The organism is Mycobacterium sp. 1274761.0, from assembly GCF_001668615.1.
Classification (GTDB): Bacteria; Actinomycetota; Actinomycetes; order Mycobacteriales; family Mycobacteriaceae; genus Mycobacterium.
Genome location: NZ_LZMC01000057.1, coordinates 1 through 113,912 on the forward strand (window position 1 = coordinate 1; position 113,912 = coordinate 113,912).

Annotated in this window: 113 protein-coding genes and 1 pseudogene (1 of these 114 running past the window's edge); 68 read left to right on the plus strand and 46 right to left on the minus strand. The window is 64.7% G+C overall.

Annotated elements, in window-relative coordinates; translation table 11 throughout:
* Positions 1–35: 35 nt before the first annotated feature.
* A complete protein-coding gene (locus tag A5651_RS10590) occupies positions 36–1,382 on the plus strand; it encodes an MFS transporter (RefSeq protein ID WP_156662815.1) in 1,347 nt (448 codons plus the stop codon).
* On the plus strand, positions 1,379–2,125 hold the full coding sequence (locus tag A5651_RS10595) for a 3-hydroxybutyrate dehydrogenase (RefSeq protein WP_066979412.1): 747 nt from the start codon (positions 1,379–1,381) through the stop codon (positions 2,123–2,125). The genes A5651_RS10590 and A5651_RS10595 overlap by 4 nt, the downstream gene beginning before the upstream one ends.
* 9 nt (positions 2,126–2,134) lie before the next feature.
* Here A5651_RS10595 and A5651_RS10600 read toward each other — a convergent pair whose 3' ends face one another.
* Genes A5651_RS10600 through fadD3 form a run of 5 tightly spaced genes read right to left on the minus strand, consistent with a single transcriptional unit; the run spans position 2,135 to position 7,866 of the window.
* Positions 2,135–3,286 (minus strand): pyridoxal phosphate-dependent aminotransferase, encoded by a 1,152-nt coding sequence (locus A5651_RS10600; protein ID WP_066979414.1) that lies wholly within the window; start codon positions 3,284–3,286, stop codon positions 2,135–2,137.
* 10 nt (positions 3,287–3,296) lie between these two features.
* Positions 3,297–4,238, minus strand: a complete 942-nt coding sequence (locus A5651_RS10605; protein WP_066979417.1) for an acyl-CoA dehydrogenase family protein — start codon at positions 4,236–4,238, stop codon at positions 3,297–3,299.
* A complete protein-coding gene (locus A5651_RS10610; protein ID WP_066979420.1) occupies positions 4,238–5,191 on the minus strand; it encodes an acyl-CoA dehydrogenase family protein in 954 nt (317 codons plus the stop codon). The genes A5651_RS10605 and A5651_RS10610 overlap by 1 nt, the downstream gene beginning before the upstream one ends.
* Entirely contained in the window at positions 5,188–6,327 is a 1,140-nt protein-coding gene (locus A5651_RS10615) for an acyl-CoA dehydrogenase family protein (protein WP_066979422.1), read from the minus strand. The genes A5651_RS10610 and A5651_RS10615 overlap by 4 nt, the downstream gene beginning before the upstream one ends.
* On the minus strand, positions 6,328–7,866 hold the full coding sequence (gene fadD3, locus A5651_RS10620) for a 3-((3aS,4S,7aS)-7a-methyl-1,5-dioxo-octahydro-1H-inden-4-yl)propanoate--CoA ligase FadD3 (RefSeq protein ID WP_066979425.1): 1,539 nt from the start codon (positions 7,864–7,866) through the stop codon (positions 6,328–6,330).
* Between the two features lie 47 nt (positions 7,867–7,913).
* Here fadD3 and ipdE1 point away from each other — a divergent pair, with 47 nt between their 5' ends.
* Genes ipdE1 through fadA6 form a run of 4 tightly spaced genes read left to right on the plus strand, consistent with a single transcriptional unit; the run spans position 7,914 to position 11,626 of the window.
* Positions 7,914–9,062: an acyl-CoA dehydrogenase IpdE1 gene (ipdE1, locus tag A5651_RS10625; RefSeq protein WP_066979427.1), complete on the plus strand. Its 1,149-nt coding sequence runs from the start codon at positions 7,914–7,916 to the stop codon at positions 9,060–9,062.
* Between the two features lie 29 nt (positions 9,063–9,091).
* Positions 9,092–9,880 carry a (5R,7aS)-5-hydroxy-7a-methyl-1-oxo-2,3,5,6,7,7a-hexahydro-1H-indene-carboxyl-CoA reductase gene (gene ipdF / locus A5651_RS10630; protein ID WP_066979941.1) on the plus strand — a complete coding sequence of 263 codons (789 nt, stop codon included), beginning with the start codon at positions 9,092–9,094 and terminating at the stop codon, positions 9,878–9,880.
* Positions 9,877–10,485: a TetR family transcriptional regulator KstR2 gene (kstR2, locus tag A5651_RS10635; protein ID WP_066979430.1), complete on the plus strand. Its 609-nt coding sequence runs from the start codon at positions 9,877–9,879 to the stop codon at positions 10,483–10,485. Before ipdF ends, kstR2 begins: the two co-directional genes overlap by 4 nt.
* Positions 10,478–11,626: a steroid 3-ketoacyl-CoA thiolase FadA6 gene (fadA6, locus tag A5651_RS10640; protein ID WP_066979434.1), complete on the plus strand. Its 1,149-nt coding sequence runs from the start codon at positions 10,478–10,480 to the stop codon at positions 11,624–11,626. Before kstR2 ends, fadA6 begins: the two co-directional genes overlap by 8 nt.
* 74 nt (positions 11,627–11,700) lie before the next feature.
* On the opposite strand, the gene A5651_RS10645 is transcribed toward fadA6, so the two are convergent.
* From A5651_RS10645 to echA20, 7 genes are read right to left on the minus strand one after another with little or no spacing between them, the layout of a single operon-like run.
* Positions 11,701–12,813, minus strand: a complete 1,113-nt coding sequence (locus A5651_RS10645) for an NDMA-dependent alcohol dehydrogenase (RefSeq protein WP_066979437.1) — start codon at positions 12,811–12,813, stop codon at positions 11,701–11,703.
* Between the two features lie 56 nt (positions 12,814–12,869).
* The gene (locus A5651_RS10650) at positions 12,870–13,607 is read right to left on the minus strand and encodes a hypothetical protein (RefSeq protein ID WP_066979439.1); all 738 of its coding nucleotides are present in this window, start codon (positions 13,605–13,607) and stop codon (positions 12,870–12,872) included.
* The gene (locus A5651_RS10655) at positions 13,604–14,254 is read right to left on the minus strand and encodes a SatD family protein (protein ID WP_066979442.1); all 651 of its coding nucleotides are present in this window, start codon (positions 14,252–14,254) and stop codon (positions 13,604–13,606) included. The genes A5651_RS10650 and A5651_RS10655 overlap by 4 nt, the downstream gene beginning before the upstream one ends.
* Before the next feature lie 42 nt (positions 14,255–14,296).
* Positions 14,297–15,367 carry a (3aS,4S,5R,7aS)-5-hydroxy-7a-methyl-1-oxo-octahydro-1H-indene-4-carboxyl-CoA dehydrogenase gene (gene ipdC / locus A5651_RS10660; RefSeq protein ID WP_066979447.1) on the minus strand — a complete coding sequence of 357 codons (1,071 nt, stop codon included), beginning with the start codon at positions 15,365–15,367 and terminating at the stop codon, positions 14,297–14,299.
* The gene (ipdB, locus tag A5651_RS10665; protein ID WP_066979451.1) at positions 15,364–16,113 is read right to left on the minus strand and encodes a cholesterol ring-cleaving hydrolase subunit IpdB; all 750 of its coding nucleotides are present in this window, start codon (positions 16,111–16,113) and stop codon (positions 15,364–15,366) included. Before ipdB ends, ipdC begins: the two co-directional genes overlap by 4 nt.
* The gene (gene ipdA / locus A5651_RS10670; protein WP_066979454.1) at positions 16,110–17,012 is read right to left on the minus strand and encodes a cholesterol ring-cleaving hydrolase subunit IpdA; all 903 of its coding nucleotides are present in this window, start codon (positions 17,010–17,012) and stop codon (positions 16,110–16,112) included. The genes ipdB and ipdA overlap by 4 nt, the downstream gene beginning before the upstream one ends.
* Positions 17,009–17,764: a (7aS)-7a-methyl-1,5-dioxo-2,3,5,6,7,7a-hexahydro-1H-indene-carboxyl-CoA hydrolase gene (echA20, locus tag A5651_RS10675; protein ID WP_066979456.1), complete on the minus strand. Its 756-nt coding sequence runs from the start codon at positions 17,762–17,764 to the stop codon at positions 17,009–17,011. The genes ipdA and echA20 overlap by 4 nt, the downstream gene beginning before the upstream one ends.
* 57 nt (positions 17,765–17,821) lie before the next feature.
* On the opposite strand from echA20, the gene A5651_RS10680 reads away from it, so the two are divergent.
* Both A5651_RS10680 and A5651_RS10685 read left to right on the plus strand, forming a co-directional pair.
* Entirely contained in the window at positions 17,822–18,613 is a 792-nt protein-coding gene (locus A5651_RS10680; protein WP_066979459.1) for an SDR family oxidoreductase, read from the plus strand.
* 28 nt (positions 18,614–18,641) lie between these two features.
* Positions 18,642–19,547, plus strand: a complete 906-nt coding sequence (locus A5651_RS10685; protein ID WP_066979462.1) for an SDR family oxidoreductase — start codon at positions 18,642–18,644, stop codon at positions 19,545–19,547.
* An 11-nt stretch (positions 19,548–19,558) separates the two neighbouring features.
* Here A5651_RS10685 and A5651_RS10690 read toward each other — a convergent pair whose 3' ends face one another.
* The 3 genes from A5651_RS10690 to A5651_RS10700 are packed head-to-tail and all read right to left on the minus strand — an operon-like array spanning position 19,559 to position 21,847.
* Complete coding sequence (locus A5651_RS10690) at positions 19,559–20,287, minus strand: hypothetical protein (protein ID WP_066979465.1); 729 nt, start codon at positions 20,285–20,287, stop codon at positions 19,559–19,561.
* Positions 20,288–20,297: 10 nt separating this feature from the next.
* Positions 20,298–20,684 carry a hypothetical protein gene (locus A5651_RS10695; protein WP_369803934.1) on the minus strand — a complete coding sequence of 129 codons (387 nt, stop codon included), beginning with the start codon at positions 20,682–20,684 and terminating at the stop codon, positions 20,298–20,300.
* Positions 20,684–21,847: a steroid 3-ketoacyl-CoA thiolase gene (locus tag A5651_RS10700; RefSeq protein ID WP_066979468.1), complete on the minus strand. Its 1,164-nt coding sequence runs from the start codon at positions 21,845–21,847 to the stop codon at positions 20,684–20,686. The genes A5651_RS10695 and A5651_RS10700 overlap by 1 nt, the downstream gene beginning before the upstream one ends.
* Positions 21,848–21,964: 117 nt before the next feature.
* On the opposite strand from A5651_RS10700, the gene A5651_RS10705 reads away from it, so the two are divergent.
* The 6 genes from A5651_RS10705 (at position 21,965) to A5651_RS10730 (ending at position 28,051) form a co-directional block, all read left to right on the plus strand.
* The gene (locus tag A5651_RS10705) at positions 21,965–23,224 is read left to right on the plus strand and encodes a cytochrome P450 (RefSeq protein WP_066979471.1); all 1,260 of its coding nucleotides are present in this window, start codon (positions 21,965–21,967) and stop codon (positions 23,222–23,224) included.
* A 9-nt stretch (positions 23,225–23,233) separates the two neighbouring features.
* Positions 23,234–24,253 carry an acyl-CoA dehydrogenase family protein gene (locus A5651_RS10710; RefSeq protein WP_066979475.1) on the plus strand — a complete coding sequence of 340 codons (1,020 nt, stop codon included), beginning with the start codon at positions 23,234–23,236 and terminating at the stop codon, positions 24,251–24,253.
* Positions 24,253–25,416 (plus strand): acyl-CoA dehydrogenase FadE29, encoded by a 1,164-nt coding sequence (gene fadE29 / locus A5651_RS10715; protein ID WP_066979478.1) that lies wholly within the window; start codon positions 24,253–24,255, stop codon positions 25,414–25,416. The genes A5651_RS10710 and fadE29 overlap by 1 nt, the downstream gene beginning before the upstream one ends.
* A 108-nt stretch (positions 25,417–25,524) precedes the next feature.
* A complete protein-coding gene (locus A5651_RS10720; RefSeq protein ID WP_066979481.1) occupies positions 25,525–26,487 on the plus strand; it encodes a bifunctional MaoC family dehydratase N-terminal/OB-fold nucleic acid binding domain-containing protein in 963 nt (320 codons plus the stop codon).
* Positions 26,484–26,885 (plus strand): MaoC family dehydratase, encoded by a 402-nt coding sequence (locus A5651_RS10725; protein WP_066979484.1) that lies wholly within the window; start codon positions 26,484–26,486, stop codon positions 26,883–26,885. The genes A5651_RS10720 and A5651_RS10725 overlap by 4 nt, the downstream gene beginning before the upstream one ends.
* Complete coding sequence (locus A5651_RS10730; protein WP_066979488.1) at positions 26,885–28,051, plus strand: lipid-transfer protein; 1,167 nt, start codon at positions 26,885–26,887, stop codon at positions 28,049–28,051. Before A5651_RS10725 ends, A5651_RS10730 begins: the two co-directional genes overlap by 1 nt.
* 10 nt (positions 28,052–28,061) lie before the next feature.
* Here the strand turns inward: A5651_RS10730 and A5651_RS25335 are convergent, their stop codons facing one another.
* A complete protein-coding gene (locus A5651_RS25335; RefSeq protein ID WP_156662817.1) occupies positions 28,062–28,232 on the minus strand; it encodes a hypothetical protein in 171 nt (56 codons plus the stop codon).
* Between the two features lie 587 nt (positions 28,233–28,819).
* Here A5651_RS25335 and A5651_RS10735 point away from each other — a divergent pair.
* The 6 genes from A5651_RS10735 to A5651_RS10760 are packed head-to-tail and all read left to right on the plus strand — an operon-like array spanning position 28,820 to position 34,919.
* The gene (locus A5651_RS10735; protein WP_066979492.1) at positions 28,820–30,358 is read left to right on the plus strand and encodes a sugar transferase; all 1,539 of its coding nucleotides are present in this window, start codon (positions 28,820–28,822) and stop codon (positions 30,356–30,358) included.
* Positions 30,359–30,399: 41 nt separating this feature from the next.
* Positions 30,400–31,647 (plus strand): class I SAM-dependent methyltransferase, encoded by a 1,248-nt coding sequence (locus A5651_RS10740; protein WP_066979495.1) that lies wholly within the window; start codon positions 30,400–30,402, stop codon positions 31,645–31,647.
* A gap of 2 nt (positions 31,648–31,649) precedes the next feature.
* A complete protein-coding gene (locus A5651_RS10745) occupies positions 31,650–32,462 on the plus strand; it encodes a glucose-1-phosphate cytidylyltransferase (protein WP_066979498.1) in 813 nt (270 codons plus the stop codon).
* Positions 32,463–32,509: 47 nt separating this feature from the next.
* Positions 32,510–33,211, plus strand: coding sequence for a class I SAM-dependent methyltransferase (locus A5651_RS10750; RefSeq protein ID WP_066979502.1), 702 nt, complete (start codon positions 32,510–32,512; stop codon positions 33,209–33,211).
* Positions 33,208–33,879 (plus strand): PIG-L deacetylase family protein, encoded by a 672-nt coding sequence (locus A5651_RS10755; RefSeq protein WP_066979506.1) that lies wholly within the window; start codon positions 33,208–33,210, stop codon positions 33,877–33,879. Before A5651_RS10750 ends, A5651_RS10755 begins: the two co-directional genes overlap by 4 nt.
* Positions 33,880–33,890: 11 nt before the next feature.
* A complete protein-coding gene (locus A5651_RS10760; protein WP_066979950.1) occupies positions 33,891–34,919 on the plus strand; it encodes an NAD(P)-dependent oxidoreductase in 1,029 nt (342 codons plus the stop codon).
* Here the strand turns inward: A5651_RS10760 and rfbC are convergent.
* Positions 34,903–35,457, minus strand: coding sequence for a dTDP-4-dehydrorhamnose 3,5-epimerase (gene rfbC, locus A5651_RS10765; protein ID WP_066979512.1), 555 nt, complete (start codon positions 35,455–35,457; stop codon positions 34,903–34,905). The genes A5651_RS10760 and rfbC overlap by 17 nt on opposite strands.
* A gap of 14 nt (positions 35,458–35,471) precedes the next feature.
* On the opposite strand from rfbC, the gene A5651_RS10770 reads away from it, so the two are divergent.
* A complete protein-coding gene (locus A5651_RS10770) occupies positions 35,472–36,557 on the plus strand; it encodes a methyltransferase domain-containing protein (protein ID WP_066979517.1) in 1,086 nt (361 codons plus the stop codon).
* Here A5651_RS10770 and A5651_RS10775 read toward each other — a convergent pair.
* The 4 genes from A5651_RS10775 to A5651_RS10790 all read right to left on the minus strand — a co-directional run bounded on the left by A5651_RS10775 (position 36,547) and on the right by A5651_RS10790 (position 42,414).
* Positions 36,547–37,908 (minus strand): glutamate-1-semialdehyde 2,1-aminomutase, encoded by a 1,362-nt coding sequence (locus A5651_RS10775; RefSeq protein ID WP_066979520.1) that lies wholly within the window; start codon positions 37,906–37,908, stop codon positions 36,547–36,549. The genes A5651_RS10770 and A5651_RS10775 overlap by 11 nt on opposite strands.
* A 13-nt stretch (positions 37,909–37,921) precedes the next feature.
* The gene (locus A5651_RS10780) at positions 37,922–38,803 is read right to left on the minus strand and encodes a polysaccharide lyase (protein ID WP_066979524.1); all 882 of its coding nucleotides are present in this window, start codon (positions 38,801–38,803) and stop codon (positions 37,922–37,924) included.
* 100 nt (positions 38,804–38,903) lie between these two features.
* Positions 38,904–40,127 carry a glycosyltransferase family 4 protein gene (locus A5651_RS10785; protein WP_066979527.1) on the minus strand — a complete coding sequence of 408 codons (1,224 nt, stop codon included), beginning with the start codon at positions 40,125–40,127 and terminating at the stop codon, positions 38,904–38,906.
* 4 nt (positions 40,128–40,131) lie between these two features.
* The gene (locus tag A5651_RS10790; protein ID WP_066979531.1) at positions 40,132–42,414 is read right to left on the minus strand and encodes a glycosyltransferase; all 2,283 of its coding nucleotides are present in this window, start codon (positions 42,412–42,414) and stop codon (positions 40,132–40,134) included.
* Between the two features lie 651 nt (positions 42,415–43,065).
* Between A5651_RS10790 and A5651_RS10795 the strand changes: the two genes are divergently transcribed.
* The 10 genes from A5651_RS10795 to A5651_RS10840 all read left to right on the plus strand — a co-directional run bounded on the left by A5651_RS10795 (position 43,066) and on the right by A5651_RS10840 (position 55,540).
* Positions 43,066–44,511: a hypothetical protein gene (locus A5651_RS10795; RefSeq protein ID WP_066979533.1), complete on the plus strand. Its 1,446-nt coding sequence runs from the start codon at positions 43,066–43,068 to the stop codon at positions 44,509–44,511.
* Positions 44,512–44,534: 23 nt separating this feature from the next.
* Positions 44,535–45,917, plus strand: coding sequence for an O-antigen ligase (locus A5651_RS10800; RefSeq protein WP_156662820.1), 1,383 nt, complete (start codon positions 44,535–44,537; stop codon positions 45,915–45,917).
* Entirely contained in the window at positions 45,910–46,995 is a 1,086-nt protein-coding gene (locus A5651_RS10805) for a glycosyltransferase family 4 protein (RefSeq protein ID WP_066979558.1), read from the plus strand. Before A5651_RS10800 ends, A5651_RS10805 begins: the two co-directional genes overlap by 8 nt.
* Positions 46,996–47,015: 20 nt before the next feature.
* The gene (locus A5651_RS10810; protein WP_156662822.1) at positions 47,016–47,726 is read left to right on the plus strand and encodes a bifunctional 2-polyprenyl-6-hydroxyphenol methylase/3-demethylubiquinol 3-O-methyltransferase UbiG; all 711 of its coding nucleotides are present in this window, start codon (positions 47,016–47,018) and stop codon (positions 47,724–47,726) included.
* 13 nt (positions 47,727–47,739) lie between these two features.
* Positions 47,740–48,654: a hypothetical protein gene (locus A5651_RS10815; protein WP_066979564.1), complete on the plus strand. Its 915-nt coding sequence runs from the start codon at positions 47,740–47,742 to the stop codon at positions 48,652–48,654.
* 173 nt (positions 48,655–48,827) lie between these two features.
* Complete coding sequence (locus A5651_RS10820; RefSeq protein WP_082943695.1) at positions 48,828–50,948, plus strand: alginate lyase family protein; 2,121 nt, start codon at positions 48,828–48,830, stop codon at positions 50,946–50,948.
* A complete protein-coding gene (locus A5651_RS10825; RefSeq protein WP_066979570.1) occupies positions 50,945–52,285 on the plus strand; it encodes a nucleotide sugar dehydrogenase in 1,341 nt (446 codons plus the stop codon). The genes A5651_RS10820 and A5651_RS10825 overlap by 4 nt, the downstream gene beginning before the upstream one ends.
* A gap of 6 nt (positions 52,286–52,291) precedes the next feature.
* Positions 52,292–53,326: a glycosyltransferase family 2 protein gene (locus tag A5651_RS10830; RefSeq protein ID WP_066979573.1), complete on the plus strand. Its 1,035-nt coding sequence runs from the start codon at positions 52,292–52,294 to the stop codon at positions 53,324–53,326.
* The gene (locus A5651_RS10835) at positions 53,319–54,818 is read left to right on the plus strand and encodes an oligosaccharide flippase family protein (protein WP_082943696.1); all 1,500 of its coding nucleotides are present in this window, start codon (positions 53,319–53,321) and stop codon (positions 54,816–54,818) included. The genes A5651_RS10830 and A5651_RS10835 overlap by 8 nt, the downstream gene beginning before the upstream one ends.
* A complete protein-coding gene (locus A5651_RS10840) occupies positions 54,815–55,540 on the plus strand; it encodes a bifunctional 2-polyprenyl-6-hydroxyphenol methylase/3-demethylubiquinol 3-O-methyltransferase UbiG (RefSeq protein WP_066979576.1) in 726 nt (241 codons plus the stop codon). Before A5651_RS10835 ends, A5651_RS10840 begins: the two co-directional genes overlap by 4 nt.
* On the opposite strand, the gene A5651_RS10845 is transcribed toward A5651_RS10840, so the two are convergent.
* Complete coding sequence (locus A5651_RS10845) at positions 55,537–56,406, minus strand: MaoC family dehydratase (protein ID WP_066979579.1); 870 nt, start codon at positions 56,404–56,406, stop codon at positions 55,537–55,539. The genes A5651_RS10840 and A5651_RS10845 overlap by 4 nt on opposite strands.
* Position 56,407: 1 nt before the next feature.
* Positions 56,408–58,129 carry a 3-oxosteroid 1-dehydrogenase gene (gene kstD, locus A5651_RS10850; RefSeq protein ID WP_066979956.1) on the minus strand — a complete coding sequence of 574 codons (1,722 nt, stop codon included), beginning with the start codon at positions 58,127–58,129 and terminating at the stop codon, positions 56,408–56,410.
* Positions 58,130–58,202: 73 nt separating this feature from the next.
* Between kstD and A5651_RS10855 the strand changes: the two genes are divergently transcribed.
* From A5651_RS10855 to rfbA, 4 genes are all read left to right on the plus strand, one after another.
* Entirely contained in the window at positions 58,203–58,988 is a 786-nt protein-coding gene (locus tag A5651_RS10855; protein ID WP_066979582.1) for a 2-keto-4-pentenoate hydratase, read from the plus strand.
* Positions 58,989–58,998: 10 nt separating this feature from the next.
* On the plus strand, positions 58,999–59,919 hold the full coding sequence (locus A5651_RS10860; protein WP_066979585.1) for an acetaldehyde dehydrogenase (acetylating): 921 nt from the start codon (positions 58,999–59,001) through the stop codon (positions 59,917–59,919).
* 77 nt (positions 59,920–59,996) lie between these two features.
* Positions 59,997–61,010 (plus strand): 4-hydroxy-2-oxovalerate aldolase, encoded by a 1,014-nt coding sequence (gene dmpG / locus A5651_RS10865; protein ID WP_197496602.1) that lies wholly within the window; start codon positions 59,997–59,999, stop codon positions 61,008–61,010.
* Between the two features lie 55 nt (positions 61,011–61,065).
* Positions 61,066–61,950, plus strand: coding sequence for a glucose-1-phosphate thymidylyltransferase RfbA (gene rfbA, locus A5651_RS10870; RefSeq protein ID WP_066979591.1), 885 nt, complete (start codon positions 61,066–61,068; stop codon positions 61,948–61,950).
* On the opposite strand, the gene A5651_RS10875 is transcribed toward rfbA, so the two are convergent.
* Positions 61,947–62,888 (minus strand): IclR family transcriptional regulator, encoded by a 942-nt coding sequence (locus A5651_RS10875; RefSeq protein WP_066979598.1) that lies wholly within the window; start codon positions 62,886–62,888, stop codon positions 61,947–61,949. The two genes, rfbA and A5651_RS10875, sit on opposite strands and share 4 nt — an antisense overlap.
* Before the next feature lie 89 nt (positions 62,889–62,977).
* Here A5651_RS10875 and A5651_RS10880 point away from each other — a divergent pair, with 89 nt between their 5' ends.
* From A5651_RS10880 to A5651_RS10890, 3 genes are read left to right on the plus strand one after another with little or no spacing between them, the layout of a single operon-like run.
* Positions 62,978–64,105, plus strand: a complete 1,128-nt coding sequence (locus tag A5651_RS10880; RefSeq protein WP_066979600.1) for a hypothetical protein — start codon at positions 62,978–62,980, stop codon at positions 64,103–64,105.
* A 2-nt stretch (positions 64,106–64,107) separates the two neighbouring features.
* A complete protein-coding gene (locus A5651_RS10885; protein WP_066979603.1) occupies positions 64,108–64,893 on the plus strand; it encodes an SDR family oxidoreductase in 786 nt (261 codons plus the stop codon).
* The gene (locus A5651_RS10890) at positions 64,893–66,038 is read left to right on the plus strand and encodes a sulfotransferase (protein WP_066979605.1); all 1,146 of its coding nucleotides are present in this window, start codon (positions 64,893–64,895) and stop codon (positions 66,036–66,038) included. Before A5651_RS10885 ends, A5651_RS10890 begins: the two co-directional genes overlap by 1 nt.
* Positions 66,039–66,135: 97 nt before the next feature.
* On the opposite strand, the gene A5651_RS10895 is transcribed toward A5651_RS10890, so the two are convergent.
* Positions 66,136–66,609, minus strand: coding sequence for a hypothetical protein (locus A5651_RS10895; protein WP_066979608.1), 474 nt, complete (start codon positions 66,607–66,609; stop codon positions 66,136–66,138).
* 7 nt (positions 66,610–66,616) lie between these two features.
* Entirely contained in the window at positions 66,617–67,780 is a 1,164-nt protein-coding gene (locus A5651_RS10900) for a Rieske 2Fe-2S domain-containing protein (protein WP_066979614.1), read from the minus strand.
* Positions 67,781–67,879: 99 nt separating this feature from the next.
* Here A5651_RS10900 and A5651_RS10905 point away from each other — a divergent pair, with 99 nt between their 5' ends.
* Positions 67,880–68,422, plus strand: a complete 543-nt coding sequence (locus A5651_RS10905; RefSeq protein WP_066979617.1) for a gamma carbonic anhydrase family protein — start codon at positions 67,880–67,882, stop codon at positions 68,420–68,422.
* On the opposite strand, the gene A5651_RS10910 is transcribed toward A5651_RS10905, so the two are convergent.
* Genes A5651_RS10910 through A5651_RS10930 form a run of 5 tightly spaced genes read right to left on the minus strand, consistent with a single transcriptional unit; the run spans position 68,419 to position 72,943 of the window.
* Positions 68,419–68,823, minus strand: coding sequence for a nuclear transport factor 2 family protein (locus A5651_RS10910; RefSeq protein WP_066979622.1), 405 nt, complete (start codon positions 68,821–68,823; stop codon positions 68,419–68,421). The genes A5651_RS10905 and A5651_RS10910 overlap by 4 nt on opposite strands.
* Positions 68,820–69,698, minus strand: coding sequence for a TIGR03619 family F420-dependent LLM class oxidoreductase (locus tag A5651_RS10915; protein ID WP_066979959.1), 879 nt, complete (start codon positions 69,696–69,698; stop codon positions 68,820–68,822). Before A5651_RS10915 ends, A5651_RS10910 begins: the two co-directional genes overlap by 4 nt.
* Positions 69,698–70,876, minus strand: coding sequence for a thiolase domain-containing protein (locus tag A5651_RS10920; protein WP_066979625.1), 1,179 nt, complete (start codon positions 70,874–70,876; stop codon positions 69,698–69,700). The genes A5651_RS10915 and A5651_RS10920 overlap by 1 nt, the downstream gene beginning before the upstream one ends.
* On the minus strand, positions 70,873–71,934 hold the full coding sequence (locus A5651_RS10925; RefSeq protein ID WP_066979627.1) for a thiolase domain-containing protein: 1,062 nt from the start codon (positions 71,932–71,934) through the stop codon (positions 70,873–70,875). Before A5651_RS10925 ends, A5651_RS10920 begins: the two co-directional genes overlap by 4 nt.
* Positions 71,935–71,947: 13 nt before the next feature.
* A complete protein-coding gene (locus tag A5651_RS10930) occupies positions 71,948–72,943 on the minus strand; it encodes a Zn-ribbon domain-containing OB-fold protein (protein WP_231988651.1) in 996 nt (331 codons plus the stop codon).
* Positions 72,944–73,027: 84 nt separating this feature from the next.
* Between A5651_RS10930 and A5651_RS10935 the strand changes: the two genes are divergently transcribed.
* Both A5651_RS10935 and A5651_RS10940 read left to right on the plus strand, forming a co-directional pair.
* The gene (locus A5651_RS10935; RefSeq protein ID WP_066979630.1) at positions 73,028–74,059 is read left to right on the plus strand and encodes an LLM class F420-dependent oxidoreductase; all 1,032 of its coding nucleotides are present in this window, start codon (positions 73,028–73,030) and stop codon (positions 74,057–74,059) included.
* A gap of 43 nt (positions 74,060–74,102) precedes the next feature.
* Positions 74,103–74,816: an acetoacetate decarboxylase family protein gene (locus tag A5651_RS10940; protein ID WP_066979633.1), complete on the plus strand. Its 714-nt coding sequence runs from the start codon at positions 74,103–74,105 to the stop codon at positions 74,814–74,816.
* Between the two features lie 13 nt (positions 74,817–74,829).
* Here the strand turns inward: A5651_RS10940 and A5651_RS10945 are convergent, their stop codons facing one another.
* Entirely contained in the window at positions 74,830–75,339 is a 510-nt protein-coding gene (locus A5651_RS10945) for a DUF3558 domain-containing protein (RefSeq protein WP_066979636.1), read from the minus strand.
* 61 nt (positions 75,340–75,400) lie between these two features.
* On the opposite strand from A5651_RS10945, the gene A5651_RS10950 reads away from it, so the two are divergent.
* Positions 75,401–76,597 (plus strand): cytochrome P450, encoded by a 1,197-nt coding sequence (locus tag A5651_RS10950; RefSeq protein WP_066979638.1) that lies wholly within the window; start codon positions 75,401–75,403, stop codon positions 76,595–76,597.
* A gap of 77 nt (positions 76,598–76,674) precedes the next feature.
* Here the strand turns inward: A5651_RS10950 and A5651_RS10955 are convergent, their stop codons facing one another.
* Both A5651_RS10955 and A5651_RS10960 read right to left on the minus strand, forming a co-directional pair.
* Positions 76,675–77,328: a nitroreductase gene (locus tag A5651_RS10955; RefSeq protein WP_066979641.1), complete on the minus strand. Its 654-nt coding sequence runs from the start codon at positions 77,326–77,328 to the stop codon at positions 76,675–76,677.
* Positions 77,329–77,487: 159 nt separating this feature from the next.
* A complete protein-coding gene (locus A5651_RS10960) occupies positions 77,488–78,297 on the minus strand; it encodes a crotonase/enoyl-CoA hydratase family protein (protein WP_066979644.1) in 810 nt (269 codons plus the stop codon).
* 71 nt (positions 78,298–78,368) lie between these two features.
* Between A5651_RS10960 and A5651_RS10965 the strand changes: the two genes are divergently transcribed.
* The 4 genes from A5651_RS10965 to A5651_RS10980 all read left to right on the plus strand — a co-directional run bounded on the left by A5651_RS10965 (position 78,369) and on the right by A5651_RS10980 (position 82,469).
* On the plus strand, positions 78,369–80,021 hold the full coding sequence (locus A5651_RS10965) for an acyl-CoA synthetase (RefSeq protein ID WP_066979647.1): 1,653 nt from the start codon (positions 78,369–78,371) through the stop codon (positions 80,019–80,021).
* The gene (locus A5651_RS10970; RefSeq protein ID WP_066979650.1) at positions 80,021–81,142 is read left to right on the plus strand and encodes a nitronate monooxygenase family protein; all 1,122 of its coding nucleotides are present in this window, start codon (positions 80,021–80,023) and stop codon (positions 81,140–81,142) included. Before A5651_RS10965 ends, A5651_RS10970 begins: the two co-directional genes overlap by 1 nt.
* Positions 81,143–81,210: 68 nt before the next feature.
* Complete coding sequence (locus A5651_RS10975; protein ID WP_066979965.1) at positions 81,211–81,972, plus strand: MerR family transcriptional regulator; 762 nt, start codon at positions 81,211–81,213, stop codon at positions 81,970–81,972.
* A gap of 104 nt (positions 81,973–82,076) precedes the next feature.
* Positions 82,077–82,469 (plus strand): VOC family protein, encoded by a 393-nt coding sequence (locus tag A5651_RS10980; RefSeq protein ID WP_066979652.1) that lies wholly within the window; start codon positions 82,077–82,079, stop codon positions 82,467–82,469.
* Here the strand turns inward: A5651_RS10980 and A5651_RS10985 are convergent.
* The 4 genes from A5651_RS10985 to A5651_RS11000 are packed head-to-tail and all read right to left on the minus strand — an operon-like array spanning position 82,409 to position 86,952.
* Positions 82,409–83,134, minus strand: coding sequence for an AraC family transcriptional regulator (locus tag A5651_RS10985; RefSeq protein ID WP_066979655.1), 726 nt, complete (start codon positions 83,132–83,134; stop codon positions 82,409–82,411). The genes A5651_RS10980 and A5651_RS10985 overlap by 61 nt on opposite strands.
* Before the next feature lie 10 nt (positions 83,135–83,144).
* Entirely contained in the window at positions 83,145–84,665 is a 1,521-nt protein-coding gene (gene fadD17 / locus A5651_RS10990; protein ID WP_066979658.1) for a long-chain-fatty-acid--CoA ligase FadD17, read from the minus strand.
* The gene (locus A5651_RS10995) at positions 84,662–85,759 is read right to left on the minus strand and encodes an acyl-CoA dehydrogenase family protein (RefSeq protein ID WP_066979661.1); all 1,098 of its coding nucleotides are present in this window, start codon (positions 85,757–85,759) and stop codon (positions 84,662–84,664) included. The genes fadD17 and A5651_RS10995 overlap by 4 nt, the downstream gene beginning before the upstream one ends.
* Positions 85,760–85,770: 11 nt before the next feature.
* Positions 85,771–86,952, minus strand: coding sequence for an acyl-CoA dehydrogenase family protein (locus A5651_RS11000; protein ID WP_066979663.1), 1,182 nt, complete (start codon positions 86,950–86,952; stop codon positions 85,771–85,773).
* A 200-nt stretch (positions 86,953–87,152) separates the two neighbouring features.
* Between A5651_RS11000 and A5651_RS11005 the strand changes: the two genes are divergently transcribed.
* The 12 genes from A5651_RS11005 to A5651_RS11060 all read left to right on the plus strand — a co-directional run bounded on the left by A5651_RS11005 (position 87,153) and on the right by A5651_RS11060 (position 98,947).
* Positions 87,153–87,344: a ferredoxin gene (locus A5651_RS11005; protein WP_066979665.1), complete on the plus strand. Its 192-nt coding sequence runs from the start codon at positions 87,153–87,155 to the stop codon at positions 87,342–87,344.
* A gap of 13 nt (positions 87,345–87,357) precedes the next feature.
* Positions 87,358–88,290: a 3-oxoacyl-ACP reductase gene (locus A5651_RS11010; RefSeq protein WP_066979668.1), complete on the plus strand. Its 933-nt coding sequence runs from the start codon at positions 87,358–87,360 to the stop codon at positions 88,288–88,290.
* 265 nt (positions 88,291–88,555) lie between these two features.
* The gene (locus A5651_RS11015) at positions 88,556–89,323 is read left to right on the plus strand and encodes an ABC transporter permease (RefSeq protein ID WP_066979670.1); all 768 of its coding nucleotides are present in this window, start codon (positions 88,556–88,558) and stop codon (positions 89,321–89,323) included.
* Positions 89,320–90,162 (plus strand): ABC transporter permease, encoded by an 843-nt coding sequence (locus A5651_RS11020; protein ID WP_066979673.1) that lies wholly within the window; start codon positions 89,320–89,322, stop codon positions 90,160–90,162. The genes A5651_RS11015 and A5651_RS11020 overlap by 4 nt, the downstream gene beginning before the upstream one ends.
* 10 nt (positions 90,163–90,172) lie before the next feature.
* Positions 90,173–91,375, plus strand: a complete 1,203-nt coding sequence (locus A5651_RS11025) for an MCE family protein (RefSeq protein WP_066979676.1) — start codon at positions 90,173–90,175, stop codon at positions 91,373–91,375.
* Complete coding sequence (locus tag A5651_RS11030) at positions 91,375–92,409, plus strand: MCE family protein (RefSeq protein ID WP_066979679.1); 1,035 nt, start codon at positions 91,375–91,377, stop codon at positions 92,407–92,409. The genes A5651_RS11025 and A5651_RS11030 overlap by 1 nt, the downstream gene beginning before the upstream one ends.
* Positions 92,402–93,460 (plus strand): MCE family protein, encoded by a 1,059-nt coding sequence (locus tag A5651_RS11035; RefSeq protein WP_066979682.1) that lies wholly within the window; start codon positions 92,402–92,404, stop codon positions 93,458–93,460. The genes A5651_RS11030 and A5651_RS11035 overlap by 8 nt, the downstream gene beginning before the upstream one ends.
* Positions 93,457–94,881 carry an MCE family protein gene (locus A5651_RS11040; RefSeq protein WP_066979685.1) on the plus strand — a complete coding sequence of 475 codons (1,425 nt, stop codon included), beginning with the start codon at positions 93,457–93,459 and terminating at the stop codon, positions 94,879–94,881. The genes A5651_RS11035 and A5651_RS11040 overlap by 4 nt, the downstream gene beginning before the upstream one ends.
* Positions 94,882–94,949: 68 nt before the next feature.
* Positions 94,950–96,071, plus strand: a complete 1,122-nt coding sequence (locus A5651_RS11045) for an MCE family protein (protein WP_369803938.1) — start codon at positions 94,950–94,952, stop codon at positions 96,069–96,071.
* Positions 96,072–97,757, plus strand: coding sequence for a virulence factor Mce family protein (locus A5651_RS11050; RefSeq protein ID WP_066979692.1), 1,686 nt, complete (start codon positions 96,072–96,074; stop codon positions 97,755–97,757).
* Positions 97,758–98,453: a mammalian cell entry protein gene (locus A5651_RS11055; protein WP_066979695.1), complete on the plus strand. Its 696-nt coding sequence runs from the start codon at positions 97,758–97,760 to the stop codon at positions 98,451–98,453.
* Positions 98,453–98,947 carry a mammalian cell entry protein gene (locus tag A5651_RS11060; protein ID WP_066979698.1) on the plus strand — a complete coding sequence of 165 codons (495 nt, stop codon included), beginning with the start codon at positions 98,453–98,455 and terminating at the stop codon, positions 98,945–98,947. Before A5651_RS11055 ends, A5651_RS11060 begins: the two co-directional genes overlap by 1 nt.
* On the opposite strand, the gene A5651_RS11065 is transcribed toward A5651_RS11060, so the two are convergent.
* The 4 genes from A5651_RS11065 to A5651_RS11075 form a co-directional block, all read right to left on the minus strand.
* The gene (locus tag A5651_RS11065) at positions 98,934–100,403 is read right to left on the minus strand and encodes a trehalose-6-phosphate synthase (protein ID WP_066979700.1); all 1,470 of its coding nucleotides are present in this window, start codon (positions 100,401–100,403) and stop codon (positions 98,934–98,936) included. The two genes, A5651_RS11060 and A5651_RS11065, sit on opposite strands and share 14 nt — an antisense overlap.
* Positions 100,404–100,568 (minus strand): hypothetical protein, encoded by a 165-nt coding sequence (locus tag A5651_RS25705; protein WP_165604084.1) that lies wholly within the window; start codon positions 100,566–100,568, stop codon positions 100,404–100,406. It abuts the gene before it with no gap.
* A gap of 25 nt (positions 100,569–100,593) precedes the next feature.
* Positions 100,594–100,989 (minus strand): intersectin-EH binding protein Ibp1, encoded by a 396-nt coding sequence (locus tag A5651_RS11070; protein WP_369803935.1) that lies wholly within the window; start codon positions 100,987–100,989, stop codon positions 100,594–100,596.
* 219 nt (positions 100,990–101,208) lie between these two features.
* Complete coding sequence (locus tag A5651_RS11075) at positions 101,209–101,565, minus strand: intersectin-EH binding protein Ibp1 (protein WP_066979706.1); 357 nt, start codon at positions 101,563–101,565, stop codon at positions 101,209–101,211.
* 351 nt (positions 101,566–101,916) lie between these two features.
* Between A5651_RS11075 and A5651_RS11080 the strand changes: the two genes are divergently transcribed.
* From A5651_RS11080 to A5651_RS11100, 5 genes and pseudogenes are all read left to right on the plus strand, one after another.
* Complete coding sequence (locus A5651_RS11080) at positions 101,917–102,852, plus strand: enoyl-CoA hydratase (RefSeq protein WP_066979971.1); 936 nt, start codon at positions 101,917–101,919, stop codon at positions 102,850–102,852.
* Positions 102,853–102,902: 50 nt separating this feature from the next.
* Complete coding sequence (locus tag A5651_RS11085) at positions 102,903–103,742, plus strand: SDR family oxidoreductase (RefSeq protein ID WP_066979968.1); 840 nt, start codon at positions 102,903–102,905, stop codon at positions 103,740–103,742.
* Positions 103,743–103,815: 73 nt separating this feature from the next.
* Positions 103,816–104,049, plus strand: coding sequence for a hypothetical protein (locus A5651_RS11090; protein WP_066979708.1), 234 nt, complete (start codon positions 103,816–103,818; stop codon positions 104,047–104,049).
* A gap of 25 nt (positions 104,050–104,074) precedes the next feature.
* Positions 104,075–104,662 carry a TetR/AcrR family transcriptional regulator gene (locus A5651_RS11095; RefSeq protein ID WP_066979711.1) on the plus strand — a complete coding sequence of 196 codons (588 nt, stop codon included), beginning with the start codon at positions 104,075–104,077 and terminating at the stop codon, positions 104,660–104,662.
* 30 nt (positions 104,663–104,692) lie between these two features.
* Positions 104,693–105,041 (plus strand): annotated as a pseudogene (locus A5651_RS11100) (SDR family NAD(P)-dependent oxidoreductase); the annotation flags it as partial.
* 80 nt (positions 105,042–105,121) lie between these two features.
* Here the strand turns inward: A5651_RS11100 and A5651_RS11105 are convergent.
* On the minus strand, positions 105,122–105,841 hold the full coding sequence (locus A5651_RS11105; protein ID WP_369803939.1) for a cutinase family protein: 720 nt from the start codon (positions 105,839–105,841) through the stop codon (positions 105,122–105,124).
* Between the two features lie 225 nt (positions 105,842–106,066).
* Between A5651_RS11105 and A5651_RS11110 the strand changes: the two genes are divergently transcribed.
* Positions 106,067–106,426, plus strand: coding sequence for an intersectin-EH binding protein Ibp1 (locus A5651_RS11110; protein ID WP_066979713.1), 360 nt, complete (start codon positions 106,067–106,069; stop codon positions 106,424–106,426).
* A gap of 45 nt (positions 106,427–106,471) precedes the next feature.
* Entirely contained in the window at positions 106,472–107,077 is a 606-nt protein-coding gene (locus tag A5651_RS11115; RefSeq protein WP_066979716.1) for a TetR/AcrR family transcriptional regulator, read from the plus strand.
* Here A5651_RS11115 and A5651_RS11120 read toward each other — a convergent pair.
* Positions 107,018–108,034, minus strand: coding sequence for an NAD-dependent epimerase/dehydratase family protein (locus A5651_RS11120; protein ID WP_066979977.1), 1,017 nt, complete (start codon positions 108,032–108,034; stop codon positions 107,018–107,020). The two genes, A5651_RS11115 and A5651_RS11120, sit on opposite strands and share 60 nt — an antisense overlap.
* Before the next feature lie 89 nt (positions 108,035–108,123).
* On the opposite strand from A5651_RS11120, the gene A5651_RS11125 reads away from it, so the two are divergent.
* The 3 genes from A5651_RS11125 (at position 108,124) to A5651_RS11135 (ending at position 111,194) form a co-directional block, all read left to right on the plus strand.
* Positions 108,124–108,969 (plus strand): mycofactocin-coupled SDR family oxidoreductase, encoded by an 846-nt coding sequence (locus tag A5651_RS11125; RefSeq protein ID WP_066979718.1) that lies wholly within the window; start codon positions 108,124–108,126, stop codon positions 108,967–108,969.
* A gap of 55 nt (positions 108,970–109,024) precedes the next feature.
* Positions 109,025–109,888 (plus strand): Ig-like domain-containing protein, encoded by an 864-nt coding sequence (locus A5651_RS11130; protein ID WP_082943697.1) that lies wholly within the window; start codon positions 109,025–109,027, stop codon positions 109,886–109,888.
* Between the two features lie 67 nt (positions 109,889–109,955).
* Entirely contained in the window at positions 109,956–111,194 is a 1,239-nt protein-coding gene (locus A5651_RS11135) for a lipase family protein (RefSeq protein WP_082943698.1), read from the plus strand.
* A 16-nt stretch (positions 111,195–111,210) separates the two neighbouring features.
* Here the strand turns inward: A5651_RS11135 and A5651_RS11140 are convergent, their stop codons facing one another.
* Positions 111,211–112,200 (minus strand): glycoside hydrolase family 26 protein, encoded by a 990-nt coding sequence (locus A5651_RS11140; protein WP_066979722.1) that lies wholly within the window; start codon positions 112,198–112,200, stop codon positions 111,211–111,213.
* A 66-nt stretch (positions 112,201–112,266) separates the two neighbouring features.
* Positions 112,267–113,912 carry the 3' portion of an acyltransferase family protein gene (locus A5651_RS11145; protein ID WP_082943699.1) on the minus strand. 565 nt of this gene lie beyond the right edge of the window, so 1,646 of the gene's 2,211 nt are visible here — the last part of the coding sequence; its start codon lies beyond the right edge, outside the window; it ends in the stop codon at positions 112,267–112,269.

The following is a 113,912-nucleotide window of genomic DNA, read 5'->3' on the forward strand; positions in this document are numbered from 1 at the left end:
CCCTCTCGGGTGCTCCTTTTGTTTGAATGGGCGCCATGAGCGAGCCGGGGCCGATAACGACTGGACTCAAGCGCGTTGTGATCGCCTCGATGGCGGGCACCGTCGTCGAGTGGTACGAATTTTTCCTTTACGGCACTGCCGCCACGCTGGTCTTCAACAAGATCTTCTTCGCCCAGAGCGACAGCGTCTACGGCGCGATCTTCGCGGCGTTTGTGACCTACGCGGTGGGCTTTGTCGCCCGTCCGCTCGGCGGTGTCGTGTTCGGGCACTTCGGCGACAAGCACGGACGCAAGAAGCTGCTGCAGTTCGCCATTCTGCTGGTCGGTGTCGTCACGTTCCTGATGGGGTGCCTGCCGCCTTACCAGCAGATCGGCGTCTGGGCTCCGGTGCTGCTGGTGATCCTGCGCTTCCTGCAGGGCTTCGCGGTCGGCGGCGAGTGGGGCGGCGCGGTTCTTCTGGTCGCCGAACACAGCCCGAACCGCACCAGGGGATTCTGGGCCAGCTGGCCGCAGGCCGCGGTGCCGGTCGGCAACATGCTCGCGACCGTCGTGCTGTGGGTGCTGACGGCAACATTGTCGGAGGACGACTTCCTGTCGTGGGGCTGGCGCATCGCGTTCTGGCTGTCGGCGGTCGTCGTGCTAATCGGTTACTACGTCCGCACCAAGGTCAGCGACGCGCCGATTTTCCTTGCGGCACAGCAGGAAGTCGAGCGGGTGAAGGCCGTCTCGTACGGCGTGGTCGAGGTGCTCAAGCGCTATCCGCGCGGCGTGCTCACCGCCATGGGCCTGCGGTTTGCCGAGAACATCATGTACTACCTCGTCGTCATCGTGTCGATCACGTATCTCAAGGTGCAGGTCGGCGTCAATACCACCGCGATCCTGCGGTACATGCTCGTCGCCCACGCGGTGCACTTCGCGGTCATCCCCCTGATCGGCAGGCTGTCGGACCGCATCGGTCGCAGGCCGGTGTATTTCGTCGGGACGGTGCTCGCGGCGACGTGGGGATTCTTCGCGTTCCCCATGATGGACAGCGGCGACTATCAGCTGATCATCGCCGCCATCGTCATCGGCCTGGTGATCCATGCGTTGATGTACTCGCCGCAGCCGGCGATCATGGCCGAAATGTTCCCGACCCGCATGCGCTATTCCGGTGTGTCGCTTGGTTATCAGGTCACCTCGATCGTTGCGGGCTCCGCGGCACCGGCTATTGCGGTGAAGCTGCTCGAGATGTACGACTCGTGGGTGCCGATCGCGATCTATTTGGCCGTCGCGGCAGCCATCACCTTGATCGCGGTGTTCTATCTGCGTGAAACGAAGGGCCTCGATCTCGCGACCGTCGACGAGTCCGACCGAGACGAGCTCGCCAAGGCCGGAGCGCTGTGACGGCACTTGACGGCCGCAGCGCCGTCGTCACCGGCGGTGCCAGCGGAATCGGCGCGGCATGTGCCCGCGAGCTCGCTGCCCGCGGGGCGACCGTCACCGTCGCGGATCTCGACGACGTGGGCGCCGAGTCGGTCGCCGATGAGATCGGCGGGAAGGCTTGGGCGCTAGACCTTTCCGATGTCGGATCGCTGGAACAGTTGGAGCTGGACGCCGACATTCTGGTCAACAATGCCGGCGTGCAGCACGTCAGCTCGATCACCGAGTTCCCGCCGGACCGGTTCCGCTTCATCCAGGCGCTGATGGTCGAGGCGCCCTTCCTGCTTATCCGCGCGGCGCTGCCGCACATGTACGAGCAGGGGTTCGGGCGCATCATCAACATCTCCTCGGTGCACGGACTTCGCGCCTCGGAGTACAAGGTCGCCTACGTGACCGCCAAGCACGCGCTGGAGGGGCTGTCCAAGGTGACCGCGCTGGAGGGTGGCCCGCACGGTGTAACGAGCAACTGCGTCAATCCCGGTTATGTGCGAACGCCATTGGTGGCCCAGCAGATCGCCGACCAAGCGCGCACCCACGGCATCGACGAGCAACAGGTAGTCGAGGAGGTGTTGCTCAAAGAGAGCGCGATCAAGCGCCTGGTGGAACCGAACGAGGTTGCGTCGCTGGTGGCCTGGCTGGCGTCGCCCGATGCGGGCATGGTGACCGGCGCGTCCTACACCATGGACGGCGGGTGGAGCGCGCGCTGAGTCTGCGGACTAGTCGAGCCAGTCACCGATCCGGCGCAGTGCCTCATCGATGTCGTTCGTCGGCCCCGCGAACGACAGCCGGACAAAGGAATCGCCGTGCCGCGTGTCGAAGTCGATGCCCGGAGCAATCGCAACCCCGGTGTCGGCCAACAACTTCGAGCAGAACGACATTGAGTCATCGGTCAGGTGCGAAACGTCTGCGTAGACGTAGAACGCCCCGTCTGTCGGTGCGAGCCGGTCGATGCCGATCCCGCGCAGCCCGTCGAGCAGCAACCGCCGGTTGGCACTGTAGTGGTGGAGCAGGCCGTCGGCCTCGGCGACGGATTCCGGCGTGAACGCCGCCACCGCTGCCATCTGTGACAACACCGGCGGACAGATCGTAAAATTACCGGTCACGCGGTCGACGGCTCGCTGCAGGTCAGGCGGCACCAGAAGCCAGCCGAGCCGCCAACCGGTCATCGCGAAGTACTTCGAGAAGCTGTTGACCACAACGGCTTCCCGCGACGTCTGCCATGCGCAGCTGGTCTCGGGTGCGCCCTCGTAGACCAGCCCGTGGTAAACCTCGTCGCTGATCAGCCGAACACCGGTCTCGGCGCACCACGTCGCGATCGCCGCCAGCTCCTGCGGCGGGATGACAGTGCCCGTCGGGTTGGCCGGGCTCGCCACGATCACACCCCGCACGGGCGGATCAAGTTTGGCCAGCATCGACGCGGTCGGCTGGAACCGGGTCTGCGGTCCGCACTGAATCTCCACGACCTCACACCCGAGCGCCGAGAGGATGTTTCGGTAGCACGGGTATCCGGGACTGGCGATCGCCACCCGGTCGCCCACGTCGAAGCAGGCCAGAAATGCCAGCAGGAATCCTCCGGAGGAACCTGTGGTGATCACCACGTCGCCGGGATCGACGCTCAGCCCGTGCCTGGCCTGGTAGGCGTCGGCGATGGCAGTACGGAGTTCGGGGATACCGAGTGCGACGCTGTAGCCCAGAACGGTGGTGTCGAGCGCGGCCTTTGCCGCTGCGCGTACGGCCGTCGGCGCTCCTGCGCTCGGTTGGCCGGCTGAGAGGTTCACCAGATCGCCGTGGGTGCGCTGCCGTTCGGCAGCGGCCAACCACACGTCCATGACATAGAACGGGGGTATCCCTGCACGCAAAGACGTCATGACTGCAACGTTAGAGCGCTTCGGCTTCGAGCCGGCGCAGATACTCCCGCGGCGGCCCGAGCAACTGCGCGCTGCCGTGCGCGCGCTTGAAGTACAACTGGATATCGTGCTCCCAGGTGATCGCGATGCCGCCGTGCATCTGCACCGCCTCGGCGGCCACCTTGGAGAAGGCTTCGCTCGCCGACACTCTGGCCAGCGCGGCCGAGGTGGCCGACGGTGCGGCGACCGCATCGTCGACGACCGCACGCGCCGATTGCACGGCGACATAGAGATCGGCCATCCGGTGTTTGAGCGCCTGGAAGCTGCCGATCGGGCGGCCGAACTGCACGCGGTTTCTGCTGTAGTCGACGGTGAGATCGAGGCATCTGGTTGCGGCGCCGATCTGTTCGGCGGCCACCAGGATCGCCGCGATATCGGCAAGGCCGGGGTCGGCGCCGATGTCGGCCGTGTCCTGCGGCTCCAGTCGAGCAAGTGGGCGGGTCAGGTCCATGGTGTCGACAGGGGTGGCCGTGAACGTAGTCCAGCGGCTCAGCTTCTGGCCGTCGGCGGCCATGACGACGTCGGCGACGGCGCCGTTGATCACGAAGTCGGGATCGAAGACGACCGTGCCTATCGCGGCGCCTTCAGCCAGCTTCTCGATGGTCGCCGTGTCGGGGTCGTCCGCCGCGAGCAGCGCCAGCTCGGCCAGCGTCGTGCCCAGCAGCGGTGTCGGCGCCAATGCCCGGCCGAGTTCGGAGAGTACGACGGCGGCATCGGCGAGTTCACCGCCCGCGCCGCCCAGCTCCTCTGGGACCACCAGCGCGGCCGCTCCGACCTGCTCGCACAACAATGCCCACAGCGACTCGTCGTAGCCGCGCTCCGACTCGAATGCCCGCCGCACAGCAGCCGGCGAGGCGTGCTTGTCGACCAGGGCGGCGACGGTGTCCCGCAGCAGCTCGCGTTCTTCGCTCATCAGAAGGCCTCCAGTACCCGGCGACGATGCCACGTCGGATCGCCCCACGCCGAGCGCAGCGCCTGCACCCGCAGCAGCAGAAGCGACAGGTCGTGCTCCTGGGTGAAGCCGATGGCGCCGTGGGTCTGCAGCGACGAGCGCGCCGACAGCAGGGCGGCGTCAGCGGCGGCCGCCAGCGCGGCGCTGACATCGCGTGCGGTGTCTTCGGAGCCGGCGGACAGTGACAGCGCCGCGCCGTAGACCAGCGGCCTGGCCAACTCGACGGCGATGTAGACATCGGCGAGCTTGTGCTTGATCGCCTGGTATGACCCGATGGTCCGGCCGAACTGGCTGCGCTGCTTGGCGTAGTTGACCGACTTGTCGAGCATGGCTTGCCCCGCGCCCACCAGCTGTGCGGCGTTGGCGAGCACGCCGAACTCGAAAGCGCGTGCGGTGTCGGCCTTTCGGGCATCACCCGCCGTCGTAACCTCGAAAAGCTTCCTGGCCGGGTCGACGGACTCGCGTCGGTCGCCCGCGCTGCCGTCGGTCACCTTGCCGTCGTCTGCGACAAGGATCAAACCGGCGAAGTCGGCATCGACGGCCCGCGGCGCATGCGGAGGAAAGGCCACGGTGGCGACCAGCTCACCCGACGCCAGCGCGCCGCAGCGTTCGTCGTCGGCGAGCAGAACCGGTGCCACCGCAATGGATTCGGTGACGGGTCCGGGCACGCCCCAGTATCCGAGTCGTTCGGCGGCGACGACGAGGTCGACGGGATCAGCGCCGATGCCGTCGAACTGTTCGGGCACCGCCAAGGCGGTGACGCCCAGGTCGCTAAGCGTCGACCAGATCTTGCGGCCGGCCCCGGTATCGCCCTGTGCCCACGCGCGTACCGCCGCGGGGACGTCGGCCGCACCGAGCGCGGCGTCGATGCTGGTCGCGAAGTCGCGCTGTTGTTCGTCGATCTCGAAGTTCACTTTGTCCCCTTGGGTTCACGGGGCAGGCCGAGCAGTCGCTCGGCGATGATGTTGCGTTGAATCTCGTTGGTGCCGGCGTAGATCGGGCCGCCGAGCGCGAACAGCAGCCCCTCGGTCCACTCGTTTACCAACTCCGCATCTGCACCGCGCATGTCCAGCGCCGTCTGGTGCAACGCCACGTCGAGATCCGACCAGAACACCTTGGTGATCGACGATTCGGCGCCCAGCTCACCGCCGGCGGCCAGGCGGGTGACGGTGCCGAAGGTGTGCAGACGGTAGGCCTGCGCCTTGATCCATGCGTCGGACACGCGGTCGGTGAAAGCCGCGTCAGGGTTTGCTTTCCACTGCGCGACCAACCGCTCCGCCGGTGCGAGGAACCGCGCCGGGCTGCGCAGCGACATGCCGCGCTCGTTGCTCGACGTGCTCATCGCGGCGCGCCAGCCGTCGTGCACGTCCCCGATGACGTCCTCGTCACCGACGAAGACGTCGTCGAGGAAGATCTCGCCGAACCCGGTGTCACCGCCGAGCTGCGCGATCGGCCGCACCGTCACACCGTCGGCGCGCAGATCGAACATGAAGTAGGTGAGTCCCTTGTGCCGGGCCGCCTCCGGATCGGACCGGAACAAACCGAATGCCCTGTCGCCGAATGGTGCTCGCGAGCTCCAGATCTTCTGCCCGTTGAGCTTCCAGCCGCCGTCGGTCTTGGTGGCGGTGGAGCGCAGCGAGGCAAGGTCGCTGCCGGACTCAGGTTCCGACCAGGCCTGTGCCCAGATCTCTTCGCCGCTGGCCATTTTCGGCAGTACCCGGTCGAGTTGTTCCTCGGTGCCGTGGGCGAACAGTGTGGGGGCCAGCATCGAGGTGCCGTTGGCGCTGGCGCGGCCAGGCGCTCCTGCCCGGAAGTACTCCTCCTCGTAGACCACCCACTGCAGTAGGGTGGCGTCGCGGCCGCCGTATTTCTTCGGCCAGGCGATCACCGAGAGGCCGGCGTCGAAAAGCACCTTGTCCCAACGGCGGTGCTGCTCGAAGCCCTCGGCGGTGTCGTAGGACTTGGTGGGAAAATGCTGTTTGTTCGCGGCGAGGAAGTCGCGCACCTCGGCCCGGAACTCCTCGGTATCGCTGTCGAACGTCAGATCCATCTACAGCATCTCCCGCAATTGCGGCTTGACCACTTTTCCTCCAGGGTTGCGTGGCAGCACGTCGAGGAACACCACTGATCGTGGTGTCTTGAAATTCGCCAGATGCTCACGCGTGTAAGCGATCACACCAGCCTCGTCCAGTTCTGCGCCGGGCTTTGTGACGATGAAAGCCTTGCCGACCTCGCCCAGCCGGTCGTCGGGCACCCCGATGACGGCGGCTTCGGCGACACCGTCCAGGCGTGCGAGCACCTGCTCGACCTCGGCGGGATAGACATTGAACCCGCCGCAGATGTACATATCCTTCAGTCGATCGGTGATCGCGAGGTTGCCTGCTTCGTCCACACGGCCCACGTCGCCGGTGTGCAGCCAGCCGTCGGCGTCGATGGCCTCGGCGGTGGCCTCCGGATCGTCGAGGTAGCCGAGCATCACATTGGGCCCGCGCAACAGCACCTCGCCGGTACCGTCCTCCGAACCGCTTGAGTCGATGCGCAATTCGAAGTCGGCGATCGGCCGGCCACAGGTGGTGGCGACGGTGACCGCGTCGTCGTCGGCGCGGCACATCGTGCCGAACCCGCTGCCCTCGGTCAGCCCGTAGGCCGTCAGCACGATGTCGATGTCGAGCTCGGACTGCATCCGCTCGATCAGCACCACCGGGATCGTCGCAGCGCCGGTGACGGCGAACCGCAGCGAGCTCAGGTCGTAGTCACCGCGATTGGGATGGTCGAGCAGCATCTGGTAGATCGTCGGGGGTCCTGGGAGCACGGTGATGCGGTGCTCGGCGACCGCGGCCATCGCTTTCTCCGGATCGAACGTCAACTGCGGGATCAGCGTTGCGCCGGTCTGGAGGCAGGCCAGGATGCCGGCCTTGTAGCCGAAGTTGTGGAAGAACGGGTTGATGCAGAGATAGCGGTCGGCGCTGGTGAGCTGACCGCACGCCGCCCATGCCGCAGGTGCGTCGAGGGACTGCCGGTGCGCGCACAGCACGCCCTTGCTGCGGCCGGTGGTGCCGGAGGTGAACAGGATGTCGGCAATGTCGTCGGGTTTGACGGCGGCCGCGCGCGCATCGACTTCTTCGAGGTCTGTGCCCCGGGCGACGAACTCGTCCCAGGTGCCGTCGTCGGTGTCGATCGGCACGCGCACGATGTCGCGAAGGTCGGGCAGCGCATCGCGATCCAGGCCGGCGGCTTTGTCGGCGCCGAGGAACTGCCCGGCCGCAATCAGCAGCGGCGCCCCCGTACGGGCCAGCACGTCAGCGGCCTCGGGGGCCGTATAGCGGGTGTTGAGGGGCACGACGACGCCGCCCGCGTAGGTGGTCGCCAAGCAGGCGACGACCCAGTGCCAGGTATTCGGCGACCAGATCGCCACACGGTCACCGGCGGCGACGCCCAGTTCGATCATCGCTGCTGCAGCCGAGCGGACCTCGTCACGTAACTGGCTGAAGGTCAGCCGCCGGCCGGTGGTGATCAGGGCTTCATGGTCGGAGAATGCGTCGGCGATCCGGTCCAGGACCCGCGGAATGGTCCTCAGATCGGGGTTCATCGATGCTCCTCTAACAAAGCAAGTGCTTGGTAGGTTAGCCTACAGGGGTGATAGAGGTCCAGGAGTTCAGGGCCGAGGTCCGCGAGTGGCTGGCCGACAACCTGGTCGGCGAGTTCGCCGCGCTCAGAGGGTTCGGCGGCCCGGGGCGCGAGGACGAGGCCTTCGAAGAACGGCTCGCGTGGAACAAGCATCTGGCGGCTGCCGGGCTGACCTGCCTGGGCTGGCCGGAGGAACACGGCGGGCGCGGGTTGTCCGTCGCCCACCGCGTCGCGTTCTACGAGGAGTACGCCAAGGCCGACGCGCCGGACAAGGTGAACCACTTCGGTGAAGAACTGCTCGGCCCGACGCTGATCGCCTACGGCACACCCGAACAGCAGAAGCGGTTCCTGCCGAACATCCTCGACGTGAGCGAGCTGTGGTGCCAGGGGTACTCGGAGCCCGGCGCGGGCAGCGATCTGGCCAACGTGTCGACGACGGCCGAACTCGACGGTGACCAGTGGGTGATCAACGGGCAGAAGGTGTGGACCTCGATGGCGCACCTGTCGCACTGGTGTTTCGTCGTAGCCCGCACGGAGAAGGGCTCCAAGCGGCACACGGGGTTGTCGTATCTGCTGGTTCCGCTCGACCAGCCCGGGGTCGAAATTCGGCCGATCGTGCAGTTGACCGGAACGGCTGACTTCAACGAAGTGTTCTTCGACGACGCCCGCACCGATGCCGACCTCGTGGTCGGGCAGCCCGGCGACGGGTGGCGGGTCGCGATGGGGACGCTGACGTTCGAGCGCGGTGTGTCGACGCTGGGTCAGCAGATCCGTTACGCGCGTGAGCTTTCCAACCTTGTCGAGGTAGCGAAGCAGACCGGCGCCATCGACGATCCGCTGCTGCGCGAACGGCTGACCCGATCGTGGGTCGGGCTTCAGACCATGCGGTCCTATGCGCTGGCCACCATGGATGTCGAGCAGCCCGGACAAGATAATGTTTCGAAGTTGTTGTGGGCCAACTGGCATCGCGATCTCGGCGAGCTGGCGATGGACGTCGTCGGAAAATCCGGACTGGTGGCGCCTGACGGCAAGTTCGACCAGTGGCAGCACCTGTACCTGTTCACCCGCGCCGACACCATCTACGGCGGGTCGAACGAGATCCAGCGCAACATCATCGCCGAGCGGGTGCTCGGTCTACCGCGTGAGGTGAAAGGCTGATGAGCACGCGCGCACGTGAGGAGCACAAGATCTTGTTGTCAGAGGCGCCGAAAGAGATTGCCGGGCATGGACTTCTGACCGGGAAGGTGGTGGTCGTGACCGCAGCGGCTGGCACCGGCATCGGTTCGGCGGTCGCGCGACGGGCCCTCGCCGAGGGTGCCGACGTGGTGGTATCCGACCACCACGAACGACGGCTGGGCGAAACCCGCGACCAACTGAGCGAACTCGGCCTCGGCCGCGTCGAAAGCGTCGTGTGCGACGTGACGTCGACGGCGCAGGTCGACGCGCTGGTCTCCTCGACGACCGCGCGCATGGGACGGCTCGACGTGCTGGTGAACAACGCGGGTCTCGGCGGGCAGACGCCGGTCGTCGACATGACCGACGAGGAGTGGGACCGCGTCCTGAACGTGACGCTGACATCGGTGATGCGGGCGACGCGCGCGGCGCTGCGGTACTTCCGCGACGCCGACCACGGCGGCGTCATCGTCAACAACGCCAGCGTGCTCGGCTGGCGGGCACAGCATTCCCAGTCGCACTACGCGGCGGCCAAAGCCGGCGTGATGGCGCTGACCCGGTGCAGCGCAATCGAAGCAGTCGAGTACGGTGTCCGAATCAATGCCGTCTCACCGAGCATCGCGCGGCACAAGTTCCTGGAGAAGACCAGCTCGGCGGACCTGCTGGACCGGCTGTCAGAGGGCGAGGCGTTCGGCCGCGCGGCCGAACCGTGGGAGGTTGCCGCCACCATCGCGTTCCTCGCCAGCGACTATTCCAGTTACCTGACCGGAGAAGTGATCTCGGTGTCGAGCCAACGCGCATGACCGAACAGCCGCAGACGGTGAGCAGGCGCGACGAGCTTCTCGAGCTCGCCGCGGCGATGTTCGCCGAGCGCGGCCTGCGCGCTACCACGGTGCGCGACATCGCCGATTCGGCGGGCATCCTGTCGGGCAGCCTCTACCACCACTTCAAAAGCAAGGAGCAGATGGTCGAGGAAGTGCTGCGGGACTTCCTGGATTGGCTGTTCGGCCGCTACCGCGAAATAGTCGACACCCAACCCAATCCGCTCGAACGGCTCAAGGGCCTCTTCATGGCGTCGTTCGAGGCGATCGAACATCGGCACGCGCAGGTCGTCATCTATCAGGACGAGGCCAAGCGGTTGTCGAACCTGCCGCAGTTCGACTTCGTCGAGGTCCGAAACAAAGAGCAGCGGCAGATGTGGCTGGATCTTCTGAATCAGGGGATCGAGGAGAACTACTTCCGGCCCGACATCGATGTCGACCTGGTGTACCGGTTCATCCGCGACACCACATGGGTTTCGGTCCGGTGGTATCAGCCCGGCGGACCGCTGACGGCTGAGGAAGTCGGCCGCCAGTACCTCGCTATCGTCCTAGGCGGAATCACCAACGAAGGAGCCAGTAATGCCTGAGGCATACGTCATCGACGCCGTACGCACCGCCGTCGGTAAGCGGAACGGATCGCTTGCCGGTGTGCATCCCGTCGACCTCGGCGCCGCGGGGTGGCGGGGCTTGTTCGACCGGGTCGATGTCGATCCCGGTGCGGTCGATGACGTGATCGCCGGCTGCGTCGACGCTATCGGTCCGCAGGCGGGCAACATCGCGCGCCTGTCGTGGCTGGCGGCCGGCTATCCCGAAGAGGTGCCCGGTGTCACCGTCGACCGGCAGTGCGGATCCAGCCAGCAGGCGATCTCCTTTGGCGCACAAGCGATCATGTCCGGGACGGCTGACCTCATCGTGGCCGGCGGCATGCAGAACATGAGCCAAATCCCGATCTCGTCGGCGATGACCGTCGCCGAGCAGTTCGGCTTCACCTCGCCGACCAACGAATCCAAGAGTTGGCTGCATCGCTACGGCGACCAGGAGATCTCGCAGTTCCGCGGGGCGGAGCTGATCGCCGACAAGTGGAACATCTCTCGCGAGGAGATGGAGGAGTACTCGCTCACCAGCCATCAGCGCGCTCAGGAGGCGATCCGTTCGGGGTATTTCGAGAACGAGATCATTGCGGTCGAGGGTTTCGTCACCGACGAAGGTCCGCGTGACACGTCGTTGGAGAAGATGGCCGGGCTGAAGACCCTCGTCGAGGGCGGCCGGTTGACCGCCGCGATGGCCAGCCAGATCTCCGACGGCGCCAGTGCTGTGCTGCTCGCATCGGAGCAGGCCGTCAAAGACCACGGCCTCACGCCGCGCGCCCGGATCCACCACATCAGCGCCCGCGGTGCCGACCCGGTGTTCATGCTGACCGGTCCGATTCCGGCCACCCGTTATGCGCTTGACAAGACCGGGCTGTCGATCGACGACATCGACACCGTGGAGATCAACGAGGCGTTCGCACCCGTGGTCATTGCATGGCTGAAGGAGATCAAGGCCGACTCAGCGAAGGTCAACCCCGGTGGCGGCGCGATCGCACTCGGTCACCCGCTCGGTGCGACCGGTGCCAAGCTGTTCGCGACGATGCTCAACACCCTTGAGCGCACCGGCGGTCGCTACGGCCTGCAGACCATGTGCGAAGGCGGCGGCACCGCCAACGTCACCATCATCGAACGCCTCTGATATCCGCCGAAACGGAATTCCAGCACGCCTGCACTCGCATTTCCGGTGCCGGAATGTCGTTTCGCGGAAGGACGTCAGTGGTCGTGGAGGACCACGCCGCGGATATTGCGGCCGGCCCGCATGTCCTCGTAGCCCTCGTTGACCTCGGCGAGCTTGTACTCATGCGTCACGGTCTCGTCGAGCAACAGCTTGCCCTCCCGGTAGAGGCTCAGCAGCCGCGGAATATCCGCGCGCGGATTGGCCTCGCCGTAGAGGCTGCCGAGCAGTCGCTTCTGGAAGAGGGTGAACATCATCATCCCCAGCGTTGGGGTGGTGTCGTTCATCGACGCGATCGCGGTCATGACGACCGCGCCGCCCTTGCGGATGATGTTGGCCGCGTCCTCGAGCATCGAGCCCTCCAACAGCCCTACGGTCAGGATCGCCGAGTCGGCCATTACGCCGCGCGTCAGCTCGGCAACCAACGCCGTCGCCTCCTCCAGTGAGGTGACGAAATGCGTCGCCCCGAACTGAAAAGCTTTGTCGCGCTTGGTCTCAATCGGATCCACGACGACGATCTTCTCGGCGCCCGCCAGCCGCGCACCCTGGATGGCGCCGCTGCCGATGCCGCCGAACCCGATCACGACGACGGTGTCGCCCGGGGACACGTCGGCGGTATTGACCGCCGAACCCCATCCGGTAGTGACACCGCAGCCGAGCAGACAGGCCCGCGACAGCGGAATGTCGTCGTCGATCTTGACGACGGACGCCTCCGGCACCGTGCCGTATTGGGAGAACGTCCCGACCAGCGCCATCACCCCGACGTCTTGTCCGCGGGCTCGGCGTCGGTAGCTGCCGTCCAACTGGGTCCCCGTCATGATCATCGCGCCGAGGTCACAGAGGTTCTGATGCCCGGTCGAGCAGAATCGGCAGCGCCCGCAGGCGGGCAGGAACGACGCGACGATGTGATCGCCGGGAGCCAGACCGACGACGCCAGGGCCGACCTCCTGCACGACACCCGCGCCCTCGTGGCCGCCGACAAGCGGAAGAGGAGCGGGCAGATCACCGGTGCGCACATGCTCGTCGGAGTGGCACAGCCCCGTCGCCTCCCAGGACACCAGCACTTCGCCGTTGCCGGGCGGATCAAGGTCGATCTCCTCGATGCTCCAGTCCGAACCGAATTCCCATAGAACCGCCGCATTGGTTTTCACGCGCCGAGTTTAGGAAAACGCCGCCTCGATTTCGGGGGAATGAAAAGCCTTACCGTTCAGTGCGCGAGCGCCAGCCCGCCCAGCGCGATGATCCAGCTGGCGAAACTGCCGACAAGGAAGTACTCGGTCACGTCATCAATGCCGATGTTCCCGTTCTCGCGGGCCTTCTGGGCATTGATCTCCGGGAACCGGATGATGCTCTTGGCTGCGACGACGGCCGTCGCAGCGGCGAGCTGACCGGCAAGCCCGAGCCCGAGAATGAGGATGCGCTCCATCGGGCCGAGCAGGCGCCCACCCTTGAGTCGGTCCGACGCCTGCGGTTGCCCTTCGGGTTTGACTGCGCCCACCGAGCCGAGCACCAGCCGCACCAACTGGTTACCCGTGACGAACTGCAGCAGCCCCGCCCCGATGACCATCAGCAGCCGATCCGGGCTGACGTCATCGATGCCATGCACCCCGCCCCACGTAGACCATCGCGCGACGAGCCCTCCCACGTCAGAAGCCAAACCGGACAACAGAATCAGCGTCGCCAACGCGACCCCGAAAACCGCCAGCGGGGCCCCCTCGTGCCTCCCGGCACGCTCCGCGCGCACACCCAGCAGGACCCACGCGACGCCGGCGACGGCCGCCACCGCCAGCAGTGGGAGGTCGCCGAGATGCCACAGCCCGGACAGCGCCGCGGTTGCGACGACGGCGGTGGGCGCCACCACAGCAGGAATCCACACCGCGCCGGTCATCCGGCGGACCGTATCGGCGATGCCGATCGCGATCAGGAACACGGCGACGGCGCTCACGGCATCCTCCGCAGGTACTCCGTCGCCAACACGATCAGGTCCAAACCGTCGCGGCCCGAGCGCTGCGAGACCGCCGACGCGCTGATGCCCTCCGCGGCGGCGATATCTCGTTTGGTCCGGTTCTTCAACAGTGCCTTCACTATCCGAGTCGATCGGTCGTCCAACGATCCAAGCAGGTGGTCCCGACAAATCAGCGCGGCGTTGATCGAGTCGACGTCGGTCCTGTCGGCGGCGGCCCGAAACGACGTGCGCACCAGCGCCAGCGCGGGCTGCCGCTGAGTCGACGCCGTCCACTCGATTGCCTCCCGGGCGGCCCACCAGCCGGGCCCGTCCTGGATGCCTGCGGCCTCGTCGAGCATGGTGACCGCCCCCCACCCGATGCCGAAGCGCACGTCGATGTCCGACGCGACGGCCAACCGCAGCGACAGCGCCGCGTCGATGGCCAGACCGACGCGGGGGTACGCACCCTGGAACTCGTCGCCGACGGTGAATGCCGGCGGATCGACAGCCTGTGCGGCGACGTCGCGCAGCGCCTGGTTCAGCAGCCGGTGCACCCGGGCGCGGTCGGCGACCGTGCGAGAACCGACGACGTCTCCGATGAGGGTTGCCCGCACCGAAGATGAAGCCTTACCCTTCATCATATTCATATGAAGAGTATAGCTTCAGTTTTACAAGATAAAGCTATTAACTTAATCGATGAGGGCTGCGGCGGCCTGCAGGTGTTTGACCGCGTCGGTGACGATCCGCTCGATCAACTCGGCGCAGGACGGCAGGTCATCGAGGATGCCGGCCGCCTGACCTGACGCCAGCACGCCGGCATCGGTGTTGCCCTCGACCAGTCCGGCTTTGAGCAACATCGGAGTATTGGCCGCCATCACCACCTGCGACCAGGTGAGCTCCTTGCCATGGCGCATCTCCAACCCGTCGCTGATCATCGATCGCCACGTCATGCCGGACATCTTCTTGAACTTCTGGGCGTTGCGGACCGCCGCAGTGAAGCCACGCACCCGCGAACCGCTCTCGAGCTTTTCCACCAGCCCGGTGCGCAGCACGCGATGGGGCATGCCGTCGACCCGGGTGGAGACCACCGTGCCGTCGAGTCCCGCCTGCAGGTACCGCTGCTTGACGGCGTCGGGCACCGTCGAATCGGAGGTCAGCAGGAAGCGTGTACCCATCGCGACCCCCGCAGCGCCGTAGGACAGGGCGGCGGCCAGCCCTCGGCCGTCGAAGAATCCACCGGCGGCGACCACGGGTATGTCGGTGTCTTTCAACGCGTCCAGTACCGACGGCAGCAGCAACGTGGTGGCGATCGGCCCGGTGTGCCCACCGCCCTCGCCGCCCTGAACGATCACCGCGTCGGCGCCCCAGCCGGCCACCTTCTTGGCGTGCTTGGCCAGTCCCACCGACGGGATCACCACGACGCCCGCGTCTTTGAGCTTGGCGATCAGGTCGGGCTTCGGTGCCAGGGCAAACGAAGCTACCTTGACCCCTTCGCGGATCAGCAGGTCGATGCGCTCATTCGCATCACCCGCGTCGGCGCGGATGTTGATGCCGAACGGTTTGTCCGTCGCGGCCTTCACCTTTGTGACCGCGGTCTGCAGCTCGTCCAGCGTCATCGTCGCCGAGGCGAGAATGCCGAGGCCGCCGGCGTTCGAGGTCGCCGCCACCAGCCGCGCGCCGGCCACCCAGCCCATGCCGGTCTGGACCACCGGATGCTCGATACCGACCAATTCGGTGAGCGGGGTCCGCAGCCGGCTCATGATCGAATCTCTCTGTCCCGCAATGACTTGGGGTCGATCACCTCACGAAGCAGCTTGACTTCGTCGTCGGTGGGAAGCCGGGTCTCCGGCGCCTCGTCGAGGCCGTGCACATCGAAGGAGGTGTTCTCCCGGACCTGCTCGGCTTCAATGCCGGGGTGCAGCGACACCGCCCGCATAGTGTGGTCGGGGCCGTTGAAGTCGAAGACGCCGAGGTTCGACACCACCCGGTAGACGTCGACGAACCGGTAGGCCGGATTGCCGGGATCGACCTTGTCCCAGCCGATTCCGGAGACCACGTCGACATGAGCGCAGAACACCCGCTTGGAGTGATTGCCCACCCAGTAGCTGGTGGCGTGGTTGATGGAGTTGCCTGGGGCGCCCCGCACACCGAACATCTGCCGCGTCGGATGCTGCAGCGGCCCGAACGCCGAGAGATTCTGGTTGCCGAAGCGATCGATCTGGTTGGCCCCCATCACGACGTGGCGGCGTCCCCACGCCAGGGTTTCGAACACGCGCCCGAACGGCATCCAGCCCTCGATGGCGCCGGCCGCACCGAGGGCGGGCGTGTCGGCCAGCAGTCGGGCCTCGCCGTCGGTGAGCAGGATGTCGGGGGAGAACGTCAGGCGTGCCAGCCGGGCACCGATCGACACCATGTTGGCCATCGGGCTGACCATGATTTCGCCTGCGTCCCGGAACAATTCGGCGCAGGCGACGGCGCAGACCTCTGCGCGGGAAACCGAGATCATTGCTGCTCTCCAGACTTTGCGCTCCTCGCGTCCGCGGCAAACTTGCGCACGGCTGCTTGGTAGTCCGCCTCGCTACCGGACAGATACGTCTTGACGAACTCGGCCCAGGTCTCGTCTGAGCCGGCCGCCTCGGCATAGTGGCGCTGGAATTTCTCGTCGCGCTTGTAGTCGGGCTCGGCGGTGGTGAAGTGGGCACCGCCCGGGGCCTCGACGACACTGTCCACCATCATCCGGTTGATCAACAACGCCTGCGGTGGAACGGATTTCACCAGCTCCTCCGTTGGCACCACTCGCTCGACCGAGAGGAACCGCCGCTGCGCGGCCATCAGATAGAGGTCATCGAAGTACGGATCGATGCCGGTATAGGCCGCGTTGCCGCGCTCGTCGCCGATGTTCATGTGGACGAATGCCGCGTCGAGGTTCAGTGCGGGCATCGCGATGAGTTCCTCATGGCCGCCCTCGGTGGGGTATGGCGATGTCACGGTCTTGAGTTCGTCACCCCAGAACGCGCGCACATCGCTGCCGAGACCGGCGCGGATCGGCAGAAACGGAAGCCGTTGCGCCGCAGCCTGCAAGCCGCACCGCAGCATGCCTTCGTCCATCTCGCGCGATTCGATCGAACCGCTGGTGCGCGCCTTGGCGAACCAGGGGTCGTAGAACGGCGGCGAATCAAGCGATACGAAGCCGTAGTAGACCCGCTTGACCTTGCCCGCCGAGCACAGCAGTCCGATGTCCGGGCCGCCGTAGGTCACCACGGTCAGGTCGGTGACATCGCTGCGCAGCAGCGCTCGCACGAACGCCATCGGTTTGCGTCGCGACCCCCAGCCGCCGATGCCGATGGTCATACCGCTCTCGATGGCGGCGACAGCCTCGTCGGGAGTCGTTCTCTTGTCTGTCATCGATCCCCTTTGTCCGTTCCGGCGAACGCGTCGCGATGCTCGTCGGACACCCCGGAGAGGTTGAGCTCGAATGTGAAGCCCTGCTCCATCCGGTAGCTGGAGTTGACCTTCTGCACGTCGATGAAGTTCAAGGCCTCCTTGGCCGCCCGTATCACCCGGGTATCCTTCGACGCGATATCCCGCGCGACGCGCAGCGCCGACTCGTCGAGCTCCGCTCGCGGCACCACCTCGTGCACCGACCCGAAACGGTGCAGGGTCGCGGCGTCGACGGTGGCGGCGGTAAAGAACAGCCGCCGCATCATGTGTTGCGGCACTAGCCGTGACAGGTGGGTGGCCGCACCGAGCGCACCGCGTTCCACCTCGGGCAGGCCGAAGGTCGCGTCGTCGGAGGCGACGATCACGTCGGCGTTGCCCACCAGCCCGATGCCGCCGCCCACACAGAATCCGTTGACTGCGGCCACGACCGGGACCGCACACTCGTACACCGCGCGGAACGCCTCGAAGCAACCGCGGTTGGCGTCGATCAGCGCGGTGAAACCCTCGGTATTTTGCATCTCTTTGATGTCGACGCCGGCGTTGAACCCGCGGCCCTCGGCACGCAGGATCACGACGTGGGTGGACTGGTCACGGCCGGCGGCGGTGATCGCGTCGGCGAGCTCGAACCAACCGCGGGACGGGATCGCGTTGACGGGCGGGTAGTCGACGGTGACCGAGGCGATGCCCGGCTCCACCGTTTTAGTGGTGATCGTCATGGAGGCTCCTGCAGGGGTCGGCTACCTAAGCAAGCACTTGCTTGGTACGCTAGCACAGTGACCGACGCCGCTGACAGTGCTGGTTTGAAAGGCATCAACCTGCAATTGACCGGTCGAGTCGTGCTCGTGACGGGCGGCGTGCGAGGGGTCGGGGCTGGCATCAGCGCCGTCTTCGCCGCCCAGGGGGCAACCGTGGTGACGTGCGCGCGACGACCGGTCGACGGATCGCCCTATGAGTTCCACCCGTGTGACGTCCGCGACGACGACTCGGTGAAGGCGCTCGTGGAGAAGATCGTCGCCACGCACGGGGCTCTGGACGTGGTGGTCAACAACGCCGGCGGATCGCCGTATGTACTGGCTGCCGACGCATCGGCGAAATTCAGCAGCAAGATCGTGGAACTCAACCTCCTTGGGCCGCTCTCGGTTTCGACGCACGCGAACGCCGTCATGCAGAACCAAGCGCGCGGCGGGTCCATCGTGAACATCGCCAGCGTCAGCGGCAGGCGGCCGACACCGGGCACGGTGGCTTACGGCGCGGCGAAGGCCGGACTGGAGAGCGTCACCAGCACGCTGGCCGTCGAATGGGCGCCGAAGGTGCGGGTGAACTCCGTCGTGGTCGGCATGGTGGAGACCGAACAATCCGAATTGTTCTACGGCGACGCCGATTCCATCGCGGCCATCTCTCGCAACGTCCCGCTCGGCAGGCTCGCGACGCCGGCCGACGTCGGTTGGGCCGCGGCGTTCCTGGCCTCCGACGCGGCGTCCTATATCAGCGGCGCGTCGCTCGAAGTGCACGGCGGCGGCGAGCCGCCACATTACCTGGGAACCACAACCGCCAACCTCAAATGAACTTCAAATAAACAAGGAGACAACGGATATGGGACTGCTCGACGGCCGCGTGGTCATCGTGACGGGCGCCGGTGGCGGCATCGGACGCGCGCATGCGCTGGCGTTCGCCGCCGAAGGGGCGCGAGTCGTGGTGAACGATATCGGAGTCGGTCTTGACGGTTCCCCGGCCAGCGGCGGCAGCGCCGCACAAGGCGTCGTCGACGAAATCACCTCCGCTGGAGGGGAAGCCGTGGCCAGCGGTGCCAACGTCGCTGACTGGGCACAGGCCGAAGGCCTCATCCAGACGGCGGTCGACAGTTTCGGCGGCCTCGACGTGCTGGTCAACAACGCCGGCATCGTGCGCGACCGGATGTTCGCCAACACCAGCGAAGAGGAATTCGACGCGGTCATCGCGGTGCACCTCAAAGGACACTTCGCGACGATGCGGCACGCGGCGGCATACTGGCGCGCACAGTCCAAGGCCGGTAGTACCCCCGACGCCCGCATCATCAACACCAGCTCGGGAGCCGGCCTGCAGGGCAGTGTCGGTCAGGCGAACTACAGCGCGGCCAAGGCAGGCATTGCGGCCATGACACTGGTCGGTGCCGCGGAGATGGCTCGTTACGGCGTCACCGTCAACGCCATCGCTCCCTCGGCGCGCACCCGCATGACCGAGACCGTCTTCGCCGACATGATGTCGACGCAGGACAAGGACTTCGATTCGATGGCGCCAGAGAATATTTCACCGCTGGTGGTGTGGCTTGGCAGCGTCGAGTCGCGCGATGTCACCGGCCGGATGTTTGAGGTCGAAGGCGGCATTATCCGCGTCGCGGAGGGGTGGTCACACGGCCCCGAGATCGACAAGGGGGCCCGCTGGGATCCCACCGAGCTGGGGCCCGTGGTCAACGATCTGCTCGCCAAGGCGCGGCCGCCGGTACCGGTTTTCGGCGCCTGACGAAGCGCAAACTACTTTTTCAGACGCCGGCTTCCTCCATGCCAATCTTCCTGTTGGCCAACGGATTCAGGGTCGACACCGAAGCTGGTGAGCTGCGGGCGCTCGCGCAGGCTCCGTTTCAATTCGGCGAAGCCCCCGAATTCGGCGAGGCCGACCACGTGATCCCACAGCCGCACGGCGTCCTCGGTGCTGGGCAGCCGGCTGATCACCGGGCCGAAGAACGCGGTGCCCTCCGGCGGATTGAAATGCAGGATCGGGGTGCCGACATCACGGCCGGTGAGCGCGAGCGCCTCCTCGGTCTCGGCGCGGATCTCGTCGTCGAGCGACGTGTCGTCCAGCGCGTCGGCAACCTCGACCGGCAACCCGGCCGCGACGAGCAACGGTTCAAGCACCCGTCGCGCGCCTTGGTCGGCACCCGACAGCGGATCCACTTTGCGCGACGTGTCGAACAGCCGGGTGCCGATCGCCTCGTACAGCGGCCCGACAGCATCCCGCCCGTGCGCGGCGCGGATACGTGCGGCGACCCGCAGCAGCCGCAGCCCGGCGGTATGCCCGGCTTCGTACTCCGGCGGGAAATGCGTCTCGTAGTCGATGTGCGCGTTGAGGATTCGCAATGAGATGAACCGCCAGTCCACCCGGTAGTTTCGCTGCTGCGCGACGATTCGCACCCACTTGCTGGTCAACCAGGCGAACGGGCAGACGGGATCGAAGTAGAAATGCAGATCGTAGGAATCGGTCATCGCGTGGCAGCTACGACATCAGAAACGGCCGTACGACCGCCCGGATGTGATGGATCTGGCCGTCCGCGGCAGGGATCACGAAGGTCTCGTCGACGTGCGCGCCGACCCGGCGCCCGGCCAGCGACGGGCGGGTCGTCAAGTCGAACCGCGCCCGCACCGTGTCACCGTCCACCGTGAACTCGGGGGTCGAAGCGGATGCGATGACACGGTACTGCGGGCCACCATTGAGGCTGCGCCGCAGGTGGTTTCCCGAAAACCCGGTCTTGACGCCGAATTCGATGCGGGTGCAATTCGGTGCGAACGGCACCGCGCCGGCATCGTGGTTCACCAGCGCGTCGATGTAGGCCTGCGCGGCCGCGATGCGCTCGGCTTCGGTGAAGATCCGGGTCTCGGTCACTAGATCCGCTCGAGGATGGTGCCGGTGGACAGCGCACCGCCCGCGCACATCGTCACCAGCGCGGTGCTCTTGTCGGTGCGCTCCAGTTCATGAAGCGCGGTGGTGATCAACCGGCTGCCGGTGCTGCCGACCGGATGGCCGAGCGCGATGGCGCCACCGTTGACGTTCACCTTGTCCATGTCCGGGTTGTGCACCCGCGCCCACGACAACACGACCGACGCGAACGCCTCGTTTATCTCGGTGATGTCGATGTCGCCCATCTTCATCCCGGCCTTCTCCAGCACCTTCGCCGTCGACTGCACCGGGCCGTCGAGGTGGTAGTACGGCTCGGCCCCCACCAGCGCCTGGCTGACGATCCGCGCCCGCGGCCGCAGCCCAAGCGCCTTGGCCTTGTCCTCGTCCATCCACAGCACCGCGGCGGCACCGTCGGAAATCTGCGACGACGTACCTGCGGTGTGGATACCGCCGTCCAACACCGGCTTCAGCGACGCCAGCCCTTCCAGGGTGGTGTCGCGCAGCCCCTGGTCGCGCGTGACGAACGCGCGCTCGGACGTCGGCTGCTTCTGCTCGTCGAGCACCGGCGCCTCGACGGGTGAGATCTCCCGGTCGAAGCGACCTTCGGCCCAGGCCTGCTTGGCCCGCAGCTGCGATTGGAATCCCCACTGGTCGATGTCCTCGCGGGTGATTCCGCGGCGCTTGGCAATCCGCTCGGCGGCGGTGAACTGATCGGGCAGGTCGATGTCCCACGACGACGGCCGCAGCACCGAGCGGTCGGGTCCGGCGTTGGCGCCCAACCCGATCACGCTCATCGACTCGATACCGCAGGCGACGCCGACGTCGATGGCACCGGAGGCGATCAGGCCCGCGATCAGATGATTGGCCTGCTGGCCGCTGCCGCATTGGCAGTCCACGGTGGTGGCACCGACATGCTCCGGCAGGCCGGCGACCAACCACGCCACGCGGCTGACGTTGTTGGACTGCTGCGCGAACTGAGTCACGCAGCCGCCGATGACCTGCTCCACTTCGGCGGGGTCGATGCCCGCCTTCTCCACTACCGCCCTCTGCACCGCGCCGAGAAGCTCGGTCGGATGCAGGCCTGACAACCATCCGTTGCGCTTGCCGATCGGGCTGCGGGTGGCTTCAACGATGACAGGGTTACCCATTCCGCCAGGCTAGAACACGTTTCATTACTCTGACAAGCTGCGTTGGGGGCGAGCCTTTGATCTGCGTAGAAGGCATGTTTTACTGGCACTAGAACACGTTGCAATAAGGAGTTCTCCATGGGTTGCCCCATTTCGCCCGAATTCGACTTCCTCGACGCGAGCCTGAACCTCGAGCGTCTGCCCGTCGAGGAACTCGCCGAGCTGCGCAAGTCTGAGCCTATCCACTGGGTCGACGTGCCCGCGGGCACCGGCGGGTTCGGTGACAAAGGCTATTGGCTGGTCACCAAGCACGCCGACGTCAAAGAGGTGTCAAAGCGCAACGACGTCTTCGGCAGCTCGCCCGATGGCGCCATCCCGGTCTGGCCGCAGGACATGACCCGAGAAGCCATCGACTTGCAGCGCAGCGTGCTGCTGAACATGGACGCACCCCAGCACACTCGACTGCGCAAGATCATCTCGCGCGGTTTCACCCCGCGGGCCATCGGGCGGATCGAGGACGAGCTGCGGGTACGCGCGCAGAAGATCGCCGAAACCGCCGCGGCCGAGGGATCCGGCGACTTCGTCGAGCAGGTGTCCTGCGAGCTGCCGCTGCAGGCGATCGCGGGGCTGCTCGGCGTCCCCCAAGAGGACCGCGACAAGCTGTTCCGGTGGTCCAACGAGATGACCGCCGGTGAAGATCCGGAATACGCCCACATCGATCCCGCGGTTTCGTCGTTCGAGCTGATCCAGTACGCGATGAAGATGGCCGAGGACCGCGCCAAGACCCCCACCGACGACATCGTCACCAAGCTCATCGAGGCGGATATCGAGGGCGAGAAGCTCTCGGACGACGAATTCGGCTTCTTCGTCGTGATGCTGGCGGTGGCCGGCAACGAAACCACGCGTAACTCGATCACACACGGCATGATCGCGTTCTCGCGGAACCCCGATCAGTGGGAGCTGTACAAGAAGCGACGCCCCGAAACCGCCGCCGACGAGATCGTCCGCTGGGCGACGCCCGTCTCGGCGTTCCAGCGCACCGCGCTCGAGGACGTCGAATTGGGCGGCGTGCAGATCAAGAAGGGTCAGCGCGTCGTAATGTCCTATCGCTCAGCGAATTTCGATGAAGACGTTTTCGACGAGCCGCACACGTTCAACATCCTGCGCGACCCGAACCCGCACGTCGGGTTCGGCGGCACCGGCGCGCACTACTGCATAGGCGCCAACCTCGCCAAGATGACGATCAACCTGATCTTCAACGCCGTCGCCGACCACATGCCCGACCTCAAGCCCATCGGCGAGCCGGAGCGGCTCAAGTCGGGGTGGTTGAACGGCATCAAGCACTGGCAGGTTGACTACACCGGCGCCAATGCGCAGAAGTGTCCGGTCAGCCAGTAGGAGGATTCGGTGGATTTCACTCCCGACGAAGGGCAGCAGGCCGTCGCCGACGTCGTCAACTCGGTACTCGAACGCGACAACACGTGGGACGCTCTGGTCGCCGGTGGTGTGACGGCACTAGGTGTACCCGAGCGGCTCGGGGGTGACGGTGTCGGGCTGGCCGAGTTGTCGACGGCGCTGACCGAGATCGGCAGGCACGGCACGACGGGCCCCGCGCTGTCGGTGATCGGTGCCACCGTCGTGCTTCTGGACTTGGCCTCCGAGGCCCAGCAGGACCGCTATCTCGCAAGCGTTGCCAAGGGCTCGATCGTGACACTGGCCGTCAACGAACCGGGCGCCGCACTGCCAGACAAGCCGGCGGCGACCCTGTCGGACGGCACACTCAACGGCACGAAAATCGGCGTTGGGTATGCGGGACAAGCGGACTGGCTTATCGTGACGGCCGATACCGGCGTCGTCGTGGTGTCCGCCAAGGCCGGCGGTGTCACGGCCACCAAGACCCCGACGGCCAACCACTCCGATGAGTACGTGGTGACGTTCTCCGACGTCGCGGTGCCAGGCGATGACGTGCTTGCCGACGCGCAGCCCAAGCGCGTGAATCAGCTGGCGCTCGCGACCACCGGCTCGTTCGCGGCCGGGCTTGTCGCCGGCGCGCTGCGCCTGACCGCCGATTACGTCGCCAACCGCGAACAGTTTGGCAAGCCGTTGTCGACGTTCCAGACCGTCGCCGCGCAGCTGGCCGAGGTGTATATCGCTTCGCGCACACTGACTTTGGCCGCCAACTCGGTGGCGTGGCGGCTGACCGAGGGGCTCGACGCCGATGAGGACCTCGACGTGCTGGGCTACTGGCTCGCGTCGCAGGCGCCGCCGGTGATGCAGCTCTGCCACCATCTGCACGGCGGAATGGGCATGGACATCGCTTACCCGATGGACCGCTACTACTCGACGATCAAGGACCTCACCCGGCTGGTGGGTGGTCCATCACAGCGGCTGGCTCGTCTCGGGTCCTCGACTCTGGTGGGAGCGTAATGTACATCGAGCTGACGCCCGAGCAGAAGAAACTGCAAGCGGAACTGCGCGAGTACTTTTCGAACCTCATCACCCCGGAAGAAGCCGCGGAGATGGAGACGGACCGCCACGGCAAGGCGTACCGGGCGGTCATCAAGCGGATGGGTTCCGACGGCAAGCTCGGCGTCGGCTGGCCGAAGGAGTTCGGCGGCCTCGGCTACGGACCGGTGGAGCAGTCGATCTTCGTCAACGAGGCGCACCGCGCCGATGTGCCGCTTCCCGCCGTCACGCTGCAGACGGTCGGGCCGACCCTGCAGGTGTACGGCAGCGACGCGCAGAAGAAGAAGTTCCTACCGGCCATCCTGGCGGGCGAGGTTCACTTCGCGATCGGCTACACCGAGCCCGAGGCCGGCACTGATCTGGCGTCGCTGCGCACCACGGCGGTCCGCCAGGGCGACGAGTACATCGTCAACGGCCAGAAGGTGTTCACCACCGGCGGCCACGACGCCGACTACGTGTGGCTGGCCTGCCGCACCGATCCGGAAGCCGCCAAGCACAAGGGCATCTCGATTCTCATCGTGGACACCAAAGACCCAGGCTACTCGTGGACGCCGATGATCCTGTCCGACGGCGCACACCACACCAACGCCACGTACTACAACGATGTGCGGGTGCCCGCCGACATGCTCGTCGGCGAGGAAAACGGTGGCTGGCGGCTGATCACCACCCAGCTCAACAACGAGCGGGTGATGCTTGGACCGGCCGGCCGGTTCGCGTCGCTGTATGACCGCATCCACGCGTGGGCCTCGGCGCCGGGCAGCAGCGGGGCCATCCCGCTCGACCACGACGACGTCAAGCGTTCGCTCGGTGAGCTGCGGGCGATGTGGCGCATCAACGAGCTGCTCAACTGGCAGGTGGCCGCCTCGGGCGAGACCATCGACGTTGCAGACGCCGCGGCGACGAAAGTGTTTGGCACCGAACGTATTCAGTACGCGGGACGGCTGGCTGAGGACATCGTCGGAGCCCACGGCAACCCCGCTGACCCGCACACGGCCGAACTGCTCGAGTGGTTGGACAGCCAGACGAAGCGGAACCTGGTCATCACATTCGGGGGCGGAGTGAATGAGGTGATGCGCGAAATGATCGCTGCCGCAGGCCTGAAGGTCCCGCGGGTGCCGCGATGAGCGCTTGCGCGAAGTGGGGCCACGGTCGAAGAGCAGGGGACAGAGGGCAGCGATGAGCGCTTGCGCGAAGTGGGGCCACGGTCGAAGAGCAGGGGACAGAGGGCAGCGGTGACACCGGAGGAGATCCACAAGACCGTCGCGGACATCAAGGCGGCGGGGCCCAGTAAGCCGCGGGCGGGCCGCGACCCGGTGAACCAGCCAATGATCCGGCACTGGGTCGATGCAATCGGCGACGCGAACCCGATCTACATCGACGAGGGGGCCGCGCAGGCGGCGGGTCACCCGGGGATCGTCGCCCCGCCGGCGATGATCCAGGTCTGGACGATGATGGGCCTCGGGGGCCAACGCCCCGGAGACGACCCGATCGGTCCGATCATGGAATTGTTCGACCAAGCAGGTTACGTCGGCGTCGTCGCGACCAACTGCGACCAGACCTACCACCGGTATCTGCGGCCGGGAGAAGAGGTCAGTGTCGTCGCCGAACTGACCGACGTCGTGGGCCCGAAGCAGACCGCTCTGGGTGAGGGTTACTTCATCAGTCAGCGGATCACGTGGCAGGTCGGCGATGAGGATATCGCCGAAATGGATTGGCGCATCCTCAAGTTCATTCCACGAGACTCCGGCGGCAGCGCATCGGCCACGGTTCCCGAGGATCTCGACGCCGACGCGATGATGCGGCCCGCATCCTCACGAGACACCAAGTTCTTCTGGGACGGCGTCAACGCCCACCAGTTGCGCATCCAGAAGCGGGCTGACGGCAGCTTGCAGCACCCGCCGGTGCCCGCGTTGTGGCAGGAAAAAGAAGCCGAGATCGACTACCAGGTCGCCAGCGGCAAGGGCACGGTCTTCAGCTTCGTCGTGCATCACGCACCAAAGGTGCCGGGGCGGACGCTGCCGTTCGTCATCGCGCTCGTCGAGCTGGAGGAGGGCGTGCGGATGCTGGGCGAGCTGCGCAACGTGGACCCGGCGACGGTGGAAATCGGAATGCCGGTCCGCGCAACCTATATCGACTTCCCCGAGGGCCCCAACGGCCCAGCGTGGACGCTATACGCATGGGAGCCCGACTCATGAGCGCACCAAGCATCGAGGTCGGCACGAAGCTGCCAGAGCTCGCGCTCTACGGCGATCCGACCTTCATCGTGTCGACGGCCATCGCCACCCGGGACTATCAGGACGTCCACCACGACCGCGATAAGGCGCAGGCGAAGGGGTCCAAGGACATCTTCGTCAACATCCTCACCGACACCGGCCTGGTACAGCGCTACGTCACCGACTGGGCGGGGCCGACTGCGATCATCAAGTCGATCAAGTTGCGGCTCGGCGTGCCCTGGTATGCCTACGACACGGTGACATTCAAAGGCGAGGTCACCGACGTCACCGACGGGCTGATTACGGTGAAAGTCGTTGGCAGCAACAGCCTTGGCGATCATGTCGTTGCGACCTCCACGTTGACGATCGGAGGGGTCTGATGCCCAGCCCGTTGAGCGGCAAGGCAGCCATCGTCGGAATCGGCGCCACCGACTTCTCGAAGAACTCGGGCCGAAGCGAGCTGCGGCTGGCCTCTGAAGCGGTGCTCGATGCGCTCGAGGACGCGGGTCTGACGCCGTCTGACGTGGACGGCATGGTCACGTTCACGATGGACTCCAACACCGAGGTCGCGATCGCACGCGCCACCGGCATCGGTGAGCTGAAGTTCTTCTCGAAGATTCATCACGGCGGTGGCGCCGCATGCGCGACCATTCAGCAGGCCGCGATCGCGGTCGCGACCGGGGTCGCCGATTGTGTTGTTGCGTACCGGGCGTTCAACGAACGCTCGGGTCAGCGGTTCGGCCAGGTGCAGATGCGGCTGGTGGAAAACGCCGACTCCACGGGCGTGGACAATTCGTTCTCCTACCCGCACGGGCTGTCCACACCCGCGGCGCAGGTGGCGATGATCGCCAGGCGCTACATGCACCTGTCAGGCGCGACGAGCAAGGACTTCGGAGTCGTCTCGGTGGCCGACCGCAAGCACGCGGCCAAGAACCCCAAGGCGTATTTCTACGAGAAGCCGATAACTCTTGACGATCACCAGAATTCGCGATGGATCGCAGAGCCGCTGCGGCTGCTTGACTGCTGCCAGGAGACCGATGGGGGCGTCGCGCTGGTCGTGACGTCAGTGGAACGGGCGAACGACCTCAAGCACCGGCCTGCGGTGATCGAGGCGGCGTCGCAGGGCTCGAGCCCGGATCAATATTCGATGGTCAGCTACTACCGGCCTGAGTTGGGGCTGCCCGAGATGGGTCTGGTGGGCAGACAGTTGTGGGAGCAGTCCGGGCTGACGCCGGCCGACATCCAGACCGCGGTCCTGTATGACCACTTCACTCCGTTCACCCTGATTCAGTTGGAGGAGTTGGGGTTCTGCGGAAAGGGTGAGGCCAAGGACTTCATCGCCGACGGCGCGATCGAGGTCGGCGGCAGGCTGCCCATCAACACCCACGGCGGTCAGCTCGGTGAGGCATACATCCACGGCATGAACGGAATCGCCGAGGGCGTGCGACAGCTACGCGGTACGTCGGTCAACCCGGTGCCCGACGTCGAGCACGTGTTGGTCACCGCGGGCACCGGCGTGCCGACGTCGGGTCTCATCCTCGGCTGAAAGGCAATCTCTAGACCGCGAATGCGGGTTCGTAGGCTTCGAATACCGCGCAGCGGGGTAGGCCGACGAGCGCCCGCGCGGTCCAGCGCCGCGCCAGATGCGGGATGAAGCCCTCGACCGTGACGCTGGCCGAATTCGTCTTGAGCGTCGACAGCCGAGACCAGGCCTCGGGTCCGATCACCCTTGAAGGTGAGCATCAGTGCCTGCTGGCATCTGGCATTGCCCTAGCGGGCCCTGCGATGGCGAAGCGTCTCCGGACGAGCGAGAGGGCCACCGAGCTCCTCGGTGGTAGTTCCGTTGCCTATGCAGATTGCTAAATCTGCACATAGATGCACATAACCTACGCGTAACCCGGCGAAAATCCGCCCGTGTCCTGCGTACTGATGCCAACAGAAAAAAGCAGGTACAACGGTAAACACAGTGGTCAGGGTTTGGTGGACGAAAGCCTGAAACGGCGGTCGCTCCATAAAACGCACAACAAATTTGCTAGATTCGCCTTGCCGGGCGAAAGTCCGGGTGGTAGCTTCCCTCTTCATAAGGACCGTCGGGCGGGGCAATCTCACGATCAGCTAATCCGATGAAATTTGCACATCGTTAATCGGACATTGCGGAACTCTCAAGCAAAGGGGGGCCTGTGCCACGGCAAGGAATTCGTTTCGGGAAGCCACCGTCAACTCGTCGCGCCTGCCGCTCATGGCGCGCTTCGATAGCCGGCGGAGTCGGCGTACCCCTCGTCGACTCCGCCGACTCTCTAACCAGGTGTAAGCGATGGTGATCCAGCAAGGCCAGCGTGCTTTCATCGAAGCACCGGATGACGCCCTTGCGTCACATCGAGCAGAACTCGCGGTGGTCGCCTCGCACGCAGTCGAGGCGAATGAGGCTCCCGTTCGACGTCTGAATTGGGTACGGCGATACACAAACTGGTTGCGGATAACCGACACTGCTGTCGTCGCCGTCGCCGTCCTGCTCGCGCAGTACGTGCGCTTCGGCAGCACCCCCGCCGCGGCAGGCCACTACGAAACGGTCTACTCGGCGGTTCTGGCCGCGATCTGGCTGGCCGCCCTGGCGGGTATGCGCACCCGCTCCCCCAAGTACATCGGCGCGGGCATCGAAGAATATCGGCGGGTAGTGGCGGCGTCCTTCTGGACCTTCGGCGCGGTGGCCATCGCCGAACTGCTGATGAAACTCGAAGTTTCGCGCGGCTACCTCGCTGTCGCGCTTCCGGTCGGGATCGTCGGTCTCGTCCTGAGCCGTTGGCAATGGCGCGGATACGTGGTTCGCCAGCGCAGGATGGGCAGCTGCCAGACCACGGTGCTCGCGATCGGCGACCGGAACGCGGTGGTCAATCTCGCCGACGAGCTGACCAGCAGCCCGGATTACGGATACCGCGTCGTCGGGATCGCGATTCCCGGCTATGGACCGCCGCGTGAAGAGCACCTCACGATCAACGATCGGCAGATCCCCGTCATCGGCGGCGAAGGTCATGTGCTGGAAGCCATTCGCAGTCGAGGTGTCGACAAGGTGGCGATCGCGGGGACGGATCACTTCGGCGTCACAGGGATTCGCCGGCTCATGTGGGAGCTCGAACCGATGGGCGTCGAACTCGTCGTATCGCCAGGAGTGATGGACGTCGCGCGCTCGCGATTGGTGATGCGACCGATCGCTGGCCTGCCGCTTCTCTACATCGACAAGCCGCAATACCATGGCGCGAAGCGGTTCGAGAAACGCGCGTTCGACTTCACGTTCGCGGTGGCGGCGCTGACAGCCAGCCTGCCGCTGCTATTGATTGCGGCCTTGGCGATCAAAATCACAAGCAAGGGGCCGATCTTCTACAGAGCGGAACGCATCGGCATGGACGGCAGGCCGTTCATGATGTTCAAGTTCCGCACGATGGTCGAGGATGCCGATCGGGAGTTGGCCACCCTGCTCTCCGCCAACGAATCTGACGGCCTGCTCTTCAAGATGAAGAACGACCCCCGCGTCACTCCGGTGGGCCGGGTTCTGCGCCGGTTCAGCGTCGACGAGCTCCCGCAGTTCATCAATGTGCTTCGTCGGGAGATGAGCGTGGTCGGGCCTCGGCCGCCACTCCGGCGCGAAGTCGAGGCTTATGACGACGACGTCCAGCGACGGCTCCTCGTGAAGCCCGGCGTGACGGGCCTGTGGCAGGTGAGCGGAAGGTCGGACCTGCCCTGGGATAAGTCGGTGCGCCTTGACCTTTCGTATGTCGACAACTGGTCGATGGTGGGCGACATCCTGATCATCGCCAAGACATTGCGCGCAGTGGTCGAGCGCCGAGGAGCGTACTGAGGCAACCGCAGCCCAGTACCGAAACCGAAGGGGTAAGACAAGTGCGCTGCAGGCTGTGCAATTCGATCCGTCTGGTCAGTGTGGTGGACCTGGGTGCCACCCCGCCGTGTGAGAAGTTCCTCACCGCAGACGAACTCGACTATCCGGAGCTCACCTACCCGCTTCACCTGCGGGTCTGCGAGAACTGCCTGTTGTTGCAGATTCCGGCACTGATCACACCAGAGGAAACATTCACCGAATACGCATACTTCTCGTCGTACTCCGACACCTGGGTCGCGCACGCGAGAACCTTTGTCGAGGACACGGCCGAAAGGCTTGCGCTCGACAACAACTCGTTCATGATCGAGGTCGCGAGCAACGACGGGTACCTCCTGCAGCACGCCCTCGACAGGGGCATCCCCTGCTTGGGCATCGAACCCTCGGTCAATGTCGGCTTGGCCGCGCGGCGGCGTGGGGTACCCACCGAGACCGCATTCTTGAACGAAGGCTTGGCAGCGTCACTTCGAGCGACACACGGCCCAGCTGACCTCGTTGTCGCCAACAACGTCTACGCCCATATTCCGGATCTGCTCGGCTTCACCCGATCGCTTCGTGCGTTGCTCGCAGACGACGGCTGGTTGAGCATCGAGGTTCACCACGCGCTGAACCTGGTTGGCCTCGGCCAGTTCGACTCGATCTATCACGAGCATTTCCAGTACTACACCGTGCTTTCCGCGACACGGGCACTCGCCACGGCAGGACTGACTGTGGTCGACGTCGAGCTGCTGCCCACTCACGGTGGAAGCATCAGGATCTGGGCCCGCCCCGATGAGGCAGCCGGAGTGCCGAGTGGGCGCGTCGATGAGGCGCTGCGGATCGAACGAGAGGCCGGACTGCATCACGTCGGCGGCTATCTCACACTCCGTCGGCGCACCGAGGCCATCCGCCACGCACTGCTGCGCTTCTTGCTCGACTGCCGCGCGGAAGACAAGCGGGTCGTCGGCTACGGTGCACCCGGTAAGGGAAACACGCTGCTGAACTACTGCGGCATTCGCAGTGATCTGCTCTCGTACACCGTCGACCGCAATCCTTACAAGCACGGGCGCTTCACGCCGGGAACGCGGATCCCCATATACGAGCCGGCCCAGATCGAAACGGATCGACCGGATGTCGTAGTAGTGCTGCCGTGGAACCTCGAAGCCGAATTGACCGAGCAACTCGCCTACATCGCCGAATGGGGTGGCCAGCTCGTCTTTCCACTGCCCACGCTGCGCGTGGTCAAACCGACTCTTGAAAGCAACAGGAGGTAGTCATGAAGGTTGTTCTGTTTTGCGGTGGTTACGGGATGCGGATGCGCAACAGCGTCGACGACGACATTCCCAAGCCCATGCAGATGGTCGGCCCGCGACCGCTCATCTGGCATGTCATGCGCTACTACGCGCACTTCGGCCACAAGGAGTTCATCCTCTGCCTCGGATATGGCGCCTCACATATCAAGAACTACTTTCTCACCTACCAAGAAGCCGCCTCGAATGATTTCACAATGCGAGGCGGCGAGATACAACTGATGCACTCAGACATCAGTGACTGGTCCATCACCTTTGTCGACACCGGTCTGACATCCGCGATCGGTGAACGCCTCAGGCGCGTACGCCCATACCTAAACGGCGACGACTACTTCCTTGCGAACTACGCCGACGTCCTCACCGATGCACCGATGGACGACGTCATCGAGAAGTTCCACCAGTCCGGCGCCGCCGCATCGATGATGATCGTTCCGCCCCAGTCGTCGTTCCACTGCGTCGAGGCCAGTGAAGCCGGTGAGGTCAAAGACATCATCGCGGTCTCGAAATTGCCGATATGGGAAAACGGCGGCTTCTTCGTCCTGTCCCAGACCGTCTTCGACTATCTACCGGAAGGTGGCTGCCTGGTCGAGGACGCCTGCGCCACATTGGCCGGTGAGGGAAGGCTGTTCGGCTACAAGTACGACGGTTTCTGGAAGCCCGCGGACACCTTTAAGGAACGTGCCGAGCTCGACGCTCGGTACAACAGCGGCGACCGGCCCTGGATGGTGTGGGACGGCGCGGCCGGCAGTGGTCATCGTCAGACGAGTGGCGTGTCGTGACCCTCACAAAGCTCGCCCGCAGAACGTCGCGGCGGGTGCAATCGCTAGTGCGCTGGCAATGGCGCGTGAACTCACGGGACGTCCGCCGGTTCGACCGCACATTCGACATCGACACCGCAGGGACGTTGGAGCCGACAGAGCTGACCGTCAAGGCCGGGGATGCTGCGGACGGTTTCGTATATGTCGGCACGCCGCTTCGCCTGGCGCGCTGGTGGCTGACTGCCCTCCCGCAGAACCGCTGCGATTTCACCTTCATCGACATGGGTTCTGGTAAAGGTCGGGTGCTCGTATTCGCCGCGCAGGCCGGATTCGCGCGGGCGGTCGGTATCGAATTCGCTGAGGAGCTGCACGCGATCGCTTTGGCCAACGCGCACAAGGCCCGTGCGCATGGACTCGCAATCGAACCCGTCCTCGGTGATGCCGGGACATTCGAATTCCCCGACGAGCCACTGATCGTGCACTTCAACAATCCGTTTCATGAACGTGTGATGCGCAGGGTAATCGCCAATCTGACAGCCTCCTACCAAGCGCATCCGCGGCCGATTATCGTAATTTTCCAACAGATGACCGACGAGGACCCGGCGCATCGAACCGACAACTTGGCCCTCCTTGCATCTGTGCCGTATCTGACGGAGCGGACGCTCGAGCTTCCATCCGGCGCGATAGACCGCAGACTGTTGGCTCCTTACACCGTTCGCATCTATGAGTCGGTCGAAGCCTTTCGGTCTGTGACGGCGGCATTGCGATGATCAGTCTCACCGCAGGGAAGATCAACGAAATAGCAGTCGTCGGCGCCCATTGCGACGACATCGCCATCGGCATGGGCGGCACGTTGATGACACTTGCCGCCGTCAATCCCGGATTGCGGGTGCACGCCCTGGTCCTCGCCGGAGGCGGCACCGAACGTGAAGAGGAAGAGCAGGACGCGCTTTTCGCGTTCTGTCCTGGTGCTGAGCTGACGCTGACAGTTCTCGGCTTTCGCGACGGTAGGGCGCCGGCGAACTGGGACTCGATCAAGGATCGGCTTAGCGACTTCCGGAACTCTTGCGATCCGCAGGTCGTGTTCGGTCCGCAGCGCGATGATGCGCATCAGGATCATCGGCTGCTGGCTCGGCTGCTGCCGACCGAGTTCCGCAACCACCTCATTCTCGGGTACGAAATCTTGAAGTGGGAGACGGATACCGTGCGGCCCAGCATTTTCCATCCCATCGACACCCACGTGGCCGAAGAAAAGGCGCGTCTGCTGCTCAAGCACTATCCGTCGCAGATCGCTCACGATTGGTTCGACGAACAAGCCTTTCTCGGTCTTTCGCGACTGCGTGGCGTGCAGTGCCGCAGCCGACACGCGGAAGGCTTCGTTCTCGAGAAAGCCAGCATCACCTTCGAGCGCTGCTCCGGCGCCGACAGGACAGCGTGAAAGGACAGCAGATGCGAGTGTTGGTAACAGGCCACCAGGGCTACCTCGGCACCGTGATGGTGCCCATCCTGCAGGCCGCTGGACACAACATCACCGGGTTGGATTCGGGCCTATTCGAAAATTGTGTGCTGGGCGACGAACCGCAGGAGCCACCGGCGATCCGCACCGATCTTCGCGACGTGACGATTGACCAATTGACGGGCTTCGACGCGGTCATCCACCTCGCTGCCCTGTCGAACGATCCGCTCGGCGCCCTTGCCCCGGAGATCACCTACGACATCAACCATCACGCGTCAGTCCGACTGGCGAAGCTAGCCAAATCCGCTGGTGTCAACCGCTTCCTGTATGCCTCAACATGCTCGGTATACGGGTCCGCCGGTGACAACCTGGTGACCGAGGACGCGCCGCTGCGGCCGTTGACGCCGTACGCGGAGAGCAAGGTGCGAGTGGAGGATGATGTCGCAAACATCGCCGATTCGTCGTTCTCCCCGGTCTTTTTGCGTAATGCGACCGCATTCGGGTTCTCCCCGCGGCTCCGCGCTGACATCGTGCTCAACAACCTGGTCGCCCACGCCGTGCTCACCGGTAACGTCCTCGTGCTTTCGGACGGCACACCGTGGCGTCCACTGGTGCATGCGCGTGACATTGCCTCGGCGTTTCTGACCGCGCTCGAGGCGCCGATCGACAAAGTTCATTGCCGTGCCTACAACGTAGGAACCGAGATGAACAACGTCACCGTGGCCGAGATAGCACAGGCCGTGGTCGAGGCGGTAGCCGGTTCTGAGCTGATGATCACCGGTGAGTCCGGGCCCGATCCGCGGTCCTACCGCGTGGACTTCTCCGCGTTTCGTGATGCACTGGGTTTCGAAGCGGCGTGGTCCATTGCCGATGGTGCAGCCGAGTTGTATCGCGAATACTCCCGGGCGGGGCTGACTTCCGACGATTTCGCGAAGAAATTCACGCGACTGCCGCATCTGCAGAGCCTGCGCGACAGCGGCATCCTGGATTCGTCGATGCGTAGGGTTACGACAGATGCGTGAACAGTTCAGCCCAGCTGCCGGCGCCCGCGTCACGTTCCGACACCACCGTGACCGGAAGCGGCCATGCGATCGCAAGGTCTGGGTCATGGTAGGCGACGGCTAGGTCCTCGGCGGGATCATGCGGCCGATCGATCCGGTAGCACACGTCCGCGGTGGCGGATAGCGCCTGGAAGCCATGGAGAAAACCTGGGGGGACGTAGAGATGACGAAAGGCGTTGTCGTCCAGTATGAATGCCTGCTGTCGGCCGAAGGTCGGCGATTTCCTCCGGATGTCGACGAGGACATCGTGCACGGCACCGTGGGCGCAGCGCACCAGCTTGGCCTCTCCGCGTCCGGAGCGGCCATGCATGCCGCGAATCACCCCTTGGTGCGAACGGGATTGGGAGTCCTGGACAAACGAGGCAGCTACTCCGGGATTGCCGAGATACTCATCGAAGAGGTCGGCGTCGAACGTACGGGTGAACAAACCGCGATCGTCACGGAAGGGCTGTGGAATCAACACCAGGACGTCGACGAGCGAGGTCGTTTCGATACGCATTGGGTAATGGTGTCATGACCGCCTGTCGAGGATGTGGCAAAACAGATTTGAGCCGGGTGCTCGATCTGGGGAGGGTGCCTGCGGCCGATTACTTTCCGCCGGCGACCGATCCGGTGACAGTCGACGAGGCCGTGCACGAGCTGGCGATGGATGTCTGTCTCGTGTGCGGTCTGGCCCAACTTGCTGACGACGACACCGTCGCCGATGAGCCGCGTGGTGTCGAGCCGCAGGCGCTGAAGGACCAGGCCGAGTCCGCGATCGCTCGGGTCGCGGAGGCCGGATGGTTGCGAGGAAAGACGGTGCTGGAGTTCGGCAGTCCCCACGGCGGCAGTTGGCTGCCCTTGTTGACGCAGCGGGGATACACCACGGTTGATACGCCGGCGGATGTTGTGCTGGATTGTTTCGGCATCATGCATGAGCCGGATCAGAAGGCCGCGTTCGAGCAACGCGCAGCAGTGACCGCCCCGGGCGGAGTGCTTCTACTGCAGTATCACTCGATCGTCACGATCATCGAGCAAGGCCAGTGGAATGCGCTGCGGCATGGGCATTTCGCCTATTACTCGCTGACCACATTGTCGCGGTTACTCGCGGAAGTAGGGTTGTCGGTGGTGACCGCCTGGGAGTTCGATCTTTACGGCGGGACCGCGCTGTTGGCCGTCGTCCACGGCGAGGCGGAGCCCGACGAATCGGTGCGGCGCATCCTCGAGGCCGAGGATGCGCTGAACATCACCGACCCCACCGTTGTCGGCGGGTTGCAGATCAGCGCCGATCGTCACGCCGGCGAACTTCGGCAGTGGCTCGAGCACGAGCGCCGCCGCGGGCGTGAGGTTTACGCCTACGGCGCCGCGTCGCGGGCGGTGGCATTGTTCAGTCGGGCCAGGATCGGCTCGCACCTGCTGAGCGCCGTCGCGGATGCCTCGCCTGCAAAGCAGGGCAGGCGGATGCCCGGAACCGACATTCCGATCATCCCGCCGGAGGAACTTGTTGCGGCGGAACCGGATCGGGTGCTGCTGACGCTTCCGGACCTGCTGCCGGAACTGCAGGAGCACATGCCCGAACTTGACGGCCGGTGGACGGTCGACGGCCAGTTCATGAGGTGACGGCGCTGACCTCGAGTCGTCGTGGTGCTGAGAATCGTCGGATGGCCGGTGCTACGGGACGGCCGCGGAGTAGCCCGTCCACAGCACCTTGCTCGATGGCCCGACGATAAACGGGAAGCGCGGCGCGCACGGCCTCGACGGTGTACTCGATGTCACGGTCGGTGTGTGCCGCCGAGGTGACGAACGACTGCCCCAGGACCCCGCGGTCGAGCAGTTCCTGCAAGAACAACGTGCGATAGGCCTGTGACGGAGAACCTTCGCAGTCACGTGTTACGAATGCTAGGCAAGCCGGCCTTCCCGTCAGTTGTATGTTCTCCGTCAGGCCCTCTTCTTCGACTGCAGTTCGGACTCCCTCTGCCAGGAGCCGTCCCGCGTGTTCCATCCGACGAATCGGTTCATCGTTGACGTACGCCTCTGTGACCGCGCGGAAGGCGGCCAGCGAGCTGGTCTCGGGTCCGTGCGTCGTCGACAAGAGGAACACGCGTTCGCGGTCGGTCTGCAGTCCGCCGAGCTCCATGAACTCACGCTTGCCCGTCAACGCGGACAACGGAAAACCGTTACCCATTGCCTTGCCCCAACACGAAAGATCCGGCTGCACGCCATAGATCGATTGCGCGCCGCGTGCCGACCATCGAAAGCCGGTGATCATCTCGTCGAAGATCAACAACGCCCCGTGCCGGTCACACAGGGTCCTCACGCCTTCGAGGAAACCGGGTTCGGGTTCTGCGTTCGCGGTGGCCGCTTCGAGGATCACGCAGGCGACGTCCTCGGAGGCCAGGACCGCTGCAAGTGAGTCGAGATCGTTATAACGGAAACCGACGGTCGCTTCCCTGCTCGGCGTTGGTATGCCGGCGTTCATGTCGGTGGTTCCGATGAACCAGTCGTCGGTGGAGAAGAAGGGCTGCTGGCATGCGGCCACCCTCACCCGCCCGGTCACCGCGCGCGCCAATCGAATCGCAGCGGTCGTGACGTCGGATCCGTTCTTGGCGAACTTCACCATGTCCGCGCTCGGGACGAGGTCCAGAAAATCTTCTGCTGCAGCGAGTTCGAGGGTCGTCGGTCGGGTGAAGTTCACCCCGTCGCCGATGACCGCGCGCACCGCGTCCACTACGGGCTGATATCCGTGGCCCAGCGTGACCGCTCGTAGCCCCATTCCGTACTCGATGTACTCGTTGCCGTCGGCGTCCCACACGCGACATCCCCTGCCGCGGACCAAGATCGGGGTCATGTACTCGGGGTACTGATCCGAGCCCCGGGCATAGGTGTGCGCGCCGCCAGGAATGAGATCGTGTAGCCGTGATTGAAGGGCGTTGGAGCGTTCGAACGATCTGGTCCTGGATACGGGGTGCATAACTGTCCTCCGTCTAGAGCGGGGTCAGCCCGTCTTCGGTATCGGCCACTGAGAAACCATCGTGATACACAGCGCCGGTAGGCGTTATGTGGGAGTCGCGGTAGTAGCCCTGTTTGAAGTACGCACCACCACCACCGGGCATCAATGTCCGTACGCTGCATCGTGTTTCGCCTGCGCACGGCGTCGCGGTGAACCTCTGCGGGGCGCCATTGAGCCAGAACTCGATGAACCCCACGTCGTCCCGCGCGGACCATTTGATGTGCATTTTGATGTCGTTCCACACTCCGCGAGTGACAGGCGCACTCCACGGAGTGAATGTCGGCCCGGCATCGCCGGGAGCGTTCCACGTAGACAGAACGATGCCCCAGCGATCGCCGCCCACGTTGGTCGGCCCGGCATTGAACGCCACCGGCGGTGACCCGTCGGCATTGGCGTGCCATTGCGCCACCACGCTCCAGCCCTGGCCGGCCGGAAAGTCATTGCCGAACATCGAGCTCCACTGGTACCAACGGTCATCGCCCTCGTCGGCCCCAGTCGCTGCTTCACCGCTGACCTCGGCACGGTCATTGCAGCACATGCCTTGCGGATGGTCGCCCTGGCGAAGCTCGAAGCGAGCGGCGAATCTGCCCTGCCGGACCACATGGGTTTCGATATCCATGCTGTAAGTCGGCGCTATCTCATTGCACGGCACACTTCCGGCCGCGACGTTCTGACAGTTGAGCCACTGGTCGAAGTTGCCTGTTTCGTAGTCACCGACGAAGGTTGGGCGCTCAGTCGACGGGGGGCTGGCCGGTGGTGCCGCGTTGGCCGGCGGGGGAGCGGCTGCGGGGGCGCAACCTGTGACTGTGGCTGCCACGACCGCCGCGAGCAGCGGTGGACACAATGCCCATGCCATCGGCTCTACCCCTAACTGGTTGGCGCGAACCTAACGTCAACTACAGTAACTGTATTCGCGTAAAGGTGCGAATATACGATCGTAAACACTGTAAACAACATCAATCAATATTTGCCACCCGACGGCCCGCCCCGCGAGGCAATAGCCGGTCGTAGAAGCGAAGAAGGTGCTGTCGTGAGGTGTCCCAGGACAATTCGTCCTCTACTCGCTTACGGCCGATCCGTCCCATTTCGGCGCGGCCCTCCGGGTCATCCAGTAGCTCATCGATCTTGACGGCGAACGCCCCCTCGTCGTTGGCCGGCGCATATACCGCGGCCTCGCCCGCCGACACCCGTGCTTCGACCAGATCGAACGAAACCAATGGCCGTGCCATCGCCATGTATTCGACGACCTTGTTCATCGTGGACACGTCGTTCAGCGGGTTCTTGGGATCCGGCGACAAGCAAACATCCGCTGTCGAGAGGCAGCGCTGGACGAACTCGTCAGGCACGCGACCCGTGAACTCGACGATGTCGGAGATGCCGAGATCTTCGGCCAGGGCAACCATCTCGGTGAATGCATCACCTGCCCCCATAAAAATGAAATGCGTGTCCTGCCGACCGATCTCATGACGTAGCTTGGCGATGGCGCGTAGCGCATAATCCACGCCGTCCTGTGGTCCCATCACGCCGAGGTACGCCCCGAGATACCGCTGTCCATTCCGCAACGCCGGATCGGGTTCACGCTGGATGAACCGGGTGAGATCCGGTGCGCTCCTGACCACCGACACCCGATCGGGCGGAATCTTTCCGCGTTCAATTGCTACCCGCCGATAGCTTTCGTTCGTCGAGATCACAGCATCGGCGCAGAAGAAGGTCAGGCGCTCGAGCAACCGCGTCAACCAGTACAGCACCTTGCCGCCCGACGAGAACCTGGACAGGAACAGTTCGGGCACCAAATCGTGCTGATCGAAGACCGATCGCGTCCCGTCGAGGAGTCGCAAGACGACAGCGACGATGAAGAACAGATCCGGTGGATTGCAGGAGTGGACGACGTCGATGCGGCTGTTGCGACGCACCCTTAAGGCAAGTCGTATGGAGTGCCACAGAGCCACCGAATACTCGCGCAGATAACCGAAGGGCCCTCCTTCAGCTGCCCGCAAGGGGTAGCGCAGAATGTGGACTCCCTCGATCGTCACTTCGCGCTCGGTGTCCTGGTTGGTTCCCTGCGGACATATGACGGTCACCCGATAGCCCGCATCCGCGAGAGCACGGCTTTCCTGCCACACCCGTCGGTCGAACGGCACGGACAGGTTCTCGACGAGTACCAGGATGTGGCGGTTCATCGGTTCATGCCTTCCGTCCGGCAAGCTCGGTCAACATCTGCTCATACATCCGCGCCGTTTCCTCGATGCGGAACTGGTTTTCGGCGCGCGCGCGTCCGCTCTTGCCGAACTGCGTGCGCAGCTCGGCGTCATTCGCAACTGCCAGGAGTCGGTCGGCAAAGCAGGCGACATCCCCGACGGGAACGACGAAGCCCTGTTCGCCGTCTTCCACGATGTCGCGAACCGAGCCGCAATCGGTCGCAACGATCGGTAGGCCTGCGGCCATCGCCTCGATCAGCGTGATCGGCACACCTTCATGCAGCGAGGACAGACAAGCCACATCGAGCCCTGGTAGCAGGTGAAGCACGTCCTTGCGGATCCCGAGAAATATTGTGCGGGAGGCGATCCCAAGTCGGCTCGCCAGCTCCCGCAGCTCGTGTTCGCGATCACCGCCTCCGATCACCACGAGGCGGATTTGTGGCACCGAAGTGACACAAGCCGCGACCGCGGCGAACAGCACCTCGTGTGCCTTCTGCGGACTGAGCCGGGCGACTATCCCCACAACGAAGTCGGATTCCCTGACACCCAGCGCTTTCCGCGCATGCAACCGGTCCTCGCTGGTCGGCGCGGGCGGCACTGGGATCCCGTTGGGAATGACTACTTCCCGGGTGGTCGTGTGCAGGCGTCGGCCTACACCTTCCTCGTTGCGCAGATAACGGCCTTGTCCCTGCGACAGCAGGATGAGTGCGTCGGAGAACCCGAGTGTATTGACTGCCCATCGCGGCAGGACACGTCCGCCGACGGCCGTCAGATCCATGTCGTGGGCCGCAATCAGATTCGACGGGACCCTGGCCAGCCGTGCTGCGACGCGGCCGAGGGCGAGCGAAGCCCGGTGGTGGTGCGTCACCAGAACCGCGTCGGTCTGCGACCGACGGAAGGATCGGATGAGCCTGGACACAGTACGGATGTCGTATCTACCGGACCGACCGAGAACCGCGACGTCGAAGCCGGCTGACCTGAACTCGTCGGCAAGCGGTCCCGCAGTGCGCAAGCACACCAGGCGAGGCGCGACGACTTCGGGGTCGAGGTGTTTGAACAGATTGAGTAGCAGCATCTCGGCGCCCCCGACGAAGGTGAGGTCGAGAACGACAGTCAACCGCACGGGCCGCGCCGCGCGGGCGGATGATTTGACGAGTGCGGAGAGTGCGTCCTCCGTAGCCGAAACACTGGAGCGCAGACTGAACTTCGTCTCCACGAGAAAACGTGCCGCCTGACCCATCCCTTTTGCGAGTTCGGTATTCGTCAGAATGCGGATCAGCCGATCGGCGAGCGCATCCGGGTCCCCAGGCGCAATCAGATATCCCGTCGCCGGTTCTTCGATCATCTCCGGTACGCCGCCGACGGCGGTGCAGACAGCGGGTCGCCCTGCGGCCATCGCCTCCAGCAGGGCCATCGGAAAGCACTCCACGGTGTAGGAACTCAGCACGAACACGTCTATCGCCCGCAGCAGTGCTGGCACATCCGCCCGTGCTCCTGTGAGCACCACATGTTCGCCGAGATCGAGCGCGTCGACAAGCCCTTCGATTTCCGAGCGCATCGGACCCTCGCCGACGATCAGGAATTTTGCCGAGGGGATCTCGTCGACCACTAACCGCGCGGCGCGGAGAAAGTTCTCGTGATCCTTCTCCGGCCGCAACATCGCGAAGATGCCGACGACCTTATCCGAACACTCGATTCCAAGGCTGGGCAATATATTTCGATCATCGGTCCAGTCGAAGTCATCGGGATCAACGCCGTTGTGTATGGTCTTGATCTTGTTCCGCGGATACTTCAGTTCGTCCACCATGTAATCGACTTGAGCACGCGCTACACCGAAATATGCGCTAGTCACTCTGTCGAGCAGGCGGTCGCCGATTCGTCGAACCGCCGAGCGTCGCTCGGTGTCGCCGCAATTGTGAACCCAGACGACGCTGTGTGGCACACGTGCCAGTCGGGCCGCGATGCGCCCGAGCGTCTCGGCGTTGTATCCCCGGGTGATCACCACGTGGGGTGCGAAACGCCGCATCTCGCGCGTCAAGTCGACCACAGCGCCGATCGCCTGCCACTTCGTGCGGTGGAGTGAAACGGCGCGCACATGAGACTCCGCGAGAGAAGCGAAGAGTTCCCCTTCATCGCCGATGCAGACCACCTCGGCGTCGAACCGCGAGCGGTCCAGGTTGGGCATGAGGCGGGCGACATGGCGCTCCGCGCCACCGACACCGAGGTCGGGCACGACGTACATCACGCGGATGCGTCTAGCGAATGTCATCAGCAGACCCCCGCGTGGTTAAGAGATGAAGTATTTGCCAGTGATAGTAGGTGATCGCCGTTGCGAACCGCCAGACGCAATTGTGGCAAATCGCTACTAGCAGGCGGCAATGTAATTACCTGGATTAACACAACGGTGGAAAATCATCGCGAAATCTAGCAGTCCTGCATACAGTATCGCGTATGGCGGCGCATCGATTTGCCGCCTGGCCATCGCTGATCGACGGACGCCGACCGTTGCGGGCACCGGTTGCGCGGCTCTCGACATTGATCGATCAGCAATACGGCCCCCGCAGAGGGAAGGCTCGGTGTTTGCGCGCAGAACTCGATGAGTCACCGCATGCGCGGCCGGCGTGGGTTGTCGGCGAAGTCGGAGTGAGAGTCCCTCCGTGCCGCGTCCAGGACCGCGATCTGCGGGACGCAAAATGTGCCAGTGTTACAACTGAAAGCTGTTCACCCAGCAATATTGCCTGACAGCGCAGATCGACGATTTGCCAAATCTGCACGATCGTGTGGAATTCGAGCACCGCCTTTGGTAGTGTCGGTCCGGCCGGTGAAACGGGGCGGGATCGCCTTACTTTTCGAGGCGCGGGTCTGCGGGGAGTTTTGCGGGCTTCGGTGCATTTATCACCACCTTTGTGGGGAGGGCGAAGTGAATCTCACATCGACGTACCGTTTGGCGCAGATTCGTCGCCGGTGGAAGGTCGTCGCCGTCGTGATGCTGCTGACGGTGCTCGCGGCCGCTGCCTTCGCATCAACCGCGCGAACCACCTATGTCGGCAAGTCGACACTCATGCTTTCCGGACGGACCCCCGAACAAGACGCGGTCATGGTGGTCGGCTACCTCACCCTGTTCAACGACCCCGCGACGATCGAACGGTTGAAGGCCGGCAACGACATACCCGAGGATGTGACCGCGGAGGCGCGGACCGCGGGGGCGAGCCCGATTCTGAACATCGAGGCAAAAGCGAGCAACCCGCAGATCGCCCAGGATGCGGCTGAAAAGATGGCCCGGACATTTAGTTCCGACATCAACTCGACGCAGCAGAAGGGCAAGGACCAGCATCTCGCCGACCTGCAGGGTCAGCTCCTTGGTGTGGAGCCGTTGGCTCCCGACGGTTCGGCGAACGCCTTCTACTCGGCTCTCACAACGCAAATCAATGAGGTGAAGTCAGACGCCACAAACGAATTGCTCGGCCTGCAATTGAGGGCCGGTGTCAGGGAGCTGGCGCCGAACAGGCCGTTGACCATCATGGCGGGGGCAGTCGGCGGATTGTTACTCGGCATGCTCGCCGCTCTCGGCGTCGGCGCCCTTTCGACCAGGCCGGCCAACTCGGCCGATCTGCGGCAGCGAACTGGCGTCGAACCGCTGATCGAAGTGCCCTCTGCCAGAAAGAACCACAGCGTTGGGATCCGCCGGGACCGCCTGCGGGCACTGGGCAACATCATCAGTCTCGACGGACCTCCCGCGCCCAGCATCGTCGCTGTGAGCGATACCCGAGGCGGGTCGCAGGCGCGGGAAGTCGCTGACGCACTGGCGGAGTCGTCTGTTCGGCAAGGGGCGTGCACCGTCCTCATCTACGCAAACAATGAGGCCGCGCCGGGTGTCACCGGTATCGGCTTCAACGATGCTCTGGGCAACGTCGGCCTCATCCACGAACTATTGAGGGACACCGAACATCCATTGCTCAAGACGGTTTCGGTGGGCTCGAACATCGGCGACCGCTACCGACTATTGACCCGCGACCGAATGGCGGCGATCTGCGATGAGCTGCGTACCGTCGCGAACAGGATCATCATCGTCACCCCGCCGATCGGTGACAGCATGGATGCGCAAACCCTGTGTGCCGTAGCGGATGCCACGGTTCTTGTGGTTACCCGGAAGAAGGCCACGTTCGCCGATGTGACCTCGGCGGCAGACGAACTCAAGCGGGCGCACGCGCGTCTACTTGGAGCAGTGCTCATGGACAGGTCGGGCGGCGAACGCAGGGATGTGCGGCCGGAAACAGCGTCGGAGACCAAGGACAAACGCCGCTTCGAAAACCTCCGCGAGGTCCCGGCCGCACATGCGGAGACAATCGCGCAACAAGCTTCCTGACTGTGACCCACGCCCAAGAAGCGATGACTACCGAGTCGGAATCGGAGATCGAAGCCGTCGGCTGCGCCCGTCACTCGGAGAGCAAGCAGCAGCGGTCGTTGACCGCTCCCGTCGTCGCCGCACTATCGATGCTTCTCGCGACGTTCCTCCATCGCGGATTGCAGAATGTATTGCCCAACAAAACTTTCGCAGCGCTTCTCGTCGTGATCGTTATTGCGACCGCGGTGTGGATGCATCGCACGCCCGCAAGGCTCCGCGGGATCGGGCCCGTCGAGTGCGCCTTGGCCGGCTACCTGTTGTGGAACATCTATTCGATGTACGCCCCGCACGAGTATGAAGCGATCGTTCCCGCTACCGGGGCGCCACATTCGGTACCTCAATTCATCATGGTCGCCGCCGGTCTTCCGCTGGTGATGTACGTGGTTGGTCGTTACACGTTCGACCGGACTGCGGCGGTGCGGGTTCTGCTCTGGACCATCCTGATATTGGCAGCGTATTCGGCGGCAGTGAGCATCCTTCAATTCACCGGCCCGAAGAGCTTGGTGTGGCCACGCTTTATCGTCGACGGGTCGCTGACAGCGGGTGTCGACACATGGGCCGACCGCGCAATTGGTGTGTTCAACCAACCCGTCGTCAGCGGAATGACGATGGTTCTCGGCTTTGCAATAGCGATGCTGCTGATCAGTCGGCGAGACGAGCCCACCTGGCGCCGGCTATCCGCACTCGTCATCGCGGCCGCCTGCGGCGTCGGCATCTACCTCACATATACCCGCGCAGTCTGGCTCGGCGCCGCCGTCGTTCTCGTCATGGGAGCGTGTCTAGCAACGGGCTACCGCAAGGGGTTTGTGGTTTCGTTGTGTTTGGTCGCCCTCGGTGTCGCGACGAACTGGTCGCGGTTCTCCAGCGACGACCGGGCTTCTGGTGGCGTGGGCTCCGCAGCGGAAGTCGAGGATCGACTCAATATGATGCAGACGGCGCTCTGGGGGTTTGCGCATAAGCCCTTGACGGGCTGGGGGATTCTCCGATTTGAGTCGCTCAATACCTTCCGGCACCAGCAGTGGGCACCTGACGTGCCGTGGATTCGCGGCTATGGCGCCGTCTCGCACCAGAACGATCTGGGCATCCTGGCCGAGCTGGGTCTGATCGGTCTTGTCCTGTGGGCCGCCGTGCTTCTGGTCACTGCATACAAATTATGGGTTGCTTACCGGTCACTGCCCGTCGACGATTTGTGCGGAAAGCCATTGGCGCTCACCGCCTTCATCGCCGTGGTGGTCTTGTTCACTAGCGGGTTGACGGTCGATCTGCGGTTGTTTGACTTCCCTGCGGCAGCGCTTTTCCTGCTCTTCGGCGTCGCGGTGGGGTGGTCGGATCGAAGCACGCGTGAGCGCAGGGCCGCGCATGTCTGAGCCTCGAGCGCTCTGGGTTTCGACCAGCACGGAAACCAAGGGCGGCATCGCAACGTATGTCCGAGCCATGCAGTCGACGCGGATGTGGACCGACTGGAATGTCCGACATGTCACAAGCCATCGCGATGGGTCCACAGCAACAAAGGTCTCGACCTTCGTATCGGGAACCATCCGATTCGTCATCGAATTGATTCGACTGCGGCCCAGCGTTTGTCACCTGCACGCAAGTACCGGCGGCAGCCTTGTCCGGAAGCTGATCCTGTTCTGGATAGCCAGGGCGTGGCGTGTGCCCGTCGTCATACACATGCACGGCTCAAACTTTCAGTCGTTCTACGAGAATTCGCCGGTGCCGGTCCAAGCCGTGATCCGTGAGACGGTCAGTCGCGCGAGCTGTTTTGTCGCGCTAGGCGATATATGGGCGACTCGGCTGCGCGGATACTTTCCGAATGCACGCGTTTTCGCGATCCCCAACGCGGTGCAACTCGGCCGTTGCGCCGATCAGGCGGCACGCGGTGCAGAACCGGTGCACGTCGTATTCCTGGGCCGTATCGGTGATCGCAAGGGCACCTTCGCGTTGCTCGACGCGTGGGCAGAACTGTCCCGGGACCCGGAATTCAGCGACGGCCGCGGAACTGCCGCAGTCTTGACGGTCGCCGGTGACGGCGAAGTCGAGCGTGCCCGCAAGCGTATCCGCGAGCTGGACGTGGAGGGCTCAGTCGACATTCATGATTGGCTTTCGAAGACCGAGGTCGAGAAGCTGCTCGATAGCGCTCAGGTGTTTCTGCTGCCCTCGCGCAGCGAAGGCCAGCCAATGGCTGTACTGGAAGCGATGGCTCGAGGTCTGTGCGTTATCGCAAGCGACGTCGGCGGGCTGCCGGAAATGATCGGTGGCGGCTGTGGGGTGATGGTCTCGCCCGATGACGTCGACTCGATCGCTGACGCACTGCGACGGGTTGTCTACGACCAGGAATTGCGCGCCCGCTACGGCGCCGCGGCTTATCAACGAATCAAAGAGCAGTTCGACATCAACGCAGTATCGCGCCGCCTGGATGCGCTCTACCGCGAGGTGTCCCGGTGACCGATCAGAGGAGCACAACCATGACCACAACGGAGACGGCCAACGAAACACACGCAGGCGCTCAACACTTTTGTCGGACCATCCGATCGGTCGGCAACCTCGGAGTCACGCCACGTGTATTCGTGGCGGGCTGCGGCAAGGGCCACGAGGCGCTGTTCATCCGGCGTGAACTCGGCGGATCGCTCGTTGGCGTGGACATCGAGGCGAGGTGGGAACCGGAATTCGGTTCGGAGGTCGAAGACTTCGAATTGACAACGGGCAGCATTCTGGACCTGCCGTTCGCAGACGAGACTTTCGACGCGGTCTTCTACCACCACGTCATCGAACACGTCAGCGATCCGGCAGCCAGCTTGCGCGAATTGGGCCGGATCCTGCGTCCAGGCGGACTGATCTATGTCGGAACTCCGAATCGGCACCGCTTGGTCGGCTACCTCGGCTCCTTCGATGCGACACCCATGCAGAAGTTGCGGTGGAATCTCGGTGAATACCGCGCCCGGCTCACCAACCGGTTTCGAAACGAATTCGGAGCCCACGCAGGTTTTTCCGAAAACGAACTGCACCGTCTGCTGGCGGCGAACTTCACCGATATCCGGTTTCTGACCGACGAGTACCTGCGCTTCAAGTACAGCCGACGTCTACCCGAGCCGATCTTGGATGCGGTGTGCTCGCGCGGCTTGCGCGATGTGGCCGCACCGTCGGTCTATGCGATCGCCCGCCGGCCGGGGTACTGAAGGAGACCTACACATGGGAATCGGTTACAACAGCGCAGTTCTGCTCGGCAAGGCCAAACGGAACCAGGTGTGCTTTGACAAAGTCCTGACCATCGGACACCAGAACCTCTGCCTTCTGCCGCGGCAAATCGAGATGCTGAGCCAACGGCACGATGTGGACCTGTCGGCCGCTGATTACCCGTACGGCGTCTACGCCGACGAGTTCCTCGAGAAGTTCCTCGGTGCACAAACCGTCATGTCGCTGGACTGCTCGGATTTCGAACAATGCGACATCGTGCACGACATGAACCGTCCGATCGAGTCGTCCCTTCACCAAACTTTCGACGTGGTGATCGACGGTGGCTCGCTCGAACACATCTTCAACTTTCCTGTCGCGGTGGCGAACTGCATGAACCTTGTGAAGGAAGGCGGCAGCCTGTTCGTCTTCACGCCGGCGAACAACCATATGGGGCATGGCTTCTACCAATTCAGTCCGGAACTGTTCTTCCGGATATTCGACGGAAAGTACGGCTTCCAGATACACGATGTGCTCCTGGAAAGTCGTCCGTACCCGAGCGAAGAACTCAGTCATCGAAGTTGGTGCTACTCGGTCACCGATCCGGTCAAAGTGCAGAACCGGGTGACTCTGGTTTCGCGACGGCCTGCCCAGATGTTGGTGCATGCGGTAAAGACCAAGCACGTAAACCTATTCCAGGATTATCCGATCCAATCTGACTACGCGGCCGCGCACGCGGATTTTGCGATGGCTGGGCAGCGGACGGATGTCGGTGGCGGGCATGCGGCGGGACACCAGTTGAGCCTGCGAGCCGCCCGGCGGCTGGTGCGGAACCTGCTGCCGCTGCCCATCCGTAATTCGATCATCGGCACCCGCCAGCTGCGCCAACACTCGCTAGGCAACAAGAGTTTCTACGGACCCTGGACTCCGTAGTCAACACCGGGACCCAGGCCGCGGATATATTTGCTGAATCTGCACAGTCCGGTTGATTTCCGTGGCCAACTCTATAGAATTACTTGCTATCTACTTATCTGGCGATTAGGACATCGGGACACCGGGGGAGCGTTGTGACAGGTCTTGCTTGGTACGCCGGTCGCGCAGCGACGATGTCTCCCCGGGAGATACTGTGGCGCCTGCAGCGAGCCTGCGGCGGGGTGTCGGGCAATGCCGGATCGTATGAGCAAACCGACCAGAAAATGCTGGGCCATCCTGACCCCGACTGGGATGCCTCGTTACAACGGTTTCGCCAAGGAAACGGCCACCAAGCGCTACTTGATCAAGATCTTGCGCAGGTCATCTCCGTCGAGCGACCGACAGACGTTGCGGCTTTGATCGACGAGGCCGAACGGCTTGTCGCCGGTGAGCGGACGTACTTCGGATATCCGAGCGTCAACGTCGGTGAGGTCGTCGACTGGAACTACGACGCAGTGGCCCACTATCACTGGCCTGCCGCAACCAGCACCAGAATCGACCACCGGGCTGCGCCCTGTGATCCGAAGTGGATCTGGGAATTGAACCGGCTCCAGCATCTGCCAGTACTGGCACAGGCCTGGCTGTTCACCGGAAGATCGGTGTTCGCCGACACGGCATTCGAACACCTCGATACGTGGCTCGACCAAAACCCGGTCGGCACCGGGATCGCCTGGCGCGGTGCCTTCGAGGCAGGGCTGCGGGCGATATCGGTGGGCATCGCGCTTGAAGGCCTACGAAGCTCGGCCGCATTGACCACCCAGCGTTACCGCCGAGCGGTGCTTATGTTGAACGCAAGTGCTCGCTACTGTTGGCGCGCGAGGTCGCGCTACAGTTCGGCCAACAATCATCTGATCGGTGAGCTCGCCGGGTTAGCCACGGTGCACTTGCTGTTTCCCGAGCTCTCGGCACCCGCAAGCCTTTTCGGCGAGTGCATGCAGGCTCTCTCAGCAGAAGCCGGGCGACAGATACTCCCCGACGGCGCAGGAGCCGAACAGTCTGTTTCCTACCAGATGTTCAGCGCCGAGCTTCTGTCCATCGTTGTCGTGTTGCTGCGGCTGCGCGATGTGACGGTTCCGCCGGCACTCACAGCGGCGCTGGATCGAAGCTCCCAGTACCTGTCTTCGCTTGTCGGCGTTCATGATCCAGACCCGCGGTACGGAGACGACGACGACGCTATCGCGTTGAGATTGGGCGCTGAATCGAAACGCACCGTGCGCCAGCACCTTGCGATCGTGGCAGCGGCTACCGGCAACGCGTCGAGGTACAGCGAAGTCACGCTGACAGCTGCATGGTTCGCCGCAGCACTGGAGAGCAACATCGATGAGCTCGTCATCGGTGTCGGACCACCGGTGGAGGAAGGTATCCATGCACCCGACGGAGGCCTCGTCGTGCTGCGGTCGGGACGCCGCCGGATCACGATGGACGTGGGCCCGTTGGGATACCTGTCAATCGCTGCCCATGGGCACGCCGACGCGCTAGCCGTCACGCTGAGTGCGGACGGCCGCGACCTCATCGTCGATCCCGGAACGGCCAGTTACTACGGACATCCGGAATGGCGGACAGTGCACCGCGGCACGCACGCCCACCCGACGGTGTGTGTCGATGGTGTCGACCAGTCGGTCATCGGTGGCCCCTTTTTCTGGAGCCGCCACGCGAAGACGGCCGTGCATTCAGTCGACCTCGACCGAGGGATCGTCGACGCCGAACACCACGGCTATCGCAGGCTCAATGACCCTGTGACCCACCGACGTTGGCTGATCGCGACTCCGGGGGACGCGACGGTCGTGGTGATCGATCTGATCGACGGCCGGTCGGAGCACGACATCGTGGTGTCATGGCCGCTGGCGCCAGACCTCGATGTCACGCCCACCCAGGAGGGCCATCTTGTCGACCGCGACGGTAGCCCGGTGCTCCAAATCAGCTACGCGGCGACGGCGGCCATCAACACCGAGCAGGTCAGGGCAGACTCGGAGTCTCAGCTGGGCTGGTGGTCGGACCGCCTCGAGGCGAGAACACCTGCATGGCTGCTTGGCGCGCGGTGCGTGGTGAGTACGCCGGTTGCGCTTCTCACCCTGTTGTGTACCGAAGATGCGGGGGCGATCAGTGATCCGGCGATCGGGATGGACGGATCCACGTTGACGGCCACGTGGTCGGAGCATGACTGCCGGCGCGGGTTGACGATCGACCACCTTTTGCCCCGTTCCGTTGTGAGCGGCCCGTTTTGGCGCGTCGACAAGATCGGGAGCAAGCCATGAGCGAGGTGAGGGAGGTGTCGGGGGTCAGCGTCTTCGGCTTGGGCTATGTCGGGTGTGTCTCGGCGGCCTGCCTGGCGTCGCGAGGGCACCGCGTCGTCGGCGTCGATGTCAGCGCCGAAAAGGTCGAATCTCTTCGGCAGGGACGCTCACCGATCGTCGAGGAGCGAATCGGTGACCTCACCGCAGAGGTAGTCGCCGCTGGCAACCTGCGCGTCACCACAGATGCCAGGTCCGCCGTCCTCGAGACCGATATCTCTCTGGTGTGTGTCGGTACGCCATCAGGGGCGGGCGGCGGATTGTCCACCGCTTTTCTCGAGCAGGTGACGGAAGAGATCGGCGCTGCTCTGGTCGACAAGGACCGCTGGCACGTGGTCGTTTACCGCAGCACCATGGTCCCCGGGACGTGCGATGATCTGCTGATCCCACTCCTCGAAGCTGCATCCGGCAAGCGTGCCGGCGCGGACTTCGGGGTGTGCATCAACCCCGAATATCTTCGTGAGGGCTCCAGCGTCCAAGATTTTCTCGATCCACCGAAAACCGTTGTCGGTGAATCTGATTCCCGTAGCGGGGACATGGTGATGGAGCTTTATCACGGTTTACCGGGTCCACGCTTCCGGATACCGATCGGCATAGCGGAGATGACGAAGTATGTGGACAACAGTTTCCACGCGCTCAAGGTCGGATTCGCCAACGAGATCGGAGCGATCTGCTCGTCGTTGGGGCTCGACTCGCACGCGGTCATGGACATCTTCGTCGCAGATACAAAGCTGAACATCAGTCCCGCCTACCTTCGTCCGGGATTTGCTTTCGGTGGATCATGCCTTCCGAAGGATGTCAGAGCACTCACTCACACTGCCCGGCGCAACGACGTCGACGTTCCGCTGCTGTCGAATCTGCTGATCTCGAACGAGGTTCACCTTCGGCGTGCGGTCGATTTCGTGGTGGCCGACGGGCGCCGCAAGGTCGGAATCTTCGGGCTTTCGTTCAAGCAGGGTACCGACGATCTGAGGGAAAGTCCCATGGTCGAACTCGCCGAGCGCCTGATCGGCAAGGGATTCGACGTCAAGATCCACGACGCCAACGTGACGTTGTCACGACTCATCGGAGCCAATAGAAGCTATGTGCAGCAACAGCTTCCGCATATCGGTGACCTGCTGACCGATAACGCCGACGATGTACTCCATCATGGCGAAGTGTTGATCGCCGGTTCACGTGCGCCGGAGGTCCTCGAGGCGATAGGGCGTGCCGGACCGAAGCAGCTGGTCATCGATCTGGTGCGCTTGCCCGATGCCGATAAGCTGCAGGGCCGGCCGAATTACTGTGGCATCGGCTGGTAGGCAGACATGACTGACAGGCCTTTCGTCAGCTTCCTGACGACGGCGTACGAGACCGAGCAGTATGTTCCAGAGACTATCGAATCGGTACTGAGCCAGACACGGCCCGATTGGCAGTTGATCGTCGTCGACAACGGCAACTCCGACCAGATGGCTCAGGCGGTGAATCGATACACATCCGATCCGCGGATCACCTTGATCCGGCAGGAGAACAAGGGATATGTCGGTGGGGTGAGCGCGGCGGCGGCCGTCGCCGTCGGCAGATACCTTTGTGTGCTCGACAGTGACGATACGATCGATCCCCGGTATTGCGAGCGGATCGGTGCTCTCATCGACGCGGACGGCGGCATCGATGCAGTGGGCTGCAGCGCAATCCTGTTCCGCGATCCCGACGATGGACAACCACCCGGCGAATACTTTGCTTCGATCGGGCGGAGAACCAAGCCCGACCCGGCGCGGCCGGTCTCCTTCATCGAACTGCTTGATGAAGGTGTGCCCAACTATGTTGGCGTGGTTCGCCGTCAGGCCTGGGACAGCGTGGGCGGTTATGCGGCAGCCGCGGACTCCGAACCCGATATCGCCTTGTGGTTGCGGCTCGCGTCGAGCGGTCGAGACATCCGAATCCTCCCTGATGCGCTGATACGAGCACGCACGAGGGAAGGTTCGCTGTCCAACGACAAGACGACTATCGAGGCGTTCGAGGATCGCATGGAACGCGCGTACTGGTCCGCCGGCAAGGAGCACGGCCTGTCTGAGCGCGCCATCGCCAGAACGGGGATGCTCCGTCGTCTGCGCTATCGGCGGGCGTTACGCAGGGCCAGGTTGGCACTCTTGGCCGGCAACACGCATACCGCTCGCATCTCGGCTCGCGACGCTTTTCGTCATCAGCGCACGTTTCGTGCCGCGATCGCCGTCGGCGGGTTGTATCTCAGCCCAGGGGTATGTCTTTCGATCTATCCCGTCAGGAACCGCCTGACCCAAGCGGCCATGCGAGCGAAGTATCGGATGTCGCTGCGATCGCGCGTGGGTGTCTCCCATGACTGAAACCACCGCCAGTCTGGCTGGGGTGCTCAAACGTGGAGCGGCGATGTCCGCGGCGGGACTGGCCATCGCCCAGGTCGCCTCCGTGGTTCAGACGGTAGTCGTAGGCCGTATCTTGGGACCGCAGGAAGTCGGCATCTTCATGGCCGGCACGGTTTTGATCGGATTCTTGGTCACGTTCTCCCAAGGTGCGATGGGACAAGCTCTCATACAGCGTGAGAACGATGTCGAAGACGCCGCCAACACCGCACTGGTGGTCAGCTTTGCGACGGGACTGCTGGGCAGCCTCGCCGTGCTAGCGGCATCACCGTTGATCGGCGTGTTGTTCCACAGTTCGAGGGTCGGCGTGATCGCCGCCGCATCATCAGGTCTGATGGTCCTTCACGTCTTGGCAAGCGTTCCAGATGCGTTGATGCAGCGCTCGTTTCAGTTCAAACGCCAGATCGTGGTCACGCCCGCGGTATCGATCGTTCTTGCTGGTGTCGCGATACTGTTTGCGATCAGAGGTTTCGGCGCTTGGGCCATGGTCATCGGCTGGTATGCGGCAGCGGTCACTGGGCTGGTTCTCAGCTGGTGGATGGCCAAGTGGTTGCCGTTCCGGGGACGATTCTCGACACGCGTCTGGCGGGAGATGGCCGGGTTCTCATTGCCCGTGTTGCTGGACGCCCTCGCGGAACGCTCGCGGGAGGTCTTCGAGCAGATGATCGTGGGCCGTGTCCTCGGCACGGGTGAGCTGGGACAGTTCAGGTATGCCTATCGCATCGCCTCGCTCCCGTCATTGGCTCTCGTCACCATCTGTTCCCACGTCCTCTATCCCGCCTTCTCGCGAATCGCCCACGACGACATCCGATTCCGGCACGCCTTCCTGCGGGCGCTAGGCTGGATCTGGTTTGCCGCTGTTCCGATCGGTACATTGATGGTTGTCGTCGGTGAGCCGGTCGTCGTGTTGATGCTCGGCTCCGACTGGCGTCCGGCCGGCTCTGCGACAGCCGCGATGATGGGAATCGGCCTTGGTGCGGCACTGAATTCGGTGTGCTGGGAGGCGATCAAGGGCGCCGGTCGTTCTGGATTGCTGAACTGGTCGCCTGCGATCTCGCTCGGAGTCGGGCTGCCTCTGATCATCGTGCTGGTGCCTGCGGGCCTCGTGGGTGTCGGCATCGCGATATCGGTGACTTGTCTTGTGCTCGCAGTGGTCAACCTCGAGCTGGCCCGGCGCGTGGTCGGAGCATCCCGGCGGGAAACCTGCTCGTGTCTGATGCCGGCTTCGATCTCGGCGGTGCTGGCACTCGTCGTGCTGTGGCCGATGGAGCGACTGGTCGTGAGATCCGACAGCTATTCGGTCCTGCCGGGCCTTTCGTGGGTGGTTGTCGAATGCGTGCTCTACGGGCTCGTATATGTCGGCGCGCTTCGGATCATCTGCCCGGAGCTCTACCGCTCCATACGGGACCTCTGCGCGCGCGGAGTCGCCAAGGTGACCAGGAAAGGTTCCAGATGAGTCAGAAATCAGCCATCAAACACGTGGGTAGCTGGGAAGACGACGATGCCATCTTGTCATCGGCCATCAAGCGGCTGGACGGACCGTTGGAGATCCTCGAGGCGGGCTGTGGACGTCGGTGGAGTTTGGATCTGGACGGGGTCGACTACCGGCTGACGGGCATCGACCTCGACGCCGACGCTCTGAACAGCCGGATAACCATCGAGGGCGACCTAGACGAGGCGATCGTCGCTGACCTGAGCGTGGCGGGAACCATCGAAACAGGACGCTACGACGTCATCTTCAGCTCTTACGTTCTCGAGCACATCGATGACGCTGAAACTGCGCTCGACAACATGATCAACGGCTTGAAGCCGGGTGGGCTTCTCCTGCTCCGGATTCCGGACCGGGACTCGGTGCAGGGCTGGACCGCTCGGAACACTCCGTTCAGCGTCCACGTCGCGTATTACCGGCACGTCGTCGGATACCGCGACGCCGGAAAGCCCGGTCATGCGCCCTATCCCACGTTCCATGCGCCGGTCGTCTCGCGCAAGGGAATCCGCGACTTCTGCGAACAGCGTGGATGCACAGTTCTCGAGGAGTTCGGGCATACCGCCTACATCCAGGGCAACGGCGCGAAAACCCGGCTGATTCGGGCATATGTCAGGGGAGTGTCGGCTCTTTCCTCAGGCGCCCTTGCGTGGCAGCACAACAACCTCACCTTCATCATCCGGAAAAGCTAGACCGGCGTCAGCTCCACACCGGCTAGCGCCACCGCGTCGTCGCGTGACGGTGCGGTGACGACGGCACGAAAGCCGTCCCCTTCCTTCCACACGCTCGCCTTCAGCGTCTCGCCCGGGAACACCACGCCCGCAAAGCGCGCGCCGTAGGACCCGACCCGGGACGTGTCGCCGTCGAGCAGCGCGTCGACCAAAGCCTTACACGTCATGCCGTAGGTGCACAGCCCGTGCAGAATAGGCTTCGGAAACCCTGCGGCCGAGGCGAATTTCGGATCGGAGTGCAGCGGGTTGCGGTCCCCGCACATCCGGTAGAGCAGTGCCTGCTGCGGCGACGTTGCGATCGACAACTCGAAGTCGGGCGCCCGCTGCGTGTGGTCCGAGGACGAGGAAGACCCAGAGGATCCACGCTCCCCGCCGAAACCGCCCTCGCCACGGGCGAAGATCGACCGCTTCTGCGTCCACAACGGCGTCCCGTCCGGCGTCTTCACCGTCGTCTCCGACCAGATCACCGCGGCCTTGCCCTTGTCCCAGATGTCGGTGAACTTCGTCACCGCCACACCGGTGCCCGACGGCGGGATGGGCCCGGGCGCCGTCACCGCCTCGCTGGCGTGCAACACCTTGCTCAACTCGATGTCGATGCCGGGGAACTTAACCGTCGGCGCCTTGGTGTCGTGAAAGCTCGCGGCCACATTGCCGAACGTCGGCAACACTTGTGGGGTGTCGTCGACGAGGTACCGCAACTCGCGCTTGTCCAGGGGGTCCTGGCCGGCGCCGAGCGCCAGGTGGTACAGCTGGATATCGCTACTGCTCCAAGAGAATTCGACCGGATCCAGCTCGGCTCCGAGCGCTTCGTCAAGGTTGATCGGCATATCAGGCCTTCCCGATGCTCGATGTCGCCGGCCGAGCGGCTCCGGCAATGTGCAGCGCTGCAAGATACCCGAACGCCATTGCCGGGCCGATCGTGCCGCCGGGCCCCGGATACGTGTGACCCATCACCGGAGCGCTGACATTGCCCGCGGCGTAGAGCCCCTCGATCACTGAGCCGTCGTCACGCAGCGCCCGCGCATGCACATCGGTGCGGATGCCGCCCTTGGTGCCCAAGTCACCGGGCACCATCTTCGCCGCATAGTACGGTGCGTGGCTGATCTCACCCAGGTTCGGATTCGGCTTGTTGGTCGGGTCGCCGTAATAGCGGTCGTAGGCGCTCTCGCCGCGATGGAAGTCCTCGTCCACACCGCTACGCGCGAAGCCGTTGAACCGCTTGACCGTCGCGGAGAGTGCATCTGCCGGCAGACCCGCCTTCGCCGCGAGCTCATCCAGAGTGTCGGCCGTGACGATTACGCCGGATTCCAGCCACTTGCGCGGAATGCGCTGTCCCGGCTGCAATCCCGCGAAGATGTAGCGGTCACGGTACTGCTGGTCGAAGATCAGCCACGCCGGAATGTTCTCACCCGGCCCGGGGCCTTGGCCGTACTCACCGCCGTACATGTGGTGGCACGCCTCGACATACGGCATCGACTCGTTCATAAACCGCTTGCCCGACATGTTCACGATGATCGACCCTGGCGAGTTGCGCTCGGACAATGCGAACCACGGCGCGCCGACAAGCGGCACCGTCGGCCCCCACCACGCGTCCTCCATGATGTCCAGCGCGGCGCCGAGCTTCTCGCCGGCGAGGATGCCGTCGCCGGTGTTGGCCTTGGCGCCGACGGTCCACTCCGTGGTGATCGGGGCCCGCTGGTACTTCACCCGCATCTGCTCGTTGTGCTCGAACCCGCCCGAGCCCAGGATCACGCCGCGGCGTGCCCGGATCAGTTCGGGCTCAGCCGTTTCCGGTGCGGTGGTGTCGCGAACATAGACACCGCGCACCACACCGCCCTCGACGTAGAGATCGGTCATCGCGGTGTTGAGCCGCACCGGCACCCCGGCCTCCTGTAGGCCGATCCGCAACGGCGCGATCAACGCTCGGCCCATGCCGACCAGGTTCTTGCCGGTGGCCTTGGCCCACACGGTGCGCGCGCCCACCTTGAGGCTGCGCAGCACGCCGCGCGGATGACGCTTGAGCATGTTCAGGCGTACATAATCCTGCTGCATCACAACGACATTGAGCGGAACCTTGCCGTACGGCGGTTCGAGGCCTGCCAGGTCTGCCCCGAGCTTCTTCGCGTTGAACGGCTTCGGCTCGATCGAGCGACCGCCCGGCCTTCCACCGGGTGACTCCGGGTAGTAGTCGGAGTAGCCGGGGACCCAGCACATCTTCAGCGGCGTGTGCTTCAGCACGAACGACAGCATCTCCGGTCCGCGGTCGAGGTAGGTGTCGATGCGCTCGGGTTCGACGACGTCGCCGATGATGTGGTGGAGGTAGGTGCGCGCGGCTTCGGGGGTGTCGGTGACCCCGGCGCGCTTGAGCACCTCGTTGTTCGGGATCCACACTCCGCCTCCGGACCGGGCCGTCGAACCGCCGTAATGCGGGGCCTTCTCCAGCACTACTGTTGAGAGGCCTTGATGAGCGGCGGCCAGGGCAGCAACCATGCCGGCTGCGCCGCTTCCCACCACGACTACATCGAACTCCCGGCACCCCTGTCCTGTCATGTAGAACACGTTATAGAATTGCCCGGCCGCCGAACAACTGCGCCGGTCGGACAACACGAGGGGAATTCGCCTGATGCTCACTGTCCAGGTGCGCGAAGCGCTCGCCGCCGACCTCGCCGAGGCCGAGCGCAGTAGGGTCGCGATCGACCCGCTGACCAGTGGTAACCCCGATATCGATGTGGTCGACGCCTACGAGATCCAGCTGATCAACATCCGCCAGCGGGTTGCGGAGGGCGCCCGCGTCGTGGGCCACAAGGTCGGCCTGTCCTCGGAGGCCATGCAGAAGATGATGAACGTCGACGAGCCGGACTACGGCCACCTGCTCGACGACATGCAAGTGTTCGAAGACCGTCCGGTGGCCACAGTGAAGTACCTGTCCCCGCGGGTCGAGGTCGAGGTCGGTTTCGTGCTCGCCGCCGACCTGCCGGGGGAGGGCTGCACCGAGGATGACGTGCTGGCTGCGACCGCCGCATTCGCGCCGGCGATCGAGCTCATCGACACCCGCATCAGGGACTGGAAGATCGGGCTGTGCGACACCATCGCCGACAACGCGTCCTCGGCCGGCTGGGTCCTCGGTGAGGCGAGGGTGTCGCCCAAAGACATCGACATCCAGAACATCGATGCCGTACTGACCCGCAACGGCGAGGTCGTCGCCAAAGGTCGCAGCGACGCCGTGCTGGGGAATCCGGTGACCGCGGTGGCGTGGCTGGCCCGCAAGGTGGACAGCTTCGGCGTGCGGCTGAAGGCTGGTGACATCGTGCTGCCCGGCTCGTTCACGAAAGCCTTCGATGTCACCCCGGGAGACGATTTCGTCGCCGACTTCGACGGGCTGGGATCGGTCCGCCTGTCGTTCGAGTAAGGAGCTCTACATGCCTGATAAGGCATCCGTCGCCATCGTCGGATCCGGCAACATCAGCACCGACCTGCTGTACAAACTGCTGCGGTCGGAATGGCTGGAGCCGCGTTGGATGGTCGGTATCGACCCCGAGAGTGAGGGTCTGGCGCGGGCCCGCAAGCTGGGCCTGGAGACCAGCGCCGAGGGCGCGGACTGGCTGCTGAGCCTGGACGAAAAACCCGACCTACTGTTCGAGGCGACCAGCGCCTACGTGCACCGCGACGCCGCGCCGCGCTACGCCGAGGCCGGAATCCGGGCGATCGATCTGACGCCTGCCGCCGTGGGTCCGGCGGTGATCCCGCCCGCGAACCTGCGCGAGCACCTCGACGCGCCGAACGTCAACATGATCACCTGCGGCGGGCAGGCGACGATCCCGATCGTCTACGCGGTGTCCCGCGTCGTTGACGTGCCGTATGCCGAGATCGTCGCCTCGGTGGCGTCGGTGTCGGCGGGCCCGGGCACCCGGGCCAACATCGACGAGTTCACCAAGACCACTAGCAAGAGCGTGGAGACGATCGGCGGCGCCCAGCGCGGCAAGGCGATCATCATCCTCAACCCGGCGGACCCGCCGATGATCATGCGAGACACGATCTTCTGCGCGATTCCTGAAGACGCCGACCAGGACGCGATCGCCCAGTCGATCCGCGATGTGGTCGCCGAGGTGCAGACCTATGTGCCGGGCTACCGGTTGCTCAACGATCCGCAGTTCGACGAGCCGTCGGTGGTCAACGGCGGCAACCACGTCGTCACCACATTCATCGAGGTGGAGGGTGCGGGCGACTATCTGCCGCCTTACGCTGGAAACCTGGACATCATGACCGCCGCGGCGACCAAGGTCGGCGAGGAGATCGCCAAGGAGTCGTTGTCGGCGACCGCAGGAGGTGGCCAAGCATGAGCATCAGCGAGGAGCGCAGCGGATCGCGCATAGGCGGAGTCGACGGCATCTACTTCGACCCGTTCTGGGATGTCCGGATGACGGACACGTCGCTGCGCGATGGCAGCCACCACAAGCGCCACCAGTTCACCAAGGACGAAGTGCACGCGATTGTCGCTGCACTCGATGCTGCGGGCGTGCCGGTCATCGAGGTGACCCACGGTGACGGGCTCGGCGGGTCGAGCTTCAACTACGGCTTCTCCAAGACGCCCGAGCAGGAACTGATCAAGCTCGCGGCCGAGACCGCCAAGGACGCGAAGATCGCCTTCCTGATGCTGCCCGGAGTGGGCACCAAGGAGGACATCAAGGAGGCGCAGAACAACGGCGGCTCCATCTGCCGCATCGCCACCCACTGCACCGAGGCCGACGTTTCCATCCAACACTTCGGTCTGGCCCGCGAGCTGGGCCTGGAGACCGTCGGCTTCCTGATGATGAGCCACACGATCCCGCCGGAGAAGCTGGCCCAGCAGGCGCGGATCATGGCCGACGCCGGCTGCCAGTGCGTCTACGTCGTGGACTCCGCAGGTGCGCTGGTGCTCGAGGGCGTGCGCGACCGCGTCGCCGCGTTGGTCGCCGAATTGGGATCGGATGCTCAGGTTGGTTTTCATGGCCACGAGAACCTGGGCCTCGGCGTCGCCAACAGCATCGAGGCCGTTCGGGCAGGGGCCAAACAGATCGACGGCTCGTGCCGGCGGTTCGGCGCGGGCGCGGGCAATGCCCCCGTCGAGGCGCTGATCGGGGTGTTCGACAAGATCGGTGTGAAGACCGGCATCGACTTCTTCGATATCGCCGATGCCGCCGAAGAGGTTGTCGCACCCGCGATGCCCGCCGAATGCCTGCTCGACCGCAACGCGCTGATCATGGGGTATTCCGGGGTGTACTCCAGCTTCCTCAAGCACGCCATCCGACAGTCCGAACGCTACGGTGTGCCGGCCCACCAGCTGCTGCACCGCGCCGGTCAGCGCAAGCTGATCGGTGGGCAGGAGGACCAGCTCATCGATATCGCGCTGGAGATCAAGCGCGAACAAGACGGCGAGAAGCTCTCCCGCTAGCGCTGTTGCGCCATTGGCCGATGGCTGCCGAGCGTGGTTTGGCACAATCTTCTTCGTGCGCGGAATCATCCTGGCGGGGGGAACAGGATCTCGGCTGCATCCGATCACCTTGGGCACCAGCAAGCAGTTGCTGCCCGTATTCGACAAGCCGATGGTCTATTACCCGTTGTCGACGTTGATGCTCGCGGGTATCCGCGACGTCCTCGTCATCACGACACCGGCGGACGTCGGGGCCTTCGTCAGGCTGCTCGGAGACGGTCACCAATTCGGCATCTCGATCACCTATGCCGTGCAACCCTCACCCGACGGTCTGGCCCAGGCCTTCATCATCGGGCGTGACCACATCGGCAACGACTCAGCCGCACTTGCGTTGGGCGACAACATCTTTTACGGCCCGGGCCTGGGAACACAGCTGGGCCGGTTCGGCGACATCGACGGCGGCACCATCTTCGCCTACCGCGTCGCCAACCCCACCGCCTACGGCGTCGTCGAGTTCGACGAGCACTTTCGCGCGGTTTCCTTGGAAGAGAAGCCGAAATCCCCGCGCTCCCCGTACGCGGTGCCGGGGTTGTACTTCTACGACAACGACGTCCTCGAGATCGCGGCCAATCTCACGCCCTCCGACCGTGGGGAACTCGAGATCACCGACGTCAACCGTGCCTACCTCGAGCAGGGCCGGCTCTCGGTCGAGGTGCTCCCGCGGGGCACCGCCTGGCTCGACACGGGCACCTTCGACTCGTTGCTCGACGCCAGCAACTACGTCCGAACGATCGAGGAGCGGCAAGGCCTCAAGATCGGCGTGCCGGAGGAAGTGGCGTGGCGGCTGGGCTATGTCACCGACGACGAGTTGAGGGAACGTGCCGAACTTCTGGTGAAGTCCGGCTACGGGCAATACCTGCTCAGCATGCTCGACAGCGGCGAAAAGCTCGGTCCCGTTTAGCGCCTGCCGACGCGCTGACCATGCTCGACATCTACGTCGAACGTCGGTTTGGTACCGCCGAGCCTGCTGGTGAGCACCTCGGCGGTACCGGTTAACGCGCGGGCTCGCTTGGTGATCTCGGCATCGCTGAGCGCGCGTCCGATCTGAAGTGACACCACCATCACCTGACGGTGGTGGTGGTCGAACACCGGCGCCGAGATCACGCTGATGTCATGGCGTTGCCTGCTGCCTACCGGGTGCTCCGACCGTAGGTGGACGCGCTCGCCGATGTCGGCGACCAACTCACCGAGCAGGGCCTGTAATTCGTCGGGCAGCCTGTTCGACACCCCCGCCATCAGCGCGTACAGCCGCCTGCCGCCCGGGGTGAGGCGTTCGACGAGGTAGCCGGTGCAACGGCATTCGTCGACTACGCGGTCTAGGCGTTCACTGTCGGTGCGCAGCGGAATCGTGGGCTCCTTGGCCAGCCAGTCACGCAGGGCGGCATCGTCCCAGAGCACGTACATCAAGCCGACCGGCGGGGCGAACGGATAGCTCTGCCCGACGCGGACGCCGACGTCAGCGCCCGGCGGCCCGACCAGCTCCAGCACCGTGATGCGGTCGTCGATCACCGCCGACAGCGCGGTGGTGGTGCCGGTGAGCGCCGACAGCCTCCGCAGGTCCGCCCGCGCGGCAGGGTCGACCCGTAGGGATTCCTGCGCGGTGTGCCCGAGCGCGATGAGCGCAGGTCCCAGGCGGTAGGACTTCGTCCGGGGATCGCGCACCAGATAGTCGCTGTCGGTCAGGGTGGTGACGATGCCCAGGCAGGTGGGCTTGGACAGGCCGAGCCGCCGGGACAGCTCCGAAACCCCGAACCGCTCGTGGGGATGTCGGGCGAGGAAGTCGAGGACGGCGACCACTCGTTCGGTCGGGGGCGATTCGCGTCCCGGTGCGCTCACCATGTCAGAAATGTACCGTGCTGTTCCAAATATCGAACAGATTCTCGGAGCACAGCGTTGACGGCAATGAGAACACGTTCTAGTTTTTAGGGGTGTACTCCCAACCGTTGGCCGACGCGATCGCAGAGGCGGAGCGCTTGGTCGCCTCCGCGCCGTTCATTGAATCCGAGGCCGACCTCCTTGAAGGCCTGCAGTATCTCGCCGGATGCATCGCCGGATGCACCCACTTGGCGTTCGACTACGAGCGCGACCATCCGTTTCTGCAGTCGGGCACCGGGCCCTTCACGAAGATGGGTCTGGACAACCCCGACACGCTCTACTTCGGCACCCGTGTGCAGCCAGGCCACGAGTATGTCGTCACCGGCAAGCGGGGCACCACCACCGATCTGAGCTTCCAGATACTCGGGGGCGAGTACACCGACGACAACGTGCCCGTCAGCCAGGCCGCGTTCGACGACCGTGAACTCGACATCGCAGCCGACGGCACATTCGAGTGGCGGATCACGCCAAACAGCCCGTCGCAGTTACTTATTCGTGAGGTTTACAACGACTGGTCGGCGCGGCGCGGCTACATCAGCATCGCCAGGACCGACACCGCAGGCACCGCGCCGCCTCCGTTGACCAGGGAGCTGATCGAGAAGCGCTATGCAGTGGCGGGAAAGCAACTGGTGCAGCGGGTGAAAACGTGGCTGCAGTTCCCGCAATGGTTCTACGACTCGCTGCCGGTGAACACGATGGTGGCACCGCGCCTGACACCGGGCGGCCTGGCCACCCAGTATTCGTCGGTGGGTCATTTCAACCTCAAACCCGATGAGGCGCTGGTGATCACGCTGCCGGTGAGCGATGCGCCGTATCTGGGTTTCCAGCTGGGCAGCCTCTGGTACATCTCGCTGGACTACATCAACCACCAGACCTCACTGAACGGCACTCAGGCGCAGGCAGATCCGGACGGCAAGATCCGCTACGTGGTGTCCGATGCGAACCCGGGCGTAACCAACTGGGTGGAGACGCTGGGGCACACGAGAGGTTACCTGCAATTCCGCTGGCAGCGGTTGTCACGCGAGCTCACCGAGGCCGACGGTCCCACCGTCGAGCTGCTCAACATCGATAAGGTGGCCGCCACACTGCCGTACTACGAATCCAACAAGATCTCTGACGAGGCATGGCGGGCACGGATCGCGCTGCGCCAGAAGCAGATCGGCGACAGGATGGTGGCGTAAACATGACAGCCGAACTGCTCAAAGACAAAGTCGTCGTCATCAGCGGGGTCGGCCCGGCGCTGGGTACCACGTTGGCGCGGCGTTGCGCTGAAGCCGGTGCGGACTTGGTGTTGGCGGCCAGAACCGTCGAACGCCTCGACGACGTGGCCAAGCAGGTCACCGATCTCGGAAGGCGGGCCGTGTCCGTCGGCACCGACATCACCGACCAGGCGCAGGTCGACCACCTCGTCGACGAGACGCTCAAGGCGTACGGCAGAGTGGACGTGCTGATCAACAACGCGTTCCGCGTGCCGTCGATGAAACCGCTGGCCGACACCACCTTCGAGCACATGCGCGATGCGATCGAGTTGACGGTGTTCGGCGCGCTGCGGATGATCCAGGGCTTCACACCGGCGCTTGCGGAGTCGAACGGCTCCGTGGTCAACGTGAACTCGATGGTGGTCCGCCACTCGCAGGCCAAGTACGGCGCCTACAAGATGGCGAAATCCGCGCTGCTGGCCATGTCCCAATCGCTGGCCACCGAGCTCGGGGAACAGGGTATCCGTGTGAACTCTGTTCTGCCGGGCTACATCTGGGGCGGCACACTGAAGTCCTACTTCGAACATCAGGCCGGCAAGTACGGCACCACCGTCGACGAGATCTACGACGCGGCCGCGGTGAACAGTGATCTAAAGCGGCTGCCGACGGAGGACGAAGTGGCCTCGGCAATCCTGTTCATGGCCAGCGATCTGTCCACCGGCATCACCGGCCAGGCTCTCGACGTGAACTGCGGGGAGTACAAGGCCTGATGAGCCCACGCACGGACCCGGGTTCGGTCGACGACCTGCTCGCCTCGGCGACGAAGGCGTGTGGGCTCGACGACTTCGGCTCGAACGATGACAACTATCTCGAAGCACTCGCCGTGCTGCTCGAGTCCTACCGTCGCGACGCCGACCTGACCGAGATCGGCAGCAAGATGAACCGCTTCTTCGTCCGGAATGCGCTTGTCGCCCGGCTGATGTCGGAGGCGGCGTGGAAGCAGTATCCGCAGCATGTGGAGGTCGCGATCGAACGGCCGATTTTCGTCACGGGTCTGCCGCGCACGGGAACCACGGCGCTTCACCGGCTGATGAGCTCCGACCCACGGCACCAAGGGCTCGAGCTGTGGCTCGCCGAGTTCCCCCAACCGCGGCCACCGCGCGAAACCTGGTCGCAGAACCCGGTTTTTCGTGAGCTTGATGCCCGGTTCAAGCAGGCGCACGAGGAAAACCCGGACTACACCGGGCTGCACTTCATGACAGCCGACGAAGTCGAGGAATGCTGGCAGCTGCTTCGGCAGTCGCTGCATTCGGTGTCCTACGAGACGTTGGCCCACCTTCCCACCTACTCGCAATGGCTGTCGCGGCAGGACTGGACCAAGCCGTACCAGCGTCATCGCAAGAACCTTCAGCTGATCGGCCTCAACGATGCCGGAAAGCGCTGGGTGCTGAAGAACCCCAGTCATCTCTTCGCCCTTGACGCGTTGATGACCGCCTACCCGGACGCGCTGGTGGTGCAGTGCCATCGGCCGGTGGAGACGATCATGGCGTCCATGTGCTCGCTGGCGCAGCACACCACCGCCGGCTGGTCGCACATCTTCAGCGGGGAACTGCTCGGGCAGGACGCGATGGAGACGTGGTCACGCGGCCTGCGATTGTTCACCGCCGAACGGGTCAAACATGATCCGGCCCAGTTCTACGACATGGACTACTTCGACTTGATCAGGGACCCGATCGGTACCGTCGAGGCGATCTACACCCATTTCGGAATCGAGATGACCGAAGAGGCCCGCGCTGCCATGCAGGCGAGCGACGAGCAGAGCAAGCAGGGGCCACGCGCGCCGAAGCATACCTACTCGCTGGAGGACTACGGGCTGACGGTTGAAGCCGTCAAGGAGCGCTTCAAAGGGCTGTAGTTCCTAGCGCGTGGGCCCACACCAAGTCGCGAGCAGACGCAAGTGCACGCGACACGCCGATAGCAGTGATGCGTTTGCGTCTGCTCGCGCAGAGAGGTCAGCCGTCGCCGGGCGAGGGGGCGGTGGAGATCTCCTCCAGAACCCCTTCGGCGACAGCGTGTTTGATGCTGTCGGCCAGCTTCGGGCAGGCGCGCGCGCGAGCAGGTTCACCGCCGGACTCCCGCAGTTCGGCGAAGAACGCACACCGCTGCGCCGCGTCCGAATTCCACTGCACCGACGTATGCGCAGGCCCGAGTTTCTTGACGCTGACCGACACGTGGCAGAACCGGCAATCGATCGACACCAGCCCGGAGTTCAGATAGCGCTCACGGTCCCGCTGGGTTGCCTCGCGGACCGCCGCCGCCCGGTCGGGATCAGATGCGAAATTCGGTGCCTTCGACCATGACCCGCCACCGCCCGCTACGCCGTCGCCGCCGTGATCGTGGTCGTCGTCGTGCGCACCGTGGAGGGCCAGCATCGACTGTGCCAGGCGGTCGACGTCCGGTGTGTCTCGCTCGTCGCGCGCACTCATGACGGACCTATTTGGCGGCCTGCTCGGCCTTTTCCTTCTGTTCCGCCTGCTGCTTGAGGTTCTCCTCCACCTCGACGTGCCACTTCTCGTTGGCCGCCGTGGTGTCCACCTCGATCTCGAAGCGGTCGGTCATATCAGCGGTGACGTCGGCGACATCTACGTAAAACTGCTGATACCAGCGCCGCATCTGATACACCGCGCCGTCCTCCTCGACTAGCAGCGGATTGTCGATGCGTGTCTTGTGTTTCCAGATCTCGACGTCCTGCAGGAAGCCCTTGCTGACGCCGTCGGTGAACGTCGAGGCGAGCTTCTCGGTGGTCTTCTCGTCGAGCCCCTTTGGCTTCTCGACGATGACGCCCCACTGCAACACGAACGAGTCCTGCGTGACGGGATAGTGGCAGTTGATCAGAATCGATTCGGCCTTGAACCCGCCGTAGTTGTTGTGCAACCAGTTGATCATGAATGACGGTCCGAAATAGCTGGCCTCCGAATCCAGATGCGCCTCACCGTAGGAGGTGCCCAGATCGTTGACGTCGGGCCTGCCGACGTTGTGCAGGTACTGCGATGCGATATGGCCTTCGAAGACGTTCTTGAAATACGTCGGCAACCCGAAATGGATGTAGAAGAAGTGAGCCATATCGGTAACGTTGTCGATGATCTCGCGGCAGTTGGAGCCCTCGATGAGCATCGAGTTCCAGCGCCAGTCGGTCCACCCGTCGTCGGCGAACTCCGGGATGTCGGGGATGCGCACCTCGGGCTGCGGTGGATTGCCTTCGTGGTCGTGCCACACGAACAGCAGGCCGCCGCGGACATCGGTGTGCCACGCACGGGTGCGGGCCAGCCGCGGAGTGCGCTTGGCGTAGGGCACCAGCTTGCACTTGCCGTCGCCGCCCCAGCGCCAGTCGTGGAACGGGCAGGCCACCTCGTCGCCCTTGATGGTGCCCTGGGCGAGGTTGCCGCCCATGTGCCTGCAGTAGCCATCGAGAATATTGATGTCGCCGTGTGAGTCGGCGAACACCACCAGCATGGTGCCGAAGATCTCAATCCCATGCGGCTTGCCGTCGAGGTAGTCCTTGACCGGGCCGAGGCAGTGCCAACCGCGCGCGTACCGGTCTGGCAGCGTGCCGGTGTCGATTTCGCGAACGCCGCTGTGAGCCGTGTCAGCCGTCACTTCGCGCCTCCCGTCCTTGCTCTCTAACTAGAACACGTTACAGTTTTTCCCGTTGCCTGCGCAACATAAGCGCCATCTACCTGCGGTATATCTAGACGAATGCCGCTGTTCACGTTTGAGGGACGATCGCCGCGGGTCGTTCCCGGTGCCTTCATCGCCCCCACCGCCACCCTCATCGGTGACGTCCATGTCGAAGCGGGCGCGTCGGTGTGGTTCAACGCGGTACTCCGCGCCGACTTCGCCCCCATCATCGTCCGCGAGGGCGCCAACGTACAGGACTGCAGCGTGCTGCACGCTCCCCCAGGCATTCCGGTCGACGTCGGTCCCGGCGCAACCGTCGCCCACAGCTGCGTGATCCACGGCGTCCACATCGGCTCCGAGGCCGTCATCGCCAACCACTCCACGGTGCTCGACGGCGCGGTGATCGGCGCACGCAGCCTCATCGCCGCGCACTCTTTGGTGGTCGGCGGCACGAAGATCCCCGACGAAGTAGTCGCCGCCGGTGCGCCCGCGAAGATCCGGGGCCCGGTCGCGGGCACCGGCGCACAAATGTGGATAGACACCAATCCCGGCGCCTATCAGGACCTGGCGCGGCGCTACGCCGCCGGGTTGCGTGAGATCACCGAACCGGGAACGCCCTAGAGCTTGCGAGCGCTCTTGGTGGCGGCGTCAAGTTCCCAGTAGGCCCGCAGAGCGGTGATCTTGCCTTCGTCGTTCACCCGGTAGGTGAACACGCCTTCGGCGACGACCTCATATCCGGCCGAACGGATCACGATGTTGCCGACGTTGGCTTCCTCGTTGCCGCACTGATAGGTCTTCTCGAAGTTGAACGTCAGCTCGCTCGGTGCGATCGCCATGTCGTAGAACTTCGCGATCGCGTCTTTGCCCTTGTGTCCCTTGCCTTCCGGATCGAAGTGCGACGGGCCGATGGGGTCTTCGACGATGGCGTCGTCGGCGAACACCGCCAACCAGGCTTCCTTGTCGCGGGCCGCCGCCGCCTCGCGGGAGCGCTTGCCGGCCAGGTGAACCGGCGACTCACTCACTGCTGCCACCCCGAGTGGATGTAGGTGTCGGCGAATCGCTTCATCGAGTCGATCTTCTTGTCCAATGGCGCGTCGAAGGGCAAACCATCGAACACCCAGGGAATCCCGATGTAGTCGGTGACACCGACCTCGGCCAAGTCGCGGTGGCCGTCGACACCGAACCTGTCGATGCAGACGGCCTGGTACTCGAAGGGGTCATCGGCGCGGCCCGCCTCGGCCAGCATTCTCTTGAGCTTCGAGATGGTCTCGGCCAGTTGGTCGCACGTCATCATCGCACTCGTCCAGCCATCGCCGATACGCACCGCACGCTTGAGTGCAACATCGGTGTGGCCGCCGACATAGAACGGCACCGGCTCCGAGGGCGCCGGGCTCATCTGCAAGCGATCGAAATCGTAGAACTCGCCGTGGTGTTCGACCATGCCGCCGGCCAGTACCAGCTTGATGACATCGATCATCTCATCGACGCGCTTGCCCCGCTTGGCGAAGGGAACTCCGCACCACTCGAATTCCTCGGGTGCCCAACCGATACCGACACCAAAGCCGAAGCGGTTGTTCGTCAGGTTCGCCACCGAACCGACCTGACGGGCCAACAGCAGCGGGTGGCGCGAGCCGAGCTTCATTACGTTGGTGTAGAACCGCAGCTTTGAGGTCACCGCTCCCAACGCGCCCGCAAGGATCAACGGATCGACCCACGGCGAGTTCTCGTCGAACATCCGCTTGCCGTCTGCGGTGTAGGGATAGTCGACGGACTGCTTCTCGAAATAGAAGATCGAATCCGGCAGCGCGATATTGTCGAAGCCGAGTTCCTCGGCCGCCTTGGCGATCTCGATCAGCTGGTCCAGCGGGCTGAACGCGATGCTGACCGTGTACTGCATCATTCGGCTTCCGGCTTGTCAGAACCGACGACCCACATCGAGTAGTACTGCGCCCCGCCGCCGTAGGCGTGGCCCAACGCCTTACGCGCGCCCTGGACCTGGTGTGCACCGGCCTTGCCCATCACCTGAATTGCCGACTCGGCGAAGCGGATCATTCCCGAGGCCCCAATGGGATTGCTGCTCAGCACGCCTCCGGACGGATTGAACGGTATCCGGCCTCCGATCGCGGTTTCACCCGCCTCGGTGAGCTTCCAGCCCTCGCCCTCGGGCGCGAAGCCGAGGCTCTCGAGCCACATCGGCTCGTACCAGGAGAACGGCACATAGACCTCCCCCACGTCGATCTCGTCGATGGGGCTCTTAATTCCCGCCGCCTTCCACAGCGCGGCGGCCGCATCCCGGCTGGCTTGTGGATTGACCTGGTCGCGTCCGGCGTACGCCAGGGGTTCCGTGCGCAACGCTGTGGCGTGCACCCACGCGACGGGTTCGCCCGCGGCGACGCGGGCGTCGGCGCTCTCCTCGTCGCCGATCACCATCGCGGCCGCACCGTCTGAGGAGGGGCAGGTCTCGTCGTAGCGGATGGGGTCCCACAGCATCGGTGACTCCATCACCTTCTCGACGGTGATGTCCGGCTGATGCAGGTGCGCCAGCGGGTTCTTTGCGCCGTTGTGCCGGTCCTTGACCGCCACCATCGCCCCGATGTGCGTCGGTGCGCCGGAGCGGCGGATGTACGCGCGCACGTGGGGCGCGAAGTAGCCGCCGGCGCCCGCGCCCACCGGTTTGGTGAACGGTACCGGAATGCTCAACGCCCACATGGCATTCGACTCGGACTGCTTCTCCCACGCCATCGTCAGCACGCGTCTGTACTTGCCCGACTGCACCAGGCTGGCGGCCACGATCGCGGTGGACCCGCCCACCGAACCGGCTGTGTGCACGCGGATCAGCGGCTTGCCCGTCGCGCCGACGGCGTCGGCCATGAACAGCTCGGGCATCATCACGCCCTCGAAGAAGTCGGGCGCCTTACCGACGACGACGGCGTCGATGTCGTCGAACGTTGACCCCGAATCCGCGAGCGCCTTATCGATGGCCTCGCGCACCAGGCCGTTCATCGAGACGTCCTTGCGCTTGGCGACGTACTTTGTCTGCCCCGTACCGAGAACTGCGGCCAGCCTCTTGCTCACTTCGCCTCCATCACTGCGACGAGATTCTGTTGCAGCGCAGGGCCGCTGGTGGCATGGGCCAACACGCGGCTCGCCGAGCCGTCGAAGATGTGCTGGGCGGCGAAGCCGATTCGCTCGAGCCCGGCCGAGAACATCGGATTAGCCGCCAGCACCCCACCCGACGGGTTGACCTTCGTCGAGGACGGCAGGCCGATCGCCTCGGTCAGGATCAGGTGCTGATGGGTGAACGGGGCGTAAATCTCGGCGACCTCGATCGACCCAGGGTCACCGTCGGTGGCTACCCTGGCCGACGCCTCCGTCGACGGTGAGGTGGTCAGATCGCGAGCGCCGAGCACGGGTGTTTCGATGCGGTGCTCGATGCCGGCGATCCACGCAGGGTTCTCCCGCAGCTCGCGAGCTTTGTCGCCGGCGGCCAGGACGATCGCCGCAGCGCCGTCGGTGATCGGCGCAATGTCATGGCGCCGCAACGGTTCTGCGAAGTATGGCCGCGCGAGCAGCTCATCTACGCTTTTCGCCGGCTTTTCGGAGTCGGTGCGCTGCGCGACCGCGAACGAGTCCAGCGCGACCTGGGCCATCTGTTCGGCGGTCCACTTGCCCGCATCGAGGCCGAAGCGCGCCTGCAGTCCGGCCATCGACACCGAATCGGGCCACAGCGGTGCGACGGTGTACGGGTCGGTCTGCAACGCGAGCACCCGTCGCAGCGTGCCCGCCGACGATTTGCCAAAGCCGTACACCAACGCGGTCTCGACCTCGCCGGTCAGGATCTTGATGTAGGCCTCGTAGAGCGCCCACGCGGCGTCCATCTCGACATGTGACTCGTTGATCGGCGGCACCGCCCCAATCGAGTCGATGGCTGAAATGAACGAGAAGGCGCGTCCGGCAAGGTAATCCGACGAACCGGAGCACCAGAAGCCGATGTCGGTCTTCTGCAGGCCGAGTTCCTCGTAGAGCCGGCGGAAGCACGGCATCAGCATTTCCACACCGTTGGTGGTGCCGTCTGTGCGGCGCACATGCGGCGCATGGGCGAAACCGACGACGGCTACATCGCGAGAAGTCATGTGGCGGTTCCCTTTAGAGGTGGTGCTTGTAGGTGTCGTAGTCGGCGTCGGGTTCGCCGGTGGGTTTGAAGTACTCGATGTTGTCGATGCCCAGACCCCATTCCTCACGGGGCTTCCACACCGCCTGCACCCGAAGCCCCATCCGCACGTCGGCGACGTCGATCTCTTGGATCAGATGCAGGAATGGGATGTCGGCGCCGTCGAGCAGCACATAGGCCGCGACATACGGCGGCTTGATGCGCTGGCCCGCGAACGGGATGTTGATGATCGCGAACGTCGTCACGGTGCCCGCGTCCGGCAGCTCGACAAAGGTGTCCAGCTCGAGACCGGTCGCCGGATCGGCCTCCTTCGGCGGGAAGTAGACCTTTCCGGTTTCACCGGTGCGGGCACCCAGCAGCTTGCCGTCCTCGAGCCCTCGCAGGAAGACGCTTTCCGGAAGCGATGCGGTGTGCTGGATTTCGATGCTGCTGGGTGACACCTGGATGGTGACCGGTTCACGGTCATCGGTGTCGGAGGGCTCCACAGATTCTTCGGTGTCGCCGAGCACGAAGTAGGCGATGTCGGTGATCGCACCGACCGGCTCGTCGACCCAGTGCGCGCGCACCCTCGCGCCGGTGCTGATCGCGTCGGGCGAATCCGCGGCCACGGCATGCAACAGCGAGGTGTCGGCACCGTCGAGCCGGATCAGCGCCCACGCGAACGGCTTGTTCAGGGGCTGACCCTCCAAGGGCTCTGACTGCCACGTCCACGACACCACGGTGCCGACGCTGGCCACCGGCACCACCTCGGTCAACGGCGCGTAGGTCACCGGGTCATACTCAGCGGGCGGTACGAGCACCCGTCCGTCGGAACCGCGGACACCGAGGATGCGCCGTCCCCGCAGCGCGGTGAAGAACTGGGACAGGAGTGGTCCGACTGAACGGGTGTAGTCGAATGACAGCTTCAGCGGTGCCGAAAGGGGCTTCTGATGCGCGTCGATCTGCACCGGGCTGCTTTGGCTGGTGGTCACAGCATCGAGTAGAACAGGTTCTAAGAATGGTTTCAACCATGGGTCGGAAGGCGGGCTAATGAACGCACGGGCGGGGTGGTGGGAATGAAGCTCGGTTTGCAGCTGGGATATTGGGGCGCGCAGCCGCCCGAGAACGCGCCCGAACTGGTCGCCGCGGCCGAGGACGCCGGCTTCGACACCGTCTTCACGGCCGAGGCGTGGGGGTCGGACGCCTACACTCCGCTGGCGTGGTGGGGCCGCGAGACCAAGCGGATGCGGCTTGGCACGTCGGTGATCCAGCTGTCGGCCAGGACCCCGACCGCCTGCGCAATGGCCGCTCTGACGCTCGATCATCTTTCGGGCGGACGGCACATCCTCGGCCTCGGGGTGTCGGGACCGCAGGTCGTCGAGGGCTGGTATGGCCAGAAGTTCCCGAAGCCGCTGGCCCGCACCCGCGAGTACATTGACATCCTGCGACAGGTCTGGGCGCGCGAGGCTCCGGTGCGCAGCGACGGACCGCACTACCCGTTGCCGCTGACCGGAGAAGCCACCACCGGTCTGGGCAAGCCGCTGAAGCCCATCACACATCCGCTGCGCGCGGACATCCCGATCATGCTCGGAGCGGAAGGTCCCAAGAATGTTGCGCTGGCCGCCGAGATCTGCGACGGCTGGCTGCCGATCTTCTATTCGCCGCGGATCGCCGGCATGTACAACGAGTGGCTCGACGAGGGCTTCGCCCGCCCCGGCGCCCGCCGCAGCAGGGAGACGTTCGAGATCTGCGCAACCGCGCAGGTGGTCGTCACCGACGATCGCCCAGCCGTCATGGAGCTGATGAAGCCGCACCTCGCGCTGTACATGGGCGGAATGGGCGCCGAGGACACCAACTTTCACGCCGACGTCTACCGCCGGATGGGTTATGCCGAGGTGGTCGACGACGTCACGAAGCTGTTCCGATCCGACCGGAAGGACGAGGCGGCCAAGATCATTCCCGACGAGCTTGTCGACGACTCGGCGATCGTGGGGGATCTGAACTACGTCCAGGAACAGATGAAGGCGTGGGAGGCTGCGGGCGTCACCATGATGGTGGTCGGCGCCCGGTCGCCGGAACAGATCCGCGACCTTGCCGGATTGCTGTAGACAGTTCTTGCTACTTGTCTAGAACGCGTTCTAGATTGGCGCGATGAGTGGTTCGCAACACACCATCGCCGGCCAGGTCGTCACCATGCCTGTGGAGATCCGCAAGGCCGTCCAGCACATGGCGATGTTCTCCGTCGACGCCGACGCCGCCCAGGACCTGATCGATTACAGCGGGCTGACTGTGTGCCGCTATCGGCCCGGGCGCACGATCGCGATCCTGATGCTGATGCACTACGTCGACGGCGACCTCGGCCAGTACTACGAATTCGGCACCAACGTGATGGTCAACTCGCCGGGATCGTCAGCGACCGGGCTGCGGGCGCTGCAGTCTGCCGGGGCGTTCATTCATCATCTCCCGGTCGATCAGGAGTTCACCCTGGAAGCCGGAACAAAGATCTGGGGCTATCCGAAAGTCATGGCGGACTTCACGATCCGCGACGGCCGTCAGTTCGGCTTCGACCTCACCATCGACGGTCAGTTCGTGCTCGGAATGGAGTTCCGACGCGGGCTGCCGATCCGGTTGACGCCGCGCACACAAGCGCAGCGCAGCTATTCCCACCGCGACGGTGTGACCCGCGAAACCGCGTTCGAGATGTCGACCAGCGGGGTGCGCAACCGACCGGGCGGAGTGAGCATGCGGCTCGGTGATCATCCGTACGCCAAAGAGCTGGCATCCCTTGGCCTGCCGAGAGCGGCGATGCTGTCGAGTTCGGTGGACAACGTGCAAATGACGTTCGGCGACGCGACCGCCGTCTGAGAAGCCGATGCGGTCACTGCGGCAGCTGCGGCTCGATCTTTCGGGCCAGATCGACGGCTGCGTTGTCGGCGTCGGGGCCCATCAGCGCCAGCACCGCGACCTGCACTGTGTTCGCGCGACCGCCCGCCGGGAACTCGACCATGCCGCTGGCGAGGTAGCGCATCCCGTCGGGACCTGGCGTGCCGACGTCACCCAGGCCGGGGTCCGGCGGGGCGAGCGTGCCGTTTGCGGCGGTGCCGGGTTTACCGATCTCCAGCGTCACCGACTCGTAGGTCTCGCGGTTCTCCCACGTACAGGCGGGGGCGTCGGGGCTTCCTCCTATCGCCCTGCCCTCGACCGGTTTACCGAGCAGCTTGGCAATGTCGTCGGCGCTGACCAGCTTGCACGCGTCGATGGCCGATCCTGCCGCGGGCGGCGTACTCGGCTGCGACGAGGCCGGCTGCGGCTTGTCGCCGCCGCAGCCGCCGAGCGCGAGTCCCGTTGCGAGCGCGACGAATGCGAATGTGGTCCTGCTGACGGTCATGCGGGATCACGGTAATGCAGAGACGTCGTCTAGATTTCGTTAACAATCGATGGAGGCAGGCATGACCCTCACCAGACCAGACGTCGATCTGACCGACGGTGGTTTCTACGCCGGCGACTCGCACCCCGTCTACAAATGGATGCGCGACAACGAACCGGTGTTCCGCGACCGAAACGGCCTCGCGGCCGCCGCCACCTACGCCGCCGTCATCGAGGCCGAGCGCCACCCCGAGCTGTTCTCCAACGCGGGCGGCATCCGGCCTGACCAGCCGGGCGTCGAGATGATGATCGAGATGGACGACCCGCAGCATCTCCTGCGACGCAAGCTCGTCAACTCCGGCTTCACCCGCAAGCGGGTGAAAGACCTTGAGGGATCGATCATTTCACTCTGCGACACCCTGATCGACGCGGTGTGCGAACGCGGCGAGTGCGACTTCGTCTGGGACATCGCGGCACCGCTTCCGATGGCGGTCATCGGCGACATGCTCGGCGTGCGTCCCGCCGAGCGCGAGATGTTCCTGCGGTGGTCCGATGATCTGGTCAGTTTTTTGAGCAGCACAGCCGATCCCGAGCAGTTCCAGGTCACGATGGACGCATTTGCGGCATACAGCGAGTACATGACGGGCATGATCGCCGAACGCAAGGCCGAACCGACCGACGATCTCGTCAGCGTCCTTGTGCATGCCGAGGTTGAAGGCTCCAAACTCGAGGATCACCAGATCGTCACCGAGGTGCTGCTGCTGTTGATCGGCGGCGACGAGACTACCCGTCACACGTTGTCCGGAGGGACCCGGCAGTTGCTGCGTCACCCCGACCAGCATGAGCGGCTGATCAAGGATTTGGACCTGCTGCCCAACGCAATCGAAGAGATGCTGCGCTGGACCGCGCCGGTGAAGAACATGGCCCGCACCCTGACCGCCGACACCGACTTCCACGGCACGCAGTTGCGGCAGGGCGAGAAGATGATCCTGCTGTTCGAGTCGGCGAACTTCGACGAGAAGGTGTTCGACAAGCCCGAGACCTTCGACATCACCCGCTATCCCAACAACCACCTGGCGTTCGGCTTCGGCACGCATTTCTGCCTCGGCAACCAGCTGGCGCGCCTGGAGATCTCGCTCATGCAGGAGCGACTGTTGAAGCGGCTGCCCGACATGCGGTTGGCCTCTGATGCCGAATTACCGCTTCGCCCGGCCAATTTCGTCAGCGGCCTCGAGCAGATGCCGGTGGTCTTCACACCCACCAAGCCGCTGAACGTCTAACGTCTTTGCGCGAGCGTGCGTGTCTGCACACGACATGCCGCCGAATTTCGGCGGTTTGGGCACGCTCGTCGGCGCGGTTAGTGGTCGAGAAACACCACGTTGTTCTCGACCGGGTTGCGCGGCACCCGCAGCGAGTTGGCCGCGAACGTCGGGTCTGGGTAGCCGATCGCCAGCCCGCACAGGATCCGCATCTCCTCGTCGATGTTCAGTTGTTCTCGCACGACATCGGGATAGCCGGCGATTGACACCTGTACGCAGGTGCCCAGGCCGCGGGCCGTCAATGCCAGCACCAGGGTCTGCAGGAACATGCCGACACCCATCGCATCGACGTAGTCGAGATCGTGGTGCATGCAGACGATCCCCGCCAGCGGAGCCCGGAAGAACTCCCAGTTGCGTAACACCGCGATGCGCCGGGCCTCAGCGTCATGCCGCGCGACTCCCATCGATCCATAGACCAGCGCACCCAGGTCGCGTCGCATGGGTGCGAAGGACTCGGGCAAGACCGGCACGCTCGGAGACTCGACCGCTGCCACCTCGAGCAGTGCCTCAACGAGACGGTCTCGTGCCGGCCCTGAGGCGAGCACGACGTGCCAGGGCTGGATGTTCGAGTTCGACGGGGCGTGCATCGCGAGGTCCAGCGCCTCGTGAACTAACTCCATGGGGACGGGTTTGTCGCGGAGGAACAACCGGGACGATCGGCGTTCGGTGATCGCGTTTTCCAAGTCATACATCGTCGATCCTTCCGACCAACTAACAGTCGAAACGATTTCAATGCGCGTTTAATTCCTCTTGCCCGCTGAGCGCTGCGCGAGAGTGCGCAAACAGCCGAAATCCGGCGGCGTGTCGTGTGCAGACACGCACGCTCGCGAAGAGAAGGGGGCTTACTTCCATTACTTCATCTGGAAGTTGGGGGCGCGCTTCTCCTTGAAAGCCCGCGGGCCTTCCTTGGCGTCGTCGGAGAGGAACACCTCGATACCGATCTTCGTGTCGATCTTGAACGCCTCGTTCTCGTGCAAGCCCTCGGTTTCGCGGATCGACCGCAGGATGGCCTGCACCGCCAGGGGGCCGTTGTTGTTGATCACTTCGGCGATCTCCAGGGCCTTGTCGAGCGCGCTGCCGTCGGGCACCACGTAGCCGATCAGACCGTATTCCAGCGCCTCGGCGGCGGTGATGTGTCGACCGGTCAGCAGCAGGTCGCAGGCGATGGTGTAGGGGATCTGGCGGACGAGTCGGACCGCCGAGCCGCCCATCGGGTACAGGCTCCACTTCGCCTCGGAAATACCGAACTTCGCGCTCTCGCCGGCGATGCGGATGTCGGTGCCCTGCAGGATCTCCGTGCCACCGGCAATGGCCGGCCCCTCGACGGCGGCGATCAGTGGCTTGGTCAGCCGCCGGCCCTTGAGCAGAGCGTCGATGCGCGACGGGTCGTAACTGCCGTCTTTGAACGAGTCGCCCGGCGGCTTGGCGGTCGCGGCCTTGAGGTCCATGCCGGCGCAGAAGTAGCCGCCGGCGCCGGTCAGGACGCAGCTGCGGATCTCCGGATCGTTGTCGACCCGGTCCCAGGCCTCGACCATGATAGAGAGCATCTCGGTGGACAGCGCGTTGCGCGCTTCTGGCCGGTTCAGCGTCAGGATGAGGGTGTGTCCGCGCTGCTCAATGAGGGCGTCGGGGCCTTTTGTCGACTTATCTTCGTCGCTCACGAACTAGTCCGCCTTCCTTGGTCGGAGCCACAGACTTGTCTCGAAATGTAACACGTTCTAGTTTAGGTCTCGTGGCCCTGAACATTGCCGATCTCGCCGAGCACGCCATCGACGCTGTGCCAGACCGTGTCGCCCTGATCTCCGGCGACGAGCAGTTGACCTACGCCCAGCTGGAAGAGAAGGCCAACAGGTTGGCCCACTATCTGATCGAGCAGGGCGTCAAGAAGGACGACAAGGTCGGACTGTACTGCCGCAACCGCATCGAGATCGTGATCGCGATGCTGGGCATTGTCAAAGCCGGCGCCATCCTGGTCAACGTCAACTTCCGCTACGTCGAGGGCGAGCTGAAGTACCTGTTCGAGAACTCCGACATGGTCGCGCTGGTGCACGAGCGACGGTACGCCGACCGCGTCGCCAACGTGCTGCCCGAGACGCCTGCCGTCAAGACCATCCTGGTGGTCGAGGACGGCAGCGACGACGACTACCAGCGCTACGGCGGGATCGAGTTCTATGCTGCGCTCGAAAACAGCTCGCCGGAGCGAAATTTCGGGCCGCGCAGCGCCGATGACATCTACCTGCTGTACACCGGCGGCACCACGGGCTTCCCGAAGGGCGTGATGTGGCGCCACGAGGACATCTACCGGGTGTTGTTCGGCGGCACCGACTTTGCGACGGGTGAGCCGATCGCCGACGAGTACGACTTGGCCAAGGGCGCCGTCTCGAACGCGCCGATGATCCGCTATCCGATCCCGCCGATGATCCACGGCGCGACGCAGTCGGCGACCTGGATGTCGCTATTCGCGGGCCAGACGACCGTGCTGGCACCGGAATTCGACGCCGACGAGGTATGGCAGACGATCGAGAAGCACAAGGTCAACCTGTTGTTCTTCACCGGCGACGCGATGGCGCGCCCGCTTCTCGACGCGTTGACCAAGCTGCACGACGCGGGCCAGGAGCCCGACCTGTCGAGCTTGTTCCTGCTTGCCAGCACCGCCGCGCTGTTCTCGACCAGCATCAAGGAGAAGTTCCTCGAGTTGCTGCCCGACCGCATCATCACCGACTCGATCGGCTCTTCGGAGACGGGCTTCGGCGGCACCAGCGTCGTCGCCAAGGGGCAGTCGCACACCGGCGGTCCCCGGGTGACGATCGACAAGACCACGGTCGTGCTCGACGAGAACGGCGACGAGATCAAGCCGGGTTCGGGCGTGCGGGGCGTCATCGCCAAGAAGGGGCACATCCCCGTTGGCTACTACAAGGACGAGAAGAAGACCGCCGAAACGTTCCGCACGTACAACGGTGTGCGGTACGCGATTCCGGGTGACTACGCCGAGGTCGAGGCCGACGGCACCGTCACGATGCTGGGCCGAGGATCGCAATCGATCAACAGTGGCGGCGAGAAGATCTATCCCGAAGAGGTCGAGGCGGCCCTGAAGGGGCACGAGGATGTCTTCGACGCGTTGGTGGTCGGGGTCCCCGACGAGCGCTACGGCCAGTGCGTGGCCGCCGTCGTGCACCGCCGTCCCGGCACCAACCCGACCCTGGCCGAGCTCGACGCGTTCGTCCGTCAGGAGATCGCGGGATACAAAGTGCCGCGGAAGGTTTGGTGGGTCGACGAGATTCATCGCACGCCCGCAGGCAAGCCCGACTACCGGTGGGCCAAAGACATCACCGAGGAGCGGCCCGCCGACGATGCGCACGCCAACCACGTGGGGACGGCATCCTGATGCGCACGCAACTGTGCGACCGCTTCGGTATCGACTATCCGATCTTTGTCTTCACGCCGTCGGAGAAGGTGGCCGCGGCGGTCAGCAAGGCCGGTGGCTTGGGCGTGCTGGGCTGTGTGCGGTTCAACGATCCTGACCAACTCGACGCCGTCCTGAATTGGATGGACGAGAACACCGACGGAAAGCCCTACGGCGTCGACGTCGTCATGCCCGCGAAGATCCCGACCGAGGGCACCGCCGCCGACATCGACAAGCTGATCCCGCAGGCGCATCGCGACTTCGTCGACAAGACCCTCGCCGAGCTTGGCGTCCCGCCGCTGCCGGAGGATGGCGAACGCTCTGCGGGCGTGCTCGGCTGGCTGCATTCGGTGGCCCGGTCACACGTCGAGGTGGCGCTGAAGCACCCGATCAAGCTGATAGCCAACGCCCTCGGTTCTCCGCCGAAGGACGTCATCGATCAGGTGCACCAGGCCGGTGTCCCGGTCGCCGCGCTCGCCGGCAGTCCCAAACACGCGCAGCGCCACGTCGACAACGGCGTCGATATCGTGGTCGCCCAGGGCCATGAGGCAGGCGGGCACACCGGCGAGATCGGTTCGATGGTGCTGTGGCCCGAAATCGTTGACGCCCTTGATGGTCGGGCTCCGGTGCTCGCCGCGGGCGGCGTCGGCACAGGGCGTCAGGTCGCTGCGGCGCTTGCACTGGGCGCCTCTGGCGTGTGGATGGGGTCGGCGTTTCTCACCTCGGCCGAATACGACCTCGGGCATCGGCAGCCGAGCGGCAGGTCGACCATTCAGGAGGCGTTGTTGGCCGCGACGTCGGCCGACACCGTGCGTCGCCGTATCTACACCGGCAAGCCGGCGCGGCTGCTCAAGAGCCGGTGGACCGACGCGTGGGACGCGCCCGATGCGCCGGATCCGCTCCCGATGCCGCTGCAGAACATCTTGGTCAGCGAGGCGCATCAGCGGATGAACGAATCGACCGACCCGTCCACCGTGGCGATGCCGGTGGGACAGATCGTCGGCCGGATGAACGAGATCCGGCCGGTAGCCGACATCATTGCCGAGTTGGTTGCGGGTTTCGACGAGGCGACAACTCGGCTCGACGCCATCCGTCAGCGCTGACCGCGAAGGGGCTTGACCCTCACGCGACGTGAGGCATCACTCTGGTAGACGTGACGCAGGATGTGCCGGTGGACGAACTCACCGTGGGCGAAGTCGCGATGCGGTTCGGCATCACGGTCCGCACACTTCACCACTATGACGAGATCGGCTTGCTGACCCCGACCCGGCGGGCGGCTTCGGGGTATCGGGTTTACACGACCGCTGATCTGACGCGGTTATCGCAGATCATCGTGTACCGCCGGCTCGAGCTGTCTCTTGACGAGATCGCGAGCCTGCTGTCGGAGGGTGATGAGGTCAGTCACCTGCTTCGCCAGCGCGAACGCGTCATCGCCCGGCTCGATCAGATGAAGGACCTCGTCGAGGCAATAGATCAGGCATTGGAGAGAGCAGTGACGAACACCCCCATGACAGACGACGACATGCGCGAGCTCTTCGGCGACGGCTTCGACGACTACCAGGCGGAAGCCGAACAGAAGTTCGGCGAGACCGCGGAGTGGCAGGAATCGCAGCGCCGCACGAAGTCCTACAGCAAGGCCGAATGGGTCGAGCTGAAAGCCGAAGGGGAAGCCGTTGAGCGGAGGCTGGCCGACGCGTTTCGCGCTGGGCTCCCGCCCGACTCCGACGAGGCGATGGATGCTGCCGAGCAGCACCGGCTACACGTGAATCGCTGGTTCTACGACTGTCCGCCGGCCATGCACCGCAGGCTGGGCGATATGTACGTCAGCGACCCGAAGTACGTCGCCAACTACGACGAGTCATTCGGGCTGCCGGGACTTGCGGAGTACTGCCGTGCCGCCATCCACGCGAACGCGGACCGCGCTGGCAGCTGAGAGGCCCCAGTCTCAGAACGAGATGGTGTTCTGGGAGTCGTGACGCACGCAACGTGTCCGATTTGTTCACGACGCAGCGAGCTCGCCGGCTTAACGTGCGGGCTATGGACATTCGCGTGACGTCAACTGTCGTCGAGATCGCCACCAAGGATCTGCAGCGGGCCCTGGAATTCTACCGGCTGCTGGGACTCGACGTTCCCGAGCCCGATGGCCCGCATGTGGAAGTCGGCCTTCCCGGCGGCAATCGGTTGGCGTTCGATGACGAGGACGTCATCGCGGGCATGCATCCCGGCTGGACTCCGCCGACGCAGCAGGGCCGGGTGGCGTTGGCCTTCGAGGTGACTGCACCGTCGGAGGTCGACGCGTTATTCGCGAAGGTCACCGGTGCCGGTCATCCCGGACCGCTTGAGCCGTTCGATGCGCCGTGGGGCCAGCGCTACGCGACCGTCACCGATCCCGACGGCACGTCGGTCGATCTGTTCTGTCCGCTGTCGTGACGCAGAGAGGTCAATGACATGCCGGTGAGGTCGCGTACCTCGCGGTGCAGGTGCGGCTGATCGGAATAACCCGCAGCGGCGGCCGCATCGGCAGGCGAACATCCCTTGTCCAAGAGCGCAATTGCCCGACGGAATCGCAGGATGCGTCGCAGCGTGGCCGGTCCGTAGCCGAACACCGCGCGGCACTGGCGCTGTAGCGTACGGTTCGACCAGCCGATCTGGCGCGCAACCTCGGCGACGGTGGCACCGTCTGCGAGATTGCCCGCGATCCAGCTCAGCTGGGGCAGTGACCACGGCGCCGTCTCCCTCGTCGGCTCCTCCGCGGCCAAGGCGCTCGCCAGCTCGACCAACGAGCTGTCTCGTCGGCATGTGACACCCAGCTCCGTCAGTGGGACGCGCGCGTTGCGCAGCTCTGCCGCGGGGACGCCGAGTAGGCGGGGAAGCACACCCGGCCGAAACCGCAAGCCCGCGAACGTCTCCCGTCCGCGAGGGCTCAGGAAGGCCGTGGTGTCCGGGCCGGCGACGACCACCGCGCCCGACATCCTGATGAGATCCATGCACCCGTCGGGCAGCACGCGGACCGGCTGCGGCGGACCGTCAACGACCCATGCGCACTCCACGAGAGCGCGCAGGTGTGGTGGCGGTGGGAAATCGCGGTAGCCCACCGTGCCGACGTTACCGCCGAATCGGCCAAACTCTGTCAGCGCAGTCGGTGCCCTGGGCCGCCAGCTGGCGTTTGATGATCTTGAAGGACTCGGTCCTTGGCAGCTCGGTGGCGATGCGGACGAACGCGGGCCACTGTTTGCGTCCGAGGTCCGGCTGGTCGGCCAGGAATTCACGGAAGCCGTCGACGTCGAATTCGGCGCCATCGGCGAGCAGTAGCGCCGCCATCACTTGATCACCGACATCGGGGGCCGGTATGCCGTACACCGCGGCCTCGATCACGTCGGGATGACGCAGGAGCACGCGTTCGATTGGCGCGGCACCGAGGTTCTCACCGTCGACGCGCATCCAGTCACCCAGTCGCCCAGCGAAATACACGTAGCCGTTCTCGTCGCGGTAGCCGAGGTCGCCGCTGTGGTACATGCCGCCACGCATGCGTTCGGCATCGGCATCCGGATCGTTGTAGTAGCCCTCGAACCGGCCGGGACCCGTCGTGTTGACGATCTCACCGGTAACGCCGGGAGGACACGGCTCACCGGTCTCCACGTCGATGATGTCGGTTCCTTCGGGCAGCGGCCCGAGGGCGCCGGGCGGGGTGTCCGGTGTGCGCCCGATCGCGACTCCGCCTTCAGTGGAACCGAACCCGTCGACGACGACAGTGTTGAACCGGCGGGCGAACCGTTCGACGTCGGCGGGCGCACCCTCGTTGCCGTACACCGCCTTCAGCGGGTTGTCTCCGTCGTCGGGCCGTTCCGGCGTCGCCAGCACGTACGACAGCGGCTTGCCGACGTAGTTGGCGTAGGTGGCACCGTAGCGCCTCACGTCGGGCAGGAACTGCGATGCGGAGAACCTGCGCCGCAACACCATCGACCCCCGGCAGGCCAGCGACACCGCCCAGCCGACCAGCACCGCGTTCGAGTGGAACAGCGGCATGGACACATAGCAGATGTCGTCGGGGCCAAGCCCGAACCGTTCGGACATCGTCACGCCGGCGATCGCCACCTTGCCGTGACTGCAGATCACCGCCTTGGGATCGCCGCTCGTGCCTGAGGTGTAGATCAGCATGAACGTGTCGGCGGGGTCGGCTTTGCGCGCGGTGACCGGTGCGCCGCGATGCGTCGAGACTTCCTCCGCCCATGCCGGGGAGTCGACGTCGACGTGGTCGATGTCACCGACGACCGCCGCCGACGCCGAATCGGCAAGCACCACTTGGCAATCCGCATGGCAGATGTCGCGTTCCAGCGCCGCGCCGCGCCGGATCGGGTTGAGCCCGACCGGCACGATGCCCGTCAGTGCCGCCGCGACGAGCAGCGACGAGAAGAACGGCGTGTTCTGCAGCAGGACGCCGACGTGGGGCGGTTTGTCAGAGTCCATTCGTGCCCGCAGCGCGGCGGCCACCGCGGCGCCTTGCTGGATGTGCTCGCGCCACGGGGTGAACGACTCCTCGAAGAACACTCCGCGGTCGTCCACCTCGATCAGCGGAGAGACAAGCGATGTGACGGTCGGGAGCTCGCTCCCTGCGGTGGGGTTCAAGCCGGTGTGTCAGCCAGCTCCCGGCCGATGCGCAGGAGCTGACCGGTGGCGCCGCCGACGGCGAACTCCGTTTGCTTGGCCGCGAGGAAATACCGGTGCACGGGATGGTCGGTGTCTATACCGACGCCACCGTGCACGTGCACCGTGGTGTGCGCGACGCGGTGTCCCGCGTCGGCCGCCCAGAAGGCCGCGGTGTGCACGTCGATCTCGGCCGGAAGATCCTCCGACAACCGCCAGGCCGCCTGGGTCACGGTCAACCGCAAACCCTTGATGTCGATGTAGCCGTCGGCCAACCGTGACGAGACCGCCTGGAAACTGCCGATCGGGCGGTCGAACTGTTCGCGTTCCCGCGCATATTCTGCGGTGAGCTCCAACGCCCGCTCGAGAACGCCGAGCTGAAATGCGCTGCGGCCCAACGTGGCGTGGGTCGTCAGCCATGAGACGACGTCGCCGCCCCCGACGATGCGGTCGGCTCCCAACTCCACACCCTGCAACTCGAGGTGCCCGACGCTGCCGTGGCCCGTGGTGTCCAGCGAGGTGACCGTAACGCCGGCGTCGTCGTTGGAAACTACGAAGACCTTGGTGCCGGAATCGGTTTCGGCGGGCACCAGGAACGCGTCGGCGACCGGCCCGTAGGCGACCTGAGTCCTGGTGCCGGTGAGTCGGTAATTCGATCCAGACGACTGAGCCTGCACCGGTCCCTCACCCATGTCGCCGTCCAGCGCCACGGTGACAATCTTGTCGCCGTTGATCGCGGGCACTGCCCACGCCTGCTGCAGCTCCTGCGGTGCGAACTTCGCCAGTGCGCCTGCGGCCAGCACGGCCGACTCGAGATAGGGCACCGCGGCCATCTGCCGGCCCAGTGCGACGAGCACCGCGACCTGCTCGAGCACGCCGAAACCGCCGCCGCCCAACGACTCCGGGGCGGTGGTGGACAACACGTCCGCATCCTTGAGCTTGGCCCACAGGGCGGCGTCGAAGCGTTCATCGAGTCCGTCCAGCTCCCGCTGGCGCTCAGGGGTGCACACCGAGTCGACGATGGTGCGCGTCAGACCGCCGAGATCTTCGGCGGCTTCGGTCGTCGTGAAGTCCATGTGAGGGGTCCTTACCGGTTCACTCGGGGCAGGCCGAGCGCGACCATGCCGATGATGTCGCGCTGAATCTCGTTGGTGCCGCCGCCGAAGGTCAGGATGAGGCACGACCGGTGCATCCGCTCGATCCGCCCGCGCAGCTGGGCGCCGGGGGAGTTCGTACGTACCGTGGCGGCGGTACCGAGCACCTCCATCAGCAGCCGGTAGGCCTCGGTGGCCAGCTCGGTGCCGAACACCTTGGCGGCCGACGCATCGGCCGGAGACGGCGCCGCGTCCTCCGTCGAGGCCAGTTCCCAGTTGATCAGCTTGAGCACCTCGGCCTTGGCGTGCACACGGGCGAGGTTGAGCTGCACCCATTCCGAGTCGATCAGCCGGTTGCCGTGAATGTCCTTTGTGTTCTGCGCCCACTCGCGAACCTGGTTGAGCGCCACGAAGATCGGCTGGGCAGACACCAGCGCGACCCGCTCGTGGTTGAGCTGGTTGGTGACCAGCTTCCAGCCGGCGTTTTCCTCGCCGACCAGATTGGTGGTAGGCACCCGGACGTCCTGATAGTAGGTGGCGCTGGTGTCCACGCCGGCCATCGTGTGCACGGGCGTCCACGAGAACCCTTCGGCCGTGGTGGGCACGATGAGCATCGAGATGCCGCGATGCTTCTTGGCCTCCGGGTTGGTGCGCACCGCCAGCCAGACGTAGTCGGCGTAGGCGATCAGGCTGGTCCACATCTTCTGACCATTGATGACGTAATCGTCGCCGTCGCGGACCGCGGTGGTACGCAACGACGCCAGGTCGGTTCCCGCGCCGGGCTCGGAGTAGCCGATGGAGAAGTGCAACTCGCCGGCCGCGATCTTGGGCAGGAAGAACTTCTTCTGTTCTTCGGTACCGAAATGCATGATCGTCGGCGCGACGCTGTTGATCGTCAGGAACGGCACGGGCACATTGGCGATCGCGGCCTCGTCGTTGAAGATCAGGCTGTCCATCGGCGTGCGTTCCTGGCCGCCGTACTCCGTGGGCCAGTTCAGCGTCAGCCAGCCGTCCTTACCCATTTGCGCGACGGTCTCGCGGTACACGTTGCCGCGGCCCATCTCGCCGTCGTTCGACGCGAGCGCCTCGGCGCGTTCGGGCGTCATGAGCTTGGTGAAGTAGGCACGCAGTTCGCGGCGCAACTCCTCTTGCTCGGGGGTATAGCCGATCCGCATCGCCTCGTCCTTTCCGCTCCTCGCGTGCGCGCGGCCTTCACGTCGCCACCTGCGAGAAGCAGACCCAATCTGCCACCCCGGTTGTAACACGTTCTAGTCTTGGGGTCCAGCGACGGTTTGGGTCGGTAGCGCCTTGGCCTGGTCGTATTGTGGGTCCTGCCAGGAACCGGCCTGTCGGAGCTGACTGCAAGGAGGTTGTCGTGCGAGTTGAAGTTGACCGCGATCGGTGTGAAGGTAACGCCGTCTGCGTGGGAATCGCGCCTGACCTATTCGATCTCGACGACGAGGATTACGCGGTGGTGAAGCAGGATCCGGTGGCTCCTGACCAGGAGGACCTGGCCGAGCAGTCGATCGCCGAATGCCCGCGCGCCGCGTTACTTCGCAAGGACTAGAGGTATTCATTAAGTGAGCGCACAACGAGACGACCTGACCGATCTGTCCGGCCGCGTGGCGGTCGTTACCGGGGCGGCCGCGGGCTTGGGCCGCGCCGAGGCCATCGGCTTGGCTCGGTCGGGTGCCACCGTCGTGGTCAACGACATGGCCGCCGCATTGGACTCCTCGGACGTGTTGGACGAGATCGCGGCTGCCGGCTCCAAGGGGGTGGCGGTCGAAGGTGACATCAGTGCGCGCAGCACCGCCGACGAACTCGTCGCCACCGCTGACGGTCTCGGCGGCCTCGACATCGTCGTCAACAACGCGGGCATCACCCGGGACAAGATGCTGTTCAACATGTCCGACGAGGACTGGGATGCCGTGATCGCCGTGCACCTGCGGGGGCACTTCTTGTTGACGCGCAACGCGGCCGCCTACTGGCGGGCCAAGGCCAAGGAGGGCGGTGACAACCAAAAGGGGCAGGTCTACGGCCGGATCATCAACACCTCGTCGGAGGCGGGCCTGACCGGTCCCGTCGGCCAGGCCAACTACGGCGCCGCCAAGGCCGGAATCATTCAGCTCACGCTGACCGCCGCGCGAGCGCTGGAGCGCTACGGCGTGCGGGCCAACGCGATTGCTCCGCGGGCACGCACGGCTATGACCGCCGACGTGTTCGGCGATACGCCGGAGCTCGGTGACGGACAAGTCGACAGCCTCTCGCCCGAGCATGTGGTGTCGCTGGTCCGCTTTCTTGCCTCGCCGGCATCGGACCGCGTCAGCGGACAGGTCTTCATCGTCTACGGACCGTCGGTTACGCTGCTGGCGGCCCCGACGGTCGAGCAGAAATTCACCGCAGACGGGGACGCGTGGGTGCCGTCGGAGCTGAGCGCAACGCTGCGCGATTACTTTGCTGACCGTGAACTCGAGCGAGGATTTTCTGCCACCCACCTGATGGGAAATTCCTAAGGATCCCTTGAAGCCCGGGTAACTTGCGCTACTAGAACACGTTCCAGAATGACCTGGGTCACACCCGCGCTGACCTGGACATAAGCATCGATATTGTCTCAATTCGGGCGCTTTGACACTGCGAACTTGTTCTAGTTAGTATGATCCGGCTCACTCAAATTTACGTGCGCTGCAGGGGTGGAAAAGTTGCCGAGGCAAGCGGATTCGAAGGCTTCGCCATGGTGAAGGAACTCATGAAACCCCTGCTCCGAGAACGGAGCCGAGGTTGATCGAACAGCTTGCGGTCCCGGCGCGGGCCGTGGGCGGTTTCGTCGAGATGTCGATCGACACCTTCGTCAAGATCTTCCGCCGGCCGTTCCAGTTCCGCGAGTTCCTCGAGCAGACGTGGATGATCGCGCGGGTCTCGTTGGTGCCGACACTGCTCGTCGCGATTCCGTTCACGGTCCTGGTCGCCTTCACGTTGAACATCCTCTTGCGGGAGATCGGTGCGGCCGATCTATCCGGTGCGGGCACGGCGTTCGGCACCATCACCCAGCTTGGCCCGGTCGTGACGGTGCTCGTGGTGGCGGGCGCGGGTGCCACCGCGATCTGCGCCGACCTCGGTGCCCGCACCATCCGCGAAGAGATCGACGCGATGCGGGTGCTCGGTATCGATCCGATCCAGCGGCTCGTCGTCCCCCGCGTGTTGGCCTCGACCGTCGTGGCCCTGCTGCTCAACGGCTTGGTCTGCGCGATCGGCCTGTCCGGCGGCTACGTCTTCTCTGTCTTCCTTCAAGGCGTCAACCCCGGCGCGTTTATCAACGGCCTGACCGTCCTCACGGGGTTGGGCGAACTGGTGCTCGCGGAGGTGAAGGCTTTGCTGTTCGGCGTCGTCGCCGGCCTGGTCGGGTGCTATCGCGGTCTGACCGTGCAGGGCGGCCCGAAGGGCGTGGGGACGGCGGTCAACGAAACCGTGGTCTACGCATTCATCTGCCTGTTCGTGATCAATGTGATCATGACGGCGGTGGGGGTAAGGGTGTTGACGCGCCAATGAGCTACGACTTGACATTCCGACTGCGACGCGCCTTCCGCGGCGTGCCGAAAGCCGTCGACACCGTCGGTGAGCAGGCGCTGTTTTACGGCGAGACGATCCGATACGTACCCAACGCGATCACGCGCTACCGCAAGGAGACCATTCGCAACATCGCGGAGATGACCATGGGCAGCGGCGCCCTGGTGATGATCGGTGGCACGGTCGGCGTCGCAGCCTTTTTGACCCTGGCCTCCGGCGGCGTGATCGCGGTGCAGGGTTACTCGTCGCTGGGCGATATCGGCATCGAGGCGCTCACCGGGTTCCTGTCGGCGTTCCTCAACGTGCGCATCGTCGCGCCGGTCATCGCGGGGATCGCGCTTGCCGCGACGATCGGGGCGGGTACGACGGCGCAGCTGGGCGCCATGCGAGTCGCCGAGGAGATCGATGCGGTCGAATCAATGGCCGTGCATTCGGTGTCGTACCTCGTCTCGACGCGGCTGATGGCGGGGCTGGTGGCGATCATCCCGCTGTACTCGCTATCGGTGCTCGCCGCGTTCTTCGCCGCCAGGTTCACCACCGTCTTCATCAACAGCCAGTCGGCCGGGCTCTATGACCACTACTTCAATACGTTCCTGGTGCCGACCGATTTGTTGTGGTCGTTCCTGCAGGCCATCGCGATGGCGATCGCGGTGATGTTGGTGCACACCTATTACGGTTACAACGCCTCCGGCGGCCCTGTGGGCGTCGGCATCGCCGTCGGTCAGGCCGTGCGTACGTCGCTGATCGTGGTCGTCACGATCACCCTGTTCATCTCGCTCGCAGTCTACGGCGCGTCCGGTAACTTCAACCTTTCCGGATAGGTGGGGGACTTTGTCTGACGGAGACGCCAACCGCAGTCACGTGAGGATCGCCGCCGCGATCCTCACCGCGCTGGTCGTGGTCGCCGTCGTGTTCACCTACCTGTCCTACACCGCCGCGTTCACCTCGACTGACAAGGTCACCGTCACCTCGCCGCGAGCCGGCCTGGTCATGGACCGCGACGCCAAGGTGAAATACCGCGGCATCCAGATCGGCGAGGTCTCGGCGATCGACTATGCGGGCGACCAGGCGAAGTTGACGCTGGAGATCGCCAGCAGCCAGATGCGATACATCCCGTCCAATGCCCCCGTGCGTATCGCAAGCACAACGGTTTTCGGCGCCAAGTCGGTCGAGTTCGTCCCACCCGCCAAGCCGTCGGGCAGTTCGTTGCGGCCCGGCGCTGAAGTGCAGGCGCAGGCGGTGCAGCTCGAAGTCAACACGCTGTTCCAGCAGTTGACCGACGTGCTGCACAAGATCGACCCGATACAGCTCAACGGCACGCTGAGCGCGATCGCCGAAGGCCTGCGCGGTCACGGCGATGACCTCGGCGCACTGCTGGCGGGGTTGAATTACTATCTGCAGCAATTCAATCCGAAGCTGCCGACGTTGCAGCGGGACCTTCAGAAGACCGCGACGGTGGCCAACATCTACGGCGACGCCGGACCAGACATCGCACGGATCCTCGACAACGCACCCACGATCAGCGACACCCTGGTCGACGAACAGGACAACCTCAACAGGACGCTGCTGGCCGCGACGGGCCTGGCCAACAACGGCACCGCGACGTTCGAACCCGCGCAGAACGACTACATCGCTGCGATCAACCGCCTTCGCGCGCCCCTGAAGGTGGCCGGCGATTACTCGCCGGAATTCGGCTGCATCTTGCAGGGCACCGCCCAGGCGGTCGACTTCTTCGCTCCGATCATCGGTGGCACCCGGCCCGGCCTTTTCACATCGTCCAACTTCCTGCCCGGCTCACCGGCGTACACATATCCGGAAAGCCTTCCGATCGTGAACGCATCGGGCGGGCCGAACTGCCGTGGTCTCCCCAATGTGCCGAGCAAACAGTTGGGCGGGTCCTGGTACCACACGCCGTTCCTCGTCACCGACAACGCTTACGTTCCTTACCAGCCGAACACCGAGCTGCAGTTCGACGCACCGTCGACGGCGCAATTTCTCTTCAACGGGGCGTTCGCGGAGAGGGATGACTACTGATGCAGCAGAAGCACCTCTTGCTCAAGGTCTCGATCTTCACCGTGGCGATGCTGCTCGTCGCGGCGATGCTGGTGGTCGTCTTCGGTGAGTTCCGATTCGCGTCGGAGAGCAAGTACCACGCGACGTTCACCGAAGCTTCGCGGCTGAAGGCCGGCAATGATGTCCGCATCGCCGGTGTTCCTGTGGGCACGGTCGGGGCGGTCAAACTGAACCCCGACAACACGGTCGACGTCGCGTTCGACCTCGACGAGCGCTACCAGCTCTACACCTCGACGCGTGCGGTCGTCCGGTACGAAAACCTTGTCGGCGATCGCTATCTCGAGATCACGGCCGGTCCAGGTGACCTGCGCAAGCTCCCGGCGGGGAGCACCATTCCCGTGCAGAACACCCAACCCGCCCTCGATCTCGACGCATTGCTCGGCGGGCTGCGCCCGGTCCTCAAGGGACTCGACGGCGAGAAGATCAACGAGGTCAGCAGCGCCGTCATGGAACTGCTGCAGGGTCAGGGTGGTGCGCTGTCCACGCTGCTGTCGACGACAAGCGCGTTCAGCCAAAACCTGGCCGCGCGCGACCAACTCATCGGAGATGTGATCAACAACCTCAACACCGTGCTCGGCACCGTCGACGAGAAGGGTGCCCAGTTCGACGCCAGTGTCGACCAATTGCAGAAGCTGCTCAGCGGTCTCGCGCAAGGTCGCGACCCTATCGCGGGTGCGATCGAGCCGCTCGCGACGGCCGAGAACGATTTGACCGATATGCTGCAACAGTCGCGCCGGCCACTGCAGGGAGTGATCGAGAACGTGCGACCGTTCGCGCAGCGGTTCGACGCCCGCAAGGCCGACGTCAACAAGGTCATCGAGCCGCTCGCCGAGAACTACCTGCGGCTCAACGCACTTGGCGCCTACGGGTCGTTCTTCAACATCTTCTACTGCTCCGTCCGAATCAAGATCAATGGCCCTGCGGGCAGCGACATCCTGGTCCCGTTCGGTGGGCCACCGGATCCGTCGAAGGGCAGGTGTTCCGAGGATGGCTAGGCCCGATGGCGGAAACCCGCTCCGCACAGGCGTATTCGGGATCGTGCTGGTGGTATGCCTGGTGCTGGTCTCCTTCGGCTACACCAGCCTGCCATTCTGGCCGCAAGGCAAGCCGTATGAAGCCTACTTCGCTGATGCGGGCGGGATCACTCCGGGCAGTGTCGTCAACGTATCGGGAATCACCGTCGGCAAGGTGACCGACGTGGCACTCGCGGGCGACACGGCGAAGGTGACGTTCACCGTCAACCGCGACGTCAAGGTCGGCGACCAGTCTCTGGTGGCCATCAAGACCGACACCGTTCTCGGCGAGAAGTCGCTGGCGGTCACACCCCGCGGTACCGGACGGTCGACCGTTATCCCCCTGGGGCGCACCACGACTCCCTATACGCTCAACACCGCGCTGCAGGACCTCGGCCAGAACGCCAGCGAATTGGACAAGCCACGGTTCGAGCAGGCGCTGCAGACGATCACCGACTCGCTTCGCGACGCGACGCCGCAGCTGCGGGGGGCGCTCGACGGCGTCACGGCCCTGTCGCGCAGTATCAACAAGCGCGACGAGGCGCTCGAGCAGCTCCTCGTGCACGCCAAGAGGGTGTCCGACACGCTGGCGCAGCGGGCTGGGCAGGTGAACCAGTTGATCGTCGACGGCAACCTGCTGTTCGCTGCGCTCGACGAACGGCGCCAGGCGTTGAGCAATCTGATTGCGGGCATCGACGATGTGTCGCAACAGCTGTCGGGTTTCGTCGCCGACAACCGCAAGGAGTTCAAGCCGGCGCTGGAGAAGCTGAACCTCGTCCTGGACAACCTGTTGGAGCGGCGCGAGCACATCGGTGAGGCGCTCAAACGGCTGCCACCGTTCGCGACGGCGCTCGGCGAGGTGGTTGGTTCGGGTCCCGGCTTCCAGATCAACCTTTACGGACTGCCTCCTGCAGGACTCGGAGAAGTGTTGTTTGACACTTACTTCCAGCCGGGCAAGCTACCCGACAGCCTCGCTGACATGCTCAAGGGCTACATCTCCGAACGACTGATCATCAGGCCGAAGTCACCATGACGTACGCGAATCCATCCCGGGGCCGCAGCCGCTGGCTGCGGATAGCGCTGGCCGTCGTGCTCATCCTCGCACTGGCGCTCGCCGCCTATGTGGTGTGGCCGTCGCGCACCGGCGACAAGCTCGTCGGGTACTTCACGTCGGCGGTCGGTATCTACCCCGGCGACGATGTCCGCGTCGTCGGTGTCCCGGTCGGGACGATCGACTCAATCGAGCCACGGGCCCGCGACGTCAAGATCACCATGACTCTGCACGACGGGGTCAAGGTGCCCGCGGACGCCAAGGCGCTGATCATCTCGCCAAACCTGGTTTCGGAGCGCTTCATTCAGCTGGCTCCGGCCTACACCGGCGGTCCAACGCTGTCAGACGGCGCGAGCATCGGGTTGGACCGCACGGCGGTGCCGGTGGAATGGGACGAGGTCAAAAAGCAGCTGACGGCGCTCAGCCGGGAGCTCGGGCCCAAACCGGGGTCGCTGCAGGGCCCGCTGAGCTCGGTCATCAACCAGGCCGCCGACACCTTCGACGGCAACGGCGACTCGTTCCGCCGGGCCCTCCGTGAGTTGTCACAGACGGCGGGACGCCTCGGCGACTCACGCGCCGATCTCTTCGGTACCGTCCGCAATCTGCAGGTACTCATCAACGCGTTGTCGAACAGCAACGAACAGATCGTGCAGTTCACCAACCACGTTGCCTCGGTATCGCAGGTATTGGCGGACAGCGCAACTGATCTCGACAACACGCTGGGCACACTGAACCAGGCGTTGAGTGACGTCCGAGGCTTCCTCAACGACAGCAACGATGCGTTGATCAAGCAGGTCAACAAGCTCACCGACTTCACCAGCATTCTGACTCAGCACAGCGACGACATCGAACAGGTCCTGCACATCACGCCCAACGGCCTTGCGAACTTCTACAACATCTACAACCCAGCGCAGGGCACCGTTGGCGGCCTGCTGACCCTGCCGAACTTCGCCAACCCGGTGCAGTTCATATGCGGCGGCGTATTCGACGCCGGCACCTCGACCGACAACTACAAGCGTGCCGAAATCTGCAGGCAGCGAATGGGTCCGGTGCTTCGGCGCATCACCATGAATTTCCCGCCCCTCTTATTCCACCCGATCAACAGCATCACCGCCTACAAGGGCCAGATCATCTACGACACACCGGAGACCGAGGCGAAGGCACAGACACCGGTGCCCTACCTGCAGTGGCAGCCCGCCCCGGGTGTCAATCCGCCGCAGGTCTCGAATCAGACCGACCTGAGCTCGTTGATGGTGCCGCCGGCGCAGTCGACGTCGCACGCCGGTGGTCCCGAGGCGGTGCCACCCGCCCCGGGCCCGGCGGATCCGAACGCCCCCGCGGCGGCACCGTCGGGCGGGGCGCCGCCAGCGGCGCCCCTTCCGGCCGAGGCAGGTGGAGGATGAGTAATCGATTGCGTATCAGTGCGCCCCGCGCCGCTCAGCGAACGGTGGCGCTGTCAGCCGGGGCCGTCATGCTTGCCGGCTGCTCCTTCGGCGGGCTGAACTCACTCAACATGCCGGGCACGGCGGGCCATGGTGGCGGCGCGTACAAGATCACCGTCGAACTGCCCGATGTCGCCACCCTGCCGCAGAACTCTCCGGTGATGGTGGACGACGTCACCGTGGGCAGCGTCTCCGGGATCGACGCCGTGCAGCGCCCGGATGGCACCTTCTATGCGGCAGTACAGCTTTCGTTGGACGAGAATGTCAAACTCCCCGAGAATTCGACCGCGAGGGTCGCCCAGACCTCGCTGCTCGGCTCGCAGCACATTGAGCTGGCTGCGCCCGCCGACGGAAAGCCGGTCGGCCGGCTCAAGAACGGTTCCCAGATTCCTATGGGCCGCTCCGGTCGCTACCCGACCACCGAAGAGGTGTTGGCATCGCTGGGCGTCGTGGTGAACAAGGGCAATCTCGGCGCACTACAAGACATCACCGAGGAGACCTACAACGCGGTCGTGGGACGGCAAGGCAGCTTCACCGACCTGGTTCCCAGGCTCGCGGAACTGACGTCGTCACTCGACCAACAGACGAACGACATCATCGCCGCTGCCGAAGGGCTGAACCGGTTCTCCGGAATACTGGCGCGCAGCAAGGACAGCCTCGGGCGCACACTGGACACGCTGCCCGCGGCACTCGAGGTGTTGAACAAGAACCGTGCCAACATCGTCGACGCGTTCGGCGCGCTGCAGCGGTTCGCCACGATCGGGGCCAACATCCTCGAGAAGACCAAGGACGACTTCGCCGCCGACTTCAAGGATCTGTTCCCGGTCATCAAGTCCTTGAATGACAACGTCGACTACTTGATCAAGGACCTGCAGTTCCTGCCGACCTTCCCGTTCCACTACAAGTACCTGCGTCGGGCCGTGCGGGGCGACTATCTGAACGTGTACGTGACATTCGACCTGACACTGCGTCGACTCGGCGAGTCCGTGTTCACGACCGCATGGGGCTTGGACACCAACATGGCGCACATGAGCGACGTCATCAATCCGCCCGACTTCCTCACCGGTGCTGTCGCCAACCTTTCGGGCCAAGCCGCGGATCCCTTCCAGATCCCGGCGGGCTCGGCAACTCAACACGACGAGGGGCCGTAAATGCTGGACCGGCTTACTCGCATCCAACTGTCGATCTTCGCGCTCGTCACGGTGCTCACCGTAAGTGCGATCGCGATCTTCTATCTGCACCTGCCCGCAGCGGTTGGCATCGGGGCCTACAAGGTGGACGCGAACTTCGTTGCCGGCGGCGGCATCTACGAGAACGCCAACGTCACCTACCGCGGGGTGACCATCGGCCAGGTGGAGTCTGTGGGGCTGACCGACGACGGTGTCGTGGCCCACATGAGGCTCAACAGCGGCACGCCGGTACCCGACAATGTCACCGCCACGGTCAAGAGTGTGTCGGCGGTCGGCGAGCAGTACATCGACCTCGTGCCGCCGGACAATCCGTCGTCGGGGAAATTGCGCAACGGTGCATCGATCGGGCAGGACCGTACGGCAATCGGTCAGGACATCTCGGGCCTGCTGGACGAGGCAGACAGGCTGGTGGCGAGCATCGGTGACACACGACTGCAGGATCTGCTGCGCGAAACGTTCAAGGCGTTCAACGGATCCGGGCCCGAGCTGGCGCGGCTGATTCAGTCGTCGCGGCTTCTGGTCGACGAGGCTAACAACAACTACGGCCAGGTGACGCAGCTGATCGACCAGGCCGGTCCGTTCCTTGACGCGCAGATCCGCGGCGGCGATGACATCAAGTCATTGTCCGAGGGCTTGGCGCGGTTCGCCGGTGAACTCGCCAACGCCGATCCGCAACTGCGGTCCACTCTGCAAACGGTGCCAGAGGCCGCCGACGCGGCCAACGACACGCTCGTCGGCATCCGTCCGTCCTTCCCGGTGTTGGCCGCCAACCTGGCGAACTTTGGCCGGATCGGTGTCATCTATCGCAAGTCGCTGGAGCAGGCACTGGTGATCTTTCCGGCGCTGCTCGCAGCGCTGAGCACCGTCGCGGGCGGTGTGCCCGCTGACGAGGGCGGCAAGCTGGACTTCAAAATTCACCTGCAGGACCCGCCGTCGTGCAACGTCGGCTTCATCCCGGCGACGCAGATCCGGTCGCCGGCCGACACCACACTGCGGGACATCCCGCCGGACCTGTATTGCAAGACCGCGCAGAACGATCCGGCCGTTGTGCGCGGTGCGCGCAACTACCCGTGCCAGGAGTTCCCCGGCAAGCGAGCACCGACCATCCAGCTCTGCCGCGATCCCAAGGGCTATGTGCCGCTGGGCACCAACCCGTGGCGCGGTCCGCCGATCCCGTACGGCAGCGTGCCGATTGATGACGGCCGGATGATCCTGCCGCAGAACAAATTCCCGTTCATTCCGCCGCAGGTGGACCCGGATCCGGGCCCGCCGGTGGTGCAGCTGCCCCCGGGTGTTCCGCCGGGGCCTGGTCCGGCTCCGCACGCGCCGTTCCCGCTGCCGGTGCCGCCGAACGAGCCGGGTCCGCTGCCGCCGCCGTGGCCGTTCTACGCGCCACCCGATCAGGTGGTGCCGCCGTACGGCAGGACGCCGCCGCCTCCGGCCGGGGGTGCGCCGCTGCCGGGTCAGGCGCCCGCGGAGGCGCCACCGCTGCCCGCCGAGGCGCCGCCGATGGCGAGTGCGACGTATGACCAGAACGGCAAGTTCGTGGACCCGGCCGGGGGAACTGGCGTGTTCGCGGGTGGAACTGACACACTGGCGCCCGCGGAAAACTGGGTTGATCTGATGTTGGCTCCAAGGCAGGCGTAAATGGTTGAACAAACGGCTTCGACGCAAGCGTCGCCGAAGCCGGCGGGAAGGCGTCGTGCGTCCAGGGCGGCGGGGCCCGCCGGAGACACGGCTGCTACCGCGGCGGGCGTGACGGTCAAGGCGCCGAAACCCATCAAGGTCCGGCTGCCCAAGCCTGTGGCCCCGCCGCCACGCCGGCAATCCCACCGAGGGCTGGTGGCACTGGTGTCGCTTACCGGTGTTCTGGTCGCGGTCATCGCGCTGGGTCTAGGCCTCTTCTTCGGCGTCAAACACCTACGCGGCGAGCAGGCCGAGCAGGCGCAGAACCAGCTGTTCGTCGACACCGCGGCGCAGTTTGTGGTGAACATGTTCAGCTACACGCAGAATTCGATCGACGCCGACGTGGACCGCTTCGTCAACAGCACCAGCGGCCCGCTGCGCGACATGATGAGCCAAGGCCAGAACGCCGAAAACCTCAAGCTGCTATTCCGCGACACCAACGCCAATGCCGAGGCGGTCATCAACGGCGCTGCGCTGGAGAAGGTCGATCCCATCGCACACCGGGCGGATGTCCTTGTGGCGGTTCGTGTGACGGTGACCGACCTCGACGGCAACAACCAGCCGTCCAAGCCGTACCGGCTCCGGGTGACCGTCGCCGAGGACGACAACGGCCACATGTCGTTCTACGACCTGAAGTACCCCGACGGGGGCAACTGATGTCCATCAAGGCCGCCAAACTGGTTGGCGCGTTGACGATCCTGCTCGCCTGCGGTTTTGTCGCACTGGGCGCCGCGGGCGGTTGGTACTACTGGACCGGGGTGGAGATCGCGGGCGAGAACGAGGCCCGCACCGTCCTCGTCGACAAGGCGAAGGACCAAATCCCCAAGGTGTTCGGTTACGACTACCAGACCGTCGAGCGCACCCTCAACGACATCTATCCGCTCCTGACGCCGACCTACCGCCAGGAGTTCAAGGACAGGGCCAACAAGGACATCATCCCGCAGGCACGCGACCGGCAACTCGTCAGCCAGGCCAATACGGTCGGGGTGGGAGTGCTGGCCGCACAACGCAATTCAGGGTCGGTGATGGTGTATCTGAACCGCACGGTGACCGACAAGTCCAAGCAGCCGATCTATGACGGCAGCCGGCTGAAGGTCGACTACGTAAAGGTCGACGGTCAGTGGCTGATCAACTACATCACACCGATCTGACGTCATCACCCGTGCGCGTGGACGCCAGCGCATCAAGGAAGGACCGCGCCCAGCGGTCGACATCGTGCGCCAGCACCTGCCGGCGTAGCGCCCGCATCCGGCGCCTGCCTTCCTCCGGCGTTTGATTCAGCGCTTCCTCGATGGCGTCCTTGACACCGTCGAGGTGGTGCGGATTGGCCAGGTACGCCTGGCGGAGTTCGGCTGCTGCGCCGGTGAATTCGCTCAACACGAGCGCGCCGCCGAGATCGCTGCGACAGGCCACGTACTCCTTGGCCACCAGGTTCATGCCGTCACGCAACGGGGTCACCAGCATCACGTCCGCCGCGACGAAGAAGGCGATCAGTTCGTCGCGCGGGACCGCCCGGTGGATGTAGTGCACGATCGGGTGGCCGATCTCACCGAACTCTCCGTTGATGTGCCCTACCTGGCGCTCGATGTCCTCGCGCATCTCCTTATAGCTTTCGACGCGCTCACGGCTCGGGGTGGCCAGCTGTACGAGCACCGTGTCGTCACGTTTGACGCGGCCCTCGGTGAGCAACTCCGAAAAAGCTTTCAGCCGAACATCAATGCCCTTGGTGTAATCAAGCCGGTCGACACCGAGCAGGATCTTGCGCGGGTTTCCCAGTTCACTGCGCAGCTCGCGGGCACGCTGCCGGACATTTCTCGCGCGCGCCTTGCTGTCGAGTTCACCCGAGTCGATCGAGATGGGGAAGGCGCCCACTTTCACCGTGCGGAAACCGACCTGGACCTCACCGAAGCGGGAGCGGACGCCGACGGTCGCGCGGGATGTGTTGGCGCCCACCAATCGTCGCGACAGGATCAGGAAATTCTGGGCACCCCCGGGAAGGTGGAAGCCGACCAAGTCGGCGCCCAGCAGACCTTCGATGATCTCGGTGCGCCACGGCATTTGCATGAACAGCTCGACCGGCGGGAACGGGATGTGCAAGAAGAAGCCGATGGTGAGGTCGGGTCGCAACATCCGCAGCATCTTCGGCACCAGCTGCAGCTGATAGTCCTGGATCCACACCGTCGCGCCCTGGGCCGAGGCGCGCGCGGTGGCTTCGGCGAAGCGCCTGTTCACCTCGACGTAGCGGTCCCACCACTCGCGGTGATAGATCGGCTTCACGATGACGTCGTGATACAGCGGCCAGAGCGTGGCGTTGGAGAACCCTTCGTAGTACATCGCGACATCGTCGGCCGACAGCGAAACCGGATAAAGGCGCAGATCTTCCTCGACGATCGGTTCCTCGTCGCTGTCGGGAATGCCCGGCCAGCCGATCCATGCACCCTTCCGGCGCCGCAGCAGCGGCTCCAGCGCCGTGACGAGACCGCCGGGACTGCGCTTCCACTGTGTGGTTCCGTCGGGCAGCCGTTCCATGTCGATCGGCAGCCGGTTGGCGACGACGACGAAGTCGGCGTTGCCGGAGCCGGGTTGCTGGCCGCCCCCCGGACTCACTTATGCCTCTTGCTTCGCCGGTCCAATGCCGAGCATCGACAGAAAGATCCGGCACTCGTCAGCGTCGGTCGCGTAGGCCGCCACGACGCGCCGGGCCTGCCTGGCGGTGCTGTCGGCTAGCGGTTCGACGTCGCCGAGCTCGGCGGGATCAGATTTTGCAGCCATGACACCACCATATATCCGGCTCGGGCTAACCGACGCTCCCGGTGGAGCCGGTGGCCGTGGGGCTGCTGCTGACCTCGGACTGCGGCTGCACCGGCGGAGCCATCGCGGCGCCTTCCTCGGCGAGGCCGATGCACTGGCCGGAGTTGTGACCGGTGCAGGGGATGCCTGCGCCGCCGCCACCAGGGATGCTCACTGCGGCCAGGTCGGTGTTGCCGCCGATCGCCTGGTAGGGCTGGCCGGCGTTTGGCACGAGATGGGGGATGCACAGCGAGGTGTAGAGGTCGTGCTCTTCGCCGCCTGGGCACTGGGCGAGGGGAGTGGCCGCCGGCGTCGGTGTCGCGACGAAGGCGATCGCGGGCGCTGCCGCAACCGCGAGGGCGAATCCACCGGCAATGATCAGTCGTCGCGCTGAAAACTTCATGGTCGCCATCGTCACGCTTTCTGTTGATTTCCTGACAGGTATCGTCCGGAAGATTGTATGGAAGCTGGACAGTATCTGCTGGAATTCGCAGGGTTTCCTGTCGGTTCGGCGGTCCATTTGTGCAGGCCAGAGAGCGAAACCGGGAAGGGCCGGACACGAAATATGTGTCCGGCCCTGATGTTTGAACCCGAGGCGCCAATTCGGCGCCGCCAATTGTATTTAGGGGCTTGCGCTGACCTCAGAATGCGGTACCGCGATGGGCCCCGCGGCGTTTTGTTCTTCGCCGAGGCCGATGCACTCGCCGGAATTGTGTCCGGTGCACGGCACGCCGCTGACCTCTGGGAGGCCGCCGACGGGTGAAGTGCTGGTGTAGGACGGTGAATTCGGTACGAGATCCGGCACGCAGATGTTGGTGTACTGGTCTTCGATTTCACCGCCCGCGCATGCGGTGACCGCGGGCGCCGCGACAGGGCTGGTCGAAGCTGCGAACACTGCGACCGCGGGACCGGCAGCGATCGCGACAGCGAAGCTGCCCGCGAGGAGCATCCGGCGTGTGGGTGAGCGGAAGGTCGCCATCGTAGCGCTTTCTGTAGTTTGCTGACCGTCTAACGGGGAAGCGTGGCACGTGCCGCCGATGGGCTGGCCGCCAGCCTGCGCTCCCTGCCGATGCCGTCTTCGAAGTTGTAGCAGGAGTTGGCATCTGCTGGGGCCAGCGTACCCTCGGAACCGTCTGAACACCGGCCGAATGCCCGCAACGAAGATTCGGTGCCGTCGCCGCTGTGAGCTCTCTGCCAGATTGCTGTGGCGAGGCTGGACGAGGTCCTGTCGCGCCCGCTCGCGCCGGGGCTTATCCCCGTCGGCAGGCCCGCTGACCGGAGAAGTAGTGTGCATTACATCTGATGAGTCGAACGTAACGAGGTGTGCACCGTGGCTAGCCCGGAAGAGACCAACGCCGAATCGGTTCCACCGGAGCCGGCCCAGCAGGTGACCTACGAAACCCTGGACGAAGGTCGCATCGCCCGCATCTGGCTCAACCGGCCCGAAGCGCAGAATGCGCAATCACGCACGCTTCTTGTGCAATTGGATGAGGCATTCGGCCGCGCCGAGGCCGACGACAACGTCAGGGTGGTGATCCTCGCCGGGCGTGGGAAGAACTTCTCCGCGGGCCACGATCTCGGTTCGGAGGAGGCGCTGCTGGAGCGCAAGCCCGGCCCGGCGCAGCATCCGACATTCCGCACGCACGGCTCGACCATGAGCAGCATCGCCGAGCGCACGTATTTGCAGGAGTGGCACTTCTTCTTCGAAAACACTCGCAGATGGCGGGATTTGCGCAAGATCACCATCGCGCAAGTCCAAGGCAACGCGATCTCGGCCGGGCTGATGCTGATCTGGGCCTGCGACCTGATCGTCGCCGCTGATGATGCGAAGTTCAGCGACGTGGTTGCCGTTCGAATGGGTATGCCCGGCGTCGAATACTACGCTCACCCATGGGAATTCGGCGCGCGTAAGGCCAAAGAGCTTCTGCTGACCGGCGATTCGATCGACGCCGACGAGGCGCACCGCCTCGGCATGGTGTCCAAGGTCTTTCCGCGCGCCGACCTGGAGGACAAGACCCTGGAGTTCGCACGCCGCATCGCCGAGCGGCCGACGATGGCCGCCCTGCTGGTGAAGGATTCGGTCAACGCGGCCGCCGACGCGATGGGGTTCACCGAGGCGTTGCGCCACGCTTTCCATATCCACGAGCTCGGCCACGCGCACTGGGCGGCGGCCAACGAGAACAGGTATCCGGTGGGGCTGCCGCCCGACGTGCCGGACTGGCGCACGCTCGGGGCCCCGACGCCAGCGCGTCGCGACACCCCTTGACGTGCGTGGTTCCATAACCAGAACCTGTTCTATTTTCCAAAGGAGTGGCGGTGCAGCTCTCGCTGGTGGATAAGACCGTGCTGGTCACCGGTGGCGGCAGCGGAATCGGCAAGGGCGTCGCGACGGCGGCCGCAGCGTCCGGCGCCAAGGTGATGATCGTCGGGCGCAACGCCGACAGGCTGGCTGCTGCCGCCGAGGAAATCACGACGAAGGCCGCCGACGGAGGCGCCGTGCGCTACGCGCCGGCCGACGTCACCAACGAGGATGAGGTAAGTCGGGTCGTCGCGGCGGCCACCGCCTGGACTGGCGCGCTGCACGGCGTGGTGAACTGCGCCGGCGGGAGCGAGACGATCGGTCCCGTCACCCAGATCGACTCCGAGGGGTGGCGGCGCGCGATCGATCTGAACATCAACGGCACGATGTACGTGCTCAAGCACTCCGCTCGGGAGATGGTGCGCGGCGGCGGCGGATCCTTCATTGGGATCTCGTCGATCGCGGCGAGCAACACACACCGGTGGTTCGGTGCCTACGGCGTGGCCAAGGCCGGCATCGACCATCTGATGCAGCTGGCCGCAGACGAACTCGGCCCCTCCTGGGTGCGGGTGAATTGCATCCGACCAGGGCTCATCCGTACCGATCTGGTCGCGCCGGTTTTCGAGATACCGCAGCTGAGCGAGGATTACGCGGCATGCACGCCGCTGCCGCGACCCGGCGAAGTGGAGGACATCGCAAGCATGTCGGTGTTCCTGCTCAGTGACGCCGCCAGCTACGTCACCGGCCAGGTGATCAACGTCGACGGCGGACTGATGCTGCGCCGCGGGCCGGACTATTCGTCGATGCTCGAGCCGGTGTTCGGTGCCGACGGGTTGCGCGGAGTCGTGTCGAGCTAGCCGGTGCGAATCACCGCCGTTTTTCGATGTGATTCCGAGGTCGCGACGGATTCTGCGGCCTACCCTCGTCGATATGTCTTCATCTCCCGACGACGGGGAACGAGTTCCGATCGAGAACGTCCGTTGCGGCGACCCCATCTACGACGCGGACGGCGGTTGCCAGCACTACAAAGTTCTCGAGCGCAGGGTCATTCCGGGCGGTGTCGTCCTCGAGCTCGAATGTTTGCATGACAACCAGTGCCAGGTGATCGAGAAGTCGTTCTCGGAGGGGTACATGGTGTCGCGATCGAGCCGCCACTTCCTGTAGTAGCCGGTCGTCTAGTCTCTTGCGGGTGGGGTCAGCGCACCAGCCGGTAGCCGACGGCGAGCTGAGGGTAGCCGAGTACAGTGCGGCGCGCATTCGTGTGCTCGATGCCGCATTGGAGTTGTTCGCCGAACACGGGGTGAGCGGGACCTCGCTGCAGATGATCGCCGACGCCGTGGGTATCACGAAAGCGGCGGTGTATCACCAGTTTCGAACCAAGGACCACATCGTCATCGCTGTTACCGAACGCGAACTCGGCAGGCTGGTGCCCGCACTCGAAGAAGCCGAAACACACGGCAAGGGATCACAGGCACGCGATGCGCTGCTGGTGGGCGTCATCGATATGGCGGTGCGGGATCGCGGGCTGGTGCGGACTCTGCAGTTCGATCCCGTGGTGGTGCGGCTGCTGGGTGAACACGAACCGTTTCAGCGGTTCATGTCGCGGCTCTACCGGGTGCTGCTCAACGACGCCGATGAGGACAACCTGATCCAGGTGGCGATGTTGGCGGGGGCCATCAGCAGTGCCGTCATGCATCCGCTCGTCGGTGATATCGACGACGACACATTGCGAGAAAAGCTGACCGACTTCAGCCGCCGGCTGCTGGGGCTGCACTGATCGTCGAAGAGGAGGTCCCGGTAACCGCGTGCCGCCGCCGAGATCGCCCGCGTCCTCCCCGTTATCCATGTGCTGATGAACAACGCCGGGGTGATGTTCACCCCGTTCGGCCGCACTGACGATGGTTTCGAAATGCAGTTCGGCACAAATCATCTCGGCCACTTCGAGCTGACCCGCCTGTTGCGCCGCAACTCGAGGCGGCCGAAGGCGCCCGCATCGTCAATTTGTCGTCGGATGGCCATCTGCTTGCCGACATCGACCTGGACGATCCGAGGGGGCACGCCCGCGGATACAACAAGTTCTCTGCATACGGAGCGTCCAAAACGGCCATAATTCTGCACGCCGTGGACTCGATCGCCGACTCCGCGATACGGGTGTCCCGGGCATCTGAACGGCACCGGCCTCGGCTGTGGGAGCTGTCGGAGGCGCTGTGCGCCGGCGGCTAACCGGCGGCGCGAGCTACCGCGAGGTCTGGTCGGCGGGGGCCGCTGCCACCTTCTGCGCGACGAACGTCGCGGCCTGGTCGGTCAGCCCGTTGGCCGGATACAGATTGTGCGCATTGCTGTCGCCGCCAGCGGGCGAGCAGATCGGGTCCTCGGGAATGCACAGGTCGGCCGTCTTCGCCGCGTAGAGATGCCCGACCGTGATCGGCGGTGCAGTGTTCGCGATCATCTGCAGGAACCCGCTCGACGGCTTGCCGAACAGCGCCACCGCGGCCACGTGGTCGGCGACTGCGGCAGGCATCGGGCCGGTCAAGCCGGCGGGCATCTGGAAGCCCGCGGGCACTGAGTCGGCGGTCAGGTACCCGGCCACGGCTGCCCCTTGGGAGAAGCCGCCCAGCACGATCTTCGTCGTCGGGCACTCCGCGGCTATGGCCTGAACCTTGTTGCTCGCGTCGATGACGCCGTCGGCAGCGGTCTGAAAGTCCAGCGACGCGGGATAATTCACCGGGTACACCTCGAGGGACTTGTCGCCGAGTTTCGATCGCAGCGAGTCGACGAACGCCTGGCCGGTTCCGCCGACCCCTGGTGCTTCGAAGGTCCCCCGCGCGAATACCAACTCAACGTCTGGACAGGGTGCAGCGGAGGCGGCGGGCGCAACGACTGCGGGCCCCACCAAGGCCCCCGACAAGGCCCCCGCCACGATTCCTGCGGCTGCGAACAAACGACTGACTGCGATCAAGTGACCCACCGCCTTTTTGTTGATTCTTACTAGGCGGGGGCCTCTACTCGCACTCCGCCTGGCATGGCTACCCAACGGCTCCGTCAGTAAAACCCTAACGCGCGAAAGCGGCGTCGTCACGTCGGCGCGACCACCGTGCTCGTCGATTCATCGCGAGGTCATCGCGGGCTCCCTACAATGCCGTGAAGAGCATCGATCGCTAAGAGATGAGGATTCGCACCGATGGCGAACATTTCGATTTCGGGCAGACGGCCATGGTTGACCGCCGTGCTGGCCTTCGTGGCCGTCGGCGCTCCAGCGGTTGCTGTGATGGCAACGCCCGACGCGATCATCACGCCGCTTGCGGCATGCACAGGTGGTGAGGAAGAGGACGTCTACACCACGACCTGCGTGCCGTTCATGGTGCCGAACTCGCCGCAGGACGACGGATTCACCACCACCGCCGCCAACCCCGACATCCCCGAGATCGACGGCGTGCCGTGCACCGGCCACGACAGCGGTGAATGCATCGGGTTGGCCGAAGAACAGGCGGACATGGGGCCGCAACCGGTTCCGCGCTCGACCATCAGCTCGAGCCCGTAGGAGCCAGTCCAGCCTCCAAACGGCTCACTGCGGTTGAATCAGGGCATGACCGCTGACGGTGGCCGGGGCAACCAGGGCGGGCGTCCGCGTGACACCACGATCGACGATCGGGTGCTGTCCGTGACGCGTCAGCTTCTGCTCGAAGTGGGTTGGGACGAACTCAGTGTGCGTCTGGTCGCGATGCGCGCCGGTGTCGGCCGATCGAGTTTGAATCGCCGCTGGGCGTCGAAAGCGGAACTGGTCCTGCACGCGATTCTCGGTCAAACGCCCGACCTGTCAGCGTTTTCGGGAACCGATATCAACGGCTGGATCGAGTGGGTGGTGCGTGGCAGCCGCGAACTGTTCGCCCGTCCCGACGTTCAGGCCGCCGTGCCGGGGCTGCTGTTGGCCCTGCGCGAGAACGACGACCTGCGCAAGGCGCTGTGGTCGAACTTCAGCGGCCCTGCGGTGCAACTGTTCGCTGAGCACCTCAACGCGAGGACCCCTGCCGAACGGCGCCGTGCCGACGACGATGCACGCGCAGTGTTGGCGATGGCTGCCGGAGCCGCATTGTTCATGACGACCGTTGCCAGGGACGATGATTCGCAGACGCTAAGCGCCCGCATTACCGAGTTGCTGACCGCCGCCGTCCACTCCAGATACCCGGAATGAGTCGAGGATGGCCGCTTTCGGGCTGCGCCACCTCATATCGAGATCTCGCAGTGTTGCGCTGTCGTCGGTGGGGGTGGCCGCGGTCAGCAGCATCGCCGCCTCGTAGCTCAGCCCGGCCGACAGGGCCACATACCGGCCGATGAAGTCTGATCCGCGACCCAGGCCCCGCATTGCTCTGGGCGACACCGGAATACGTTGGATCCGTCGTCCGCGACCCTCTTCAAGGGTGTCGATCATCTCGTCGAACGACACAAGCTGACCGCCGCAGACATAGCGACGCGGTCCCCGTCCGGGCTGCATGAGTCGCACGTGCACTTCGGCGACGTCGCGCACATCGACCATCTGCATTCCGCCGCGCACCTTCGGTGCGATACCCGAGCGCACAATGGGGGCCCACCCCTGTTCGGTGACACCCGGTGCCGTGCCGAACGGCGGGCCCACCACGCTGGAGGGATAGGTCACCACGACGGGTGCGCTGTCGTCCTGCAGCCGCCGCGCGACGCGGTCCGCATATCCCTTGGTGCGGGCATAGCTGCTGCGGCCCTCCGCGGTTGGTGAGTCGGGGGAGATGACACCGTCAGGCGGCGGAAACAGCGCGCTGTAGCTGCTGACCAACACAATCGGGTCCAACCGGCGCTCGACCGCGCGGGTCAGCACTGCTTCGGTGGCGTGGGCGTTGATGTCCCACATCAGCTGCGCCCGGCGCTCGTCGGTGCCGACGACACCGGCCGCGTGCACCACCGCCTCGACTCCCGTCAGAAGTTCATCGACGGTGGCGGGCTGGCGCAGGTCGCCGATGACCACCGTGAGGTCGCCCAGTGGTTGCAGAAGGGGGATGACGGGCGCGCGGCCCTCCGCGGGCGGCACCAGCAGTCGTATCTGATGGCCCGCCTCGAGCAGCCGGCGCACGACGTGCGCGCCTACATAACCGGTTCCCCCGGTGACCGCGATACGCAGTTTCGTCCTCCTCACCCCCCGTGCTACCTTACGGTACCAATGGCATCGAAACATCGGTAGGCCCAGCGGCGACGACCGGAAAGGTCGATATGACAAACAACAAGGCCGGCCGGGTGGCCGGCAAGGTCGCGTTCATCACCGGTGCGGCGCGCGGTCAAGGCAGGGAGCACGCAATCCGGCTGGCCGAGGAAGGCGCCGACATCATCGCCGTCGACGTGTGCGAGGACATCGACGCCGCCGGTTATCCGGGCGCATCGGAAGCCGACCTCGATGACACCGTGGCGCTGGTCGAGAAGGAAGGCCGGCGCATCTTCGCGGCCAAGGCCGACGTGCGCGACCTGGAGACCTTGAAGTCGGCGGTGGAGCGAGGCGTCAGCCAGATCGGCGCCGTCGACATCGTCGTCGCCAATGCCGGTATCAGCGCGGATCCCGCCCCGGCGGCGATGATCCAAGAGTCGGCCTGGCAGACGATGCTAGACATCAATCTGACCGGGGTGTGGCACACCGTCAAGGCCGCACTGCCGCACATGACCAACGGCGGCGGGTCGATCGTCCTGGTGAGTTCGATGCTGGGTCTGCGCGGCGGCGGCTACATGGCGCACTACGCGTCGGCCAAGCATGCCGTCGTCGGGCTGATGAACTCGCTTGCGATCGAGCTTGCGCCGCAATGGATTCGGGTGAACTCCATTCACCCCGGCAATGTGCTGACGCCGATGATCGACAACGACCATTTCCGTCGCACCGTTCGGCCGGATCTGTCGGAACCCACGATGAAAGACGCCGCGGCGGTCATCGGTCACTTCCACATGCTGCCCAAGCCCACGATCGAGGCGCGCGCCGTCAGCCATGCCGTGCTGTTCCTGGCGTCCGACGAATCGCACTACATCACCGGGGCGGCGCTGCCCGTCGACGCGGGCGCTACCGCCAGATTCTGATCGGCTGCCAGTCGCGTATGCGACACTGCGTTCCGAGCTACCGGGAGGAATGCATATGTCGGGTCGCACGACGAAAAGGCTCTTCGTTTTGAAGGTCTGCGCGTCCACGTTGGGCGCGCTGCTGGTGGCCAGCGCGGCGTCGGCGCTGGCGGATCCGGATCCAGGTGGACCAGTCCCGGGCCAGGATCCGACCCCGTTCACCGGTGAAGCCCCGTTCGCGCCGCCGCGCGTCACCCCCGCCAACGGCGCGACCGTGGGCGTGGGCCAGCCGATCATCATCGACTTTCCCGGCCTCGTCGACGACTCCGGCGCGGCGGAAAGCGCCATCCACGTCTCGTCGGTGCCGCCGGTTCCCGGCAAGTTCTACTGGATGAAGCCCACGCAGCTGCGCTGGCGGCCGCTGAATTTCTGGCCGGCCCATACCACCGTGACCGTCGATGCCGGTGGCGTAGTGACGAGCTTCCGTACCGGGGACGCGTTGGTGGCCACCGCCGACGACGCCACCCACCAGCTGACCGTCACCCGCAACGGGAAGGTGGAGAAGACGATCCCGATGTCTATGGGGATGTCAGCCGGTGGCCACCAAACCCCGAACGGCACCTATTACGTCCAGGAGAAGATGCCCTCGGTGGTGATGGACTCCTCGACCTACGGCGTTCCGGTCAATTCGGCCTACGGGTACAAGACGACGGTGGAGCTCGCCGTTCGCTTCGACGACAGCGGCGACTTCGTCCACAGCGCTCCGTGGTCGGTGGATGACCAGGGCAAGCGAGATGTCAGCCACGGTTGTATCAACATCAGCCCGACCAACGCGAAGTGGTTCTTCGACAACTTCGGTGCCGGTGATCCGATCGTCGTGAAGAACTCCGGCGGCGGCACCTACTCTAGGCACGACGGCTCCAACGACTGGCAGCTTTAGCGCGCGGAACGGCATCTGAAGGGTGCCGCCTATGCCATCCTCGTGATCAACGGTCAAGGGGATACACATGGTCTCGAAGTTCGTTCGGCGTCTGGGCTGCATGTTCGCCTGTGCCCTGGTTGCCGCGTGCAGCACATCGCAGCCGCCCGCCCCCTCCAAAGCAGGTCCGCAGGAGTTGAACTACACCCGCCAGATGCCGAGCATCGCCGCCGGTGATCTGGCCGTGCGTGGCACCGTGTCGAGCTCATCGGACCAGACGCCGTTCGACATGAGCGAGCTGCCCACTGGCTCAACGGCACACACGATGGTGTACCGATCGATATCCGGTATCACTGGCAGGCCAACGGTGGTGTCCGGTGCGGTATTCGCGCCGCCCGGCGACCCACCGCCGGGAGGATGGCCTGTCATCGGTTATGCGCACGGAACCGTCGGGGTGACCCCGGACTGCGGGCCCACCGCGGATTCGCGCCTGCTCGGCGACATCAGCTCGGTGGCGATACAACTCAATCTCGGCTATGCAGTGGCATACACCGACTACGCCGGTCTCGGCAAGCCCGACGGGTCGAACCAGGATCCGGCGAGTGCTCATGCGTACCTGGAACCAAAGACGGCTGCTTTCAACCTCATTGACGCGGTGCGGGCCGCCCGCGCAGTAATGCCGCAGCTGTCGTCGCGGTGGGTGGCGTTGGGCTCGTCGCAGGGCGGTGAGACCGCGTGGGCAACCGCTGAGTATTTCGCGGATTACGGGCAGGGCACCGATCTGCTTGGCGCCGCGGCGCTGGTGCCCACCGCAGACATGGTCGGACTGGTACAGCGTGCCGAAACCTCGACGTTGACCAACGACCAGATGTTCTTGTACCCGAACGTGATCGAGGGTTTGGCAGCGATCGACAAGACAATCGATCCGAACGACTATCTGCACGGCGTTCTGCGCGATGATGAGACGACGTTGCTGGCCTGCCGGCCGCCGGGCACCCAACGGAAGGAAGCGTTGGCTGTCAAATTCACCCCTGCCGACGGCAAGCCGTCGTCGCCGGCCGCGGCCGACCGGCTCAGGGAGCGGCTCACCTCCTACGCGCTGCCCCAACAGCCCACCAAAATCCCGCTTCTGGTCGTCTACGGTGGATCCGACCAGACGGTTCCCCCAGAGTGGACCGAGGTCGCCATGGGCCGGGCTTGCGCCTTGGGTGACACTGTTCTGCGGATCCGCTTGCAAGACCAGGGCCACAAACTCGATCCCGGTGCGACCCTGGGCCAGTGGGTCGCCGATCGCTTCGCCGGGGTGCCCCCGGTCGGCAACTGCTGATCGTCGAGCAGTCTCGCTACCAGGACGCGAGTGCGGCCTTGGCCGCAGCGGTGGTCGCGGCCGAACTCGTGAGCCGCCAGTCAGGTGCATCCGGATTGCCGTCGACTTCGAACCAGATCAGTCCGCGGACGTCGGTGCCGCCGAGCCAGGTCATGAAATCGGTGATCCAATGCGACTTATCGCCGCCTCGGTCGCCACAGCCGACCTCGTTGATCCATAACGGTTTGCGCGGCGCTCGCTGGGCGACAAGGGCCAAAGTAGAACCGAAAAGTTCCGCCGGTTGCGTCCACTGATGGCCTGGGCGATCACCGAAGTTGTAGCCGTCGACGCCGATGATGTCGACGAAGTCATCACCGGGATAGCACCGTGAGAGCGCTTCGGTATCGCCGTTGATGATGACGTTCGGGCACCACACCCACTGAACGTGTTCGGCGCCTGCGTCATCGAATATGCCGCGGACTCTGCGGTAGGCCGCGACATAGTCATCCGTGGAGCCGCCCGGTGACCCCGCGGCCCAGGGGTACCAGTCTCCGTTCATTTCATGTGCGAACCGAAGCCGAAACGGCTTGGCATAGGCGGCCGCCTGCTCGGCCCAGGTGCGCACATAGGTGTCGTATCGACCGCCCGCGATCTGCCCGGACGTATACGCCGCCTGGTGCTTGCCGGCGTGCGGATCCCAGGGTTCCCAAGTCAACTCCGGGGTGCAGCCGGCGGCAGCGGTGGCGTCCAGAAACGCGGTCGGCAGTGACGCTTCCCAGGCGAATGCCTCGTAAACGGTTATCACGTTCAATCGCCTGCCCAACTGCCGCGCGGCGGCCAGTGACCGCTGCAGTGTCGCGTCGTCGCGACCGGTTGCCGCCAGCCCGAACTGGCGCGCCTCGCGAGGCTGGCTTGGCGCAGACCGGTGGCAGCCGCCCGCGGACATAATCGTCAACGCCGCCAACGGGATCGATGCCAGCAGGCTGCGACGCGATATCGTCGCAGCCTGTCCGCTGGGCACCGACACCTCCTGACCATCGCGTGTCCGGCAGAGACAACCCTACGGGACAACCGGGCGGCCGCCCCGCCGAAGTCAACGGCCGCTCAGGTCGATCTGCTTTTCCCGGATCTGCGCTTGGACGGCTGGCAGCAACGCCTTGACCGCGGTCGCCGTCAGGTGCGAATCGTCGCGATAGAGCAACGTGCCATTACGCACCGCGCGGCACTTGGTGTCCTCGCACAAGTATGCGTTGAGATCGAGCACCGGGATGTCGAGGTTCTGGCCCCGAACCTGGTCGGTGACAATGGGTTCGGTTCTCGGCGTGTTGTTGAGGTTGAAGTCGCACGCGGACCAGTCGTCGGTGGCGCCCGAGACGCATTCGGGCATGTTCTTGTTCGGGTACGGCGTATCGCGCAGGTAGATCAATTTCGCACCCGTCGCCCGCAGCTGGTTCAGCGTTTGATCCCAGGCGGTTTTGAACTCCTGGTAGTCGGGCACGTACGTGGATAGCGAGCTGATCATGATGTACTTGGGTTTCAACGCGACGATCGCTTTGATGCTGTCCTCGCGCCAGCCGAGACAATCCGACTTCGTGAACGGGTCCGTGCGGCCGTCCCTGGGCTGTAGGGCCGCGACCGGGCATGCCGCCTTGGTGAACTGGTTGAGTCGCCAGTTGTTTTCCTTCGCGATGACCTGAACCACCGGCAGCCACTGCTGTGCGTGGCTGTCGCCGAACAGCACCGCCGGCACACCGTCTGCCGGTCCATCGACGCAGGTGTTCGGTTGTTCCCGCTTGCCAAGGGGAATCAGGCACTCGTCGCGGTCGGGACGATCGTCGAAAGCCTTGAACGGATTCGGTGTCACCGGTCCCGATTTCGCGCCGGTGTCGGCGCCGAACACCGACTCGAAGCTCACCGACGCGTTCGACGACGTCGCACCGCTGGCCAGATTGACCGCCAGTACGCCGAGGGCCATCGTCATAGCGGCGGCTGCGATGGTGCCGGTGAAACCGACCGACAGCGACGCCTGCAGATTGCGTTTCAGTTCGCGCGACGACATGATGGGGCGTTCCAGCAGTGCAGTGGAGGCCCAGGCGAGCATGAGAGCCGCCATCGTCACGCCCACCAACGTCGGCCAGCTGTTGTTGTGGGTGTAGCTCTTGAACAGCACCAATGCCGGCCAGTGCCATAGGTACCAGCCGTAAGAGACCTTCCCAAGCCAGCGCAAGGGGCGTACCGAGAGGAACGCTCCGACGGCGGGTCTGCTGTTGGTGGCCACTTGCCCGGCCACGATGATGGCAGCGGCACCGAGCGTCGGTATCAACGCCGCCAGGCCCGGATAGGGCGTGGTGTGATCGTAGGCAACGGTCGCCACCAGCACGGCCACCAGGCCAGCCCAACCGAGTACCCACATCGCCGCCCGCACGGGAAATCTCGTGATCAAGCCGGTCAGCAGCGGACCCGCCACCGCGACGATGCCGCCCACGCCGAATTGCCATGCGCGCGTGTGGGTTGCCATGTACGACAGGGTCGGGTCGCTGGAGGTGAAGTGCAGCGACACCGCCAGAGAGGCCACGGTCACCAGGGCGATTCCCCAACCGACGACCATGCGGGTGGACCACCGCGAGCGCCTGGCCAGCACGGCCAACGCCACCAGCAGCACCGGCCACACGAAGTAGAACTGTTCCTCGATGGACAGCGACCAGAAGTGCGTGGCGACGCTGTCGTCGGACGCCCCGG

Bases quoted from the DNA above. Each gene is read 5' to 3' on its own strand.
- A5651_RS11060 (WP_066979698.1), top strand. From the start codon at position 98,453: ATGTCCATCAAGGCCGCCAAACTGGTTGGCGCGTTGACGATCCTGCTC.
- kstD (WP_066979956.1), bottom strand. From the start codon at position 58,129: ATGACAGGACAGGGGTGCCGGGAGTTCGATGTAGTCGTGGTGGGAAGC.
- A5651_RS10995 (WP_066979661.1), bottom strand. From the start codon at position 85,759: ATGGACTTCACGACGACCGAAGCCGCCGAAGATCTCGGCGGTCTGACG.
- A5651_RS11110 (WP_066979713.1), top strand. From the start codon at position 106,067: ATGGCGAACATTTCGATTTCGGGCAGACGGCCATGGTTGACCGCCGTG.
- A5651_RS11115 (WP_066979716.1), top strand. From the start codon at position 106,472: ATGACCGCTGACGGTGGCCGGGGCAACCAGGGCGGGCGTCCGCGTGAC.
- A5651_RS10745 (WP_066979498.1), top strand. From the start codon at position 31,650: ATGAAGGTTGTTCTGTTTTGCGGTGGTTACGGGATGCGGATGCGCAAC.
- A5651_RS10875 (WP_066979598.1), bottom strand. From the start codon at position 62,888: ATGGTGAGCGCACCGGGACGCGAATCGCCCCCGACCGAACGAGTGGTC.
- A5651_RS10955 (WP_066979641.1), bottom strand. From the start codon at position 77,328: ATGTATGACTTGGAAAACGCGATCACCGAACGCCGATCGTCCCGGTTG.
- A5651_RS10845 (WP_066979579.1), bottom strand. From the start codon at position 56,406: ATGCCGATCAACCTTGACGAAGCGCTCGGAGCCGAGCTGGATCCGGTC.
- A5651_RS11000 (WP_066979663.1), bottom strand. From the start codon at position 86,952: ATGCGGATCGGCTATACCCCCGAGCAAGAGGAGTTGCGCCGCGAACTG.
- A5651_RS10810 (WP_156662822.1), top strand. From the start codon at position 47,016: ATGACCACAACGGAGACGGCCAACGAAACACACGCAGGCGCTCAACAC.
- A5651_RS11030 (WP_066979679.1), top strand. From the start codon at position 91,375: ATGCAGCAGAAGCACCTCTTGCTCAAGGTCTCGATCTTCACCGTGGCG.
- A5651_RS10905 (WP_066979617.1), top strand. From the start codon at position 67,880: ATGCCGCTGTTCACGTTTGAGGGACGATCGCCGCGGGTCGTTCCCGGT.
- A5651_RS10815 (WP_066979564.1), top strand. From the start codon at position 47,740: ATGGGAATCGGTTACAACAGCGCAGTTCTGCTCGGCAAGGCCAAACGG.
- A5651_RS10760 (WP_066979950.1), top strand. From the start codon at position 33,891: ATGCGAGTGTTGGTAACAGGCCACCAGGGCTACCTCGGCACCGTGATG.
- A5651_RS10705 (WP_066979471.1), top strand. From the start codon at position 21,965: ATGGGTTGCCCCATTTCGCCCGAATTCGACTTCCTCGACGCGAGCCTG.
- A5651_RS10770 (WP_066979517.1), top strand. From the start codon at position 35,472: ATGACCGCCTGTCGAGGATGTGGCAAAACAGATTTGAGCCGGGTGCTC.
- A5651_RS10805 (WP_066979558.1), top strand. From the start codon at position 45,910: ATGTCTGAGCCTCGAGCGCTCTGGGTTTCGACCAGCACGGAAACCAAG.
- A5651_RS10890 (WP_066979605.1), top strand. From the start codon at position 64,893: ATGAGCCCACGCACGGACCCGGGTTCGGTCGACGACCTGCTCGCCTCG.
- A5651_RS10590 (WP_156662815.1), top strand. From the start codon at position 36: ATGAGCGAGCCGGGGCCGATAACGACTGGACTCAAGCGCGTTGTGATC.
- A5651_RS10980 (WP_066979652.1), top strand. From the start codon at position 82,077: ATGGACATTCGCGTGACGTCAACTGTCGTCGAGATCGCCACCAAGGAT.
- A5651_RS10690 (WP_066979465.1), bottom strand. From the start codon at position 20,287: ATGACCGATTCCTACGATCTGCATTTCTACTTCGATCCCGTCTGCCCG.
- A5651_RS10730 (WP_066979488.1), top strand. From the start codon at position 26,885: ATGCCCAGCCCGTTGAGCGGCAAGGCAGCCATCGTCGGAATCGGCGCC.
- A5651_RS10830 (WP_066979573.1), top strand. From the start codon at position 52,292: ATGACTGACAGGCCTTTCGTCAGCTTCCTGACGACGGCGTACGAGACC.
- ipdA (WP_066979454.1), bottom strand. From the start codon at position 17,012: ATGACAGACAAGAGAACGACTCCCGACGAGGCTGTCGCCGCCATCGAG.
- A5651_RS10935 (WP_066979630.1), top strand. From the start codon at position 73,028: ATGAAGCTCGGTTTGCAGCTGGGATATTGGGGCGCGCAGCCGCCCGAG.
- ipdB (WP_066979451.1), bottom strand. From the start codon at position 16,113: ATGATCTCGGTTTCCCGCGCAGAGGTCTGCGCCGTCGCCTGCGCCGAA.
- A5651_RS10835 (WP_082943696.1), top strand. From the start codon at position 53,319: ATGACTGAAACCACCGCCAGTCTGGCTGGGGTGCTCAAACGTGGAGCG.
- A5651_RS10785 (WP_066979527.1), bottom strand. From the start codon at position 40,127: ATGAACCGCCACATCCTGGTACTCGTCGAGAACCTGTCCGTGCCGTTC.
- A5651_RS10925 (WP_066979627.1), bottom strand. From the start codon at position 71,934: ATGACTTCTCGCGATGTAGCCGTCGTCGGTTTCGCCCATGCGCCGCAT.
- A5651_RS10790 (WP_066979531.1), bottom strand. From the start codon at position 42,414: ATGACATTCGCTAGACGCATCCGCGTGATGTACGTCGTGCCCGACCTC.
- A5651_RS11045 (WP_369803938.1), top strand. From the start codon at position 94,950: ATGCTTGCCGGCTGCTCCTTCGGCGGGCTGAACTCACTCAACATGCCG.
- rfbC (WP_066979512.1), bottom strand. From the start codon at position 35,457: ATGCGTATCGAAACGACCTCGCTCGTCGACGTCCTGGTGTTGATTCCA.
- A5651_RS10615 (WP_066979422.1), bottom strand. From the start codon at position 6,327: ATGGATCTGACGTTCGACAGCGATACCGAGGAGTTCCGGGCCGAGGTG.
- A5651_RS11040 (WP_066979685.1), top strand. From the start codon at position 93,457: ATGACGTACGCGAATCCATCCCGGGGCCGCAGCCGCTGGCTGCGGATA.
- A5651_RS11055 (WP_066979695.1), top strand. From the start codon at position 97,758: ATGGTTGAACAAACGGCTTCGACGCAAGCGTCGCCGAAGCCGGCGGGA.
- A5651_RS10940 (WP_066979633.1), top strand. From the start codon at position 74,103: ATGAGTGGTTCGCAACACACCATCGCCGGCCAGGTCGTCACCATGCCT.
- A5651_RS10950 (WP_066979638.1), top strand. From the start codon at position 75,401: ATGACCCTCACCAGACCAGACGTCGATCTGACCGACGGTGGTTTCTAC.
- A5651_RS10655 (WP_066979442.1), bottom strand. From the start codon at position 14,254: ATGAATATGATGAAGGGTAAGGCTTCATCTTCGGTGCGGGCAACCCTC.
- A5651_RS10700 (WP_066979468.1), bottom strand. From the start codon at position 21,847: ATGGGTAACCCTGTCATCGTTGAAGCCACCCGCAGCCCGATCGGCAAG.
- A5651_RS10800 (WP_156662820.1), top strand. From the start codon at position 44,535: ATGACTACCGAGTCGGAATCGGAGATCGAAGCCGTCGGCTGCGCCCGT.
- A5651_RS10840 (WP_066979576.1), top strand. From the start codon at position 54,815: ATGAGTCAGAAATCAGCCATCAAACACGTGGGTAGCTGGGAAGACGAC.
- A5651_RS11135 (WP_082943698.1), top strand. From the start codon at position 109,956: ATGGTCTCGAAGTTCGTTCGGCGTCTGGGCTGCATGTTCGCCTGTGCC.
- A5651_RS11050 (WP_066979692.1), top strand. From the start codon at position 96,072: ATGCTGGACCGGCTTACTCGCATCCAACTGTCGATCTTCGCGCTCGTC.
- A5651_RS10895 (WP_066979608.1), bottom strand. From the start codon at position 66,609: ATGAGTGCGCGCGACGAGCGAGACACACCGGACGTCGACCGCCTGGCA.
- A5651_RS25705 (WP_165604084.1), bottom strand. From the start codon at position 100,568: ATGGCTGCAAAATCTGATCCCGCCGAGCTCGGCGACGTCGAACCGCTA.
- fadD3 (WP_066979425.1), bottom strand. From the start codon at position 7,866: ATGAACCCCGATCTGAGGACCATTCCGCGGGTCCTGGACCGGATCGCC.
- A5651_RS10600 (WP_066979414.1), bottom strand. From the start codon at position 3,286: ATGACGTCTTTGCGTGCAGGGATACCCCCGTTCTATGTCATGGACGTG.
- A5651_RS10780 (WP_066979524.1), bottom strand. From the start codon at position 38,803: ATGGCATGGGCATTGTGTCCACCGCTGCTCGCGGCGGTCGTGGCAGCC.
- A5651_RS10825 (WP_066979570.1), top strand. From the start codon at position 50,945: ATGAGCGAGGTGAGGGAGGTGTCGGGGGTCAGCGTCTTCGGCTTGGGC.
- echA20 (WP_066979456.1), bottom strand. From the start codon at position 17,764: ATGACGATCACCACTAAAACGGTGGAGCCGGGCATCGCCTCGGTCACC.
- A5651_RS10735 (WP_066979492.1), top strand. From the start codon at position 28,820: ATGGTGATCCAGCAAGGCCAGCGTGCTTTCATCGAAGCACCGGATGAC.
- A5651_RS11020 (WP_066979673.1), top strand. From the start codon at position 89,320: ATGAGCTACGACTTGACATTCCGACTGCGACGCGCCTTCCGCGGCGTG.
- A5651_RS10885 (WP_066979603.1), top strand. From the start codon at position 64,108: ATGACAGCCGAACTGCTCAAAGACAAAGTCGTCGTCATCAGCGGGGTC.
- A5651_RS10855 (WP_066979582.1), top strand. From the start codon at position 58,203: ATGCTCACTGTCCAGGTGCGCGAAGCGCTCGCCGCCGACCTCGCCGAG.
- A5651_RS10970 (WP_066979650.1), top strand. From the start codon at position 80,021: ATGCGCACGCAACTGTGCGACCGCTTCGGTATCGACTATCCGATCTTT.
- ipdC (WP_066979447.1), bottom strand. From the start codon at position 15,367: ATGAGCCGGCTGCGGACCCCGCTCACCGAATTGGTCGGTATCGAGCAT.
- A5651_RS11130 (WP_082943697.1), top strand. From the start codon at position 109,025: ATGTCGGGTCGCACGACGAAAAGGCTCTTCGTTTTGAAGGTCTGCGCG.
- fadA6 (WP_066979434.1), top strand. From the start codon at position 10,478: ATGCCTGAGGCATACGTCATCGACGCCGTACGCACCGCCGTCGGTAAG.
- dmpG (WP_197496602.1), top strand. From the start codon at position 59,997: ATGACGGACACGTCGCTGCGCGATGGCAGCCACCACAAGCGCCACCAG.
- A5651_RS11035 (WP_066979682.1), top strand. From the start codon at position 92,402: ATGGCTAGGCCCGATGGCGGAAACCCGCTCCGCACAGGCGTATTCGGG.
- A5651_RS11075 (WP_066979706.1), bottom strand. From the start codon at position 101,565: ATGGCGACCTTCCGCTCACCCACACGCCGGATGCTCCTCGCGGGCAGC.
- A5651_RS11070 (WP_369803935.1), bottom strand. From the start codon at position 100,989: ATGAAGTTTTCAGCGCGACGACTGATCATTGCCGGTGGATTCGCCCTC.
- A5651_RS10605 (WP_066979417.1), bottom strand. From the start codon at position 4,238: ATGAGCGAAGAACGCGAGCTGCTGCGGGACACCGTCGCCGCCCTGGTC.
- A5651_RS10945 (WP_066979636.1), bottom strand. From the start codon at position 75,339: ATGACCGTCAGCAGGACCACATTCGCATTCGTCGCGCTCGCAACGGGA.
- A5651_RS10725 (WP_066979484.1), top strand. From the start codon at position 26,484: ATGAGCGCACCAAGCATCGAGGTCGGCACGAAGCTGCCAGAGCTCGCG.
- A5651_RS10685 (WP_066979462.1), top strand. From the start codon at position 18,642: ATGGGACTGCTCGACGGCCGCGTGGTCATCGTGACGGGCGCCGGTGGC.
- A5651_RS11125 (WP_066979718.1), top strand. From the start codon at position 108,124: ATGACAAACAACAAGGCCGGCCGGGTGGCCGGCAAGGTCGCGTTCATC.
- A5651_RS10755 (WP_066979506.1), top strand. From the start codon at position 33,208: ATGATCAGTCTCACCGCAGGGAAGATCAACGAAATAGCAGTCGTCGGC.
- fadE29 (WP_066979478.1), top strand. From the start codon at position 24,253: ATGTACATCGAGCTGACGCCCGAGCAGAAGAAACTGCAAGCGGAACTG.
- A5651_RS10820 (WP_082943695.1), top strand. From the start codon at position 48,828: ATGTCTCCCCGGGAGATACTGTGGCGCCTGCAGCGAGCCTGCGGCGGG.
- A5651_RS10915 (WP_066979959.1), bottom strand. From the start codon at position 69,698: ATGCAGTACACGGTCAGCATCGCGTTCAGCCCGCTGGACCAGCTGATC.
- A5651_RS10860 (WP_066979585.1), top strand. From the start codon at position 58,999: ATGCCTGATAAGGCATCCGTCGCCATCGTCGGATCCGGCAACATCAGC.
- kstR2 (WP_066979430.1), top strand. From the start codon at position 9,877: ATGACCGAACAGCCGCAGACGGTGAGCAGGCGCGACGAGCTTCTCGAG.
- A5651_RS11090 (WP_066979708.1), top strand. From the start codon at position 103,816: ATGTCTTCATCTCCCGACGACGGGGAACGAGTTCCGATCGAGAACGTC.
- A5651_RS10775 (WP_066979520.1), bottom strand. From the start codon at position 37,908: ATGCACCCCGTATCCAGGACCAGATCGTTCGAACGCTCCAACGCCCTT.